Annotated in this window: 105 protein-coding genes, 1 tRNA gene and 2 pseudogenes (1 of these 108 only partly in view); 45 read left to right on the top strand and 63 right to left on the bottom strand. The window is 70.7% G+C overall.

The features are described 5' to 3' along the window. Positions 1-601: 601 nt before the first annotated feature. The gene (locus ACWCXB_RS02060; RefSeq protein WP_450717973.1) at positions 602-1573 is read right to left on the bottom strand and encodes a tetratricopeptide repeat protein; all 972 of its coding nucleotides are present in this window, start codon (positions 1571-1573) and stop codon (positions 602-604) included. 252 nt (positions 1574-1825) lie between these two features. Here ACWCXB_RS02060 and ACWCXB_RS02055 point away from each other — a divergent pair, with 252 nt between their 5' ends. Next, entirely contained in the window at positions 1826-2455 is a 630-nt protein-coding gene (locus ACWCXB_RS02055; protein WP_450717971.1) for a TetR/AcrR family transcriptional regulator, read from the top strand. Between the two features lie 47 nt (positions 2456-2502). On the opposite strand, the gene ACWCXB_RS02050 is transcribed toward ACWCXB_RS02055, so the two are convergent. From ACWCXB_RS02050 to ACWCXB_RS02030, 5 genes are all read right to left on the bottom strand, one after another. After that, positions 2503-2904, bottom strand: coding sequence for a hypothetical protein (locus ACWCXB_RS02050; protein WP_450717970.1), 402 nt, complete (start codon positions 2902-2904; stop codon positions 2503-2505). A 113-nt stretch (positions 2905-3017) separates the two neighbouring features. Next, the gene (locus tag ACWCXB_RS02045) at positions 3018-4718 is read right to left on the bottom strand and encodes an acyl-CoA mutase large subunit family protein (RefSeq protein WP_450717968.1); all 1701 of its coding nucleotides are present in this window, start codon (positions 4716-4718) and stop codon (positions 3018-3020) included. Positions 4719-4790: 72 nt separating this feature from the next. After that, a complete protein-coding gene (locus ACWCXB_RS02040) occupies positions 4791-5123 on the bottom strand; it encodes a DUF3817 domain-containing protein (protein WP_450717966.1) in 333 nt (110 codons plus the stop codon). A gap of 77 nt (positions 5124-5200) precedes the next feature. Beyond that, entirely contained in the window at positions 5201-5710 is a 510-nt protein-coding gene (locus ACWCXB_RS02035) for a MarR family winged helix-turn-helix transcriptional regulator (protein WP_450717964.1), read from the bottom strand. 10 nt (positions 5711-5720) lie between these two features. Continuing rightward, positions 5721-7043 (bottom strand): MFS transporter, encoded by a 1323-nt coding sequence (locus ACWCXB_RS02030; RefSeq protein ID WP_450717962.1) that lies wholly within the window; start codon positions 7041-7043, stop codon positions 5721-5723. A gap of 136 nt (positions 7044-7179) precedes the next feature. On the opposite strand from ACWCXB_RS02030, the gene ACWCXB_RS02025 reads away from it, so the two are divergent. After that, entirely contained in the window at positions 7180-8178 is a 999-nt protein-coding gene (locus ACWCXB_RS02025) for a DUF5937 family protein (RefSeq protein ID WP_450717960.1), read from the top strand. Positions 8179-8387: 209 nt separating this feature from the next. Here ACWCXB_RS02025 and ACWCXB_RS02020 read toward each other — a convergent pair whose 3' ends face one another. Both ACWCXB_RS02020 and ACWCXB_RS02015 read right to left on the bottom strand, forming a co-directional pair. Continuing rightward, positions 8388-8681: an MTH1187 family thiamine-binding protein gene (locus ACWCXB_RS02020; RefSeq protein ID WP_450717958.1), complete on the bottom strand. Its 294-nt coding sequence runs from the start codon at positions 8679-8681 to the stop codon at positions 8388-8390. Then, complete coding sequence (locus ACWCXB_RS02015) at positions 8678-9022, bottom strand: DUF3817 domain-containing protein (protein WP_450717956.1); 345 nt, start codon at positions 9020-9022, stop codon at positions 8678-8680. The genes ACWCXB_RS02020 and ACWCXB_RS02015 overlap by 4 nt, the downstream gene beginning before the upstream one ends. Positions 9023-9228: 206 nt before the next feature. Here ACWCXB_RS02015 and ACWCXB_RS02010 point away from each other — a divergent pair, with 206 nt between their 5' ends. The 4 genes from ACWCXB_RS02010 (at position 9229) to ACWCXB_RS01995 (ending at position 11944) form a co-directional block, all read left to right on the top strand. Continuing rightward, positions 9229-9861 carry an AIM24 family protein gene (locus ACWCXB_RS02010; protein WP_450718198.1) on the top strand — a complete coding sequence of 211 codons (633 nt, stop codon included), beginning with the start codon at positions 9229-9231 and terminating at the stop codon, positions 9859-9861. 1 nt (position 9862) lies between these two features. Then, positions 9863-10513, top strand: coding sequence for an AIM24 family protein (locus tag ACWCXB_RS02005; RefSeq protein ID WP_450717954.1), 651 nt, complete (start codon positions 9863-9865; stop codon positions 10511-10513). Beyond that, positions 10510-11295, top strand: coding sequence for an AIM24 family protein (locus ACWCXB_RS02000; protein ID WP_450717952.1), 786 nt, complete (start codon positions 10510-10512; stop codon positions 11293-11295). Before ACWCXB_RS02005 ends, ACWCXB_RS02000 begins: the two co-directional genes overlap by 4 nt. Before the next feature lie 172 nt (positions 11296-11467). After that, positions 11468-11944 (top strand): MarR family winged helix-turn-helix transcriptional regulator, encoded by a 477-nt coding sequence (locus ACWCXB_RS01995; RefSeq protein ID WP_450717950.1) that lies wholly within the window; start codon positions 11468-11470, stop codon positions 11942-11944. Positions 11945-12632: 688 nt separating this feature from the next. Here the strand turns inward: ACWCXB_RS01995 and meaB are convergent. Further along, complete coding sequence (gene meaB / locus ACWCXB_RS01990) at positions 12633-13586, bottom strand: methylmalonyl Co-A mutase-associated GTPase MeaB (protein ID WP_450717948.1); 954 nt, start codon at positions 13584-13586, stop codon at positions 12633-12635. A gap of 26 nt (positions 13587-13612) precedes the next feature. After that, positions 13613-14815, bottom strand: a complete 1203-nt coding sequence (locus ACWCXB_RS01985; RefSeq protein ID WP_450717946.1) for an acetyl-CoA C-acetyltransferase — start codon at positions 14813-14815, stop codon at positions 13613-13615. A gap of 148 nt (positions 14816-14963) precedes the next feature. Between ACWCXB_RS01985 and mce the strand changes: the two genes are divergently transcribed. From mce to ACWCXB_RS01950, 7 genes are all read left to right on the top strand, one after another. Then, positions 14964-15404 carry a methylmalonyl-CoA epimerase gene (gene mce / locus ACWCXB_RS01980; RefSeq protein WP_450717944.1) on the top strand — a complete coding sequence of 147 codons (441 nt, stop codon included), beginning with the start codon at positions 14964-14966 and terminating at the stop codon, positions 15402-15404. A gap of 164 nt (positions 15405-15568) precedes the next feature. Then, a complete protein-coding gene (gene scy, locus ACWCXB_RS01975) occupies positions 15569-19543 on the top strand; it encodes a polarized growth protein Scy (RefSeq protein ID WP_450717942.1) in 3975 nt (1324 codons plus the stop codon). A 114-nt stretch (positions 19544-19657) separates the two neighbouring features. Further along, entirely contained in the window at positions 19658-20596 is a 939-nt protein-coding gene (locus tag ACWCXB_RS01970; protein ID WP_450717940.1) for a cellulose-binding protein, read from the top strand. 226 nt (positions 20597-20822) lie between these two features. Next, entirely contained in the window at positions 20823-21779 is a 957-nt protein-coding gene (locus ACWCXB_RS01965) for an ABC transporter ATP-binding protein (protein WP_450717938.1), read from the top strand. Positions 21780-21782: 3 nt separating this feature from the next. After that, positions 21783-22562: an ABC transporter permease subunit gene (locus ACWCXB_RS01960; RefSeq protein ID WP_450717936.1), complete on the top strand. Its 780-nt coding sequence runs from the start codon at positions 21783-21785 to the stop codon at positions 22560-22562. Positions 22563-22681: 119 nt separating this feature from the next. Continuing rightward, the gene (locus ACWCXB_RS01955) at positions 22682-23872 is read left to right on the top strand and encodes an ABC transporter ATP-binding protein (protein ID WP_450717934.1); all 1191 of its coding nucleotides are present in this window, start codon (positions 22682-22684) and stop codon (positions 23870-23872) included. Further along, entirely contained in the window at positions 23869-24699 is an 831-nt protein-coding gene (locus ACWCXB_RS01950) for an ABC transporter permease subunit (RefSeq protein ID WP_450717932.1), read from the top strand. The genes ACWCXB_RS01955 and ACWCXB_RS01950 overlap by 4 nt, the downstream gene beginning before the upstream one ends. Positions 24700-24705: 6 nt before the next feature. On the opposite strand, the gene ACWCXB_RS01945 is transcribed toward ACWCXB_RS01950, so the two are convergent. Further along, positions 24706-25035, bottom strand: a complete 330-nt coding sequence (locus ACWCXB_RS01945; RefSeq protein WP_450717930.1) for an ATP/GTP-binding protein — start codon at positions 25033-25035, stop codon at positions 24706-24708. 214 nt (positions 25036-25249) lie between these two features. Here ACWCXB_RS01945 and ACWCXB_RS01940 point away from each other — a divergent pair, with 214 nt between their 5' ends. Continuing rightward, the gene (locus tag ACWCXB_RS01940) at positions 25250-26281 is read left to right on the top strand and encodes an LLM class flavin-dependent oxidoreductase (RefSeq protein ID WP_450717928.1); all 1032 of its coding nucleotides are present in this window, start codon (positions 25250-25252) and stop codon (positions 26279-26281) included. A gap of 128 nt (positions 26282-26409) precedes the next feature. On the opposite strand, the gene ACWCXB_RS01935 is transcribed toward ACWCXB_RS01940, so the two are convergent. Further along, positions 26410-26802, bottom strand: a complete 393-nt coding sequence (locus ACWCXB_RS01935; protein WP_017946869.1) for an SCO5389 family protein — start codon at positions 26800-26802, stop codon at positions 26410-26412. A 284-nt stretch (positions 26803-27086) separates the two neighbouring features. Between ACWCXB_RS01935 and nucS the strand changes: the two genes are divergently transcribed. Beyond that, complete coding sequence (gene nucS / locus ACWCXB_RS01930; protein WP_450717926.1) at positions 27087-27749, top strand: endonuclease NucS; 663 nt, start codon at positions 27087-27089, stop codon at positions 27747-27749. Positions 27750-27868: 119 nt separating this feature from the next. Here the strand turns inward: nucS and ACWCXB_RS01925 are convergent, their stop codons facing one another. The 4 genes from ACWCXB_RS01925 to ACWCXB_RS01910 all read right to left on the bottom strand — a co-directional run bounded on the left by ACWCXB_RS01925 (position 27869) and on the right by ACWCXB_RS01910 (position 32814). Continuing rightward, complete coding sequence (locus tag ACWCXB_RS01925) at positions 27869-30400, bottom strand: ATP-binding protein (protein WP_450717924.1); 2532 nt, start codon at positions 30398-30400, stop codon at positions 27869-27871. A 223-nt stretch (positions 30401-30623) separates the two neighbouring features. Then, on the bottom strand, positions 30624-30947 hold the full coding sequence (locus tag ACWCXB_RS01920; RefSeq protein WP_041984301.1) for an STAS domain-containing protein: 324 nt from the start codon (positions 30945-30947) through the stop codon (positions 30624-30626). 251 nt (positions 30948-31198) lie between these two features. Beyond that, complete coding sequence (locus tag ACWCXB_RS01915) at positions 31199-32047, bottom strand: 3-hydroxyacyl-CoA dehydrogenase family protein (protein ID WP_450717922.1); 849 nt, start codon at positions 32045-32047, stop codon at positions 31199-31201. A gap of 128 nt (positions 32048-32175) precedes the next feature. Next, positions 32176-32814, bottom strand: coding sequence for a TetR/AcrR family transcriptional regulator (locus tag ACWCXB_RS01910; RefSeq protein ID WP_450717920.1), 639 nt, complete (start codon positions 32812-32814; stop codon positions 32176-32178). 81 nt (positions 32815-32895) lie between these two features. Here ACWCXB_RS01910 and ACWCXB_RS01905 point away from each other — a divergent pair, with 81 nt between their 5' ends. From ACWCXB_RS01905 to ACWCXB_RS01895, 3 genes are read left to right on the top strand one after another with little or no spacing between them, the layout of a single operon-like run. After that, positions 32896-33678 carry an ABC transporter ATP-binding protein gene (locus tag ACWCXB_RS01905; RefSeq protein WP_450717918.1) on the top strand — a complete coding sequence of 261 codons (783 nt, stop codon included), beginning with the start codon at positions 32896-32898 and terminating at the stop codon, positions 33676-33678. A 9-nt stretch (positions 33679-33687) separates the two neighbouring features. Then, a complete protein-coding gene (locus tag ACWCXB_RS01900; RefSeq protein WP_450717916.1) occupies positions 33688-34437 on the top strand; it encodes an ABC transporter permease in 750 nt (249 codons plus the stop codon). Positions 34438-34466: 29 nt separating this feature from the next. After that, complete coding sequence (locus tag ACWCXB_RS01895; protein ID WP_450717914.1) at positions 34467-35039, top strand: cob(I)yrinic acid a,c-diamide adenosyltransferase; 573 nt, start codon at positions 34467-34469, stop codon at positions 35037-35039. Here ACWCXB_RS01895 and ACWCXB_RS01890 read toward each other — a convergent pair. After that, on the bottom strand, positions 34956-35579 hold the full coding sequence (locus tag ACWCXB_RS01890; protein WP_450717912.1) for a hypothetical protein: 624 nt from the start codon (positions 35577-35579) through the stop codon (positions 34956-34958). The genes ACWCXB_RS01895 and ACWCXB_RS01890 overlap by 84 nt on opposite strands. Positions 35580-35729: 150 nt before the next feature. Here ACWCXB_RS01890 and ACWCXB_RS01885 point away from each other — a divergent pair, with 150 nt between their 5' ends. The 3 genes from ACWCXB_RS01885 to ACWCXB_RS01875 all read left to right on the top strand — a co-directional run bounded on the left by ACWCXB_RS01885 (position 35730) and on the right by ACWCXB_RS01875 (position 39589). Continuing rightward, a complete protein-coding gene (locus ACWCXB_RS01885) occupies positions 35730-36932 on the top strand; it encodes a sensor histidine kinase (RefSeq protein WP_450717910.1) in 1203 nt (400 codons plus the stop codon). Then, positions 36929-37585 (top strand): response regulator, encoded by a 657-nt coding sequence (locus tag ACWCXB_RS01880; protein ID WP_450717908.1) that lies wholly within the window; start codon positions 36929-36931, stop codon positions 37583-37585. Before ACWCXB_RS01885 ends, ACWCXB_RS01880 begins: the two co-directional genes overlap by 4 nt. Before the next feature lie 159 nt (positions 37586-37744). Then, complete coding sequence (locus ACWCXB_RS01875; RefSeq protein WP_450717906.1) at positions 37745-39589, top strand: glycosyl hydrolase family 18 protein; 1845 nt, start codon at positions 37745-37747, stop codon at positions 39587-39589. 15 nt (positions 39590-39604) lie between these two features. On the opposite strand, the gene ACWCXB_RS01870 is transcribed toward ACWCXB_RS01875, so the two are convergent. The 27 genes from ACWCXB_RS01870 to ACWCXB_RS01740 all read right to left on the bottom strand — a co-directional run bounded on the left by ACWCXB_RS01870 (position 39605) and on the right by ACWCXB_RS01740 (position 68906). After that, positions 39605-40351, bottom strand: coding sequence for a 4'-phosphopantetheinyl transferase family protein (locus ACWCXB_RS01870; protein ID WP_450717904.1), 747 nt, complete (start codon positions 40349-40351; stop codon positions 39605-39607). A 64-nt stretch (positions 40352-40415) separates the two neighbouring features. Next, positions 40416-40862, bottom strand: a complete 447-nt coding sequence (locus ACWCXB_RS01865; RefSeq protein WP_450717902.1) for a DUF2550 domain-containing protein — start codon at positions 40860-40862, stop codon at positions 40416-40418. 135 nt (positions 40863-40997) lie between these two features. Continuing rightward, entirely contained in the window at positions 40998-41369 is a 372-nt protein-coding gene (locus ACWCXB_RS01860) for a F0F1 ATP synthase subunit epsilon (RefSeq protein ID WP_450717900.1), read from the bottom strand. Positions 41370-41723: 354 nt separating this feature from the next. After that, complete coding sequence (gene atpD, locus ACWCXB_RS01855; RefSeq protein ID WP_450717898.1) at positions 41724-43166, bottom strand: F0F1 ATP synthase subunit beta; 1443 nt, start codon at positions 43164-43166, stop codon at positions 41724-41726. Further along, positions 43166-44083: a F0F1 ATP synthase subunit gamma gene (locus ACWCXB_RS01850; protein ID WP_450717896.1), complete on the bottom strand. Its 918-nt coding sequence runs from the start codon at positions 44081-44083 to the stop codon at positions 43166-43168. The genes atpD and ACWCXB_RS01850 overlap by 1 nt, the downstream gene beginning before the upstream one ends. 20 nt (positions 44084-44103) lie before the next feature. Continuing rightward, on the bottom strand, positions 44104-45702 hold the full coding sequence (gene atpA, locus ACWCXB_RS01845) for a F0F1 ATP synthase subunit alpha (RefSeq protein WP_385418892.1): 1599 nt from the start codon (positions 45700-45702) through the stop codon (positions 44104-44106). 130 nt (positions 45703-45832) lie between these two features. After that, positions 45833-46648, bottom strand: a complete 816-nt coding sequence (locus tag ACWCXB_RS01840; RefSeq protein WP_450717894.1) for a F0F1 ATP synthase subunit delta — start codon at positions 46646-46648, stop codon at positions 45833-45835. Beyond that, complete coding sequence (locus ACWCXB_RS01835; RefSeq protein WP_450717892.1) at positions 46645-47190, bottom strand: F0F1 ATP synthase subunit B; 546 nt, start codon at positions 47188-47190, stop codon at positions 46645-46647. The genes ACWCXB_RS01840 and ACWCXB_RS01835 overlap by 4 nt, the downstream gene beginning before the upstream one ends. 42 nt (positions 47191-47232) lie before the next feature. Further along, the gene (gene atpE / locus ACWCXB_RS01830; protein ID WP_093874070.1) at positions 47233-47490 is read right to left on the bottom strand and encodes an ATP synthase F0 subunit C; all 258 of its coding nucleotides are present in this window, start codon (positions 47488-47490) and stop codon (positions 47233-47235) included. 90 nt (positions 47491-47580) lie between these two features. Further along, a complete protein-coding gene (gene atpB / locus ACWCXB_RS01825) occupies positions 47581-48390 on the bottom strand; it encodes a F0F1 ATP synthase subunit A (protein ID WP_450717890.1) in 810 nt (269 codons plus the stop codon). A 228-nt stretch (positions 48391-48618) separates the two neighbouring features. Beyond that, complete coding sequence (locus ACWCXB_RS01820) at positions 48619-49056, bottom strand: hypothetical protein (RefSeq protein ID WP_450717888.1); 438 nt, start codon at positions 49054-49056, stop codon at positions 48619-48621. Between the two features lie 277 nt (positions 49057-49333). Beyond that, the gene (locus tag ACWCXB_RS01815) at positions 49334-50662 is read right to left on the bottom strand and encodes an MraY family glycosyltransferase (protein WP_450717886.1); all 1329 of its coding nucleotides are present in this window, start codon (positions 50660-50662) and stop codon (positions 49334-49336) included. Between the two features lie 112 nt (positions 50663-50774). After that, positions 50775-52034: a serine hydroxymethyltransferase gene (locus ACWCXB_RS01810; protein WP_450717884.1), complete on the bottom strand. Its 1260-nt coding sequence runs from the start codon at positions 52032-52034 to the stop codon at positions 50775-50777. A gap of 673 nt (positions 52035-52707) precedes the next feature. After that, complete coding sequence (locus ACWCXB_RS01805; RefSeq protein ID WP_450717882.1) at positions 52708-53373, bottom strand: arsenate reductase/protein-tyrosine-phosphatase family protein; 666 nt, start codon at positions 53371-53373, stop codon at positions 52708-52710. Then, positions 53370-54017 (bottom strand): L-threonylcarbamoyladenylate synthase, encoded by a 648-nt coding sequence (locus ACWCXB_RS01800; protein WP_450717880.1) that lies wholly within the window; start codon positions 54015-54017, stop codon positions 53370-53372. The genes ACWCXB_RS01805 and ACWCXB_RS01800 overlap by 4 nt, the downstream gene beginning before the upstream one ends. Positions 54018-54048: 31 nt before the next feature. After that, positions 54049-54930 carry a peptide chain release factor N(5)-glutamine methyltransferase gene (prmC, locus tag ACWCXB_RS01795; protein WP_450717878.1) on the bottom strand — a complete coding sequence of 294 codons (882 nt, stop codon included), beginning with the start codon at positions 54928-54930 and terminating at the stop codon, positions 54049-54051. 42 nt (positions 54931-54972) lie between these two features. Next, positions 54973-56049 carry a peptide chain release factor 1 gene (prfA, locus tag ACWCXB_RS01790; RefSeq protein ID WP_450717876.1) on the bottom strand — a complete coding sequence of 359 codons (1077 nt, stop codon included), beginning with the start codon at positions 56047-56049 and terminating at the stop codon, positions 54973-54975. 105 nt (positions 56050-56154) lie between these two features. Continuing rightward, on the bottom strand, positions 56155-56379 hold the full coding sequence (rpmE, locus tag ACWCXB_RS01785; RefSeq protein WP_093662507.1) for a 50S ribosomal protein L31: 225 nt from the start codon (positions 56377-56379) through the stop codon (positions 56155-56157). 145 nt (positions 56380-56524) lie between these two features. Further along, positions 56525-57616, bottom strand: a complete 1092-nt coding sequence (locus ACWCXB_RS01780) for an LCP family protein (RefSeq protein WP_450717874.1) — start codon at positions 57614-57616, stop codon at positions 56525-56527. Between the two features lie 284 nt (positions 57617-57900). Further along, positions 57901-59673: a trypsin-like serine protease gene (locus tag ACWCXB_RS01775; RefSeq protein WP_450717872.1), complete on the bottom strand. Its 1773-nt coding sequence runs from the start codon at positions 59671-59673 to the stop codon at positions 57901-57903. A gap of 263 nt (positions 59674-59936) precedes the next feature. Further along, positions 59937-61949, bottom strand: coding sequence for a transcription termination factor Rho (rho, locus tag ACWCXB_RS01770; protein ID WP_450717870.1), 2013 nt, complete (start codon positions 61947-61949; stop codon positions 59937-59939). Between the two features lie 391 nt (positions 61950-62340). Beyond that, on the bottom strand, positions 62341-63258 hold the full coding sequence (gene thrB / locus ACWCXB_RS01765) for a homoserine kinase (RefSeq protein ID WP_450717868.1): 918 nt from the start codon (positions 63256-63258) through the stop codon (positions 62341-62343). Positions 63259-63534: 276 nt separating this feature from the next. Then, positions 63535-64602, bottom strand: a complete 1068-nt coding sequence (thrC, locus tag ACWCXB_RS01760) for a threonine synthase (protein ID WP_450717866.1) — start codon at positions 64600-64602, stop codon at positions 63535-63537. 6 nt (positions 64603-64608) lie between these two features. Then, positions 64609-65898: a homoserine dehydrogenase gene (locus tag ACWCXB_RS01755; protein ID WP_450718196.1), complete on the bottom strand. Its 1290-nt coding sequence runs from the start codon at positions 65896-65898 to the stop codon at positions 64609-64611. Between the two features lie 98 nt (positions 65899-65996). After that, complete coding sequence (gene lysA, locus ACWCXB_RS01750) at positions 65997-67388, bottom strand: diaminopimelate decarboxylase (RefSeq protein WP_450717864.1); 1392 nt, start codon at positions 67386-67388, stop codon at positions 65997-65999. 19 nt (positions 67389-67407) lie between these two features. After that, positions 67408-68388 carry an ArgS-related anticodon-binding protein NrtL gene (gene nrtL, locus ACWCXB_RS01745; RefSeq protein ID WP_450717862.1) on the bottom strand — a complete coding sequence of 327 codons (981 nt, stop codon included), beginning with the start codon at positions 68386-68388 and terminating at the stop codon, positions 67408-67410. Positions 68389-68480: 92 nt separating this feature from the next. Then, entirely contained in the window at positions 68481-68906 is a 426-nt protein-coding gene (locus ACWCXB_RS01740; RefSeq protein WP_450718194.1) for a response regulator, read from the bottom strand. A 302-nt stretch (positions 68907-69208) separates the two neighbouring features. On the opposite strand from ACWCXB_RS01740, the gene ACWCXB_RS01735 reads away from it, so the two are divergent. Together ACWCXB_RS01735 and ACWCXB_RS01730 are read left to right on the top strand one after the other, a co-directional pair. Further along, positions 69209-69280 (top strand) — tRNA-Arg (locus tag ACWCXB_RS01735). Positions 69281-69620: 340 nt separating this feature from the next. Continuing rightward, positions 69621-70466: an alpha/beta fold hydrolase gene (locus ACWCXB_RS01730; RefSeq protein ID WP_450717860.1), complete on the top strand. Its 846-nt coding sequence runs from the start codon at positions 69621-69623 to the stop codon at positions 70464-70466. 109 nt (positions 70467-70575) lie between these two features. Here ACWCXB_RS01730 and ACWCXB_RS01725 read toward each other — a convergent pair. The 3 genes and pseudogenes from ACWCXB_RS01725 to ACWCXB_RS01715 form a co-directional block, all read right to left on the bottom strand. Further along, positions 70576-71948: pseudogene (locus tag ACWCXB_RS01725) on the bottom strand (tyrosine-type recombinase/integrase). Then, positions 71945-72139: a helix-turn-helix transcriptional regulator gene (locus ACWCXB_RS01720; RefSeq protein ID WP_450717858.1), complete on the bottom strand. Its 195-nt coding sequence runs from the start codon at positions 72137-72139 to the stop codon at positions 71945-71947. Before ACWCXB_RS01720 ends, ACWCXB_RS01725 begins: the two are co-directional and overlap by 4 nt. Next, positions 72115-72528: pseudogene (locus ACWCXB_RS01715) on the bottom strand (replication initiator); the annotation flags it as partial. The pseudogene ACWCXB_RS01715 and the gene ACWCXB_RS01720, both read right to left, overlap by 25 nt. A gap of 758 nt (positions 72529-73286) precedes the next feature. On the opposite strand from ACWCXB_RS01715, the gene ACWCXB_RS01710 reads away from it, so the two are divergent. After that, positions 73287-73466 carry a hypothetical protein gene (locus ACWCXB_RS01710; RefSeq protein WP_450717856.1) on the top strand — a complete coding sequence of 60 codons (180 nt, stop codon included), beginning with the start codon at positions 73287-73289 and terminating at the stop codon, positions 73464-73466. A 346-nt stretch (positions 73467-73812) separates the two neighbouring features. Here ACWCXB_RS01710 and ACWCXB_RS01705 read toward each other — a convergent pair whose 3' ends face one another. Then, a complete protein-coding gene (locus tag ACWCXB_RS01705) occupies positions 73813-74175 on the bottom strand; it encodes a hypothetical protein (protein WP_450717854.1) in 363 nt (120 codons plus the stop codon). 605 nt (positions 74176-74780) lie between these two features. Beyond that, positions 74781-75077 carry a GYD domain-containing protein gene (locus tag ACWCXB_RS01700; RefSeq protein ID WP_450717852.1) on the bottom strand — a complete coding sequence of 99 codons (297 nt, stop codon included), beginning with the start codon at positions 75075-75077 and terminating at the stop codon, positions 74781-74783. Positions 75078-75463: 386 nt separating this feature from the next. On the opposite strand from ACWCXB_RS01700, the gene ACWCXB_RS01695 reads away from it, so the two are divergent. After that, positions 75464-75811, top strand: coding sequence for a PIN domain-containing protein (locus tag ACWCXB_RS01695; RefSeq protein ID WP_450717850.1), 348 nt, complete (start codon positions 75464-75466; stop codon positions 75809-75811). Positions 75812-75825: 14 nt separating this feature from the next. Here the strand turns inward: ACWCXB_RS01695 and ACWCXB_RS01690 are convergent, their stop codons facing one another. Then, positions 75826-76986, bottom strand: a complete 1161-nt coding sequence (locus ACWCXB_RS01690) for a hypothetical protein (protein WP_450717848.1) — start codon at positions 76984-76986, stop codon at positions 75826-75828. Positions 76987-77309: 323 nt separating this feature from the next. Between ACWCXB_RS01690 and ACWCXB_RS01685 the strand changes: the two genes are divergently transcribed. After that, positions 77310-78155: a hypothetical protein gene (locus ACWCXB_RS01685; protein ID WP_450717846.1), complete on the top strand. Its 846-nt coding sequence runs from the start codon at positions 77310-77312 to the stop codon at positions 78153-78155. A 234-nt stretch (positions 78156-78389) separates the two neighbouring features. On the opposite strand, the gene ACWCXB_RS01680 is transcribed toward ACWCXB_RS01685, so the two are convergent. Continuing rightward, positions 78390-79304, bottom strand: coding sequence for a DUF2867 domain-containing protein (locus ACWCXB_RS01680; RefSeq protein WP_450717844.1), 915 nt, complete (start codon positions 79302-79304; stop codon positions 78390-78392). 56 nt (positions 79305-79360) lie between these two features. Between ACWCXB_RS01680 and ACWCXB_RS01675 the strand changes: the two genes are divergently transcribed. Then, complete coding sequence (locus ACWCXB_RS01675; protein ID WP_450717842.1) at positions 79361-79918, top strand: TetR/AcrR family transcriptional regulator; 558 nt, start codon at positions 79361-79363, stop codon at positions 79916-79918. Positions 79919-80153: 235 nt separating this feature from the next. Here the strand turns inward: ACWCXB_RS01675 and ku are convergent, their stop codons facing one another. Then, positions 80154-81173: a non-homologous end joining protein Ku gene (ku, locus tag ACWCXB_RS01670; protein WP_450717840.1), complete on the bottom strand. Its 1020-nt coding sequence runs from the start codon at positions 81171-81173 to the stop codon at positions 80154-80156. Positions 81174-81223: 50 nt separating this feature from the next. Here ku and ligD point away from each other — a divergent pair, with 50 nt between their 5' ends. The 3 genes from ligD (at position 81224) to ACWCXB_RS01655 (ending at position 83550) form a co-directional block, all read left to right on the top strand. Next, positions 81224-82108, top strand: a complete 885-nt coding sequence (gene ligD, locus ACWCXB_RS01665) for a non-homologous end-joining DNA ligase (RefSeq protein ID WP_450717838.1) — start codon at positions 81224-81226, stop codon at positions 82106-82108. After that, the gene (locus tag ACWCXB_RS01660) at positions 82105-83046 is read left to right on the top strand and encodes an ATP-dependent DNA ligase (protein ID WP_450717836.1); all 942 of its coding nucleotides are present in this window, start codon (positions 82105-82107) and stop codon (positions 83044-83046) included. The genes ligD and ACWCXB_RS01660 overlap by 4 nt, the downstream gene beginning before the upstream one ends. A gap of 72 nt (positions 83047-83118) precedes the next feature. Next, a complete protein-coding gene (locus ACWCXB_RS01655) occupies positions 83119-83550 on the top strand; it encodes a nuclear transport factor 2 family protein (protein WP_450718192.1) in 432 nt (143 codons plus the stop codon). A gap of 69 nt (positions 83551-83619) precedes the next feature. Here the strand turns inward: ACWCXB_RS01655 and ACWCXB_RS01650 are convergent, their stop codons facing one another. Then, positions 83620-84420, bottom strand: coding sequence for a nuclease-related domain-containing protein (locus ACWCXB_RS01650; protein WP_450717834.1), 801 nt, complete (start codon positions 84418-84420; stop codon positions 83620-83622). A gap of 239 nt (positions 84421-84659) precedes the next feature. On the opposite strand from ACWCXB_RS01650, the gene ACWCXB_RS01645 reads away from it, so the two are divergent. From ACWCXB_RS01645 to ACWCXB_RS01620, 6 genes are all read left to right on the top strand, one after another. Further along, entirely contained in the window at positions 84660-86645 is a 1986-nt protein-coding gene (locus ACWCXB_RS01645; RefSeq protein WP_450717832.1) for a HEAT repeat domain-containing protein, read from the top strand. Between the two features lie 274 nt (positions 86646-86919). After that, positions 86920-87627, top strand: a complete 708-nt coding sequence (locus tag ACWCXB_RS01640) for a hypothetical protein (RefSeq protein WP_450717830.1) — start codon at positions 86920-86922, stop codon at positions 87625-87627. After that, entirely contained in the window at positions 87624-89069 is a 1446-nt protein-coding gene (locus ACWCXB_RS01635) for an ATP-binding protein (protein ID WP_450717828.1), read from the top strand. The genes ACWCXB_RS01640 and ACWCXB_RS01635 overlap by 4 nt, the downstream gene beginning before the upstream one ends. Positions 89070-89117: 48 nt before the next feature. Then, a complete protein-coding gene (locus tag ACWCXB_RS01630; RefSeq protein ID WP_450717826.1) occupies positions 89118-90518 on the top strand; it encodes an FtsW/RodA/SpoVE family cell cycle protein in 1401 nt (466 codons plus the stop codon). Continuing rightward, on the top strand, positions 90515-91981 hold the full coding sequence (locus ACWCXB_RS01625) for a penicillin-binding transpeptidase domain-containing protein (protein ID WP_450717824.1): 1467 nt from the start codon (positions 90515-90517) through the stop codon (positions 91979-91981). Before ACWCXB_RS01630 ends, ACWCXB_RS01625 begins: the two co-directional genes overlap by 4 nt. 92 nt (positions 91982-92073) lie before the next feature. Continuing rightward, on the top strand, positions 92074-92214 hold the full coding sequence (locus tag ACWCXB_RS01620; RefSeq protein ID WP_450717822.1) for a hypothetical protein: 141 nt from the start codon (positions 92074-92076) through the stop codon (positions 92212-92214). 79 nt (positions 92215-92293) lie between these two features. On the opposite strand, the gene ACWCXB_RS01615 is transcribed toward ACWCXB_RS01620, so the two are convergent. After that, the gene (locus tag ACWCXB_RS01615) at positions 92294-93181 is read right to left on the bottom strand and encodes an ADP-ribosylglycohydrolase family protein (RefSeq protein ID WP_450717820.1); all 888 of its coding nucleotides are present in this window, start codon (positions 93179-93181) and stop codon (positions 92294-92296) included. A 48-nt stretch (positions 93182-93229) separates the two neighbouring features. Next, positions 93230-94333, bottom strand: coding sequence for a ferritin-like domain-containing protein (locus tag ACWCXB_RS01610; RefSeq protein WP_450717818.1), 1104 nt, complete (start codon positions 94331-94333; stop codon positions 93230-93232). Between the two features lie 129 nt (positions 94334-94462). Between ACWCXB_RS01610 and ACWCXB_RS01605 the strand changes: the two genes are divergently transcribed. The 6 genes from ACWCXB_RS01605 to ACWCXB_RS01580 all read left to right on the top strand — a co-directional run bounded on the left by ACWCXB_RS01605 (position 94463) and on the right by ACWCXB_RS01580 (position 101532). After that, on the top strand, positions 94463-95398 hold the full coding sequence (locus ACWCXB_RS01605) for an AurF N-oxygenase family protein (RefSeq protein WP_450717816.1): 936 nt from the start codon (positions 94463-94465) through the stop codon (positions 95396-95398). 62 nt (positions 95399-95460) lie between these two features. Next, a complete protein-coding gene (locus ACWCXB_RS01600) occupies positions 95461-96213 on the top strand; it encodes a TetR/AcrR family transcriptional regulator (protein WP_450717814.1) in 753 nt (250 codons plus the stop codon). A gap of 26 nt (positions 96214-96239) precedes the next feature. Then, positions 96240-96518 (top strand): hypothetical protein, encoded by a 279-nt coding sequence (locus ACWCXB_RS01595; protein WP_450717812.1) that lies wholly within the window; start codon positions 96240-96242, stop codon positions 96516-96518. Between the two features lie 45 nt (positions 96519-96563). Further along, positions 96564-98972 carry an outer membrane protein assembly factor BamB family protein gene (locus tag ACWCXB_RS01590; protein WP_450717810.1) on the top strand — a complete coding sequence of 803 codons (2409 nt, stop codon included), beginning with the start codon at positions 96564-96566 and terminating at the stop codon, positions 98970-98972. 132 nt (positions 98973-99104) lie between these two features. Continuing rightward, positions 99105-99899, top strand: a complete 795-nt coding sequence (locus ACWCXB_RS01585; protein WP_450717808.1) for a hypothetical protein — start codon at positions 99105-99107, stop codon at positions 99897-99899. A 394-nt stretch (positions 99900-100293) separates the two neighbouring features. After that, complete coding sequence (locus ACWCXB_RS01580) at positions 100294-101532, top strand: hypothetical protein (protein WP_450717806.1); 1239 nt, start codon at positions 100294-100296, stop codon at positions 101530-101532. A gap of 102 nt (positions 101533-101634) precedes the next feature. Here the strand turns inward: ACWCXB_RS01580 and ACWCXB_RS01575 are convergent, their stop codons facing one another. From ACWCXB_RS01575 to ACWCXB_RS01555, 5 genes are read right to left on the bottom strand one after another with little or no spacing between them, the layout of a single operon-like run. Next, on the bottom strand, positions 101635-102888 hold the full coding sequence (locus ACWCXB_RS01575) for a styrene monooxygenase/indole monooxygenase family protein (RefSeq protein WP_450717804.1): 1254 nt from the start codon (positions 102886-102888) through the stop codon (positions 101635-101637). A 15-nt stretch (positions 102889-102903) separates the two neighbouring features. Next, positions 102904-103551: a GTP-binding protein gene (locus ACWCXB_RS01570; protein ID WP_450717802.1), complete on the bottom strand. Its 648-nt coding sequence runs from the start codon at positions 103549-103551 to the stop codon at positions 102904-102906. Next, positions 103532-103942, bottom strand: coding sequence for a DUF742 domain-containing protein (locus ACWCXB_RS01565; protein WP_450717800.1), 411 nt, complete (start codon positions 103940-103942; stop codon positions 103532-103534). The genes ACWCXB_RS01570 and ACWCXB_RS01565 overlap by 20 nt, the downstream gene beginning before the upstream one ends. Beyond that, on the bottom strand, positions 103942-104430 hold the full coding sequence (locus ACWCXB_RS01560; RefSeq protein ID WP_450717798.1) for a roadblock/LC7 domain-containing protein: 489 nt from the start codon (positions 104428-104430) through the stop codon (positions 103942-103944). The genes ACWCXB_RS01565 and ACWCXB_RS01560 overlap by 1 nt, the downstream gene beginning before the upstream one ends. Continuing rightward, a complete protein-coding gene (locus ACWCXB_RS01555) occupies positions 104427-107402 on the bottom strand; it encodes a nitrate- and nitrite sensing domain-containing protein (RefSeq protein ID WP_450718190.1) in 2976 nt (991 codons plus the stop codon). Before ACWCXB_RS01555 ends, ACWCXB_RS01560 begins: the two co-directional genes overlap by 4 nt. A 377-nt stretch (positions 107403-107779) precedes the next feature. On the opposite strand from ACWCXB_RS01555, the gene ACWCXB_RS01550 reads away from it, so the two are divergent. Beyond that, positions 107780-108571 (top strand): hypothetical protein, encoded by a 792-nt coding sequence (locus tag ACWCXB_RS01550; protein WP_450717796.1) that lies wholly within the window; start codon positions 107780-107782, stop codon positions 108569-108571. A 32-nt stretch (positions 108572-108603) separates the two neighbouring features. Here the strand turns inward: ACWCXB_RS01550 and ACWCXB_RS01545 are convergent, their stop codons facing one another. Next, positions 108604-109098 carry a MarR family winged helix-turn-helix transcriptional regulator gene (locus tag ACWCXB_RS01545; RefSeq protein WP_450717794.1) on the bottom strand — a complete coding sequence of 165 codons (495 nt, stop codon included), beginning with the start codon at positions 109096-109098 and terminating at the stop codon, positions 108604-108606. A 233-nt stretch (positions 109099-109331) separates the two neighbouring features. Between ACWCXB_RS01545 and ACWCXB_RS01540 the strand changes: the two genes are divergently transcribed. After that, positions 109332-110156 (top strand): lysozyme, encoded by an 825-nt coding sequence (locus ACWCXB_RS01540; protein ID WP_450717792.1) that lies wholly within the window; start codon positions 109332-109334, stop codon positions 110154-110156. A gap of 638 nt (positions 110157-110794) precedes the next feature. Here the strand turns inward: ACWCXB_RS01540 and lon are convergent. Then, entirely contained in the window at positions 110795-113209 is a 2415-nt protein-coding gene (lon, locus tag ACWCXB_RS01535; protein WP_450717790.1) for an endopeptidase La, read from the bottom strand. A gap of 210 nt (positions 113210-113419) precedes the next feature. On the opposite strand from lon, the gene ACWCXB_RS01530 reads away from it, so the two are divergent. Beyond that, positions 113420-113992, top strand: coding sequence for a GNAT family N-acetyltransferase (locus ACWCXB_RS01530; RefSeq protein ID WP_450717788.1), 573 nt, complete (start codon positions 113420-113422; stop codon positions 113990-113992). A gap of 60 nt (positions 113993-114052) precedes the next feature. Here the strand turns inward: ACWCXB_RS01530 and ACWCXB_RS01525 are convergent, their stop codons facing one another. Then, positions 114053-114333 carry the 3' portion of a rhomboid-like protein gene (locus tag ACWCXB_RS01525; RefSeq protein ID WP_450717786.1) on the bottom strand. 550 nt of this gene lie beyond the right edge of the window, so 281 of the gene's 831 nt are visible here — the last part of the coding sequence; its start codon lies beyond the right edge, outside the window — the gene reads right to left on this strand; it ends in the stop codon at positions 114053-114055.

Here is a 114333-nt window from a genome sequence, read left to right as displayed (position 1 = left end):
TGTTCCTCCTTCTCGGACGTACATCTCCGGTACGGACCGAGGAGGTCCGTCCTGGGATGGGAGAAGTGCTACGTCCTCGGGAAGGAGAGCGCCGTGAGAACAGGCACGAGCCACGTCCGCATCACCGGCGATCACCCCCGAGCGACAACCACTGGCCACGCCTTCGCGCAACCGCAATGGACAGGCCCTGCCGGGTCAGGCAGGAACCCCCCTGTCCGCGGCCGGCGCCTCTGCCGCCGGCCCACTCGGTGGGGACCCAGGACCGCGGACGCGGCTGGCTGCCGGGCTGGTGCGGTAATGGACCGAGCGTCGCCGATCGTGGTGCATTACGCGCCGGGGCACAAGGGGGTTCGTTACTCGCTAGTAACGGACGGATAACCACGCCACGACACCGCGATGTCGACCGGCCACAGAGGGTGCCTCGGAGTGGTGGGACAGAGGGGTGGATAGGTGCGAATAAACGGACAGAGCAACGGGGTTGATTTACTCCAAGTAACAGCGGCCGCGTTTACCAAGTTTTGGTAAAGCGCGGCCGCCGTTTGTCACTGTGTCGCCAAATCCGCCGCTCGTAACGGCGCAATGACTCCCTCGGAACGCCCCGTCAGAACAGCACGCGCGCGAGCGCCGCGCGCGCCGCCGTCACCCGCGGGTCGTCCGGGCCGATCACCTCGAAGAGCTCCAGCAGGCGCAGCCGGGCGGCATCGCGGTCCTCGCCCGCCGTGCGCCGCACGGTGTCGACCAGCCGACCGAAGGCGTCCTCGACATGCCCACCGACCAGATCGAGGTCGGCGGCGGCGATCTGCGCCTGGACGTCGTCCGGCTTGTCCGCGGCCTCCTTGCGCACCGCCGACGGGTCCATGTCCTGCACCCTGGCGAGCAGTTCGGCCTGGGCCAGGCCGAGCTTGGCCTCCATGTTGCCCGGGTCGTCGGAGAGCACGTTCTTGTACGCCTGGACGGCGCCGCCGAGGTCGCCCGCGTCCAGCGCCTGGACGGCCGCTTCTAGCAGCGCGTCGTGCGGTCCCGCCGGGACCGGGGCCGGGGCCGGGGCGCCCTCCTCGGCGTCCGCGTCCACGGTGAGGCCGGTGAGACCGAAGCGCTCCTCGCCGACCTGGATCAGCTGGTCGAGGGTCTGCCGGATCTGCTGTTCGGGCGCCAGGCCCTGGAAGAGCGGCAGCGCCTGGCCGGCGACCACCGCGAAGACCGCCGGGATGCCCTGGATCCCGAACTGCTGCATCAGCATCTGATTGGCTTCGACGTCGATCTTGGCGAGCACGAAACGGCCGTTGTATTCACGGGCGAGCCGCTCCAGCACCGGGCTCAGCTGCTTGCAGGGCTCGCACCACTCGGCCCAGAAGTCGATGACGACCGGTACTTCGGCCGAGCGCTGGAGGATGTCGCGCTCGAAGCCCGCCTCGTCGACGTCGATCACCAGGCTGGACGGGGGCACGGCACCGCCGCCGCCGTGCCGGGCGGCCTCGGCACGGGCCTGCTCCGCCTTGGCCTTGGCCTCACCGGCCGCCTTCACCGCGGCGAGGTCGACGACGCCGCTCATGGACATGTTCCTAGGCTGCATGAGTACATCCTCCCCCCTCCGCGCGCACGAGTGAAAAACCCGACGGAAGAGCGCCGACCGCGGGTGGTGCGTACTGCGATGCGTACTGTGGCGCCGGGTCCCCACCTGGCACCTGTGTTGTCGCTTGTGGTTGTCGCTCAGCTCGCGCTTTCGCTACGAGTCGTAGCGTAACTCGAATACCACGGGCGCGGGAAGGAACACCCGGTGAACTGGCTCACAGCGCATCACCTACTGGCCGGTATGGTCGCCGTCATGTGTAGCCGCACCCGTCCGAAATCGCCCCGCACAGGCCGCCCCCGCAGCGCCGAGGCGGACGCCGCCATCCTCGACGCGACCAGGGCTGCCCTGGTCGAACTGGGCTGGTCCAAGCTGACGCTGGGCGATGTGGCGACCCGGGCCGGGGTGGCGAAAACGACCCTCTACCGACGCTGGGCGGGCAAGAACGAACTCGTTGTGGACGCCGTCGCGGTCCTCTTCGACGAGCTGGAGCTCCCCGACCGGGGCTCGCTCGCCGCGGACATCGAGGGCGTGGTGCTGCAGTTCGCGGCGCTGCTCCAGCGGCCCGAGGCCAGGACCGCGCTGATGGCGGTGGTGGCCGAGTCGACGCGCGACGAGCCGCTGCGCGAGCGGATCCGGGTCTCGATCGTGGACCGCCAGAAGCGGCTGGTCCTGGAGGGCAGGGCGCGGGCGCAGGCCCGTGGCGAACTGCCCATGGAGACCGATCCGGAGGCGGCCGCCCGCACGGCCGACCTGATCTTCGACGTAATCGCGGGCGCGGTGGTGCACCGGGCCCTCGTGAGTTGCGAACCGGTCGACGAGGACTGGGCCCGCCGCTTCACCGCGGTCCTGCTGGGCGGTCTTGGCGCGGCGACGCAGTCGTGAGGCCCGGAGCCCGCGCACGAGCCCGCGCAACGGCCTCCGGGTGAACCTCAGCCGGCCGTGGCCTCCGTGCACCCCGGCTTGCCCGGCTTGCCCGGCTTGCCCGGCCAGGAGACCTTGGTGAGCCTCTCCGCCTCCTCGGACGGCAGCAACCCGGCCCCGACCAGCGCGGCACGGCCCGCCATCTCCCCGGCGAGTTTGAAGCCGTACTCGGAGGAGTCCACCTCGTGATGGCGGCCCTGGGTGAGCGTGACGACCGCGGCAACCCCGTCGAGTCCGCCCTGGAGGCCCACCCACAGCGCGTGGAGGTACTCCGCGGGCAGATCCTCCTCCGGCACGGTGTTCCGGAACTCCGCCTCGCCGCCTGCCGCGGGCGGCTCGAAGTCCACGGTGATGCGCGCGAAGGGGCCGCACGCTCCTACGGACTGGATGCGGACGCGTACGTCACGCACGGGAACAGGAAGCACGGGAACGGGCAGCTCAGGAACAGGAAAGGGAAGACCGGCCATCGCGCCACCGTAGAGGCGCAACAGCCGGTCCTTCCATCGGGTTTCGGGCAGCCGGGTCAGAAGCCCGGGGGCTCCGTGTACGTTCCCCACTCGTCCCGCAGCGCGTCGCAGATCTCCCCGAGCGTGGCCTCCGCACGCACCGCGTCGAGCATCGGCTCGATCATGTTGGAGCCGTCGCGGGCCGCGGCCAGCATCGCGTCCAGCGAGGCCCGTACGCGCGCGTCGTCGCGCCGCGACTTGCGCTCGCCGAGGATGCGGACCTGCTCCCACTCGACCTCGTGGCTGACGCGGAGGATCTCCAGGTCGCCGGTGACCGAGCCGTGGTGGACGTTGACGCCGACGACCCGCTTGTCGCCCTTCTCCAGGGCCTGCTGGTAGCGGAACGCGGACTCGGCGATCTCGCCGGTGAACCAGCCGTCCTCGATGCCGCGCAGAATGCCGGAGGTGATGGGCCCGATGGGGTGCTGCCCGTCCGGGTGGGCGCGCACTCCGCGCTCCTTGATCTGCTCGAAGATCTTCTCGGCGTCGGCCTCGATGCGGTCGGTGAGCTGCTCGATGTACCAGGAACCGCCCAGCGGGTCGGCCACGTTGCCGACGCCGGTCTCCTCCATCAGCACCTGCTGCGTCCGCAGGGCGATCTCGGCGGCCTGCTCGGACGGCAGGGCGAGGGTCTCGTCCAGGGCGTTGGTGTGCAGCGAGTTGGTGCCACCGAGCACGGCCGCGAGGGCCTCCACGGCCGTCCGTACGACGTTGTTGTACGGCTGCTGGGCCGTCAGCGAGACACCGGCGGTCTGGGTGTGGAAGCGCAGCCACTGCGCCTTGTCGGTCTTCGCGCCGTAGACCTCCTTCATCCAGCGGGCCCAGATGCGGCGGGCCGCGCGGAACTTGGCGATCTCCTCGAAGAAGTCGACGTGCGCGTCGAAGAAGAAGGAGAGGCCGGGCGCGAAGACGTCCACGTCCAGACCGCGGCTCAGGCCGAGTTCGACGTATCCGAAGCCGTCCGCGAGCGTGTACGCCAGCTCCTGCGCGGCCGTCGCGCCCGCCTCGCGGATGTGGTAGCCGGAGACGGAGAGCGGCTTGTACGCGGGAATGGAGCGGGCGCAGTGCTCCATCAGGTCGCCGATCAGGCGCAGATGGGGCTCGGGCTCGAAGAGCCACTCCTTCTGCGCGATGTACTCCTTGAAGATGTCCGTCTGGAGCGTGCCGTTGAGGACGGCCGGGTCGACGCCCTGGCGCTCGGCGGCGACGAGGTACATGCAGAAGACCGGGACGGCCGGTCCGCTGATGGTCATCGAGGTCGTGACGTCGCCGAGCGGGATGTCCTTGAAGAGGATCTCCATGTCGGCGGCGGAGTCGATGGCGACACCGCAGTGGCCGACCTCGCCGAGCGAGCGCGGGTCGTCGGAGTCGCGGCCCATCAGCGTCGGCATGTCGAAGGCGACGCTGAGGCCGCCGCCGCCGGCGGCGAGGATCATCTTGTACCGCTCGTTCGTCTGCTCGGCGTTGCCGAAGCCGGCGAACTGGCGGATGGTCCAGGTGCGGCCCCGGTAACCCGTCGGGTACAGGCCGCGCGTGAACGGGTACTCGCCGGGCCAGCCGATCCGCTCGAAGCCCTCGTAGGTGTCGCCGGGCCTGGGCCCGTAGACCGGCTCGACCGGATCACCGGAGAGCGTGGTGAAGTCGGCGTTCCGCTTCTTTGCGGAGTCGTACCGGGCCTGCCAGCGGTGGCGGCCCTCCTCGATGGCGTCAGCGTCCATGCTTCGAATTTACTAGGACGTCCTAGTAAATGTCGATGGCAAACCGCCGTACATACCCGTACGGCGGTGGGACTACGCCTTGGCTACTGCCGGAACCTGGCCGCTGACCAGCGGCTCGACCGTGCGTGTGACCTTGCGCTCGACGAAGAAAGCGGCGAAGGGAATGGTCCCGGAGAGCAGCACCCACAGCAGCTTGCCGAACGACCACTTGGCCTTGGAGCCCAGGTCGAAGGCGAAGATCAGGTAGATGATGTAGAGGATGCCGTGGACCTGCGAGACCGCGAAGGTGACGTCCTCGCCCTTGTCGAAGCCGTACTTGAACACCATGCAGGTGCACAGCACGAGCAGCATCACTGCGGTGACATAGGCCATCACCCGGTAGCGGGTCAGCACGCTCTTTTTCATGCCGACGAGGTTAACCGTCCGGTTTGGGCGATCTTCCGGCGGGTCGGGAGACGCGGGTCACGTCCCGTCGACCCGGGTCACTTGCCCTCGAAGTCGTGCGCGGCGATGCGCAGCGGCCGCAGCAGCGCGAAGATCTCCGCGCACTCCTCGGCGTCGTACGCCCCGAGCCCGAAGTCCATCGCCATCAGATCGCGGGTGGCGGCCTCCACGACCTCGCGGCCCTTCTCGGTGATGGAGGCGAGCGTGCCCCGGCCGTCGTTCGGATTGGGACGCTTGGCGACCAGGCCCGACTTCACCAGGCGGTCCACCGTGTTCGTCACGGACGTGGGGTGCACCATCAGCCGCTCACCGATCTTGGACATCGGCAGCTCACCGGCCTTGGAGAAGGTGAGCAGCACCAGCGCCTCGTAGCGCGCGAAGGTCAGTCCGTACGGCTTGACGACGGCGTCGACCTCGGCGAGCAGGATCTGGTGGGCCCGCATGATCGAGGTGATCGCGGCCATCGAGGGCACGGGGCCCCAGCGCTTCTGCCAGAGCTCGTCGGCTCGGGCGATGGGGTCGAAGGGGAGACTGAGCGGCTTCGGCACGGCACCGACCTTACCCACTGGTCACATGCTGGTCAGCCCCGTCTCGAACTTCGGTCCTCCGAAGCTCGGCGGCGAGTACGAGCACGCAGAGCGTGCCCAGCGCCCCGATGCCGGCGACCACCTGGTGGACGGGCAGGAACTCGGCCGCGACGCCCGCAGCCGCCATGCCGACACCCTGGACCGTCATCATGCCCGCGGTCATCAGCGTCATGGCCCGGCCGCGCAGCTCCTCGGGCACCGCTGCCACGTACCACTGATCGAGGCCGAGAGAGTACGCCGACGCCAGCCCGCTCAGCACCAGGGCGATCATCGCGAGCGGCAGTCCGGGGCGTACGGCGTACAGGAGGAGCGGCAGCAGGCAGCAGGCGGCGAGGGGCAGCACGATCCGGGCGCGGGCGGCCGCGCTCAGCACGGAACCCGCGAAGAGCTCGCCGGCGATGTGGCCCACCGGCATCGCGCACATCAGCAGCCCGAGCGCGGCGGTGCCGACGCCGATGCCGTCGGCGTACGGGGCGGCCAGGGCTTCCGGTGCCACGACGAACAGGGGCGGCACCCAGAACATCAGGGTCAGCGCGCGCAGCCGGCGGTCGGCGAACACCAGGCGGGCGCCGTCGAGGGAGTCCCTGAGCAGCGACACCTTGCGCGCATCGGCCCGTGCGGGCCTGCGGCGGGTGCCGAACCGCAGCAGGACGGCCGAGCAGAGAAAGGTCACCGCGGTGATCGCGATGGCACCGCGCGCGGGCACGAGGGTCAGCAGGACGCCGCCCGCCCCGAATCCGGCGAGCAGGGCGCTCTGCGAGACGATCCGCAGCAGCGAGCGGCCGAGTACGAACCGTTCCCCCTGGCCGAGGACGTCGGCGAGCGTCGCCATCCGGGTCCCGTTGAACACGGGCGCCACGGCGGCGACGGCACACCGCAGCACGAGCAGCCCCGCGACCGGGGTCGTGGGCAGCACCATCAGGCCGACGCACCCCGCGCAGACGAGATCGCACACGACGAGGACCCGGCGGGCGGGATACCGGTCGGCGACCCCGGCGAGCAGCGTTCCCCCGAGGAGATAGGGGAGGAAACCGAGCGCGAAGGTGAGGGCGCTCAGCAGCGGGGATCCGGTGAGGTCGTAGACGAGCACGGTCAGGGCGATCTCGCTGACCACGACGCCGAGGAGGGAGAGCGTGTGCGCGGCGAACACGGCCCGGAACTCGCGTACGGCGAAGACGCTCGCATAACCCCCGCGCGGGGGCGGGCTGCCGGGCGCGGCCGGGGGCTGCCCGACACCCTCGGACGGGACGGCCCCGTCAGCCGTGGGGCCGGGAGGAATCGGTTCGGCGGTCATGCCGGCAGCCTGCCGTCGCCCCGGTGTCGGACCCTAGACTTTCGGCTGAGAACGAATCTTTGCAGAGCGATCTTCGCGCGGCGGGCCCCGGCCCATCACCGCGGGGCGCGCACATCACCGAGCGAGGGGGCGCCGCGTGCCGTTCACACTCCACTTCGGCGAGGCCGATCTGCTCCGCTGCCGGTTCGCGGTCTCCCCGCTCTGGGAGACCCATGAGGCCGTACGCACCCTCGCCCGGCCGGAGCGGCACGGCTACCACCTGCCGTGGCTGCGCCGACTGCGCGGAGCGCTCGCCACCGGGAACCTCGATCTCACACCGCTGCAGTTGCTGATGCCGCGCCGGGGGCACAACCCGGACTTCATCTACCCACCGCCCATCGGGCCCGCAGCCGCCTTCGAGGAGGAGATCGCCGCGGTCAGGGCCACGGACCCGGATCAGGCGCGCGACGACCTGAGGCGCGCGCTGACGGACTCGGGGGCTGCGGACACTCCCGCGGGACGGGCGATGCTCGCGGATCCGGCACGGTCGGTGCGGGAGCTCGCCGCCCTGCTCGAGCGGGCGTGGGAGGTGCTCGTCGCGCCGGACTGGCCGAGGCTGCGTGCGCTGCTGGAGGCGGATGTGGCGTACCACTCGCGGCGGCTGGCCGAAGGGGGACTCGAAGGGCTGCTGCGGGAGCTGCACCCGCGCCTGGAGTGGGACGGCGGATCGACCCTGACGATCGACACGGTGAGCGATCACAGCCGGGTGCTGGGCGGTGCGGGTCTGGTGCTGATGCCCAGCGTCTTCTCCTGGCCGGACGTCGTCAGCGGCTTCGATCCACCGTGGCAGCCGACCCTCGTCTATCCGGCCCGCGGCATCGGCGGACTCTGGTCGGACCCCGGCGGCCGTACGCCCGATGCCCTGGCCCGGCTGCTGGGTCGCGTGCGGGCGGACGTGCTGTGCGCTCTGGACGAGCCCGCGGGCACGACGGCCCTGGCACACCGTCTGGGACTTGCACCGTCCAGCGTGTCTGCGCATTTGTCGGTGCTGCGGGACGCCGGTCTGCTGAGGTCGCGCCGGTACGGGCATCAGGTGCTGTACGAGCGGACGCCGATGGGCATCGCCCTGGCGGCGCCACAGTCCGGCGCGGTCTGAGCCGACCGGGGCCCACCGCGACGCGGCCGCCCGCCGGGGTCGGCGGCGTCTTCGCGCGCCGCACGCCGCATCCGGTGGCGGACCCCCCACTGGGCAACGGGACCGAGCTCTTCGAGCGCCGCGGCCGGCAAGGTGAGCCGCTCCCTCCCGCGGGGCGGATACGAAAGAGCCCCCGGCCCAGCGGGTCGGGGGCTCTTTCGATCGCGGCGTCAGGCGGACAGGTGGCGCTCCACCGTCTCGACCTTGCTCGTCAGCCCGTCTGTGACACCGGGCCTGATGTCCGCCTTGAGGACGAGGGAGACGCGCGGCGCGCGCGCCTCGACGGCGGCGACTGCGCGCTTGACGACGTCCATGACCTCGTCCCACTCCCCCTCGACGGAGGTGAACATGGCGTCCGTGCGGTTGGGCAGCCCGGACTCGCGGACGATGCGCACGGCGTCGGCGACGTACTCGCCGACGTCTTCGCCGACGCCCAGCGGGGTCACGGAGAAGGCGACGATCACGCGTTCACCTTGCCCTCGCGGCGGGCGCGGGCGGCGATGACGGCGTCCTCGGCGGCGCGCTTCAGCTTGCGCTCGGCGAAGAATCCACCGGCGGGCAGCACCGAGAGGACGAAGTAGAGGGCGGCCGTCTTGACGTCCCACTTCGTACGGTTCCAGGCGTCCAGCCAGAAGATCACGTACAGGATGAAGAGCACACCATGGATCGCGCCCATGACCGGGACCGCGTTGAACTCCGTCGTGCGCTTGAGCACCGAGCAGACGAGCAGCAGCAGGAACGACACGGCCTCCGGCGCGGAGACGAGTCGGAGGCGGTGGAGGGCGGAGGCGGTCTTGATGTCCACGGAGGCACCTTCGGTGGAGGGGTCAGAAGAGGCGTCGGGCTTGTGAACGCACGCACAAGCGCTGCCATTGTGGCACCGCTCTTTCCTTGATCTTTACCCGGGTGGCCTCGGGTCGCCCGGGTGGCCTCGGGGTCGGGTCGGGGTCGGGATCGTCCCGGGGGCTCTGTCGGCGCGCGCCCACCGCCCAGTAACGTCGCCCCGTGGCAATGTTCCGACTTCAAGGCAGCAAGGTGCTCGCCGTCGACATGACCGGGGACGCCGTCAAGGCGAAGAACGGGTCGATGGTCGCGTACGACGGCCAGATGGCGTTCAAGAAACTGTCCGGTGGCGGTGAGGGCATCCGTGGCATGGTGACCCGCCGCCTCACCGGCGAGCAGATGACCATGATGGAGGTGAAGGGCCAGGGCACCTGTTACTTCGCCGACCGCGCGTCCGAGATCAACCTCGTCTCGCTGCACGGCGACAAGCTGTACGTCGAGTCGAGCAATCTGCTCTGCACGGACGGCGGGCTGCGCACCGGCACCAGCTTCACCGGTCTGCGCGGCGGCGCGACCGGAAACGGCCTGTTCACGACGACCGTCGAGGGCACGGGCCAGGCGGCGATCATGTCCGACGGCCCGGCCGTTGTGCTGCGGGTGACGCCCCAGTACCCGCTCTCCGTCGACCCCGGCGCGTACATCGCGCACCAGGGCAATCTCCAGCAGAACTTCCAGTCCGGGGTCACCTTCCGCACGCTGATGGGCGAGGGCGGCGGCGAGGCCTTCCAGATCCGGTTCGAGGGCGACGGGCTCGTGTACGTGCAGCCGAGCGAGCGCAACACGATCGCAGGGGACGTGTGACATGCCCTTCCGTGAGATCAACTCGAAGATGGTCGAGGCGACGGTGATCCCCGGCCAGAAGATGTACAGCCAGCGCGGCGCAATGCTCGCGTACAAGGGCGAGGTGTCCTTCACCCCGAACATGGCGGGTGGCCAGGGCGGCCTGATGTCGATGATCGGGCGGCGGGTGGCCGACGAGGCGACCCCGCTGATGACGGTCGAGGGGTCCGGGACCGTGATGTTCGGCCACGGCGGCCACCACATCCAGGTGATCAACCTGACCGGCGAAACCCTGTACGTCGAGGCCGACCGGCTGCTCGCCTTCGACGGGACGCTGCAGCAGGGCACGATGTTCATGGGCTCGCAGGGCGGGGTCATGGGCATGGTGCGCGGCCAGGTCACCGGGCAGGGCCTCTTCACCACGACGCTGAAGGGTCATGGTGCGGTCGCGGTCATGGCACACGGCGGAGTGATCGAGCTCCCGATCACGCCTGGCCGACCGGTCCATGTCGACCCGCAGGCGTATGTCGCGCACCACGGCGACGTACGGAACAAGCTCTCCACGGCGCTGGGCTGGCGCGACATGGTGGGGCGCGGCTCGGGCGAGGCGTTCCAGCTGGAGCTGAGCGGCAGTGGTGCGGTGTACGTCCAGGCGTCGGAGGAGAAGCTGTGAGCACGCCGGTGATTTTCGACCCGATGACGCTGCCGAGCGACGACAACGTCAACGCCTACACCTTCTGCGTGGAGCTCAAGGGCTCCCAGTGGTTTCTGCAGAAGGGCAAGATGATCGCCTACTACGGGCAGATCGAGTTCAACGGCATCGGCCACGGCCGGCTGGACCGGCTGATGCGTACGAGCTTCCACTCGCCGCTGCACGCGAGCGACTGGGTGGTGGCCGAGGGCAGCGGCAAGATGCTGCTCGCGGACCGGGCGTTCGACGTGAACTCGTACGACCTGGACGAGGGCAATCTGACGATCCGGTCCGGGAATCTGCTCGCGTACCAGCCGTCCCTGGCACTGAAGCAGTCGATCGTGCCGGGCTTTCTGACGCTGATCGGTACGGGGAAGTTCGTCGCGGCGTCCAACGGTCCGGTGGTCTTCATGGAGCCGCCGATCCGGGTAGACCCTCAGGCGCTGGTCGGCTGGGCGGACTGCCCGTCGCCGTGCCACCACTACGACCACGGCTACATGAGCGGGGTCATGGGCGGGCTGCGACAGCTGACGGGGATCGGCGGGGCGTCGGGCGAGGAGCACCAGTTCGAGTTCGTGGGGGCGGGGACGGTGCTTCTTCAGTCATCCGAGACGCTCATGGCCGAGCAGGCCACGGGTGTCGTCCCGCACGCGGACGGGGTGCCGGGCGGGGGCCACGCGGGGCATGGGACCCCTGGCCATCAGGGATCCTCCCCGCGACTTCCCGGCCAGCGTGGGGACCTCCAGCGTCGCTTCGGGCTGTGAGCGGTAGTCTGCGGAGTGTGACGTCGAACGTCTGCGCCCTTGTGTGGGGGACCATGGAGACCATGGACAACGTGGGGTCCATGGACAACGCGGGGATCATGGACACAGAGGCGCCGGGCGTCACACTCCCCGACTTCGTCCGGCTTTCAACTTCTTAGGGTAGTATCCATATATGGAGACCGAGACGGCCACGCGCTGGCTGAGCGATACGGAGCAGTGCGCCTGGCGCACGTATCTGGATGTCAACAGGCTGCTGACGTACCAGATGGAGAAGGACCTGCAACCGTTCGGCCTGACCAACAACGACTACGAGATTCTCGTCAATTTGTCGGAGTCCGTGGACCGGCGCATGCGGATGAGCGATCTGGCCGCGGCCACGCTCCAGTCGAAGAGCCGGCTCTCCCACCAGATCACCCGCATGGAGAACGCGGGCCTGGTCCGCAGGGAGAACTGCGAGTCGGACCGCCGCGGGTTGTACGCCGTCCTCACCGACCACGGCATGGAGACCATGCAGAAGGTCGCGCCGCACCACGTCGAGTCGGTGCGCCAGCACTTCATCGACCTGTTGTCACCGGAGGCACTTGCGGACCTGCGCGAGTCCTTGAAGCCGGTGGCGGACCACTTGCGGGGGCGACGCGGCAAGGTCTGACGGGGGTGCGAGGCTGCCCGGTGCGCCCGTCGGTGTCCCGGGCCCGCCCGGTGCGCCCGTCGGTGTCCCGGGCCGCCCGGTGTGCCCAGTACCGCGGGCGCGACCCGGGTGTCCGTCCTCAAACGCCGGACGGGCTGGGTGGTCGGGGGTGCCCCGTGCCGGGTCGGTGCCGTCGGGTCCGCTCCGGGGCTCGTATCCGGGACGGCATGATTTACGGCGCGCGCCACCCCGGACCCACCAGTCATCGCCCACGCCGCGCGCCACAAATCACGCTTTAGTGTCCCGAACATGACCCCTGCGCGTCCCCGGGCGTGGTTGCCGGGTGGGGGCTCGCCCCGGTGGGTGGCAGCACCCCGTTGGTTTGTGGGCAGTCGTTCCGCTGGGGCGGAACGGGTGGGCACAAAACACCCCCCGACCTGCAGTCGGGGGACGGCCGGGGCGGGGCCGTGCAGGGTCGCCCCCGCAGGAAATCGGGCGGTGGTTCCGGATGACGCCGTACCCACCGATTTCCGAGGAGGCGAGCCCGGAGGGGCCCCGCACCACCACCCACCCACAGCAGCCGCCCCAAGCCCGTCCGGCGCTTGAGGACGGACACACCGGGCACGCCCGCGGCACCGGGCAACACCGCACCCCGCACCGGTACCGCGCACGACCCCGCCCACCGCCGGAGGCACCCCGCACAGGCAGGTCAGGACGTGAGGCCCGCCACCAGTTCGTCCGCCGCCGCGTACGGGTCGAGCTCGCCCGCCACGATGCGGGCCGCGAGCGCGTCCAGCCGGCGGTCGCCGTGGAGGTCGCCGATGCGCTCACGGAGCGCGGTGACCGCGATGGTCTCGACCTCGTGGGCGGCCCGGCTGGTGCGCCGGGCCGCGAGGACGCCGTGCTCCTCCATCCACGCGCGGTGCTTCTCGAGGGACTCGACGACCTCGTCGATGCCCTCGCCCCGCGCCGCGACCGTCTTCACGATCGGCGGCCGCCAGTCGCCCGGCGCACGGGACTCGCCGAGACCGAGCATGTGGTTGAGCTCGCGCGCTGTCGCGTCGGCGCCGTCACGGTCCGCCTTGTTGACGACGTACACATCGCCGATCTCCAGGATGCCCGCCTTCGCCGCCTGGATGCCGTCGCCCATGCCGGGCGCCAGCAGCACCACCGACGTGTCGGCCTCGGAGGCGATCTCGACCTCGGACTGGCCGACGCCGACCGTCTCCACCAGCACCACGTCGCAGCCGGCCGCGTCCAGGACGCGGATGGCCTGGGGCGCGGCCCATGCGAGGCCGCCGAGATGGCCGCGGGTGGCCATCGAGCGGATGTAGACGCCGGGGTCGGACGCGTGCTCCGACATCCGCACCCGGTCGCCGAGCAGCGCCCCGCCCGAGAAGGGCGAGGACGGGTCGACGGCCAGTACGCCGACCCGCTTCCCGGCCCGCCGGTACGCCGTCACCAGCGCGGACGTGGACGTCGACTTGCCGACACCCGGCGAGCCGGTCAGCCCCACCACGTACGCACCGCCGGTCAGCGGCGCGAGCTCCGCCATGACCTCGCGGAGCTGCGGGGACGCCCCCTCGACGAGTGAGATCAGCCGGGCCACGGCCCGCGGCCGGCCCTCCCTCGCCTGGGCGACCAGCTGGGGGACGTCCACCATCGTGCCTGCTCCGATCTTTGAAGGTCTTACTTGGCCGGTACGCGAACGATCAGCGCGTCACCCTGGCCGCCACCGCCGCACAGCGCCGCCGCGCCGACCCCGCCGCCGCGACGCTTCAGCTCGAGCGCCAGGTGCAGGACGATCCGCGCGCCGGACATGCCGATCGGGTGTCCCAGGGCAATCGCGCCACCGTTGACATTCACCTTTTCCGGGGATACCCCGAGGTCCTTCATTGACTGCACGGCGACCGCGGCGAACGCCTCGTTGATCTCGATGAGGTCGAGGTCGGAGACCTCCAGGCCCTCCTTCTTGAGGGCGTGCGTGATCGCGTTGGACGGCTGGGACTGGAGCGAGTTGTCCGGACCCGCCACATTGCCGTGCGCGCCGATCTCGGCGATCCACTCGAGGCCGAGCTCCTCGGCCTTGGCCTTGCTCATCACGACGACCGCGGCGGCACCGTCGGAGATCTGCGACGACGTACCCGCCGTGATCGTGCCGTCCTTCGCAAACGCCGGGCGCAGCTTGCCGAGCGACTCGACCGTCGTCTCGGCACGGATGCCCTCGTCCTTGCTGAAGAGGACCGGCTCGCCCTTGCGCTGCGGGATCTCGACGGGCGTGATCTCGGCCTCGAAGAGGCCGTTCTTCTGCGCGGCGGCGGCGCGCTGGTGCGACAGGGCGGCGATCTCGTCCTGCTCCGGCCGGGCGATGCCGAGGCGGGTGTTGTGCTTCTCGGTGGACTCGCCCATGGCGATCCGCTCGAAGGCGTCGGTGAGGCCGTCGTACGCCATGGCGTCGAGCATCTCGATCGCGCCGTACTTGAAGCCCTCACGCGACTTCGGCAGCAGGTGCGGCGCGTTCGTCATGGACTCCTGGCCGCCGGCGACGATCACGTCGAACTCACCCGCACGGATCAGCTGGTCGGCCAGGGCGATCGCGTCGAGCCCGGAGAGACACACCTTGTTGATCGTCAGCGCGGGCACGCTCATGGGGATGCCGGCCTTGACCGCGGCCTGGCGGGCCGGGATCTGCCCCGCCCCGGCCTGGAGCACCTGGCCCATGATCACGTACTGCACCTGGTCGCCACCGATCCCGGCGCGGTCCAGCGCAGCCTTGATCGCGAAACCGCCCAGGTCGGCGCCGGAGAAGGACTTCAGGGAGCCGAGCAACCGCCCCATGGGGGTACGGGCACCGGCGACGATCACAGAGGTGGTGCTGTTCGTTCCAGACATGAGAGGGGATCCCCTTCCAGCACGGCGGCTGAGGAGTGAACGAGGGTTTACTTGAACTGTACTGAGCGGTACGCGTTCGGGTCACCGGGCAGCCGGTGTGATCGCGCGCACGTTGCGTAATCGCCGCCGTGAGCGCTGCACTGGAGCCATGCTGACGCGAATCGACCACATCGGGATCGCCTGCTTCGACCTCGACAGGACTGTCGAGTTCTACCGGGCCACGTACGGCTTCGAGGTGTTCCACACCGAAGTCAACGAGGAACAGGGTGTCCGCGAGGCCATGCTCAAGATCAATGAGACCTCGGACGGCGGCGCCTCGTACCTCCAGCTCCTGGAGCCCACCCGCGAGGACTCCGCGGTCGGGAAGTGGCTGGCCAAGAACGGTGAGGGTGTGCATCACATCGCCTTCGGCACGGCCGATGTCGACGGGGACGCTCAGTCCATCCGTGACAAGGGTGTACGGGTCCTCTACGACGAGCCGCGCATCGGTTCGATGGGCTCCCGGATCACGTTCCTGCACCCCAAGGACTGCCACGGTGTGCTCACCGAACTCGTGACGTCCGCCGACCCGTCCTCAGCGGAGCACTGACCTCCGGATTCCTGGCCCGGTAGAGTGGGCGGCTCCGGGCCGGGGCCGGAACGGGGCCGCGCCACGTCCCCGCGTGATCTGACACCATTCCCCGGGGGGCCGTTCGCCGGCGAACGGTGCTCGACTGTAGAGACTTGCGACCAGGGGACGGATGGGACCGCGCAGTGCGGGGCTACGAACGCCAGGAGAGCCACCGAGCTGACGACGACCACCTCTCGCGGTTCGAAGCCGAGATGGACCGGCTGAAGACCGAGCGGGAGAAGGCCGTCCAGCACGCCGAGGACCTCGGATACCAGGTCGAGGTTTTGCGCGCCAAGCTCCACGAGGCGCGCCGCGCTCTCGCGACCCGTCCCGCGTACGACAGCGCCGACATCGGGTACCAGGCCGAGCAGCTGCTCCGTAACGCCCAGATCCAGGCCGACCAGCTGCGCTCGGACGCCGAGCGGGAGCTGCGCGAGGCCCGTGCACAGACCCAGCGCATCCTCCAGGAGCACGCCGAACACCAGGCCCGCCTCCAGGCCGAGCTGCACGCCGAGGCCAACCAGCGCCGCCAGCGCCTCGACCAGGAGCTCGCCGAGCGCCGCCAGACCGTCGAGGCGCACGTCAACGAGAACGTGGCCTGGGCCGAGCAGCTCCGGGCCCGCACCGAGTCCCAGGCCCGCCGGCTCCTCGACGAGTCGCGCGCCGAGGCGGAGCAGGCAATGGCCGCCGCCCGCGCCGAGGCCACCCGCGTCGCCGAGGAGACCCGCCAGCGGCTCGGCTCCGAGGCCGAGACCGCCCGCGCCGAAGCCGAAGCGATCCTGTTGCGCGCCCGCAAGGACGCCGAGCGGCTGCTGAACGCCGCATCGACCCAGGCGCACGAGGCCACCACCCACGCCGAGCAGCTGCGCTCCACGACCAGTGCCGAGTCCGACCAGGCCCGCCAGCAGGCCGCGGAGCTCAGCCGCGCCGCCGAGCAGCGGCTGCAGGAGGCCGAGGAGAAGCTGCGTGTGGCCCGCGCGGAGGCCGAGAAGGTCGTCACGGAGGCCAAGGAGAGCGCGAGCAAGACGCTGGCGAGTGCCGAGTCGGCCAACGAGCAGCGCACCCGTACCGCCAGGTCGGAGATCGCCCGGCTGGTCGGCGAGGCCACGAAGGAGTCCGAGACCCTCAAGGCCGAGGCCGAGCAGGCGCTCGCGGACGCCCGCGCCGAGGCGGAGAAGCTCCTCGCGGAGGCCGCCGACAAGGCCCGTACGGTCGCCGCCGAGGACTCCGCCGCACAGCTCGCCAAGGCCGCCCGCACCGCGGAAGAGGTCCTCAACAAGGCCTCCGAGGAGGCCAAGGCCACCACGCGCAAGGCCACCGAGGAGGCCGAGCGCATCCGTCGCGAGGCCGAGGCCGAGGCGGACCGGCTGCGCGCCGAGGCCCATGACACGGCCGAAGAGCTCAAGGGCGCCGCGAAGGACGACACCAAGGAGTACCGGGCCAAGACGGTCGAGCTGCAGGAGGAGGCGCGGCGGCTGCGCGGCGAGGCCGAGCAGCTGCGCGCCGAGGCCGTCGCCGAGGGCGAGCGGATCCGCAGCGAGGCGCGCCGCGAGGCCGTCCAGCAGATCGAGGAGGCGGCCAGGTCCGCCGAGGAGCTGCTGACCAAGGCGAAGGCCGACGCGGACGACGTCCGTTCCGGGGCGACCGCGGACAGCGAGCGGGTCCGGACGGAAGCGATCGAGCGGGCGACGACGCTGCGTCGGCAGGCCGAGGAGACGCTGGAGCGCACCCGCGCCGAGGCGGACCGGCTGCGCGCCGAGGCCGAGGAGCAGGCCGATCACACCCGTGCCGAGGCGGAGTCCGCGGCCCGTGAGACGCGTGAGGAAGCGGCGCGCGCCGCGGTCGCCCGCCGTCGCGAGGCCGACGAGGAGCTGACCCGGCTGCACACGGAGGCGGAGGCCCGGCTCGTCTCCGCCGAGCAGGCGCTGTCCGAGGCCCGCACGGAGAGCGAGCGGATCCGCAGGGAGACCGCGGAGGAGACCGAGCGGCTGCGCAGCGAGGCCGCCGAGCGGATCCGTACGCTCCAGGCGCAGGCCGAGCAGGAGGCCGAGCGGCTGCGCGACGAGGCGGCCGCGGACGCTTCGGCCTCGCGCGCCGAGGGCGAGGCCGTGGCCGTACGGCTGCAGAGCGAGGCCGCCGCCGAGGCCGAGCGGCTGAGGACGGAGGCGCAGGAGAGCGCGGACCGGATCCGCAGCGAGGCCGCGGCCGCCGCCGAGCGCGTCGGTCAGGAGGCCACGGAGGCCCTGGCGGCCGCGCAGGAGGAGGCGAGCCGGCGCCGCCGGGAGGCCGAGGAGATCCTCGCCGCGGCCCGTACGGAGGCGGACCAGGAGCGCGAGCAGGCCCGCGAGCAGAGCGAGGAGCTGCTGGCCTCGGCCCGCAAGCGGGTCGAGGAGGCGCAGACCGAGGCGCAGCGCCTGGTCGAGGAGGCGGACCGGCGGGCCACCGAGATGGTGTCGGCCGCCGAGCAGACCGCCCAGCAGGTACGGGACTCCGTGTCGGGTCTCCAGGAGCAGGCCGAGCAGGAGATCGCCGGGCTGCGCAGCGCCGCCGAGCACGCCGCGGAGCGTACGAGGACCGAGGCGCAGGAGGAGGCGGACCGGGTCCGCGCCGATGCGTACGCGGAGCGGGAGCGCGCCACCGAGGACGCGAACCGCATCCGGGCGCGCGCCGACGACGAGGCGGAGGCCGCGAAGGCGCTCGCCGAGCGGACCATGGCCGAGGCCATCGCGGAGTCGGAGCGGCTGCGTTCGGACACCGCGGAGTACGCCCAGCGGATGCGTACGGAGGCGTCGGACGCGGTCGCCTCCGCGGACCAGGACGCGGCGCGGACGCGTGCGGACGCCCGCGAGGACGCCAACCGCATCCGTTCCGAGGCCGCGGCGCAGGCGGACCGGCTGGTGGGCGAGGCGACGAGCGAGTCCGACCGGATCACGACCGAGGCGTCGGAGCTGCTGTCGCTCGCCGAGCATGACGCGGCGCGGCTGCGCACCGAGGCCGAGCAGGTCAAGGCGGACGGCGAGGCGGAGGCCGAGGGTCTGCGGGCGGCCGCCCGCACGGACGCCGAGCAGGTGCTGGACGAGGCCCGGAAGGCCGCCGACAAGCGCCGTGGGGACGCCGCCGAGCAGGCCGACCAGCTCATCGCCGAGGCTTCCGCCGAGGCCGAGCGGCTGCGCGCCGAGGCGGCCGAGACCGTCGGCTCCGCCCAGCAGAGCGCGGAGCGCATCCGGGCCGAGGCCGAGCGGGTGCGCGCCGATGCCGAGAGCGCGGCGGAGCAGATGCGTGCCGAGGCGCGGGAAGAGGCGGACCGTACGCTCGACGCGGCCCGTCAGGACGCGGCGAAGCGGCGTGCGGACGCCGCCGAGCAGGCGGACCAGCTCATGGCCAAGGCCCAGGAGGAGGCGCTGCGCGCCACCACCGAGGCCGAGGAGCAGGCCGACACGATGGTGGGCGCCGCCCGCAAGGAGGCCGAACGGCTGGTCGCCGAGGCGACCGTCGAGGGCAATTCCCTCGTGGAGAAGTCCCGGACGGACGCCGACGATCTACTGGTGGGTGCGCGCAGCGACGCGACCGCCGTCCGGGAGCGCGCGGAGGAGCTTCGTACCCGTGTCGAGAGCGAGGTCGAGGAGCTGCACGAGCGGGCCCGCCGCGAGTCCGCCGAGCAGATGAAGGCGGCGGGCGAGCGCTGCGACCAGCTGGTCAAGGCGGCGACCGAGCAGCTGGCCGAGGCCGAGGCGAAGGCCAAGGAGCTCGTGTCGGAGGCCAACTCGGAGGCCGGCAAGGTGCGGATCGCCGCGGTGAAGAAGGCCGAGGCGCTCCTCAAGGAGGCCGAGCAGAAGAAGGCCGCGCTGGTTCGCGCCGCCGAACAGGTGAAGGCGGAGGCGGACCGCGAGGCCGACCGCATGATCGCGGACGGCAAGCGGGAGCTCGACGTGCTCGTGCGCAGGCGGGAGGACATCCAGGCGGAGATCTCCCGTGTCCAGGACGTACTGGAGGCGTTGGAGTCGTTCGAAGCGCCGACCTCCAAGGCCGGATCGGGCAGCGGTTCCGGCGCGGGCGGGGTCAAGGCGGGTGCGGCAGCGGGGGTTACACGTTCGAGTAGCAAGCCTTCCGAGGGCTAGCCACTCAAAAGGCTGGACATTCTCCATATCAAACGGGCATCCGCTCGATGACACGCCGCTTCGGCGCCTAGGATTCCCCCTAACACCTCACCGGTCTCATTCGACAGGAACCCCATGAGCGACACTTCCTCCCCCTTCGGCTTCGAGCTCGTGCGGCGTGGGTACGACCGCGGTCAGGTGGATGACCGCATTACCAAACTCGTCGCCGATCGTGACAGTGCTCTCGCACGGATCACCTCTCTGGAAAAGCGCATCGAGGAGCTCCACCTCGAGACGCAGAATGCCCAGTCCCAGGTCAACGACGCGGAGCCGTCGTACGCCGGACTCGGTGCGCGTGTCGAGAAGATCCTCCGCCTCGCCGAGGAGGAGGCGAAGGACCTGCGCGAGGAGGCCCGTCGCGCCGCCGAGCAGCACCGTGAGCTCGCCGAGTCGGCGGCCCAGCAGGTGCGCAACGACGCGGAGGCGTTCGCGTCCGAGCGCAGGCAGAAGGCCGAGGACGAGGGCGTCCGGATCGTCGAGAAGGCCCAGGGCGAGGCGAACACGCTGCGCGCCGACGCGCAGAAGGACGCGCAGTCCAAGCGCGAGGAGGCGGACGCGCTCTTCGAGGAGACCCGCGCGAAGGCCGCTCAGGCGGCGGCCGACTTCGAGACGAACCTGGCGAAGCGCCGCGAGCAGTCCGAGCGGGACCTGGCGTCGCGTCAGGCGAAGGCCGAGAAGCGGCTGGCGGAGATCGAGCACCGGGCCGAGCAGCTGCGCCTGGAGGCGGAGAAGCTGCGTACGGACGCGGAGCGCCGCGCGCGCCAGACGGTGGAGACCGCGCAGCGTCAGGCCGAGGACATCGTCGCGGACGCGAACGCGAAGGCGGACCGGATCCGTTCGGAATCCGAGCGCGAGCTGGCGGCGCTGACGAACCGCCGCGACTCGATCAATGCGCAGCTGACGAACGTCCGCGAGATGCTGGCGACGCTGACCGGTGCGGCCGTGGCCGCGGCGGGCACGCCCGCCGACGACGAGCCGATCTCCCGGGGCGTGCCGGCCCAGCAGACCCGCTAGTCGCTGCCCCGCGCAGGCGGTACGTGTCGCCCGTGCCCGGTGCCTTTACGGCGCCGGGCACGGGCGTTGTTTGCGTCTGCGGGCCCATGGGTGGTTCGTGCGCACCCGTTCCGCCCCGGCGGAACGACTACCCACAAACCACGGGCAACCGTGGGGCCACGGCGGCGTCAGCCGCCGGTTACCCAAAGCGGTGGCGCAGGCCATCCCCCGCCCGTAGCGTGAACGCATGATCGAGCTCGAGGGTCTCACCAAGCGCTTCGGCGCCAAGGTCGCGGTCGACCACCTCTCGTTCCAGGTCCGTCCCGGCGTCGTGACCGGCTTCCTCGGACCCAACGGAGCAGGCAAGTCGACGACGATGCGCATGATGCTGGATCTGGACAATCCCACCAGCGGGACGGTCCGGATCGACGGCAAGCACTACCGGGACCTTCAGGAACCGCTCAAGTACATCGGCGCGCTGCTGGACGCCAAGGCGATGCACGGCGGCCGCACTGCGTACAACAACCTCCTCTGCCTCGCGCAGGCCAACCGGATTCCGGAGCGGCGGGTCGCCGAGGTCCTCGATCTCGTCGGGCTGACGCCGGTCGCCAGGAAGAAGTCCAAGAGTTTCTCGCTCGGTATGGGGCAGCGGCTGGGAATCGCTTCCGCGCTGCTCGGTGACCCTCAGGTGCTGCTCTTCGACGAGCCGGTCAACGGTCTTGATCCCGAGGGAATTCACTGGATCCGCAATCTGATGAAACTGCTCGCGTCCGAGGGGCGGACGATCTTCGTCTCCTCGCATCTGATGAGTGAAATGGCCCTCACCGCAGAGCACTTGATCGTGATCGGCCAGGGCAAGCTCCTCGCGGATACGTCGATGGCCGATTTCATCCACCAGAACTCCCGCAGTTATGTACGGCTCCGCTCCCCGCAGCAGGAGCGGCTGCGCGATGTCCTCCACGAGCAGGGCCTGACCGCCATCGAGTCGGGCAACGGCACGCTGGAGATCGACGGCGCCACCACCGAGCAGCTCGGTGAGCTGGCCGCGCAGCACCGGATCGTGCTCCATGAACTGAGCGCCCAGCGGGCCTCGCTGGAGGAGGCCTTCATGCAGATGACGGCGGGCGCGGTCGAGTACCACGCGCACTCCACCGACACCGGAACGACCGCCCCGCAGTGGGCCCCGCGCAACAAGGGAGCCTGACCCATGGCCTCGGTACCCGCCGTCCTCCAGTCCGAGTGGACCAAGATCCGTACGGTCTCCTCCACCACCTGGACCCTGGTGAGCGCGTTCGTCGTGACGGTCGCCCTCAGCGCCGCGCTCTGCGCGTTGATGTCCGCGACCTTCGACGATCTGCCGGAGCTGGAGCGGGCCACCTTCGACCCGACGCTGATCAGCTTCTCCGGGATGGTGCTGGGCCAGCTCGCGATGGTCGTCTTCGGCGTGCTCGTGGTCGGCACGGAGTACAGCTCCGGAATGATCCGTACGTCGCTGGCGGCCGTGCCGCAGCGCGCCACGTTCCTGTTCAGCAAGATCGCCGTCGCCGGACTGCTGGCGCTGGTCGTGGGGATGGCGACGAGCTTCCTCACGTTCTTCCTCGGGCAGGCTCTGCTGGGCGACCACGGCACGACCATCGGCGAGGAGAACGTCCTGCGCGCCGTGATCGGCGCCGGGCTCTACATGGGCCTGATCGCGATCTTCTCGATGGGCGTCGCGGCGATGCTGCGCAGCTCGATGCTGTCGCTCGGCATCCTGATGCCGTTCTTCTTCCTGGTCTCCCAGATCCTTTCGGCCGTGCCGTACGCGAAGGACGTCGCCCGGTATTTCCCGGACCAGGCCGGCTCGAAGATCATGCAGGTGATCCCGGACGCGATGAACAGCGACCCGGCGCCGTACGGTCCGTGGGGCGGTCTCGGCATCATGCTGATCTGGGTCGCTGTGGCGCTGCTCGGCGGTTACGCGGTCCTCAAGAAGCGGGACGCGTGACGGACTCGTACTGCTTGGCCGGAACCGTCAAGGGCTGGATATCCTCCTAACTCTTACGGGGGCGTGCGGTCCGATGCGGGCCGTGCCCCGACGACCTGAACTGTCGATGGGGCTGGAGAATGATCGAGGCAGTCGGCCTGACGAAGCGCTACGGCGCCAAGACGGCCGTGGACAACCTTTCCTTCCAGGTGCGGCCCGGTGCCGTCACCGGCTTTCTCGGACCCAACGGCTCCGGCAAGTCGACGACCATGCGCATGATCCTCGGCCTCGACCAGCCGACATCCGGACATGTCACGATCGGCGGCCACCCCTTCCGGCAGCTGCCGAACGCGCCCCGTCAGGTCGGCGCGCTGCTCGATGCCAAGGCCGTGCACGGCGGGCGGAGCGCACGGAACCATCTGCTGTCGCTCGCGCAGCTCTCCGGGATCCCGGCCCGCCGGGTCGACGAGGTACTCGGCGTCGTCGGGCTGCAGGATGTCGCCAAGCGCCGTACCAACGGCTTCTCGCTGGGCATGGGGCAGCGGCTCGGCATCGCCGCCGCGCTGCTCGGCGACCCTCAGGTGCTGCTCTTCGACGAGCCGGTCAACGGTCTCGACCCCGAGGGCATCCTGTGGGTGCGCAATCTGATGAAGTCGCTGGCGGCCGAGGGGCGGACGGTCTTCGTCTCCTCGCATCTGATGAGCGAGATGGCACTCACGGCCGACCATCTGATCGTGATCGGGCGCGGCCGGCTGCTGGCCGACATGAGTGTCAGGGACTTCATCGCGGCCAATTCGGCGGGCTTCGCCCGGGTGCGTACGCCGCAGTCCGAGCCGCAGCAGCGGGAGAAGCTGACGGCCGTCCTCACCGAGGCCGGCGGGCAGGTCATGTCGGAGCAGGACGGGGCGCTGCGGGTGACGGGTCTCGCGCTGCCCCGGATCAGCGATCTGGCGCATGAGGCCGACGTGCGGCTGTGGGAACTGTCGCCGCACCAGGCCTCGCTGGAGGAGGCGTACATGCGGATGACGCAGAGCGCCGTGGACTACCGCTCGACGGACGACCTGAAGGCCGGACTGATGCAGGAGCCGCCGATGGCCCGCGCCGGAGGCGCTGATTGGCTCAGTGACCCGTCGTTGCAGCCGGTCGTCATCCCCGAGGTGCCGCAACAGGGCTGGTACGCCCCGCCGCCGCCCGGGCAGAACCCGTACGCGGCCGAGCCTGCGGCATCCGCGCCCGCCGCGGCCGGGGCCGCAGCGCGCCCCGTACCCGCCGCGCCCGCGCCGGCGCCCGCGCCTGCCGACGACCCGACCAAGCCCGAGGACGCCCGATGACCGCCCCCACCCCCTACCAGCAGCCGGGCGCCTCCTACGCCTCTCCGATCCCGGTGCGCAGGGCCCACCTCGGTGACGCCCTCGCCTCCGAGTGGACCAAGATCCGTTCCGTGCGCTCCACGATGTGGACGCTCGGCGTCATGATCGTGCTGATGCTCGGCGTCGGATCGGGCATCGCCGCGATCATCTCGGCCGTCGGTGAGGCCCCGGTCGAACAGCAGCCGGCCCTCGGCCTCGGCTTCTTCGGCGTGCTGCTCGGATCGATCTGCGTCATCACCCTCGGGGTGCTCACGATCTCGTCCGAGTACGGCACGGGCATGATCCGTACGACGCTGACGGCATGCCCCAGCCGGGCCAGGGTGCTGACGGCGAAGGCGACCGTCTTCTTTCTGCTGGTCTTCGCGGTCACCACGCTGACGGCGACGCTCGTCGCCGTGATCCAGTCGGCGGTCGTGGACGCCCCTCGCGCCTCCGCCGGGGAATGGCTGCGTTCGACCGTGGGCATCGGTCTCTTCATCGCGCTGCTCGGACTGCTGGCGCTGGCGGTCGGGGCGATCATCCGCCACTCGGCCGGCGCGATCACGATCATGATCGGGCTGATGCTGCTGCCGCTGGTGGCCGCGATGTTCATGTTCTCGGAGTCGCTCCTGAAGCTTCAACAGGCCCTGTTGAGCTACTCGATCCCGAGTCTGATCGTCGCGCTCTACGGCGAAGTGGCAGCGGAGGGGACGGGCCCGTCGGGCTGGCAGCCTCTGCTGATCATGCTCGGGGTGACGGCGGTCGCGATGGGCGGCGCGTACCTCACGCTGGACAAGCGCGACGTCTGATCGGACTCAGTACCTGGGCGCGTTACGGGACCGCTGCACTCGCGAGGTGCGGCGGTCCTTCGCGTTCCAGCACGCCTTGTGCCAGTGGCGGCGGTCGTCGACGCCGCCGTGCTCCGGCCAGGCCACCACATGCGGCATACCGGACGGGATCTCCTGGTCGCAGCCCGGGCAGCGGTAGCGCTTGCCGACGGAGCTTGCTCCGGCGACATGACGTACGGACCAGTCCTCGCCCTGCCAGCTCTCGGTCCGCTGCACGCCGCCGTAGCGGTCGCCCGCCTCGCTCGCGCGATCGGTCGGCTTCTCGCCGCCTCGGGGGCGGTTGCGGCGCGGGGACACGTGGCACCTCACGGGGGGACCGGACGGTTTCCCCTCAAGCCTACGGGCCGCGGTCGCGGGTAGGCGTCCCACACGGTGCGATACTCCGGCACCCAGAGGGGCCAGTTACCGGAAAATCGCAACAACTTCACGCGTGGCCGTGCCTTTGGCACGTGTCAGACGTTGTTGCCTGTGTGGGGGGAGTGCCGCGTCGGCCGCAAGGAGGCAGAAGGCGATGCGCGTTGGAGCTTTTGTACTGGCGGCCCAGTTCCCGGGCCAGGGCCAAGGGGAGGCGTTGCACCGGGCGGTGCGGTCCGCCGAGGCCGCGGAGGCGGCCGGACTCGACTCGGTCTGGCTGGCCGAGCACCATTTCGTTCCGTACGGGGTATGTCCGTCGGCCGTGACCCTGGCCGCGCTGCTGCTCGGCCGCACCGAGCGGATCCGGGTGGGCACAGCGGTGAGCGTTCTGCCGACCGCCCATCCCGTGGCGGTCGGCGAGCAGGCGGCGCTGCTGCACCTCACCTCCGGGGGGCGGTTCTCCCTCGGCGTGGGCCGCGGCGGGCCGTGGGTCGATCTGGAGGTCTTCGGCTCCGGTCTCGAGGCGTACGAGAAGGGGTTCCCCGAATCGCTCGATCTGCTGCTGCGGTGGCTGCGCGAGCCCCGTGTGTCGGCGCAGGGAGAACGATTCGCATTCCGTGAAGTCGCCGTCGTACCAAGGCCGGACGAGCTGCTCGACGGACGCGCCGAGGGCCCGGAGGTCATCGTGGCCTGTACGTCCCCGGCGAGCGTCCGGCTCGCGGCCGAGCGCGGGCTGCCGATGCTCCTCGGGATGCACTGCGGCGACGAGGACAAGGCGGAGATGGTCGCACTGTGGCGCAGGCACGCGCTCGACGCGGGTCACTCGCCGGACCTCGTCGCGCGCGCCGGGCATGTGTCGGCGGGTGTGGCCCAGATCGCCGACGGCCGCGCGGAGGCCGAGGAGACCCTGGTGAAGGCGATGCCGGGGTGGCTGAAGAAGGGGCTCGACGCCCATGTCACGGTCGACGGGCGCCCGCGCTCCATGCGCGATCCCGTCGCGTACACGGAGCTGTTGTGCGGGCTGCATCCGGTGGGCCCGCCGCGACTGGCGGCCGACCGGCTCGCGGCGACCTCGGAGCGTACGGGCATCACGCGCTTCGCGCTGCTCGTCGAGGGCTCCGGCGATCTGGCAGCGACCGAGGAGAATGTCCGGCGGCTGGGCACGGAGGTGCTGCCGCAGCTGTCCTGAGCGTGCGGGCCGCACGTCTCGTACGGCCCGCACTCCCCGCGCCGGCCCGTCGTTCCGGCGAATGCTGCCGCCCCGGCATCCGTGCTTAAGGGGATGGTTCCGGTGATGCGGAGCGGCAGCAAAAGACATCAGCAGTCGCGCAGTTCGGGCGACTGATTGAGCAGCTGGGCCCGCACGGAAGTAAAGCGGGCGAGCCGCTCGTCCACCGAGGAGTCCAGCGGGAACACCGCGACGCGGTGGCAGTTCTGGAATGCGAGCCGTACACCGAAGTGCCGCTGCAGGGCCCCCCGGATGGCGTCACTCGCGAGCGCGCGCAACAGCTGACCACGTGCCTGCTCGTCCGGCGGCGGCGTCTGGTTGTCGGCGAACTCGCCGCCGTCCACCTTCAGCTGAGCCACCAGAGAACTGATCATCTCCCATGCGTAGGGCAGGGAGGTCCGGACGCAGTCGACGAATGCAGCTTCGTCGACCTCGCCTCGCTCGGCCTGTTCCAACAGCGCCGGTGAGACGTCGAGCGACATGGGTTCTCCTCTCGCGACCCCGGGAGGCCGGGGTCTTACGGGCAGGGAAGGAGGGCGCGGGCATGACTGAGCACTGTCGATCACGACGACGCAGAGTGCACGGCCGACAACCTCCTGCTTCCACGTTAGGCGCGCTGTCTGGCCTGCACCAGGAGAATGGGAACACAACCGGCCAATAACGATTGCGGACAAGAGGGGCGACCCGAAGGGTCTCGGCCAAGGTCGGCCGCGGGTGACGAGCGCGAATCGCGCGGACCCGGGTCCGTCGAGTAGCGTTGCCGACCATGCGTCTCGTCATCGCCCGTTGTTCCGTGGACTACGCGGGCCGGCTCACCGCCCATCTGCCCTCCGCCCCCCGGCTGATCCTGGTCAAGGCCGACGGCAGCGTCTCCATTCACGCAGACGACCGGGCGTACAAACCACTGAACTGGATGTCCCCTCCCTGCACGCTGAAGGAGGGGGACGACAGCGTCTGGACCGTGGTGAACAAAGCAGGCGAGAAACTGATCATCACGATGGAGGAGGTCCTCCATGACTCGTCCCACGAACTGGGCGTCGACCCGGGGCTCATCAAGGACGGCGTGGAAGCGCACCTCCAGGAGCTCCTGGCAGACCGGATCGAGACACTCGGCGAGGGCTACAGCCTGATCCGCCGCGAGTACCCCACGGCGATCGGTCCGGTGGACATCCTGTGCCGCGACGCCGACGGCGCGACGGTGGCGGTCGAGATCAAGCGCCGCGGCGAGATCGACGGCGTCGAGCAGCTCACGCGCTACCTGGAGCTCCTGAACCGCGACCCCCATCTCGCCCCGGTCCGCGGCGTCTTCGCGGCGCAGGAGATCAAGCCCCAGGCCCGCGTGCTGGCGACGGACCGCGGCATCGGCTGCGTGGTGCTGGACTACGAAGCCCTGCGCGGCATCGAGGACGACAAGCTTCGGCTGTTCTGACCGGCACTCCGTCCCCAGGGCGCCATCCCCCGTGCCCGTCACGCCGGGCGCTGCCCCCTGTTCTCCCCCAGGACCTCGTCCTGGGGGATTGTCATGCGGGACGGCATGCCGGACAGACCTCAGTCGCTCGGGCTCGACCCGTCCGCCGTCGTGCCGCCGCCCGAGCCGTCCGTCGTGCCGCCGCTCGTCGTCTCGCCGCCCGACGTGCTGCCGCTGGAGGTCGTGCCGCCCGTGGACGTCGTGCCGGCGGACGACGTCGTGGAGCCCGTCGTCGTCGGTGACGAGCTGCCGCTGGTCGAGGGGCTCGGCGAAGTGCTACCGCTGGTGGAGGGGCTCGGGGACGTGCTGCCGCTGGTGGAGGGGCTCGGCGAGGTGCCGCCGGACGAGCTGCCGCCCGTCGTCGAAGGCCCGCCGGTGGTCGAGCCCGTCGTCCCCGACGTACCCGAACCGCCCCCGGTCGTCGAGCCGTCGCCGTCCGGCGCGGACGGTTCGCCGACCGAGCCGCTCTCGCCCGGGCCGGTATCGCTCGACGGGTCCGGGTCGTCCGGTTCGGGGGCGCCGCTGTCGGGGGCGTCCGAGGGCCGGTTCGTGGAGGCCTGGGTCGGTTCGTCGGCGTTCAGGCCGTCCGCGCCGTCGTCCTCGTTCGCCGACTGCTCGTTCGTCACCCGGTCCGCGGGGTCTTCGGGGTTGGACGTGGCGCCCAGGGTCACCACCGTGCCGAGGACCGCGGCCAGCAGCGCTCCCGCGCCGGCGGCGACCATGTTGCGGCGGGCGCCCGTGAGGATCGTGCGGCGGATTTTCGTGGCCACGGGCTCCGGTGTGTCGCGGCGGGTGACGAGGGTCTCCTCCGGCGGCACCACCGCGGGGACGCCGCCGGGCGTGGACGCCGACTCCTCGTGGCGCGCGGCCGGGACCTCCTCGCCTGCGAGGCCTCCCGCGCGGTCGGCGACGAGCGCAAGGGCCCGCCGCCCGGCGACGGTTCCGCGCTTGTCGGCGAGCGCGCCGCGCAGCGCGATGGAGGCTTCGAGCTCTGCGCGCGCCCGGTCCAGGTTCCCGGCGCACAGCGCGAGTACGCCGAGCTCATGGTGGAAGTACGCCTCTTCGGCGACGTCGCCCGAAATGCGGGCCGCCTCCTGCCCGGTCCGCAGGGCCCGCTCCCAGGCGCCCCAGTGCAGTCCGGCCGCGAAGGCGGGCGCGGCGCTGCGCGCGAGCAGCACCGCAGCGCTCGGGTGCCCCGCCTCGCGCCCCGGCACCAGCGCGGCCATCGACGCGAGAAGGGCATCCGCCTCGGCCGCGGCCCGCTCGGGCGAGACCGAGGGGTGGCCGGCCCACCAGGCGTAGTGCTGGGCAGCCGTGTGGGCGCGGTCCACCGCGCCCTCGCCGTACCCCGCGGCCTGCAGTTGCGCGGGGACGCCCGCCGCCAGCCGGTAGCGCGAGCCCACGGGCGTGAGCAGTCCACAGCTCGTCAGCTCACCGAGCGCGGCGTCCGCGTGCGTGTCCCCGACGAGCGCCGGCAGATGGGCCTGGTGCGGCACCTCGCCGCCGAGCGCGACGGCGAACCGCAGCGCGTCGCGCGCCGATTCGCTGAGCCGGGAGGCGAGCAGCGCGGCGGGCGCCGCGCCCTCCCCCAGCGTCGGCAGCGGTGCGTCGTGGCCGTCGGCGAAGACGTTGTCGCCGTCCTCGTCCGGGTCCGGGTCCGGGTCCGGGTCCGGGACGCGCAGCGCGTCGCGCTGCCGCAGCAGCGCTCCCGCCTGCACGAAGCGCAGCGGCAGCCCCTCCGACTCGAACCAGAGGTCGCCCGCCCAGTTCGCCTCGTCGTCGGTGAGGGGCCGCTCCACGGCCCGCTCCAGCAGCTGGAGGGCGGCGCTGCGGCCAAGCCCCTTGAGGAACACCTCTTCGAGGTGGGACTCGGGCGACGGCGCGCTGACATCGGGCGTCGCAGCGAGCAGGAAGGCGCATTCGGGCGTGGCGGCGAGCAGCTCGTCGAGCGCGCTGCCGCCGAATTCGAGGTCGTCGACGACGACGACGGCGCCGATGTCACGGACCAGTTCCAGCAGTCGCGCCCGGTCGGGGCGGTGCTGCGGCGCGCTGTGTACGGCGGCGAAGAGCTCGTACAGCAGCTCGGTGGGCGTGCGGTGGTGGCCGGAGAGGCGTACGACACCGTCGGGTGCGAGGTTCGCGCAGTGGGTGGAAACGATGTCGAGGAGGGTGGTACGGCCGGAACCGGCGGGCCCGGTCAGCCGGACCGAACGGCCGCGCCCGAGGAGCCGTAGAAGCCGCTCACGCTCCTCCTCGCGCTCCAGGAGAGGCAATGGAGGGGCCGCGGGCCCCGGCGGCAGCGGCGGCTTGGCGGCGCGGCGCAGCTCCTCGCGCTCCGCGGCGCTGTGCCGGGCGGGCCCGCCGGGCTGCTGTCCCGGCGGGCAGGGCTCTATCTCGCTGCCGTCGACGGGGTTGACGGTGAGCAGGAGGTCACCGGAGACGAGGCGGACGGTGCGCGCGGGCGCGGGTGCCTTCTGAGCGAACTCGGGAGTCACCGCGTCGCGCGGCGGGCGCGGCGCACCGGCGCCGTCGCGCTCGCGCTCACGGTCGCCGTCGTCGAAGCGGTCGTTGTCGTGGCCGTATTCTTCCGGGCCCCGGTTCATCGGGTCCATAGGTCAAAGCCCCCCAGATGGCGTCTCGTGCGGAAGCCCCTCCCGGCCTGTCTGCACGCTCCGCTGTCGCTTCTGGTCCGGTGCCCGCCGCAATGGGTACGTGAATCGGCAGGCGACCGCACCCTAGACCTTCGCCGAGTATCCGGGAACAGCCGGGGTGCCGGGTCGCCCAGGACATCACAATCTCGTGAGGATTGTGCGTCCCTGCCGGGTTGTGGGCCGATCAGACCCGAGGCAGGGACTCTGCGGCGATTCCGCCCTCGATGGCCAGGATCCGGTGCAGCCGGGTGGCCACCAGAAGGCGCTGCATCTGCGGTGGCACGCCGCGCAGGACGAGCCGTCGGCCGCAGCGGCCCGCCCGCCGGTGGGCGCCCATGATGACACCGAGTCCGGTGGCGTCCCAGGAGTCCAGGTCGGTCAGGTCGAGCACCAGGTCGCCGACTCCGTCGTCGACGGCCGAGTGCAGGACGGTGCGGGCGTCCGCCGCGCTGCGTACGTCGAGGCGGCCCCCGACGACCAGCTCGGCGTGGTCGCCCCTGATGTGCATATGTGCTCCCCGAGAGTGCTTTTCTCCGTCAGGTCTGTCTGCTGTCTACTGCCTGTGTTCGCTGTCTGCTGTTCTGCTGTCGGCTGTCTGCCGTTGCCCTGCCGTGCTCTGTGCTCGCGCGGTCTCTTTGTGCAACAACTGACTGCCGTACGGGCGGAGAAGTTGCCGCCTGTAAGCGAACCGATACCGAATTCACCCTGAGGGGTGAAAGTGCGCAGGCCCGTACGGTCGTGACGGGTTCCGCGCCGCGATCAGTGCTTGTAGAAGCCCTGCCCGCTCTTGCGCCCGATGTCACCGGCGTCAACCATCCGGCGCATCAGCTCCGGCGGCGCGAACTTCTCGTCCTGCGACTCGGTGTAGATGTTGCTGGTGGCGTGCAGCAGGATGTCGACGCCGGTCAGGTCGGCCGTGGCCAGCGGGCCCATGGCGTGGCCGAAGCCGAGCTTGCAGGCGATGTCGATGTCCTCTGCGGTCGCGACGCCCGATTCGTACAGCTTCGCGGCCTCGACGACGAGCGCCGAGATAAGGCGGGTGGTGACGAAGCCGGCGACGTCGCGGTTGACGACGATGCAGGTCTTACCGACGGACTCGGCGAACTCACGGGTGGTGGCGAGGGTTTCGTCGCTGGTCTTGTAGCCGCGGACGAGCTCGCAGAGCTGCATCATCGGGACGGGCGAGAAGAAGTGGGCGCCGACGACGCGCTCCGGACGCTCCGTCACGGCCGCGATCTTCGTGATCGGGATGGCGGAGGTGTTGGAGGCGAGCACCGCCTCGTCCCGTACGAGCTTGTCGAGTGCCCGGAAGATCTCGTGCTTGACCTCGAGCTTCTCGAACACGGCCTCGACGACGATGTCCGCGTCGGCGACCGCGTCCAGGTCGGTGGTCGTGGTGATGCGCGCCAACGCCGCGTCGGCGTCGGCGGCGTCGAGCTTGCCCTTGGCGACGAACTTGTCGTACGACGCCTTGATTCCGTCGGTGCCGCGCGTCAGGGCCGCGTCGGTGACGTCACGCAGGACGACGTCCCAGCCCGCCTGGGCGGAGACCTGCGCGATACCGGACCCCATGAGTCCGGCTCCGATGACGGCGAGCTTCCCGGCCACTGCTGCACCCCTTAACACACGTTTACATGTCGGATCTCTGCCGGAGGTTAGCGTCCGTGAGCGGCCGTGTGGCGATGAAGAGATGCGCGTCACGTCTCAGATGACGGACATCACACCGGTACGGGTCGTCAGGTGCGCCGTACCGCATAAACGAGGACCCGTTCGCTGAGCAGATCCTCCAAGTCGTCGATGAGCACGAGCACCTCGCGGGAGACCTCGATGGGCCGGCGACCGGCCATCATCTCCCGGCCGATGGTGCCCATGACGGTCTCGTACACCCAGTTGATCTGTCCGGCCATCAGGGACGGCATCACGTCGTCAGGCGCGGCGCCGGTCTCCTCGCGCAGGGCCTGCGCCAGCTTGTCGACGATCTCCCGCTGGAAGGTCAGGACACGGGACTGGAGGGAGGGGGCGTTGTGGATGACGCGGAGGAAGCGCTCGTACCCGTCCATCAGTCCGACCGACGGTGAGACGGCCTCCACCTCGGTACGGAGTTCGCGCAGCACGGCGGCGGCCGCGGATTCGCCCGTGTCCCGCGCGCGGACCCAGCGTGCGAGCCGGTCGACGAGGGCGGTCTCGCGGTCGAAGTAGAGGTCCTCCTTGGCAGGGAAGTAGTTGTAGACGGTGTTCACGGACACGTCCGCGGCTTCCGCGATCTCCGCGATCGTCACCGCGTCGAAGCCGCGCTCCATGAACAGGCCTGTGGCCACATCCGAGATGTGCTGCCTGGTCTGGCGCTTCTTCCGCTCCCTGAGTCCCTCAGCCATGCGCTCATCGTAGCCCTTGCTGGGCTTCCTTAATCTTTGGAGTCATTGCAAATTTTCAGCGACTCTGTTTTTCTAGGAGGCATGGCAGTCATCACGACCTCCGGCCTGGCCCGGACGTTCACCACGAAGAGCGGACCCGTCGACGCGGTCCGCGGCATCGACCTCACCGCCGAGCGGGGCGAGATCCTCGGCTTCCTCGGGCCGAACGGCGCGGGCAAGACCACGACCCTGCGCATGCTCACGACGCTGCTGCCGCCGACGGGCGGCACCGCTACCGTCGCGGGCCGCGATCTCACGACCGACCCGGCGGGCGTACGCGAGAAGATCGGGTACGTCGCCCAGTCCGGCGGCGTCGACCCGACCATCACCGTGCGCGAAGAGCTCGTGACCCAGGCGCGGCTCTACCGCTTCACCAAGGCCGACTCGGTCGCCCGGGCCGAGGAGCTGGCCCGCGACCTGGACCTCACCGGTCTCCTCGACCGCCCGTGCGCGGGGCTCTCCGGCGGCCGGCGGCGCCGGCTCGACATCGCGATGGCGCTCACCCACCGGCCCGAGGTCCTCTTCCTCGACGAGCCGACCACCGGCCTCGACCCGGGCGGCCGCGCCGACCTCTGGCAGTTGGTGCGGCGGCTGCGCGACGACTACGGCACCACCGTCTTCCTCACCACGCACTACCTCGACGAGGCGGACGAGCTGTCCGACCGGCTCGTCGTCGTCGACAAGGGCACCGTCGTCGCCACGGGCACCCCTGCCGCGCTGAAGGAGCGGTACGCGGGGTCGGCGGACGCCTCACTTCAGGACGCCTTCCTCGCCATCACCGGACGCGGTCCCGCGCCGGTGGACACCACCCCCGTCGCCGTCTAGGAGTGCCCTGTGCTGATGCACGACACCGCGCTGGTCTTCGGCCGGTACGCCCGCCAGACCCTGCGCTCCCGGTTCCAGATGCTCTTCGGCGTGCTCATGCCGCTGCTGTATCTGCTCTTCTTCGGGCCGCTGCTGACCGATCTGCCGCTCGGCGCGCAGGGCGACTCCTGGCAGGTGCTGGTGCCGGGACTGCTCCTGCAACTGGGCTTGTTCGGCGCGTCGTTCGCCGGGTTCACCGTCATCGTCGAGAAGCAGACGGGCGTCGTCGAACGGATGCGGGTCACCCCGGTCAGCCGGCCGGCGCTGCTGCTGGGACGGGTGCTGCGGGATGCCGCGGTCCTCGTCCTCCAGTCGGTCCTGCTGGTGCTGGCCGCGACCGTGCTGGGACTGCGGGCGCCGCTCGGCGGCATCCTCATCGGTTTCGCCTTCGTGGCCCTGCTGACGATCGGGCTCGCGTCGCTCTCGTACGCGATGGCGATGAAGGTCTCCGAGCCGCACGAGTTCGGGCCGGTCATCAACGCGGTGACCATGCCGTCGATGCTGCTGTCCGGGCTGATGCTGCCGATGGCGCTGGCGCCGGTCTGGCTGGATGTCCTCTCGCACTTCATGCCGTACCGCTACCTGGTGGACGCGGTACGGGCCGGGTACGTCGGCGACTACGGCGGTACGGCCATGCTGTACGGCGTCCTGGCCGCCTTCGGCTTCGCGGCGCTCGGCGTCACCGCGGGGACACGGGTCTTCCGGAAGGCCGGCGCGTAATCGAGCGGGCGCATAACTAGGCTGGCCACATGGTCAATCTGACGCGCATCTACACGCGCACCGGCGACAAGGGCACGACGGCACTCGGCGACATGAGCCGCACGGCCAAGACCGATCTGCGCATCTCGGCGTACGCCGACGCCAACGAGGCCAACGCGGTCATCGGCACGGCCATCGCGCTCGGGCAGCTGCCGGAGGAGGTCGTGAAGGTCCTCGTCCGGGTCCAGAACGACCTCTTCGACGTCGGCGCGGATCTCTCGACGCCGGTCGTGGCGGACCCGAAGTACCCGCCGCTGCGGGTGGAGCAGTCGTATATCGACAAGCTGGAGGCGGACTGCGACCGCTTCCTGGAGGACCTGGAGAAGCTCCGCTCCTTCATCCTGCCCGGCGGCACCCCCGGCGCGGCGCTGCTGCACCAGGCGTGCACGGTGGTGCGGCGGGCTGAGCGCTCGACGTGGGCGGCGCTGGAGGTCCACGGCGAGACGATGAACGTGCTCACGGCGACGTACCTCAACCGGCTATCGGACCTGCTGTTCATTCTGGCCCGAACGGCCAACAAGGCGGTCGGGGACGTCCTCTGGGTGCCGGGTGGGGAGCGCTGACGGTTCCGGGGAGCCCTTCTTGGGCCAGATCGCGTAGCTGAGCGCGATCAGGCCGTGGATGCCCGCCGCCCGCCACGCGCCGTACATCCACATCGTCAGCGGGCCGGTCCTGGACGGGTCGTCCACGTACCGGATCGCGATCTGGAGCAGCACGGTGGCGACGGCGGCGGCCACGGCCGTGCCGAGCCACACCCGGCCCTCGTGCCGGGCGCGGGCCATGCCGTGGCGGGGCGGCTTGAGCGGCGGCGGGCCGCCGCCGATGCGGTGCGCGGCATGGCCGTCGAGCCACTTGATGGTGCGGTGGCCGTGGCCGACGGTGTAGCCGATGTAGAGCGCGGCCAGACCGTGCTTCCAGCTCGGCTCGCCGCCGTTCTTGAGGTCGAGGGCCGTGACGACCAGCAGCACGACCTCCAGCAGCGGCTCGCAGAGCAGCAGCGCGAGGCCGGCCCGCGGCATTTTGAGCAGATAGCGCACGGCCAGCCCGGCGGCCAGCAGCACCCAGAAGCCGACCTCACAGATCACGATCAGCGCGACGATCACGGCAGCGCTCCCTTCGTTCCCTCCAGGCTCCCGGGCCCGCCGCCGTGGATCGTCGTCATCAGTGACGAACCATGACTGCATCGTTCGATGTAGTGCCGTATCGGCCGGTACGAGGAGGTCGCGGTCCACCGCACCGTGTTGGATGGGGGCGTGAGACTTCCCCGCCCCCACCGCGACGATGTCCTCATCGCGGTCGCCGGCCTGCTCGGCGGCGTGCTGCTGTGGGCGCTCGGTCTGCACACCACCCCGTATCCCTTTCTGGGCCGCTGGGCGGTGCTCATGCCGCTCACCGTCATGGCGGCCATGGAGGCGCTGCGCCGTACCCGGCCCCAGTTCGCCCTGGTCGTGGGCACGATGGCCATCGTGGCTGACCAGTTCACCGCCGGCAGCCTGGTGACCATCGTGATGTTCACGGACCTGGTCTACGCGGCCGTGGTGTACGGCCCCCCGGCCTCGGCCCGGCGCATTCCGTGGACCACGGGGATCGTCACGGTCGCGGCGACGATCGGGTTCCTGGCCTGGTTCCGCAAGCCGGAAGCCCTGACGATCGGGCTGGTGGTCGGTCTGGTCGGCTTCGCCCCGGCCGCCACCGGGGCGATCGTCCGCAACCACCGCGACGCCGCCGACGCGGCCCGGCTGCGCGCCGAACAGACCGCGCTGCTCGCCGAGATGGACCGCAGGCAGGCGGTCATCGCCGAGCGTGCCCGGATGGCGCGCGAGCTGCACGACATGGTCGCCAACCATCTGTCGGCGATCGCCATCCACTCCACGGCCGCGCTCTCCCTCGACGAGCCGGCGACCACCCGGCAAGCGCTCACGGTCATCCGCGAGAACAGCGTGGCGGGCCTGTCCGAGATGCGCCGGCTGATCGGCCTGCTCCGCGACAGCGACGACGACGGGGAGCCGGCCACCGCGCCCACCCTCGCCGCCGTGGACGCGCTGGTCGCCAAGGCTCGTACCAACGGCGAGGCGAGCGGGCTCGGCTTCTCTCTGGACGACGCCCGGGAGCAGGGCGCGGCGCTGCCCGCGCCGGTCGAGCTCGCGGCGTACCGGATCGTGCAGGAGTCGCTGACGAACGCGCTGAAGCATGCGGATCCCGGCGATGTCGCGGTGCGCCTCGCAGGCGCGGCGGGGAAGGCGCTGACGGTGACGGTGTGCAGCCCGTTCGGCAGCCGGCCGGGGCCGCGGGCCCCGGGTTCCGGCGCCGGTCTCGTGGGTATGCGCGAGCGGGTGGCGCTGCTGGGCGGGACGTTCGAGGCGGGTCCGGTGGAGGGGCCGCCCGGCGGACCGGCGAAGGTGTGGCAGGTGCGGGCGGTACTGCCCATGGAGAACGACAAGGAGCCGTCGGCATGAGCAGGGTCATCCGCGTGCTGGTCGCGGAGGACCAGAGCGCCGTACGGGCGGGGCTGGTCCTCATCCTGGGCAGCGCCCCCGACATCGAGGTGGTCGGCGAGGCCCGGGACGGCGAGGAGGCGGTGCGCCTGGCCCGGGAGTTGCGGCCGGATCTGGTGCTGATGGATGTGCAGATGCCCCGGCTCGACGGGGTGTCGGCGACGCGGCAAGTGGTCGACGAGGGCCTCGCCGACGTTCTCGTACTGACGACGTTCGATCTCGACGAGTACGTCTTCGGGGCGCTGCGTGCCGGGGCCGCGGGCTTTCTGCTGAAGAACACGGACGCGAAGGATCTGATCGAGGCCGTGAGGACGGTGGCGCGCGGCGAGGGGCTGATCGCCCCGGCCGTGACGAGGCGGTTGATCGCGGAGTTCGCGGCGCCCACCCCCGTTCGCTCCCCGGACGCGCCGGACCTTGCGGTGATCGACGCGCTGACGCGGCGTGAGCGTGAGGTGCTGGCCTGCCTGGGGCAGGGGCTGTCGAACGCCGAGATCGCCGTGCGGCTGGAGATGGCGGAGGCGACGGCAAAGACGCATGTGAGCCGGCTGCTGGGGAAGCTCGATCTGCGGAGCAGGGTCCAAGCGGCCGTGCTGGCACAGGAGTTGGGGATCTGAGCGGCCTCGGCACGCACCCGCGTTCGACTATGGTCTGGACCTATTGACGATTGGTCCAGACCTTCCTACTCTCACCGCACGGCATACCGCGGTGACTCCGCGGAGTGCTGTGCACGGACCGACCCCCGATTTGGCCGTCCGCAACTCGAGGAGCACCCCTTGAGCACGAGCACCCCCCGCAACAGAAGCAGATTCAGATCCAGAGCGACGGCGGGACTCACCGCCCTGCTGCTCCCCCTCGCCGCGATGGTCGGCCTGGCGACTCCCGCCGAGGCAGCCACCTCCGCCACCGCCACGTACACCAAGGTCCAGGACTGGGGAACCGGATTCGAGGGCAAGTGGACGGTGAAGAACACCGGCACCACCTCGATCTCCTCCTGGACCGTCGAGTGGGACTTCCCCTCCGGCACGTCCGTCACCTCCGCCTGGGACGCCGACGTCACCAGTTCGGGCACCCACTGGACCGCCAGGAACAAGTCGTACAACGGCACCCTCGCCCCCGGCGCCTCGGTGTCGTTCGGCTTCAACGGCGCGGGACCCGGCTCCCCGTCCAACTGCAAGATCAACGGCGGTTCCTGCGACGGCGGCAGCATCCCCGGCGACAACCCGCCGTCCGCTCCCGGCACCCCGTCCGCGAGCAACATCACCGACACCTCGGTGACGCTGAGCTGGACCGCGGCCACCGACGACAACGGCATCAAGAACTACGACGTCCTCCGCGACGGTACGAAGATCGCGACGGTCACCGGCCTCACGTACACCAACACGGGGCTGACCGCCGGTACGGACTACTCGTACACCGTCCAGGCCCGTGACACGGCCGACCAGACGGGCCCCGTCAGCGGCGCCCGCGCCGTCCGCACCACCGGCGGCGGCGGTGGCGGAGGCGGCGGCAAGGTCAAGCTGGGTTACTTCACCGAGTGGGGCGTCTACGGACGCAACTACCACGTGAAGAACCTGGTGACCTCCGGTTCCGCGTCGAAGATCACCCACATCAACTACGCATTCGGCAACGTCCAGAACGGCCAGTGCACCATCGGTGACGCCTATGCCGACTACGACAAGGCCTACACCGCCGACCAGTCCGTCGACGGCGTCGCCGACACCTGGGACCAGCCGCTGCGCGGCAACTTCAACCAGCTGCGCAAGCTGAAGAAGGCGTATCCGAACATCAAGGTGCTCTGGTCCTTCGGCGGCTGGACCTGGTCCGGCGGCTTCCCCCAGGCCGCGGCCAACCCCACGGCCTTCGCCCAGTCCTGCTACAACCTGGTCGAGGACCCGCGCTGGGCCGATGTCTTCGACGGCATCGACCTGGACTGGGAGTACCCCAACGCCTGCGGTCTGTCCTGCGACAGCAGCGGCCCGGCCGCGTTCAAGAACATGATGCAGGCCATGCGTGCCAGGTTCGGTTCGAACAACCTGGTCACGGCCGCCATCACGGCCGACGCCAGCAGCGGCGGCAAGATCGAGAAGACCGACTATGCGGGCGCCGCGCAGTACGCCGACTGGTACAACGTGATGACGTACGACTTCTTCGGCGCCTTCGACGCGGACGGTCCGACCGCCCCGCACTCGCCGCTCACCTCGTACACCGGCATCCCGCAGCAGGGCTTCACCTCCGCGGACGCGATCGCCAAGCTCAAGGCCCAGGGTGTCCCCGCCGGAAAGCTGCTCCTCGGCATCGGCTTCTACGGCCGCGGCTGGACGGGCGTGACCCAGTCGGCACCCGGTGGCACGGCGACCGGACCGGCGCCCGGCACGTACGAGCAGGGGATCGAGGACTACAAGGTCCTCAAGAACTCCTGCCCGGCGAACGGCACGGTCGCGGGTACGGCGTACGCGTACTGCGGCTCGAACTGGTGGAGCTACGACACCCCGTCGACGATCAACGGAAAGATGAGCTGGGCGAAGAACCAGAGCCTGGGAGGCGCGTTCTTCTGGGAGTTCTCCGGTGACACGGCGAACGGTGAACTGGTCAGCGCCATCAACAGCGGCCTCGGATAGCGGTTACGGGTCTCCTCAGACCCGTACGTCCGAGTGCTGCACCACCTGGACGCGGTCGTCGTCCCCCACGACGGCGACCGCCGCCCGGTAGTCATCACCTGCGTCAAGGTCCTCGAGCCGCACCGGAAGGTGCGGCTCGAGGCGCTCCCGCCACTCGATCAGCTGCGCGGGCGCGGCGGGCCCGGTCACCGTCAGTGTCGCGGGGTCGACCATCAGTCCTTCGCCGGTGGCCTTGAGCACGGCTTCCTTACGGGCCCAGTAACGGGTGAAGGCGGCGCCCCGCTCAGCCGCCGGCAGCCGCTCCAGCTCGGCCCGCTCAGGCGCGGAGAGCACATCGAGCGGCAGGTCCGCCTGCCTGGCGATCTCCTCGATGTCGACGCCGACCGGCCCTGCCGTCGTCAGCGCGACCATCACCCGGCGGCCCGAGTGCGACAGCGAGAGCTCCAGCGGGGTACCCGGCAGAGTCGGCTTGCCGTGCGGCCTGCCCTGCGGCTCGGTGCAGTGCTTGCAGACGAGTACGAAGGTCACGTCGCGCGGATCGACGGCCAGCTGCGCGGCAACGACCCGGCGGGCCAGGGCATGGGCTGTCAGATACAGCGCCCGGTGCTCCTCGCGGCGGAACTGCGCACAGCGCTCACGCTCGCCGTCGTCCAGCAGGTCGAGCAACTCGGGCACCCAATGGGCCTCGGCGGACCACACATGGCACTCCCCCGGCCCGACGAGGGCGATGCCGACTGTGCCGTCACCGGCCACTCGGCTCACACCACGCTGACCCTCCCCCGGAACTTCGTCCGGGGGCACCCCCATCCAACGAGCCCCCTCATTTTCAGGCGACATTGACTCGTTGTCCGGGAGGCGCTGCCTCCAGCCAGGCGAGAAAGCCGGTGAGCGCGTCCTCGCTCATGGCCAGTTCCAGGCGGGTGCCACGGTGGAGACAGCCGAGGACGACCGAGTCGGAGAGCAGAGCCAGCTCCTCCTCGCCCTCGGGCAACCGCCGGGCGACCACCTCGATCGCGGCGCGCTCCAGCAGGCGGCGGGGGCGGGGCGCGTACGAGAAGACACGGAACCACTCGATCCGGTCACCGCTGTAGCGGGCGACCCCGTACACCCAGCCCTTACCGGAGTGGTCCCTCTCCTCCGGTACGTTCCAGCGCAGGCTGCAGTCGAAGGTGCCCCCCGAGCGCTGGATCAGCCTGCGTCGCAAGCCGAAGACGAAGAGCCCGATCACCACCAGTGCGACGACCAAGCCGCTCACGAGCAGAGCGAGGAACATCTCCACCGACCTCCTCGCTTCGTCCCGTAGCGGAATACAACCTGCACCTGCACCTGCATTGCCTCAGCCGCGACCCGGTCTGGAGAAGTCCAGCCCGAGCCGCGGCTGAGGGTGATCCATCGGCGCGGTGCGCGCTCAGCGCACCGCCAGCGCACGCAGCCGGACGTCGGCGCGCCGCTCGGCGGCGGCGTCGGACTCCGACTTTGCGCGCTCCAGCGCGCGCTCGGCGCGCTGCTGGTCGATCTCGTCCGCCAGCTCGGCGATCTCCGCCAGCAGCGAGAGCTTGTCGTCGGAGAACGAGATGAAGCCGCCGTGCACAGCGGCAACGACCGTTCCCTCGCTCGTACGGATGGTCACCGGGCCCGACTCCAGCACACCGAGCAGCGGCTGGTGACCGGGCATGACGCCGATGTCGCCGGACGTGGTGCGCGCGACGACCAGGGTGGCCTCGCCGGACCAGACCTGGCGGTCGGCAGCGACCAGCTCGACGTGCAGCTCAGCAGCCAAGGGTGGCTCCTCGGGTCACCACCCGGCGGTCATGCCGGGTGTTGGGTCATAAGTCTAGTAGGGGTCCGCGCGCCGAAACGCACGGGCCCGCCCCGGGTCTTTCGGCCGGGGGTCCGGGGGTTGCCCCCCGGAAGATGCGGTGTAGGGGTCCGCGCGCCGAAACGCACGGGCCTGCCCCGGGTCTTTCGGCCGGGGGTCCGGGGGTTGCCCCCCGGAAGATGCGGCGTAGGGGTCCGCGCGCCGAAACGCACGGGCCCGCCCCGGGTCTTTCGGCCGGGGGTCCGGGGGTTGCCCCCCGGGAGGCGTGGAGAAGGGGGCGGGACGGAACCCGCCCCCTTCCACGAGTCACGGGACTCAGGAGACGCCGAGCTCCTTGGCGTTGGCCTTGAGGTCCTCGAGGCCACCGCACATGAAGAACGCCTGCTCGGGGAAGTGGTCGTACTCACCGTCGCAGATCGCGTTGAACGCGGCGATCGACTCGTCGAGCGGCACGTCCGAACCGTCCACACCGGTGAACTGCTTCGCCGCGTGGGTGTTCTGGGACAGGAACCGCTCGACACGACGGGCGCGGTGGACAACGAGCTTGTCCTCCTCGCCCAGCTCGTCGATACCGAGAATCGCGATGATGTCCTGGAGGTCCTTGTACTTCTGCAGGATTCCCTTGACGCGCGTGGCGGCGTCGTAGTGCTCCTGCGTGATGTAACGCGGGTCCAGGATCCGGGACGTGGAGTCCAGCGGGTCCACGGCCGGGTAGATGCCCTTCTCGGAGATCGGACGGGAGAGAACCGTCGTCGCGTCGAGGTGGGCGAAGGTGGTGGCCGGGGCCGGGTCGGTCAGGTCGTCCGCGGGGACGTAGATCGCCTGCATCGAGGTGATCGAGTGACCGCGGGTCGAGGTGATGCGCTCCTGCAGGATGCCCATCTCGTCCGCGAGGTTCGGCTGGTAACCCACCGCGGAGGGCATACGGCCCAGCAGCGTGGAGACCTCGGAACCGGCCTGCGTGAAGCGGAAGATGTTGTCGATGAAGAACAGCACGTCCTGCTTCTGCACATCGCGGAAGTACTCCGCCATGGTCAGACCGGCCAGGGCCACGCGCAGACGCGTGCCCGGGGGCTCGTCCATCTGGCCGAAGACCAGCGCGGTCTTGTCCAGAACGCCGGACTCTTCCATTTCGGCGATGAGGTCGTTGCCCTCACGCGTGCGCTCACCGACGCCGGCGAACACGGAAACACCCTCGTGCAGCTTCGCCACACGCATGATCATTTCCTGGATGAGGACGGTCTTGCCGACACCGGCGCCACCGAACAGACCGATCTTTCCACCCTTGACGTACGGGGTGAGAAGGTCGACGACCTTCAGGCCGGTCTCGAACATCTCGGTCTTGGACTCGAGCTGGTCGAACGCCGGGGCCTTGCGGTGGATGGACCAGCGCTCGCTGACCTCCGACTCGGCCTCGGGCTCGTTCAGGATCTGGCCCAGCGTGTTGAACACGCGGCCCTTGGTGACGTCACCGACCGGCACCGTGATGCCCGCGCCGGTGTCCGTCACGACCGCCTGGCGGACCAGGCCGTCGGTGGGCTGCATGGAAATGGTGCGCACGACACCCTCGCCGAGGTGCTGGGCGACCTCGAGCGTCAGGGTCTTCCTGGCGCCTTCCTCGGCCGGGTCGGCAACCTCGACGTGCAGCGCGTTGTAGATCTCCGGCATCGCGTCGACGGGGAACTCCACGTCGACGACCGGGCCGATGACCCGGGCGACGCGGCCCGTGGCGGCGGCCGTCTCAACAGTGGTCGTCATTACTTGTCACTCCCCGCGGTCGCGTCGGCCAGGGCGCTCGCGCCACCGACGATCTCGCTGATTTCCTGGGTGATTTCGGCCTGGCGGGCCGCGTTGGCAAGTCGGGAGAGCGTGTTGATCAGCTCACCCGCGTTGTCGGTCGCCGACTTCATCGCGCGGCGCGTGGCGGCGTGCTTGGAAGCAGCCGACTGCAGCAGCGCGTTGTAGATACGGCTCTCGACGTAGCGCGGCAGCAGGGCGTCGAGGACGTCCTCCGCCGACGGCTCGAAGTCGTACAGCGGACGCAGCGTGTCCGTGGCGCCCGCCTCCTTCGCCACCTCGTCGAGGCTGAGGGGCAGCAGCCGGGCCTCGACCGCCGTCTGCGTCATCATCGAGACGAACTCGGTGTAGACGATGTGGAGTTCGTCCACGCCGCCTTCGGCCGTGTCCCGCTCGATCGCCTCGATGAGCGGAGCCGCGATCTTCTTGGCGTCCCCGTACTCCGGCTGGTCCGTGAAGCCGGTCCACGAGTCGGCCAGCTTGCGCTCACGGAAGGTGTAGTGCGCGATGCCGCGGCGGCCGACGACGTACACGTCGACCTGGCGGCCCTCGCCCTCCAGCTTCGCCGTCAGCTGTTCCGCCGCCTTGATGGCGTTGGAGTTGAAGGCGCCGGCCAGACCGCGGTCGCTCGTGAGGAGCAGGATCGCGGCACGGGTCGGGTTCTCCGCCTCGGTGGTCAGCGGGTGCTTGTCATTGCCACCCGTGGCCACCGCCGTGACCGCGCGCGTGAGCTCGGTCGCGTACGGAGTGGACGCCTGCACCTTGCGCTGCGCCTTGACGACACGCGAGGCGGCGATCATCTCCATCGCCTTGGTGATCTTCTTCGTCGCGGTGACGGATTTGATGCGACGCTTGTAGACCCGGAGCTGCGCTCCCATGAGTCAGGTCCCTTCCGTCGTCACTTCGAGACGTTGACGGCAGCGGGAGCTTCCTCGCCGAGCAACTTGCCGTCAGAGGTCTCGAACTGCTTCTTGAACTCCGCGATGGCGTCACCGACGGCCTGCAGCGTGTCGTCGGACATCTTGCCGCCCTCACGGATGGAGCTCATGAGGCCCGAGTTGTTCTGGCGGAGGAACGCCAGCAGCTCGGACTCGAAGCGACGGATGTCCTTGACCGGAACGTCGTCCATCTTGCCGGTGGTGCCGGCCCAGATGGAGACGACCTGGTCCTCCGTGGCCATCGGCTGGTACTGAGCCTGCTTGAGCAGCTCGACCATGCGCTGACCGCGCTCCAGCTGCGCCTTGGAGGCCGCGTCCAGGTCGGAACCGAAGGCGGCGAACGCCTCGAGCTCACGGAACTGGGCGAGGTCCACGCGCAGACGGCCGGAGATCTGCTTCATGGCCTTGTGCTGGGCGGAGCCACCGACACGGGAGACCGAGATACCGACGTTCAGGGCCGGACGCTGACCGGCGTTGAACAGGTCGGACTCCAGGAAGCACTGGCCGTCCGTGATGGAGATGACGTTGGTCGGGATGAACGCCGACACGTCGTTGGCCTTGGTCTCGACGATCGGCAGACCGGTCATCGAACCGGCGCCCATGTCGTCGGAGAGCTTGGCGCAGCGCTCCAGCAGACGGGAGTGCAGGTAGAAGACGTCACCCGGGTAGGCCTCACGGCCCGGCGGGCGGCGCAGCAGCAGGGACACGGCGCGGTAGGCGTCGGCCTGCTTCGACAGGTCGTCGAAGATGATGAGGACGTGCTTGCCGTCGTACATCCAGTGCTGGCCGATGGCCGAACCGGTGTACGGCGCCAGGAACTTGAAGCCGGCCGGGTCGGACGCCGGGGCGGCGACGATCGTCGTGTACTCGAGCGCTCCGGCCTCCTCCAGCGCGCCGCGCACGGACGCGATGGTGGAGCCCTTCTGGCCGATGGCGACGTAGATGCAGCGGACCTGCTTCTTCGGGTCGCCCGAACGCCAGTTGTCACGCTGGTTGATGATCGTGTCGACGGCCAGGGCGGTCTTGCCGGTCTGACGGTCACCGATGATCAGCTGACGCTGACCACGGCCGACCGGCGTCATGGCGTCGACGGCCTTGTAGCCGGTCTCCATGGGCTCGTGCACCGACTTGCGCTGCATGACGCCAGGGGCCTGCAGCTCGAGGGCGCGGCGGCCCTCGGTCGCGATCTCGCCGAGGCCGTCGATCGGGTTGCCGAGCGGGTCGACAACGCGGCCGAGGTAGCCCTCGCCGACACCGACGGAGAGGACCTCACCGGTGCGCTGCACCGACTGACCCTCCTCGATACCGCTGAACTCGCCGAGAACGATCGCGCCGATCTCGCGCTCCTCGAGGTTGAGGGCGAGACCAAGGGTGCCGTCCTCGAACTTCAGCAGCTCGTTCGCCATGGCCGAGGGCAGACCCTCGACCTTCGCGATGCCGTCGCCGGCCAGGCTGACCGTACCGACCTCCTCGCGCGAGGCCGCGTCCGGCTTGTACGACTGGACAAAGTTCTCCAGCGCGTCCCGGATCTCGTCCGGCCGGATCGTGAGCTCCGCCATCTGGGTTCCCTGCTCTCCTTGTTGGGCCCGAAGTTTCTTTGGGGGTCTGGGGGCGACCCCCAGGAATCTTCTGCAATCTCTGCACGGCCCAACACGGGCCGTTGGTCATGCGTCTTGTTTTGGTGGCTGGTCAGCCGGCCACTCGCCGAGCCGCCTCTTCGAGGCGCTCCGCGATGGTCCCGTTGATGACCTCGTCGCCGACGCGCACCGAGATCCCGCCGAGGACCTCGGGGTCCACGTCCAGGTTCAGGTGCATCTCGCGGCCGTACAGCTTCGCCAGTACGGCTCCGAGGCGCCGCTTCTGCTCGTCGGTCAACGGCACCGCCGAGGTGACGACGGCGACCATGCGGTTCCGCCGTGCCGCGGCGAGCTTGGAGAGGGACTCGAGTCCCGCTTCCAGGCTACGTCCCCGAGGCGCGGTCACGAGTCGGACCACGAGACGCTCGGTGACGGGGTGGACCTTGCCGCCGAGCAGGCTGCGCAGCAGCTCGCCCTTGGCGGAGGCCGCCGCGGAGCGGTCCGTCAGCGCGGCCCGCAGCTCGGTGCTGGAGGTGACGATCCGGCCGAACCGGAACAGCTCGTCCTCGACGTCGTCGAGCGCGCCGGCCTGCTGGGCGGTGATGAGGTCGGCGGAGGCCGCCAGCTCCTCGACCGAGTCCACCAGGTCCCGCGACTGCGACCAGCGGGAACGGACCATGCCGGAGACCAGGTCGACGGTCTCGCCGCCCACCTGACCGCTCAGCAGTCGCGCGACCAGCTCGGCCTTGGCCTCACCGGCCTGCGCCGGGTCGGTCAGGACCCGACGCAGCGACACCTCGCGGTTGAGCAGCGCGGTAACGGCGGCCAGCTCCTCGGCGAGCTTCGCCGCGTCGACCGACGTGTTGTCGGTCAGCGCGTCGAGACGCTCACGTGCGGCAGCCAGTGCCTCGCGGCTCGCTCCGTTCATCGGGCAGCCTCGGCCTTCTCCTCGAGCTCGGCGAGGAAGCGGTCGATGGTGCGGCTCTGGCGGGCGTGGTCCTCGAGGGACTCACCGACCAGCTTCCCGGCCAGCTCGGTGGCGAGCGTGCCGACGTCCTGGCGCAGCGCCTGAGCGGCGGCCTTGCGGTCGGCCTCGATCTGGGCGTGGCCGGCAGCGATGATCTCCTCGCGCTGCCGCTGGCCTTCCGCCTTCATCTCCTGGATGATCGCGGTGCCCTGCTCGGTCGCTTCCTGGCGCAGACGTGCGGCCTCGTGACGGGCCTCGGCGAGCTGAGCCTTGTACTGCTCGAGCACGCTCTGGGCCTCGATCTGGGCCGACTCGGCCTTCTCGATGCCACCCTCGATGGCCTCGCGGCGCTGCTCCAGAACCTTGTTGATGTTCGGGAGGAGCTTCTTGGCGAGGAAGCCGAAGACGATGACGAACGCGATCAGGCCGATGACGAGCTCGTCGAGATGCGGGACGAGAGGATTCTGAGGCTCCTCCGCCGCAAGCTGGAACAGAGCGTTCACATCAGTGCCTTCCGTGAATGGGGTTGGGCTTGTCGGTCCGGCTTACTGGTAGACGAAGCCCATGACGATGCCGATGAGGGCAAGCGCCTCACAGAAGGCGAAACCCATGATCTGGTTGGTACGGATCAGGCCGGCAGCCTCGGGCTGGCGGGCGAGGGCCTGGGTGCCGTTACCGAAGATGATGCCGACGCCGACGCCGGGGCCGATCGCGGCAAGGCCGTAACCGATCGAGGCGACGTTGCCGACGACGTTCTCCTTGGCGCCGGCGGCGAGGTTGACCATGTCGAGAGCAGCGGACATGCCGTTACTTCCTTCTCTTTCAATGACCCGGTGGGGGTTGGCCACCGGACGACTGCTGGTTGAGGGGGTGGAGCTGCTGGTCCGGTCGGCTCAGTGGTGCTCGGCGAGCGCGCCCTGGACGTAGCTGCTGGCCAGGAGCACGAAGACGTACGCCTGGACGGCCTGGATGAAGAGCTCGAAGGCGGTCATCACGACGACCATGACGAACGAGGCACCGGCGTAGACGAAGCCGAGGCCGTTCATCAGGTACCAGGTCGCCAGCGAGAACATCACGATCAGCAGGTGACCGGCGAACATGTTCGCGAACAGTCGCACCGCGTGCGTGAAGGGCCGGATGATCAGGTTCGAGAAGAACTCGAGCACCATGATCAGCGGCAGGATCGCGCCCAGCGACTTGTCGTAGCCGAGGATGTTCTTCCAGCCGCCGACGAAGCCGTGCTTCTTGAAGGTCAGGCTGACCCACACCACGTACACGATCAGCGCGAGACCGGCCGGGAAGGCGATCAGCGAGGTGACCGGGAACTGCGCCAGCGGGATGATGGACCAGAGGTTCATGATCCACACGAAGAAGAACAGGGAGACCATGAACGGCACGTACTTCTCGCCGTCCTTCTTGCCGATGATCTCGTAGACGATGCCGCGGCGGACGAAGTCGTACCCCGCCTCACCGACCATCTGGACCTTGCCCGGGACCATCTTGGGCTTGGCGAAGGCCGCCCAGAAGAACCCGACGACCACGACCGAGCTCAGCACCGCGAGCAGCATCGGCTTGGTGAACTCGAAGCTGCCCACGGTGAAGATGGGCTCGTAGAGGAACGTGTGGAGGCCCGGTGCCGGGAAGCCGCATCCGGAGAAGATGTGACAGCTCGGGTCGAAGGCAAGCGTCTGGTCAGCACTCACCGCGGGCTCCTTCAGCGTGGCGCATGGGTACGGCAACCTCGTTGTGTCGGCGCGGCGAGCAGCCGCGGGTCGGCACTGGACTGGTGGTCTTACGGATAAGGGGGCGGCGGTTCGGTGTCGAGCCTCGCGCTGGGACAGGCGTCAGCTCGGACACCCGCGCCCGCAGTGCCGCAGTTGGCACCGGACGATAGCAGGATCCCGAACGGGCATTTATCCCGGCCCTACCCCTCATGCCGACGACCCCGTCTTCTCGGGCTTTTCGGCCTTCGAGGAGTCGGGGTCGACATAGAAGATCTTGGCCTTCGTGTAGGCACGTGCCTGCGCAGCGACCCAGACAATGGTCGCCGCGAGCAGGGTGAAGGCCAGGGCCTTCGGGTTGAACAGAGTCGTGTTCTTGAACACGGCCATGAAGATGAAGAGCAGCAGCAGCTGGGCGGTGTAGAGCATGAGGCCCATCGCCTGGAAGAGCTGCGGGAACTGCTTGGCGGTGCGCTGCAGCACCACCATGCCGATGCCCATGAAGAGGATGACCACCAGGGTGCCGACGACAGCGCCGATGGCTCCCTTTCCGCCGGCGACCACTCCACTGATCACGGCGGCGACAGCGCCGACGGCGGCAGTGGGCACGGCGGCCTGGAGAAGGGTGCGGGCGTCGTTGGACGGCATGGCGGCAGCTCCGCTTACGTGGGTGGGGGCAGTGGTGTCGTCATGGACGAGCGTAGATCCGGTCCGAGGCGTGTCTCGTGGCCAAGAGACCGTCGCACTACGGTCTTTCGGCTCTGTCTCCGGCTCTCGTGAACGGTATCACAAACTATTTGAATAGGTCTTTACCCACTGGGTGTGCCGACCATCACACATGAGAGTGATCCTGCGCGTGTGTGCAGGATCGTGCACCAGTTTGTCTGGTATTGGCCGTGAATGCGGCCTGACCTTCAGGCCGACGTCAACCGGGCGTTCCAGCCTTACGCCGATCCGTGAATCGCGCACGCGCGCCGATCGCGGTCGCTCCGTTGATGCCGGCGGGTACCGGAACCCGCTCCTCCGGCATCTCGTCGGCCATGCCGTCGTCGTCGTACGTGAGCGCCTGCACCGGCTGCTGCGGGCGCCTGCGCCGGTAGCGCGGCGGTACGAAAGCCTCCGCCCAGCGCGGCGCGCGCGGGGTGAAGCGGGGCAGCAGCAGAAGGACCAGGCCGACGGCGCTCAGCACGACGATCGCGAAGACGATCCACATGGACGCGCTGTGCACCGAGTACAGGACGACGCCGAAGGCGATGAGCGCCGACCAGAAGTACATGATCAGCACGGCCCGGCTGTGCGAGTGCCCGATCTCGAGGAGGCGGTGGTGGAGGTGGCCGCGATCGGCGGCGAACGGCGACTTTCCGTTCCACGTACGCCGGACGATCGCGAGCAGCAGGTCCGCGACCGGGATCGCGATGATCGTCAGAGGCAGCAGCAGCGGGATGAAGACCGGCAGTGCCGCGTGCGTGGCCTCGCGGGTGCCGCCCTCGAAGAGCTTCAGGGCGTCCGGATCGACCTGGCCGGTCACCGAGATCGCGGAGGCGGCCATCACCAGACCGATCAGCATGGAGCCGGAGTCCCCCATGAAGATCCGCGCAGGGTGCATGTTGTGCGGGAGGAAGCCCAGGCACATGCCCATGAGGATGGCGGCGAAGAGGGTGGCGGGGGCCGCGGCCTCGATGCCGTATCCGAACCAGATCCGGTACGCGTAGAGGAAGAACGCCGCGGAGGCGATGCACACCATGCCGGAGGCGAGTCCGTCCAGGCCGTCCACGAAGTTCACCGCGTTGATGGTGATGACGACCAGGGCGACCGTGAGCAGCGTGCCCTGCCACTGGGTGAGCGAGACCGTGCCGACACCGGGGATGGGCAGCCACAGGATCGTCAGACCCTGGGCGACCATGACGCCCGCGGCGATGAACTGGCCACCGAGCTTGATCAGGGCATCGATCTCGAACTTGTCGTCCAGGACGCCGATCAGCCAGATCAGGGCGGCGCCGGAGAGGAGCGCCCGCGGCTCGTTGGAGAGTTCGAAGACGCTGTTGAGGTTGCGCAGATGGTCGGCGACGAGCAGGCCTGCGCACAGGCCGAAGAACATGGCGATGCCACCGAGCCGCGGAGTCGGTTCTCGGTGCACGTCGCGGGCGCGGATCTCCGGCATCGCGCCGACCGCGATGGCGAACTTGCGCACCGGACCGGTCAGCAGATAGGTCACCGCAGCCGTGACACAGAGCGTCAGCAGGTAATCACGCACGGGCTGCCCCACAGGAATCGCTGGCCATCTCAGCCCCACACCCTAGCTTTGTTGGCCATATGCATGAGGACATACGGAGCGCCCGGACGGTTGCACGCGGTCCCGTCCGTCCTTAATAAGGCGGAAAACGCCTGGCCAGATCCCTCGCCTCTTCGCGTACGTGGCGGATGTCATCCTCCTCCGCGCGCAGTGCCGTGCGGAACAGCACGGCGATCCGGGCCATCTCCGCCTCGCCCATGCCCTGGGTGGTCACGGCCGCGGTGCCGAGCCGGATACCGCGGCCGTCCCCGTACGGCAGGGCACAGGTGTCCAGGACGAGCCCGGCGGCCGCGAGCCGGCCGCGTGCCGTGCGGCCCTCCACACCCAGCGGGGCGGGGTCCGCGGTGATGAGATGGGTGTCCGTACCGCCGGTGGTGATCGCGAAACCCTCCGCTGCCAGCCCCTCGGCGAGGACTCCGGCATTGGCGACGACCCTGTGGGCGTACGTCGCGAAGGCGGGCGTGGACGCCTCGCCGAAGGCGACGGCCTTGGCGGCGATCGTGTGCATCTGGGCGCCGCCCTGGGTGAAGGGGAACACCGCCCGGTCGATGCGCTCGGCCAGATGGCTGCCGCAGAGGATCATTCCGCCGCGGGGACCGCGCAGCACCTTGTGGGTCGTCGCGCAGACGACGTCGGCGTACGGGACGGGGCTCGGCGCCACTCCCCCGGCGATCAGGCCCATCGGATGCGCCGCGTCGGCGATGAGATACGCGCCCACCTCGTCGGCGATCTCACGGAACGCGGCGTAGTCCATGTGGCGGGGGTACGAGATCGAGCCACAGACGATGGCTTTCGGCCGGTTCTCGCGGGCGAGCCTGCGGACCTGGTCGTAGTCGAGGAGTCCGGTCTCGGCGTCGACGCCATATGGAACGAACTCGAACCAGCGGCCCGAGAAGTTGGCCGGGGACCCGTGAGTGAGGTGCCCGCCGAAGGCGAGCCCCATCGCGAGCACGGTGTCACCGGGCCGCAGCAGCGCCGCGTACGCCGCGAGCACGGCGGACGAGCCGGAGTGCGGCTGCACATTGGCGTGCTCCGCGCCGAACAGCGCGGTCGCGCGTTCGACCGCGATGCGCTCGGCGGCGTCGACCAGCTCGCAGCCGCCGTGGTGGCGGGCGCCGGGGTAGCCCTCGGCGTACTTGTTGGCGAGCGGGGAGCCGAGGGCGGCGAGGACGGCGGGCGAGGTGAAGTTTTCGGCGGCGATCAGCTGGAGGCTGTCGGCCTGCCGGGTGCTTTCGCCGAGGAGCACCTCGGCGATCTCCGGATCCTGCCGGCGCAGCGCATCGAAGTCCGCGGGGGCCGCAGCGGCGGTGGTGGGTGCAGTACTGACCGGCATCGTGGGCTCCGGGCCTCGCGTCGGGTTACGGCCCCTTCAATGTAGGCCGGTGACCGCCGACGCGCCCGGCATCCGCACGCTGCGGTCCGCCACGCGGGGGGACAAGCCCCCCAGGCCCCCCGTGCGGGGGCCAGTACCGTCCGGCGGCGCCGGGTGTCCGTCCTCAATTGCCGGACGGGCTGGATCTGGCTCGGCTGGGCGTCCACCAACGGCCCAGGGCGTTACGGGGAAGGACCCCGAACTCCGGCCTCGCCGACGTTCCCCCTCCCCGAAGGGCGTAGGCCAAGTGGAGGCATGGGGCTGGGTAAGGCCCCACGCCCCACGGGACGCAAGGGAAGGGCCCGGGACAGCACCCCGGCGGGGGCCGGCGCAACGCGCCGAACGAGAACTGGAAGCAGCGGCCAGTCCCAGGAAGGCGGAGGGCCCCACGGGACACAGAGGAAGGGGGCGAAGCCCCAGCGGGTCCGGGGCAGCGCACCCGTTCGGGAAGGCGGAGGGGCCCCCAGGCCCAGGGGACGCAGGGGGAAGGGGGCAAAGCCCCGGCGGGTCTGGGGCCGGCGCCCCGGTGTGGGAAGGGGTAGGGCTCCCCACGCCCCCAGGGCGTAGAGGAAGGGCCCGGGGCAGCGCCCCGGAGCGGGGACCGGGGCCGAAGCCCGAAGCCCCGTGCAGCGGGTCAGCGGCGCGTGGGGACGCCCGTCAGGGCCGTGACCACGGGGTCCAGGGCCTGGTTGATCTCGTCGCCGATCGAGCGGAAGAACGTGATCGGCGCCCCGTACGGGTCGTAGACCTCGTCCGCCTCGGCGCTGGGCGCCAGCAGCCACCCGCGTAGAGCGGCGGCCGCACGGACCAGAGCGCGGGCGCGTTCGACGACGCCGTCGTCCAGCGGGTCCGGCAGCGTCGCCGGGTCTATCGCGCGGACGAGGCGCGTGAACTCCTTCAGGGTGAAGGTCCGCAGGCCCGCCGAGTGGCCCATGGAGATGACCTGCGCACGGTGGTCGCGGGTCGCCGTCAGCACCAGGTCCGCGCGGATGACGTGCTCGTCGAGCAGCTCGCGGCCCACGAAGCCGCTCGGGTCCGCGCCGAAGTCGGTGAGGACCGTCTCGGCGTTGGCCTCCATCGGGGCACCCTCGTGCCCCCATGTACCGGCGCTCTCCACGATCAGCCCACCGATGGGGGTCCCCACGGCGTAGCCAGGGTGAGGGTCGCCGAGGCGGTGGCTGAGGGCATGCCGCGTCAGCCGCTCGGTGATCGGCGAGCGGCAGACGTTGCCGGTGCTGACGTGGAGGATGCGGAAGGTGTTCTCCGTGCCGCCTATGCCACGCCCCTCAGGGGCTGTCAATTGGCCACCTCGAGGTCGGGTACGACCTTCCGGAGCTCCTCCGCGTCCAGCGCGCCCGCGCGCAGCAGAACCGGGACCTTGCCGGTGACGTCGACGATCGAGGACGGCACGATGCCGGGCGTGGGTCCGCCGTCGAGGTAGACGGAGACGGAGTCGCCGAGCATGTCCTGCGCGGCGTCGCAGTCCTCGGGCGCCGGGTGCCCGGTGAGGTTGGCGGACGACACGGCCATCGGGCCGACGTCCGTGAGCAGCTCGATCGCGACCGGGTGCAGCGGCATCCGGATCGCGACGGTGCCCCGGGTGTCGCCCAGGTCCCACTGGAGCGACGGCTGGTGCCGGGCCACGAGGGTCAGCGCGCCCGGCCAGAACGCGTCGACGAGCTCCCACGCCTGCTCGGAGAAGTCGGTGACCAGGCCGTGCAGCGTGTTCGGCGAGCCGATGAGCACCGGGGTGGGCATGTTGCGGCCGCGCCCCTTCGCCGCCAGCAGATCGGCGACGGCCTCCGAGCTGAACGCGTCCGCACCGAGGCCGTACACGGTGTCGGTGGGCAGCACGACCAGCTCGCCGCGGCGGACGGCCGACGCGGCTTCACGCAGGCCGGTGATGCGATCCGTCGCGTCGTTGCAGTCGTATCGCCGAGCCATCAGCGGGCCTCCTGGTACACAGTGCGGGTAGTCACGGCATGGCCTTGCGCGCGGTCGCGAACCGCGGCCGGTTGTTCAGGTCGGGATGGTCGGCGGCATCCGCCCAGCCCGCCTCCTCGTTGAAGATCCACGGCACCTGGCCGCCCTGGGTGTCGGCGTGCTCGACGACGACGAGGCCGCCGGGGCGCAGCAGCCGGTGGGCGGTGCGTTCGATGCCGCGGATGGTGTCGAGGCCGTCCTCGCCGGAGAAGAGAGCCATCTGCGGGTCGTGGTCGCGGGCCTCGGGTGCGACGTACTCCCACTCGGTGAGCGGGATGTACGGCGGGTTGGAGATGACCAGGTCGACCTGGCCGTCGAGCTCGGGAAGGGCGCTCAGGGCGTCGCCGTGATGGACGGTGACCCTGGACCCCTCGGCGTTCTTCCGGGTCCAGCCGATCGCGTCGTCGGAAAGCTCCACGGCGTGCACGCGCGAGCGCGGCACCTCCTGGGCGATGGCCAGGGCGATGGCCCCGGAGCCGGAGCACAGATCCACGACGAGCGGCTCGACGACGTCCATGGCCCGCACGGCGTCTATGGCCCAGCCGACGACCGACTCGGTCTCGGGGCGCGGCACGAAGACGCCGGGGCCGACCTGCAGCTCCAGATAGCGGAAGAAGGCCCGTCCGGTGATGTGCTGCAGCGGCTCGCGGGCCTCCCGGCGGGCGACGGCCTCCCAGTAGCGCGCGTCGAAGTCCGCGTCCTTCACCAGGTGCAGCTCGCCGCGCTTGACGCCGTGGACGAACGCGGCGAGCTCCTCCGCGTCGAAGCGGGGTGAGGGCACGCCGGCGTCGGCCAGCCGCTGGGTGGCCTGGGCCACCTCGGCAAGCAGCAAGGATCGGGGGTACGGGGGTCGTCCCCCGGGGAGCGACTGCACGCTGGTCCTCCGGGCTGGGCGGGGCTGTTCGATGTACGCGGCTTACGCTGCGGCGAGCTTCGCGGCGGAGTCGGCGTCGACGCAGGCCTGGATCACGGCATCCAGTTCACCGTCGAGCACCTGGTCCAAGTTGTACGCCTTGAATCCGACGCGGTGGTCCGAGATCCGGTTTTCCGGGAAGTTGTACGTACGGATCTTCTCGGAGCGGTCGACCGTACGGACCTGGCTGCGGCGGGCGTCCGCGGCTTCCTGCTCGGCCGCCTCCTGGGCCGCGGCAAGCAGCCTGGAGCGCAGGATACGCATCGCCTGCTCCTTGTTCTGGAGCTGGCTCTTCTCGTTCTGGCAGGAGGCGACGACTCCGGTCGGGAGGTGCGTGATGCGCACGGCGGAGTCGGTCGTGTTCACGGACTGGCCGCCGGGTCCCGATGAGCGGTAGACGTCGATCCGCAGATCGTTGGGGTTGATCTCGACGTCGATCTCCTCGGCCTCGGGGGTGACGAGCACTCCGGCCGCCGAGGTGTGGATACGGCCCTGCGACTCGGTGGCCGGCACCCGCTGCACACGGTGCACGCCGCCCTCGTACTTCAGCCGCGCCCAGACGCCCTGCCCGGGCTCGGTCGCGCCGTTGCCGCCCTTGGTCTTCACCGCGACCTGGACGTCCTTGTAGCCGCCCAGCTCGGACTCGGTGGCGTCGATGAGCTCGGTCTTCCAGCCGACGCGCTCGGCGTAGCGCAGATACATCCGCAGCAGGTCGCCGGCGAACAGCGCCGACTCGTCACCGCCCGCGCCCGCCTTGATCTCCAGGATGACGTCCTTGTCGTCACTGGGGTCGCGCGGGACGAGCAGCAGCCGGAGCTTGTCGGTGAGCTCCTCGCGCTGCTTCTCCAGCTCCTTGAGCTCGGCGGCGAAGTCGGGATCGTCGTGGGCGAACTCCCGGGCCGTCTCGATGTCGTCCCCGGTCTGCTTCCAGGTGCGGTACGTGGTGACGATCGGGGTCAGCTCGGCGTACCGCTTGTTGAGCTTGCGCGCGTTCGCCTGGTCCGCGTGGACCGAAGGGTCCGCGAGCTTCTTCTCGAGATCGGCGTGCTCGCCGATCAGTTCCTCGACCGCCTCGAACATCGGGGGCTCCTGGTTTCTTGCATGAAGATGGCTGCTGGGGAGACGGCAAAGCGCCGGTCCCGGCCGCCCCGCACAGGGGCAGCCGAAGACCGGCGCAGTGGCTCGCTACTTCTTGGCGGAGCCGGCAGCCTTGCCGAAGCGGGCCTCGAAGCGGGCCACACGGCCACCGGTGTCGAGGATCTTCTGCTTGCCCGTGTAGAACGGGTGGCACTCGGAGCAGACCTCGGCGCGGATGTTGCCGCCCTGGATCGTGCTACGGGTGGTGAACGACGCGCCGCAGGTGCAGCTCACCTGGGTCTCGACGTACTCGGGGTGGATGTCGCGCTTCAAGGTGTCTCCTAGTTTCGGGAGGGCACCGGGTCGCACGCGCGGGATGCGCATGCGTGAACCGGGGCCGACGTACCAGTCTGCCAGGACCGGCCGTATCTCCCAAAACCGGGGTCGGTCCGCAGGTATTCCTGGCTACCGCTCCTGGCTACCGCACGATGCCCTTGGCCTGGCCGTCGGCGGTGCCCTTGGTCGCGGACGCGGGGATCGGGAGATCACTCTTCAGGGCGGTCCAGACCTGCTTGCCCTGCTTCTCCAGCGGCACGACACGGTTCGGGTCGATCTTGTCGTACTCGACCGGCAGCGTGACCATGGTGACGTCGTCGGCGCCGAGGCCCTTCAGTCCGTTCGCGAAACCGACGAGCTCCTGCACCGAGTCGAGCTCGGAGTCGGTCGTGATCGCCTTGGTGGCGCTGTCGGCCAGGTCGTACAGCTTCTTCGGGCTGCTGAACACGCCGACGTCCTTGACCTGCTGGATCAGCGCCTTGATGAAGGCCTGCTGGAGCTGGATCCGTCCCAGGTCGCTGCCGTTGCCGACGGACTTGCGGGTGCGGACGAGACCGAGGGCCTGCTCGCCGTCGAGGGTGTGGGTGCCGGGCTCGAGGTCGAGGTGGCTCTTGGAGTCGTTGATCCGCTCGGTGGTGGTGATCTCGACGCCGCCCAGCTCGTCGATGATCTTCTTGAAGCCGGTGAAATCGACCTCGATGTAGTGGTCCATGCGGATGCCGGACATCTGCTCGACGGTCTTGACCGCGCAGGCGGGGCCGCCGACCTCGTAGGCCGTGTTGAACATGGCGCGGCTCTCGCTGTCGACCGCCTTGCCGTCGCTGTCGGCACACTGCGGCCGGTCTATGAGCGTGTCGCGGGGCACGGAGACGACCGCGGCCTTCTTGTGGCCCTCGTAGACGTGCACGATCATCGCGGTGTCGGAGCGGGCGCCGCCGTCGTCGGCCCCGTACTTGCCGTTGGCGCCGGAGCGGGAGTCCGAGCCGAGGACGAGGATGTCCATGGAGCCGTTGTCGACGTTGTCGGGGCGGTCCTTGCCGAGCTGGGCGTTGATGTCGACGCTCTGGATGTTGCCGTTGAGCTTGAAGTAGACGTAGCCGACGCCCGACCCCCCGATGAGCACGACAGCGGCCGCGGACCAGGCGGCGAGGGTTGCGGCGCGGTTCCCCGCGGTGCGCTGCCTGCGGCGCGTGCCCGTGGCTCGTATTCGACTGCCCTTGGTCTGGTCGGCCATATCTCCTCAAGCCCTCGTAGGTTCTGTTGCCCCCCCGGCCGTCTGGTTCAGGCACGGTTTGTCCACCCTGTCAAGCTTTGTTACGCCACTTGTGAGACGGCGGAGGGACCGGAAGGGTTGCACGGGCTCCTGAGAAGTCAGTGAGAAAAGGGCCGTGCCCACCGTGTCGGACACGGTGGGCACGGAACTGTTCGCGCAGGTCATGAGCGTCTTGCGGGCTCAGGAACGGCGCTGGTGGTGTGGCGAAGGTCTCCGGCGGAACGGGACGATCGCCTGTGGCCGGCCTAGCCGAAGAGGCTGTACGACTTCCAGCCGGTGCCGACCTTGATCCGCTGGGAGGTGATGAACGGGGTCGTCGCCGAACCCGTCCCCTTGTACGCCCACAGGTAGCCGTACGAATCGCGGACGATGAAGTCCGCGCGGCCGTCACCCGTGATGTCACCGGTGGTGGCGTAGGCAGTGAAGTTCCAGCCACTGCCGACCTGGACCCGGGCGGAGAACGGGGAGCCGGCGTTGCCCGTGCCCTTGTAGACCCACAGGCGTGCCTGGGCGTCCCGGGCCAGCAGGTCCGGCCATCCGTCGCCGCTGTAGTCGCCCTTGCCGTACACCTGGTAGGTGCTCCAGCCGGAGCCGATCTGCTTCCGCGTGTTGAAGGTGCCGTTGCCGCGGCCCGTCCAGAGCCACAGCGCACCGGCCGAGTCGGTCGCGGTCAGGTCGCTGTGGCCGTCGCCGGTGACATCGCCGGTGATGGTGATGTTCCGGAAACTGCCCCAACCCGTGCCGATCTTGTGGTCGGCCCAGTCGCCGACGGCGGCGTCGTAACCCCACCACCACAGCTCGCCGCCCGTGGTGCGGTAGACGAGGTCCTGCGCGTCGTCCCGGTTCAGATCCGCCTGGCGGACCACGTTGATGCCGGTCCAGTCGCCCACCGAACGCCGGTCGCCCAGCGAGGTGCCGCGCGAGTGGTACGCGAAGCCCTCACCCGTCGACGCACGGGCGAACAGGTCCGCCTTGTCGTCGAAGTTGAGGTTCGCGTCGTCGACGCGCGGGTTGATCAGACCGGCGAAGGTGCTGGTCTTGGCGAACACGCTGCGGGCGCCGGTGGCGACGCAGTCCTGCACGCCCCACGAAACGATGCCTGCGACACGCCCGTTGACCACCAGCGGACCACCGGAGTCACCGTTGCACGGCGAGACCGTACCGGCGTCCTGGCCACTGGCCGGGTTGCCCGCGCACAGCATCTGGCCCGGCACGAAGTCCGAGCCGTAGTAGGACGTGCACGCCGAGTCCGCCTGGACCGGGATGGTCGCCTTCTTCAGCGTCTGCGAGATGTCGTCACTGGTGGAGCTGGTGCGCCCCCACCCGTAGACGGTGCCCGGGGTGCCGGGCGCATACGAGGCGCTGTTGCCGTACGGGGTCGGCTGCAGCGTCTTGTACGGCAGTACGCCGCCGAGCGTCAGGACGGCGACGTCGCCCTTGATCGTGACGTCGTTGTACGCCGGGTTCACCCACTGGCGCCACACGCCGACAGCCGTGCCCTCACCGGAGGTGAAGAGCTTGCTGGTGCCGCCGATGACGGTCCCGTGCTTGTTCCAGTCGAGACCGGCGATGCAGTGCGCCGCCGTCAGGACCTTGCTCGGGCTGACCAGGGTGCCTCCGCAGAAGTAGCCCTCGTCGTCGGCCGTGTCGGTGGTGCCGTGGTCGTCGAAGTAGTACAGCTGCACCATCCACGGTGCTTCGCTGATCGACGCGTCGACCCCGCCGATGACCTTGGGGTCGATCGAACCCGTGTCGGCGGGCTGCTCGGAACCCTCGCCCGTGGTGCTCGGCTCGGGATCCGCGTTCTGCTGGGCCTTGCTCTTGAGCACGGCCTCCACACCGTCGACCCGGGCCTGGAGTTCGGCCTGGGAGACGGGGGCCGGCCGGTCCTGGCCGGCCTGCCGCTGGGACGGCGCGTCTGCCGCCTGGGCGGGTACGGCCGTCAGCACCGCGCCTCCCAGCGCCAGTGCGGCAGCGGCCGCGGGAAGGGCTGTTCGCACCCTTCGGTTAGCTGTCACTCAGTTCTCCTATCGAGGTTGTTGCGCTCGAAGGAGAGAGAACGTCCCACCGGACGGATCTGGACCGATCACACGAACGGAGCCCGCCCGGACCGTTCCAGGGCATGGCTCCGCCGCTCAATTCCGTGGGCGTATTCAGAAATACGTTCCCCCCCACTGCAACTCGCCGATCGTACAACGCTGAACCGCCCCCGTCACCGGTGTGACGGGGGCGGTTCAGACTTGCTGTCAGGGTTTTCCGATCAGCAACTTCCGCTGAGACGTCAGTCGTTGCCGTTGCCCGGCGTCGGCGTCGTCTTCTGGATCTGGAGCAGGAATTCGGCGTTCGACTTCGTCTGCTTCATCTTGTCGAGAAGCAGCTCGATCGCCTGCTGCTGGTCGAGCGCGTGCAGCACCCGGCGCAGCTTCCAGACGATGGAGAGCTCATCCGCACCGAGCAGGATCTCCTCCTTACGGGTGCTGGACGCGTCGACGTCCACCGCCGGGAAGATGCGCTTGTCGGAGAGCTTCCGGTCGAGCTTGAGCTCCATGTTGCCGGTGCCCTTGAACTCCTCGAAGATCACCTCGTCCATGCGCGAGCCGGTCTCGACCAGCGCGGTGGCCAGGATGGTCAGCGAGCCGCCGTCCTCGATGTTGCGCGCGGCGCCGAAGAAGCGCTTCGGCGGGTAGAGCGCGGTCGAGTCGACACCACCGGACAGGATGCGTCCGGAGGCCGGGGCCGCCAGGTTGTAGGCGCGGCCCAGACGGGTGATCGAGTCCAGCAGGACGACCACGTCGTGACCCAGCTCGACGAGACGCTTCGCGCGCTCGATGGCCAGCTCGGCGACCGTGGTGTGGTCCTCGGCGGGGCGGTCGAAGGTCGAGGAGATGACCTCGCCCTTCACCGACCGCTGCATGTCGGTGACCTCTTCCGGACGCTCGTCGACGAGGACGACCATCAGGTGGCACTCGGGGCTGTTGTGGGTGATCGCGTTGGCGATCGCCTGCAGGATCATGGTCTTGCCGGTCTTCGGCGGGGCCACGATCAGGCCTCGCTGGCCCTTACCGATCGGCGACACGAGGTCGATGATGCGGGTGGTCAGCACGCCCGGGTCGGTCTCGAGACGGATCCGGTCCTGCGGGTAGAGCGGGGTCAGCTTGTTGAACTCCGGGCGGCCGCGGCCGGATTCGGGCGCCATGCCGTTGACGGAGTCCAGGCGGACCAGCGCGTTGAACTTCTCGCGGCGCTCGCCCTCCTTGGGCTGGCGGACCGCGCCGGTGACGTGGTCACCCTTGCGCAGGCCGTTCTTGCGGACCTGGGCCAGCGACACGTACACATCGTTGGGACCGGGCAGGTAGCCGGAGGTCCGGATGAAGGCGTAGTTGTCGAGGATGTCCAGGATGCCCGCGACGGGGATCAGGACGTCGTCCTCGGCGACCTGCGGCTCCGCACCGAACTCGTCGCGGCCACGGCGGCCACGGCGGTCGCGGTAGCGGCCACGGCGTCCGCGCCGGCCGCCCGCCTCGTCGTCGAAGTCGTCCTGCGGGCCGCCGCCCTGGCGCTGCTGCTGGCCGCCGCCCTGCTGCTGGCGCTGGCCGCCCTGCTGGTCGTCGCCCTTGCCACCGCGGCGGTCGCGGTCACGGTCACGGTCGCGCCGGCCGTCGCGCTGACGGTCGCCGCGCTCGCCGCGGTCGCCGCGGTCACGCTGGCGGTCGCCCCGACGACCTTCCGCCGTGTCCGTGGCGGCCTCGGCCTGCGTCTCGGTCCTGGCCTCGGCCCGGACCTCGGTCTTGACGTCGCCCTTCGGCTCGGCCTGGGCGGCCTCGCCCTCGGGGCTGCCGGCGGGGGCGGTGGCACGGCGACGACGGCGTTCGCCGGCCGGGGCGTCCTCGCTGGCCGGCTGGCCGGGGATGTCGATCTGCTGCTGGGCGACGGCCTTCTCGGCCTTCGGCTCGGCTGCCGCGGCGCTCGCCTCGCCCGTGCGGGCCTTGGAGGTGGCACGCCGCTTCGGCTTGGCCTCGGCCTCACCCGCATCGGCGCTCTTCGCCGGGGCTGCACTGCCGCCGGCCTGCGCCTCCTTGATGACCTCGATCAGCTGGCTCTTGCGCATACGCGCGGTGCCCCTGATGCCGAGGCCGGACGCGACCTGCTGCAGCTCGGCCAGGACCATGCCCTCGAGGCCGGTGCCGGAGCGGCGGCGCCGTGAGGTGGTGCCAGTGGCAGCACCTGCGGCGGGCGCGGTGGTGTCGACACTGGTGTCGGCAGTCACGCCCATCAGATCGGTGGTGTCGCTCACGAAGGGTCCTTCCCTGGAGCGGACGTCGGCCTTCTGGCTCGGCGACCGGTTGTGCTGTCCGACGGCGGTCTTTGATCTTTCGGATCGCGGACCGAAGTCGGGGCGGTGGTCCCGCCGGGTACGGCGGAAGAGATGTACGTGCAAGGTCCGGCCCGAGTTCCCCCTGCTCGGCCCTCTCCTGGGAAAGCGAGGGGTGTCGTGCCGGTTCCGGAGCGTGCTCGAAACTGCTCAGGCAGGCTGCTCAGGCAGTTTGGGAGGCTCCCGGAAGAATGGGTGGTCCCGGAAGGGGACACGAAGCACCGCACCACAAGAATGTGGGCTGCGTACTTGAGGTTAACACTACCGGCTCCAACAAACATTCCCCCTCTCCATCACCGGCAATCCCGTGTCGCTACGAGGCGAGCGGCAGAACACTCGCTCCCGCGGCGTCGAGGGCCAGTCTGTTCGCCGCCCAGCCCTCGCCTGCCAGTCGTGCGACCTTGTCGGCCGCACCGCTCTCGGCCAGTGCGAGCACCGTGGGGCCCGCACCGGAGATGACTGCTGGGACGCCGTCCGCGCGCAGTCGGTTGACAAGTTCCACGCTCTGCGGCATCGCGGGGGCCCGGTACTCCTGGTGGAGACGGTCCTCGGTGGCGGGCAGCAGCAGCTCGGGGCGCCTGGTCAGGGCCTCGACGAGCAGTGCGGCACGGCCCGCGTTGGCCGCGGCGTCGACATGCGGAACCGTACGCGGCAGCAGTCCGCGCGCGGTCTCGGTGAGCACCGGCTTCGACGGCACGAAAACCACCGGAACGATGGAATCCGCCGGTTCCATCCTGATCGCGCGCGCCGCACCGGCGTCGGTCCAGGCAAGAGTGAAGCCGCCGAGGAGACAGGCGGCGACATTGTCGGGGTGCCCCTCGATCTCCGTGGCGAGCTCCAGCAGCGCCGCGTCGTCGAGCCGGGCGTCGCCACCTATGGTCACCGCGCGCGCGGCGACGATGCCGGCGCAGATGGCGGCGGACGAGGAGCCCAGACCGCGGCCGTGCGGGATGCGGTTGGCGCAGACGACCTCGAGGCCGCGGGGCTGCCCGCCGAGGAGGTCGAAGGCCGTGCGCAGCGAACGTACGAGCAGGTGGCTCTCGTCGCGGGGCAGCGTCTCGGCACCCTCGCCGGCGATGTCGATGTGCAGACCGGAGTCCGCGACCCGGACGACGACGTCGTCGTACAGCCCCAGCGACAGGCCGAAGGCATCGAAGCCCGGCCCGAGATTGGCGCTGGTGGCGGGGACGCGCACCCGGACGGCGGCGGCGCGGAACGCAGGACCGGCCATCGCTCGACGACACTCCTTGGTTCTGATCGGCGGGATGACGAGGTTTTGACGAATGTACGAAGACCCGTGGGCCGTGACGGCAGCAACACCGCGGCATATGCGGCGGGCGGGGTCAGTACAGCCTATCGAAGGAAGGTTGAGCCGCGACATAGGGCGCATGGGAGGCGCACGATGCGTGTCGCAAGCCTCCCATGCTCCTTCTGTGCGGAGATGGGAGGCGCTGCCGCATACGCGTACGACACAGACACATACGGGGGCTCGTACGGGACCGGGGCCCTACGCGAGCCCGAGGCGCTCCGCCGCGGCCGCCGCGTCCACCGGCACCGTGACCGGCTGGGGCGCTCCGGCGACCGCCCAGTCCGGGTCCTTGAGGCCGTTGCCGGTGACCGTGCAGACGATCTTCTGCCCGCGGTCCACCTTGCCCTCCTCGGCGGCCTTCAGCAGACCGGCCACGGACGCGGCCGACGCCGGCTCCACGAAGACGCCCTCGCGCGAGGCCAGCAGCTTGTAGGCGCGCAGGATCTGACGGTCGGTCACCTCGTCGATGAAGCCGCCCGACTCGTCCCGGGCCGCCAGCGCCAACTCCCAGGACGCCGGGTTGCCGATCCGGATCGCGGTGGCGATGGTCGACGGGTCCTTGACGACCTCGCCGCGCACGATCGGCGCGGAACCGGAGGCCTGGAAGCCCCACATACGGGGGGTGTGCGTGGACAGCTCGTCCGCCGCGTACTCCTTGTAACCCTTCCAGTACGCCGTGATGTTGCCGGCGTTGCCGACGGGCAGCACATGGATGTCGGGGGCGTCGCCGAGCGCATCGACGATCTCGAATGCCGCGGTCTTCTGGCCCTCGATACGAACCGGATTGACCGAATTGACCAGCGCCACCGGGTAGTTCTCGGAGAGGCCACGGGCCAGCACCAGGCAGTCGTCGAAGTTGCCGTCGACCTGGAGGATCTTCGCGCCGTGGACCAGCGCCTGGCCCAGCTTGCCCATCGCGATCTTGCCCTGCGGGATCAGCACGGCCGAGACCATTCCGGCCCGGCCGGCGTACGCCGCGGCGGACGCGGAGGTGTTTCCGGTGGAGGCGCAGATGACGGCCTTCGACCCCTCCTCCTTGGCCTTGGTGATCGCCATGGTCATACCGCGGTCCTTGAAGGACCCGGTCGGGTTCGCGCCCTCGACCTTGAGATACACCTCACAACCGGTGGCGTCGGAGAGCGTCTGGGCGTGTACGAGCGGCGTGCCGCCCTCGCCGAGCGTGACGACCGGCGTCGTGTCCGTGACCGGGAGCCGGTCCCGGTACTCCTCGATGATGCCGCGCCACTGGTGAGTGCGAGTGCTCATGGGTGCTTACTCTCCTTCAACCCGCATGATGCTGGCGACACCACGCACGGTGTCGAGATTACGCAGCGCCTCGACGGTCCCCGAGAGGGCGGCGTCGGGCGCGCGGTGGGTGACGACGACGAGGGATGCCTCGCCGTCCTTGCCCGTCTGGCGCACCGTGTCGATGGATACGCCGTGCTCGGCGAAGACCGTCGCGACCTGGGCGAGCACGCCCGGCTTGTCGGCCACGTCGAGGCTGATGTGGTACCGCGTCACGACCTCGCCCATGGGGCTCACGGGCAGCTGCGTGTACACGGACTCGCCGGGCCCGGTGGCCTCGGCGAGTTTGTTGCGGCAGACCGCGACGAGGTCGCCGAGGACCGCGGAGGCGGTCGGGGCGCCGCCGGCGCCGGGGCCGTAGAACATGAGCTGCCCAGCGGCCTCGGCCTCGACGAAGACCGCGTTGTACGCCGCGCGGACGGAGGCCAGCGGATGGCTGAGCGGGATCATCGCGGGGTGGACGCGGGCCGTCACGGACCTGCCGTCCGCCGCCCGCTCGCAGATCGCCAGGAGCTTGATGGTGCAGCCCATCTGCCTGGCGGAGGCGAAGTCGGCGGCGGTGACCTCGGTCATGCCCTCGCGGTACACGTCGTCGAGGCGTACGCGGGTGTGGAAGGAGATTCCGGCGAGGATCGCGGCCTTGGCGGCGGCGTCGAAGCCCTCGACGTCGGCGGTCGGGTCGGCCTCCGCGTATCCGAGGGCGGTGGCCTCGTCGAGCGCCTCGGAGTAGCCGGCGCCTGAGGTGTCCATCTTGTCGAGGATGAAGTTCGTGGTGCCGTTGACGATGCCCAGGACGCGGTTGACCTTGTCGCCGGCGAGCGACTCGCGCAGCGGCCTGATCAGCGGGATCGCGCCGGCGACGGCGGCCTCGAAGTAGAGGTCCCGGCCGTGTTTCTCGGCGGCCGCGTACAGCGTGGCGCCGTCCTCGGCGAGCAGCGCCTTGTTGGCGGAGACGACGGAGGCGCCGTGCTCGAAGGCGGTGGTGATGAGGGTGCGCGCGGGCTCGATACCGCCGATGACCTCGACCACGACGTCGATGTCGCCGCGCGTGACGAGCCCCTTGGCGTCGGTGGTGATGAGCTCGCGGTCGATGCCCTCACGGACCTTGGAGGGGCGGCGGACGGCGACCCCGGCGAGCTCCACCGGGGCACCGATCCGCGCGGCGAGGTCGTCGGCGTGCGTCGTCATGATGCGCGCCACCTCTGAGCCGACCACTCCACAGCCCAGCAGCGCCACCTTCAGCGGACGCGTACGCATCATCCGACCTCGTTTCTCCATCAAGCAGGGTGCGAACCAGTCTCACTCACCGGACGGGCCTTTCTGTCTCCCGTCCGGATCCTGAGACATATATTTCATTACCCGACATCGAGACGCAGGAGATCTTCCTCTGTCTCACGCCGGACGATCACACGCGCCTCGCCGTCCCTGACCGCGACGACGGGCGGGCGCAGTGCGTGGTTGTAGTTGCTGGCCATCGAGCGGCAGTACGCGCCGGTGGCGGGCACCGCGATCAGGTCGCCGGGCGCCAGGTCGGCGGGCAGGAAGGCGTCCCGTACGACGATGTCGCCGCTCTCGCAGTGCTTGCCGACGACGCGGACGAGCATCGGCTCGGCGGTCGAGGTGCGCGAGACGAGCGCGACGCTGTAGTCGGCGTCGTACAGCGCGGTGCGGATGTTGTCGGACATGCCGCCGTCGACGCTGACGTACGTACGCAGCCCCTCGAGCCGCTTGATCGTGCCGACCTCGTACAGCGTGAACGCGGTCGGCCCGACGATCGCGCGCCCCGGCTCGACGGAGATCCGGGGCGTCCGCAGACCCGCCGCCTCGCATTCCCGGGTGACGATCTCGCCGAGCGCCTTGGCGATCTCGTGGGGCTCGCGCGGGTCGTCGTCCGAGGTGTACGCGATGCCCAGGCCGCCGCCGAGGTCGATCTCGGGCAGCTCGACGCCGTGCTCGTCACGGACGGCCGCGAGCAGCTGGACGACGCGGCGGGCGGACACCTCGAAGCCCGCCATGTCGAAGATCTGCGAGCCGATGTGGGAGTGGATGCCGATGAGTTCGAGCCCGTCGAGCTGGAGCGCGCGGCGCACGGCCTCCGCCGCCTCGCCGCCCGCGAGCGCGATCCCGAACTTCTGGTCCTCGTGGGCGGTGGCGATGAACTCGTGGGTGTGCGCCTCGACGCCGACGGTGACGCGGATCTGGACCCGCTGGCGCATGCCGAGCGACTGGGCGATGTGCGCGACGCGGACGATCTCCTGGAAGGAGTCGAGGACGATGCGCCCGACACCGGCCTCGACGGCGCGGTGGATCTCCTGTGCGCTCTTGTTGTTCCCGTGGAAGGCGATGCGCTCGGCGGGCATTCCGGCGTCGAGTGCGGTGGTGAGCTCGCCCCCGGAGCACACGTCCAGGTTGAGCCCCTCCTCCTTCAGCCAGCGCACGACGGCGCGACTGAGGAAGGCCTTCCCGGCGTAGAACACGTCGGCGTCCTTGCCGAACGCATCGGCCCAGGCGCGGCAGCGGGCGCGGAAGTCGGTCTCGTCGAGGAAGTACGCGGGCGTGCCGAACTCCTCGGCGAGCCTTGCGACATCGATCCCGCCGACGGTGACGACGCCGTCCTGGCCACGGCGGACGGTGCGGGCCCAGACCTTCTCGTCGAGGGCGTTGAGGTCGGCGGGCGGCGGGGTGTAGTGCCCCTCGGGCAGGACGTCTCCGTGACGGGGCCCGGCGGGGTGCGCGGAACGGCTCATGCTGTCTCTCTCACATCCACTACAAGTATTCGGGTGCGCTGATGCCGAGCAGGGCCAGGCCGCCGGCCAGCACCGTCCCGGCGGCTTCGGCGAGTGCGAGCCGGGAGCGGTGGGCGGCCGAGGGTTTCTCGTCGCCGCGGGGCAGCACGGTGTGCTGGAAGCCGAGGAGTGCGTCGGCGGTCGTTTCGAGGTGCCGGGCGAGCCGGTCGGGCGCGCGGAGGCGGGCGGCGGAGGCGAGCACGGCCGGGTGATCGCCGATGGCGGCGAGGAGGGCGGGGGCGTCGACGTCGTCCTCGTAGGCGCCGACCGTACGGAGCTGCGCGGCGGCGCGAGTGAGCGCCCGGCTGCGGGAGTACGCGTACCGCACCCGGAAGAGCGGGTTGCCCTCCCCTTGTACGAGGAGGTCGGCATCGGTGTGCGGCCGGTCGTGGGCGGCGGCGCGGAGCAGCGCCCAGCGGGCGGCATCGGGGCCGAGCCGCTCGAACAGCCCGTCGTCGCGTACGGGAACGGCCGTGATCCGTTCCTCGCCGCCCGGCTCGACGCGTGCGGCGGCCCCCTGGGCGCACAGCAGCCGTACGACGGTGTCGGTGATGACGTGGGCGCGGAGCTCGCCGGCGTGCGCGAAGGCGAGGCTGGTCCCGGCGAGGCCGTCGCCGTGGCCGTATCGCGGCCCCTGCTCGCGTACAGCACGGACCGTCGCGGCGGCGGAACCCTGCGCCAGGGTGAAGTTCAGAAATCCGGGCCCGGTGATCTCGATCTGTGCGATTCCGGGGGCCCCGTGGATGCGTGCCCGCAGGATCTCCGCGACCTCATGGGCCTGCCGCCCGGCGGGCCCGGCCAGCCGGAGCGCGACGTTCGTGGCGTAGTCCCCACGCCCACCGGGCCGTGGCCGCTCGACCTTGACCCGGTCCGGCACCGCCACGCACACCCCGAGGGCACCCTCCTCGACCGCACGGCGCACGGCGCCCAGCACGGTACGGGAGAGCTCTGCGGGGGTCACGGGACAAGCGTATGGGAGGAGGGGGGTGTGATCGCGAACCGGTTTCGCCATGCGGGCAGCCCGCGCGTCGAACCGGCGTCGACCAGGCGGAGTCAGCCCCGGGTGCTCCCCGCCCGCCCGGCACCATGCCTGCCGTCAACTGACGGCGGACCCTCCCGATGCATCAACCGCCGCACGAGCCGCACCAGCTCGGCAGGCTCGAACGGCTTGGCGAGAAAGGCGTCGACCCCGGCGGCGATACCGGTCTCCACCTCGTACTGCGTACACGCACTGATGATCGCCACCGGCACATTCCTGGTCCGCGGATCGGTCCGCAGCCGCGCGGCGGTCCGCAGCCCGTCGAGCCGCGGCATCACCACATCCAGCGTGATCACATCCGGCCCCACCTCGTGCACGACCTCCAGGCACTCGGCACCATCGGCCGCGGTCACGACCTCGAAGCCCTCCAGCTCGAGATTGACCCTGATCAGCTGCCGAATGACCCTGTTGTCATCGACAACAAGCACCCGGCCGGACATGCCTGACACAACTCGAGAGTAGGTCCCGGGGCGGGGTGGCGTCCGGGTTTTCCCCACTTCTGACCCGTGCGGGGGACGCGGGGGTCTCGGGGTGCCTGTATCCCCCACAAGGATCAGCCGCGGGACCTGGGCGGCGAGGGCGCGGTGCCCGCGCGGTGGCGCGGTGGTGCGCGCGCGGGCTGCGGATCCCCTTGGCGACGACGTGCGCCGAACCGGCACCCGTGACTGCCTGGAAATACCTGTTCACGGCCACCCCGCAGGAGCTGGTAGGGTTCTACCCGTCGCCGCCGAGAGCGGTGAACGCCCCCGTAGCTCAGGGGATAGAGCAACGGCCTCCGGAGCCGTGTGCGCAGGTTCGAATCCTGCCGGGGGCACCCTTGATGAGGTGCCCAAAGACCCCGCCATCAGCGCTTTCGCTGAGGACGGGGTCTTCGCGTATGTGCAGCCGTATGCGGCCCTGAGCGGCCCTAGGACGCCGTCTGTGGACTATTCGTGGACAGGATCTTGGAGCGTTTGCCCAGGTCAACCCATCTAAGCGCGCGTAACTGTCTGGGAGCCAGAGGCTGGTCCAGGTGTTGTCGAAGAGCATCACCGGGCCGGCTCGGACCGCCGCAACCCCCGGACCGGCCCCTGGCTTCCAGCCGGCTACCCGCAGAACCTCTGGAAAGCCGCTCAGGCAGCTCTCAGATCAAGGGCATGGGAGACGATATGAGAGTGGAGCTGCGCCGAGCCGACGGCGGGGTGATCGCGGTCGAGGTGGTGGGGGAGCCGGACGCGCCTGCGGTGCTGTTCTGCCACGGGTTGGCCGACTCCCGGCTGGCCGCGTACGGCTTCGCGGGCGCGGCCCACGTGCTCGGACTGCGCCTCATCGCCCCGGATCGCCCCGGCATCGGCGGCACCGACGCCCGTCGCCTGCCGCGGGTCGTGGACTGGGCTGCGGAAGCCACCCTGGTGCTGGACGCGTTGGACGTCGGCTCGGTGGCGCTACTCGGCGTCTCGGGCGGCGGAGCGTTCGCGGCCGCCTGCGCGTCCGAGCTGCCTGACCGCGTCCGCAGCCTGCTGCTCATCGCGCCCCTTGGCCCGCCTGCCTGGCCCACCCGCGGGATGGCAGCCGGGCAGCGCGCGTCCTTGCAGATCGCCCGGCACGCTCCGGCCTTCGGTGGCTGGTTTCTGGGCCGCCTGGCCACGCTGGCGCGCCGGGCACCAGGGCTGTTCCTTCGCCTGGCGACCAGCGAGATGCCCGCCGGCGACCGGCGTGCCCTCGCCCAGTCGGACGCACGCGCGGCCTTCCTGGCCAACTACCTGCGAGCGTTCCACCGCGGCAGCTGGGGAGTCGGGCAGGATCTGCGCGTGCTGACCCGACCCTGGGGTTTCGACCTCGAGTCGATCAGGGTGCCTACGTCGATCCACCACGGGGACGCCGACACCACCGTGCCCCTCCAGCACGCCCGCCGCTTCGCCGCCGCGATACCGGGCGCACGCCTTCACATCCATCCCGGCCAAGGCCACTTCTCGCTCTTCATCGCACCCGAGCAGACGCTGGCGACACTCGCCGCATAGCCGGTCGAGGCGCGACGCGGCAGGTGCAACCGGCGGCTGACGGCGTGCGGCTGGGACACGACCGAGCTCCTGGCCCATGCGGACCAGGGGCTAATGGCTGCGTGCCTCATCACTCGTACTCGCGCAACAGCTCTTCGATCTTGCGGTTGGCGATCTCCTGTCGGCCGTCGATGCACTTGGCGTAGCGGCTCAGCAGGACCTCGACGCTGTTGCCCGCGCGTTCGGCGACTTCGGTCGGGTCCACCCCGGAGTTGAGCCACGTCGACAGCGCCGAGTGTCGAAGGTCGTACGGACGAGAAGCGAGCGGCGAGGCGACCGCGGCCGGCGGGAGCGCCAGCTCTCGCGCTTCCTGCCACACGCGGTAGTACGTGGACGAGCCAACCACTCCCCCACGCTCGTTCGTGAACAGCCGCCCGTCCTCGGCAGTGCCGAACGTGGCCACGTGCTCCCGAAGGATCGCGACGAGCTGAGGCGGGATCGGCACGAGCCGAATCTCTTCCACAGGCCGGTTCTTGAGCCCACGGTCGTCGTGCGTATCTCCGGAGTCGGTCCACTGCTTGCCGACACTGGGACGGGTGCGGTTCAGCAGTGCCGTTCCCCAGCCGTTCTCGGGCAGCTTCAGGTCTGCCTCCGTAAGGCCGACGGCTTCGGCCGGGCGTAAGGCGCCGTAGTACATGCAGGCGAACAGCCCGACGAGTCGACGACCGCGGGCACGGCCATACCCGCCAACGTAAGAGACCGCAGTCAGCAGAGCGCGAGCCTGCTCCGGATTGGCCACCACGCGGGGATCTACTTCCCCGGCAACCTTCGGCTTCTTCCAGCGGATGCCCGTAATCGGGTTCTCTTTGAACTCACCGAGATCTACTGCATAGTGCATCGCATTGACGAGTGTCCGACGCTTGCGCCGAACAGTCTCCGCAGCTGCCGCCGTCCCGTCGAGCTTTAGCTTGAGCGAGTCCAGGACGGCCCTGCCGATCGCAGCGTCGCCGAGGTCCGAGAGGGGCGGGATGCTTTGGCCACCCAGTGCAATGTGCTCGCGATCTCGGTCGGCAATTCCTGGTCATCCGGTCCGGGAAGGACGAAAGCCCAGTTGCGAAGTGCCTTCTTGATCAGTTCTTCACGCGGCTGCCCCGGACGCTCGTCGAGAAGTGCCATCGTGAGGGCCGTCAGGGCCTCATTGATCCCGTTGCGCGTGTTCGGCGCCGCGTGTGGCCATTTCATGGCGAGGTACTTCAGAGCGAAGGCGTACCAGGTCATCGAAGCTGCTTGTTCGACCATCGAGTCGGGCAGCCCTGAGTCCGTGTCGAACTCTTCGCCGGCGTGGGCGGCACGAAGCAGCTTGGACCGGTAGTGATCCGCAAGCCCTTTGGTGCGGAACTGTTCGGAGAAGACGTTCCCGGCAACGGTCCATCGGACATCATAGGACGACTTTTTGGTGTTCCTCTTCCGAACGCCCCACACCTTTACGTCGAGGGACTTCACGCCGCCGCCTCCAACTGCTGCAGCCAGGCAGTGAAGTCGCTCCGCCAGACTCGCAGCTCGCCGTTGGGGAGTTTGAATGCGGTCGGCCCCTGTCCCAGCTCGCGCCAGCGGTAGAACGTCCGTCGAGAAACGCCGCCCAGCTCGTCCAAGACTTGGCGGACAGTCATCAGTTCGTCGCGGCGGGCGTCCATGTCGGCTCTCCTTCCGTTCCGGGGGCGGGTTCGAGGGTTGCGGCAAGCCAGGCTTCGGCGCGGGACAGGCCGGTTCCGGCGAACACCCAGTGAGCGAGGACGAGCACGGTTTCGCCGTCCTGCGGGGCGGGCGGGGCCGCTTGGGCCCGACGCCATTCGGCGCGAGCATCACGAAGGGCGCCGAGGGTGGTGGAGTAGCGGCGGGATTTGGTGGAGAAGTGGCCGCGGAAGCCGAGCATGTGGGCCCAGGCACGCAGGCGGAGGTCTGCGAGCTCGCGACGTGCGCCTAGGGCCCAGGCGGTGCGAATCATGCGCCGGGCGTGCTCAGTGATCCGGGCCCCGGCCAACTCGGCGAGGAACCGGATCGGCCGGTCCAAAGTGCCGGTCGCAGCGAGGTACAGCTCGTCTGATCTTCCTAGAGCTAAGGATCAGAAGGTGCCGTGCCCTTCCCGTGCCCGTCCGGTCGGGAAACAACGGGGAACAGCGGTCGCTGACGGACAATCCACATGAGAAGGGCCCCCGACCATTTCGCCTGGTCAGGGGCCATTCACCTGCGGTGGGTATGGGATTTGAACCCACGGTGACATCGCTGCCACGACGGTTTTCAAGATCGCCCACAGGGGTTGACTGGCCCACTGACGGAGGCGCCTTGGCGACCAGGAAGGTTTCCACTCGCTTCCAGTCGCTGGTGGGCAACGGACTCGCCCAAAGGCCGGAACAGCAGGCGCGAGCAAGGGCGCCGTGCACCCCAGCTTCCTGCGCGTCCTCGGAAGCATCTTCGTGCTAGGCGGCGTGGTTGCCCTGCCGGTATCGATCAACATGATTGTGCGGAGCTGAGCCAGGTCCGTGCCCGCTACGTGCCCGATGAGACGGGCCGCAGCGGGAAGTCACGGGGAACAACGGCGAAGTGACACCGAAGCTGCAGGTCAGCGTTGTGCCAGCTCAGGCCCAAACCACTTACGGGATCTTCCAAACTAGGTCTCCGACGCCGTGACTGCTCGTCCCCGGCTGGCTTGACCGGGTCATTGAGGCTCCACACCCACCGCGCGGAAGCGCGAAGGCCGGTTCGCCAGGGGCCCCGGCTGCCTGCACTGAACGGGCGCGACGAGTAGTACGGGACGCCGCAGCACCTGGTTACCATCTCGGCATGCCCCACATGGGAATCCCTGACCCCGTCGTTGACCTGCTACCCGGTGCACTCCTGATGTTTGCCTTGGTAGTGCTCATCAGGGAACTGGACCGTGATGTTGTTGGACGGGGCGTCAGGAAGCCGTGGTTCTTCTCTGCAGTGGCGGCGATCATCCTCGCTAAGTTGCTCTGGCCCTAGCGATGGGTGCTGTACAGCAGTGAAGTACAGCAACCACGGCGACCACGGCCGACCAGCAGCGGTCTCAGGAACCCGCGCGACCACCACAGCGACCCTCAGCGACCGTCGCGCCCATAGTTCGCATCGAGAGGGTCAGTGCGCGCCCGCACGGATGACCAGAAGGGCAAGGGAGCCACAAGGGCTCCGAAGCCTGACGGGCGATAAGCCGCGAGCCACTGAGAGCAAAGACGCAGGGCAGCGCGATGCGCGGGCATCAATTCAAGTTCGTACCGCAGGTCATCGACGAGTTGGCTCGGCAGATCTCTGAGGACCCCCGCCCTCGCCCTGACATCCACACCTGGCTGTGTCAGAACAGGGGCGGCGTCGCCTTGAAGTTCTCACCGCCGTAGAGCGACTCGTAATGAATCTCGATCACTAGGCGTCGGGTGATGAGTTCCCAGAACCAGCGGTGTTGATCTTCGCTGAACTCGTCAAGGTTCAATAGGAAGGTGGACTGCCCTGCAAGGACTACGGCACCCGGGCGCAGAGAGTAGGCCTTTGGCCGCACTGGCAGTGATGCCAGGATGCGTTCTTGGCTGTGATAGTTCCACTCGCCGATGTTCTCTCCGTCCAACCGCACCTCCGAAGTCGTCACAATGGCTGGCCCAAGTCCAGCGTTAATGACCTGAAGGCCCGCCTTGTGCTGTTCGTGTCCCTTGATGCGTCGCATCGCGAGCAGGGGCCTGACGGACTGGCGGTTATGTAACCGCGTGGATCTGGTCTGTGTGTAGCTGACCCAGAGTGAGCCAAGCGCTATGACTGTCGCTGCAACGGCGGTGATCGTGTCTGAGCCCACCCGTCTGCTCCCCCGTACGATGCCTTGGGACCGTGGGCGATTCTTTCCCTCGCCGCCGATGTTCCAGTCCGGAAGCGAGAAGCACGAAACCCCCGGCAGGACAGCGCAGCAGCCCGAAGCCTCGCGGTCTATTCGGGGACCGCGTCCGATCAGCCCGGCTTCGACGCTCTGACCAGCACAGACGCCAGAGGGGCAAGGGGCCACCGGAGCCGTTTGCGCAGGTTCGAATCCTGCCGGGGGCACCCTATGAGGTGCCCAAAGACCCCGCCATCAGTGCTTTCGCTGAGGACGGGGTCTTCGCGTATGTGCAGCCGTATGCCGCTCGGAGCGGCCGTATGTCGGGGTCCGTGGACCAGTCGTGGACAGGAAAGCCGGTCATCGGCGCAGGTCGGCCTACGACGTGGCGAAGCCCCCGGACGGATCCAGGGGCCTCGAAGTCTCACTCGTACTCGTGTAACAAGTCCTCGATCTGAAAGCCCTCAGCCAGTTGCTTGGGCGATGATGCGGTCCATCTCCTCCCGGCCGAAGGCCCGCAGGGTCGTGGTCCGGACGTTGCCCAACCCGCCGACTTGCAGGAGCACCGCAGTGGCGGTCTCGTCGTCAGGCGCCTCTACGACGGCCACGAGGTCGTACGGACCGACGGTCCAGTAGATGTTCAGGACCTTTGCCCCGAGCTTCTGTGCCGCTGCGGCAAAGGCCTCGGCGCGCTGCGGGGTGTCCTTGTAGCCCCGAATCCCCTGATCGGTCCAGTTCAGCAACGCGACATACGTCGGCATGGCGTTTCACCTCTAGGAAGGAGACACAACACATCGTGGGTCAATTCTGGGCACCATGCATGTAATGCGCATAAGAAGCACACCAGAACGAGTGATAGGAGCGATCAGCGATCGATCTCCTCAAGCGGTGGCCAGCTCGTCGCCACGAATGAAGGTGGTGACGACTGTGATGACGCCAACGAGCGCGGACGGCGACGTTGCAATCAGCAGCCCTCACGGTGGTGGTTTCACCCTGGCACCCATTGGTACTGGTCAGGCCATCAGCAAGGCGCAGAAGCACGGTGATTCCCAAGCTCGAGCCCTAGTTCGACTCGCATCACCCGCTCCACGAGAAAGCCCAAGACACAGACCCGGGCCCTCCTTACAGTGAAGGACTGGCCAAGGCCGTGCTGCGCGACCGGGCGGTCACCGGATGGCTCGCCCTGGCCCGTGCCGACGACATGCGAGTGATCACCAGCGCGGCCACGCTCGTGGAAGTGGTCCACCCTCGGATCAAGCGTTCGGCCCTGGAATGGACCTTGTCACGCATCGTCGTCGAGCCGGTCGGCGAGCAGATCGCCCGCCACGCCGCGGCCCTGCTGGCCGACGCCGGCCTGCGCGGGCACAAGTACGCCATCGACGCCTTGCTCGGCGCCACCGCCCTCGCGGCCCCCGGACCCGTCACCGTGCTCACTTCGGACCCCGAGGACCTCATCGCCCTGTGCGGCGGCCGCGTCACCGTCATCAAGGTCTGAGGCGCGCCGGCGAGCTATCGGGCCGGGCAGGCCGTCGGGCCGGACTTCGTGAATTCGGCCTTCGTGCAGTACGTGACGGTCGGGTAGTAGGAGCCCATGACCTCCGCCGGGTTCTCGCCGGGCTGGACGTTCTGGATCGCGTTCGGGAAGTCGGACGCCGGGAGCATGTTCCGGAAGATCAGGACGCCGGGGACGTCGGTGCGGCCCCAGGGGATCCAGGTCACGCCGTTGTCCGCGGTCGCGTTTGCGGGGCGGTCCTGAGGGGTGGAGACGACGTAGGTGTAGCGGTCGTTCTCGTCCAGGGCCGTCTGGTAGTCCGCGGCGCAGGACCTCACCGGGTAGGGGAGGCGCCACTGGTTCTGGCAGAGCGACCAGTACCGCAGCTGGGACTTGGTGAGGACCGACTGGCCTTCGGTGGTGTTCGGGAAGGTGGGCGCCTGTCCGCGGATGACGGCGACGCGGCCCGGTTCGTAGGCGATCGGGGTGCACAGGTACTTGTTGTACGGGTTGGGGAACAATCCGCCGACCTTGTTGGGCAGGGCGAGCTTCGGGGCGTCCGGGGTGGAGGTGCCGCAGCCCTCGAAACCGCCGGGCACGGACTGGGTGGCCACCAGGTGCTCGAGCTCCTCCGCCAGCGGGCCGTCGGGACCCCGGCGGGAACCGGCGTCGGGGCAGGTCTTCAGGGCACGGACCTGGCCGTCCGACTCCCGGACCGACAGGGCGGGAAGGGGGACACCGCCGGTGAAGGCGGCTTTGTCGGTCGGTACGTAGATCCGCAGCGCGAGGTACCCAGAACCGGATGTGGCGCTACCGGTGGTCGCGGCCAGGACGTTGGCTCCGGAGCCGACCGCCACTCCCGGCTGCACGGTGACGCGGTAGCGACGCCGAGCCGGGTCCGTGCTCGCGTCCGGGTCGGTGGCGGGGTTCGTACTGCCGGGATTTGGGGTGATCTGGCCGTCCGAGAGTGAATCGACGTCCGATCCCGTCGCGTTGTACGTCGTCAACGACGAGAACCGGGCAAAGGGAAAGGTGCCCTCCACCACGAGCCGGTCCCCATCGCCCAGTTGGTAGGGCATGAGCCAGTAGGTGGCGTTCGTCTCGGGGAACGCGAAATTCAACCGGGTGGGACTGACCACGGCCGGCCATGCACAGGAGACGGCCGGCGGCTGGTCCACGCGACTGTCCACTTGCCCGGCCATGGCCGGCGACGGCGTTGCCGACATCATCAAGACGCCGAGCAGGGCCGTCGCGGAAACTTGGAGAGTTCGCCACAAGGAGTGCATGAAATCCCCGCCGGCTGGTGAATTCGGGGAGTGGCCGAAAAGGACGTCATTCGCGTCGGCCGTCATCACGGTCCGGCACGCGTCCCGCGTCCCGCACTTGCGTGCGGGAAGACCCGATCAAAAGTCTCGCCCCGTTCCCATGGCGCCGCAACAGCGGACGTCGTGACCTGCGAGGATGCCTGCGGTTCTACCTCCGGGGGCGAAAGGAACGGGACATGGGCGGGGCAGCGGCGGACAACGTCGGGCGGCGACGACGGGTGCTCTACGTGACGGACCTGACGTACCAGGCGCGCGGGCGGCGGTACTGCGACGAGGACGTCCGGCTGACGGCACGGCTGCGCGAGGAGTTTTCGCTGGCGCTGTGCCATCCGCGGGACGCCGAGGCGCTCATGGGCGCGTTCGACCTGGTCGTCGTGCGAAACAGCGGACCGGTGATGAACTACCAGGAGGCGTACGACTCGTTCCGCGCGCGGGCGCGCGCCGAGGGCGTACGGGTCTACAACCCGCTGACCGGCAAGGGGGACATGGCGGGTAAGGGCTATCTGTCGGAGTTGTTCTCCGCCGGGTACCCGGTGATCCCGACCGCCGACCGGGCGTCGGACCTCGGGCGGCTGCCGGAAGCAGACGAGTACGTCGTGAAGCCCTTGCTCGGCGCGGACTCCGCGGGGCTGGAGTTCGTGCCGCGGGACGGGCTGGCCGGTGTGGAGTTCGGGCAGGTGCTCGTACAGCCGCGGGTGCGGTTCCGGTACGAGGTGTCGTTCTACTTCGTCGACCGCACGTTCCAGTACGCGCTCTACGCGCCGCGCCCGGAGCGGCGCTGGGAACTGGAGCGGTACGAGGCGAGCGAGGCGGATCTGGAGTTCGCGCGGGCGTTCGTGGAGTGGAACGGGCTCGAGTGCGGCATCCAGCGCGTGGACGCGTGCCGGGACGAGGACGGGCGGCTGCTGCTGGTCGAGTTGGAGGATCTGAACCCGTACCTCTCGCTCGATCTGGTCGATGCGGAGAGCCGCGAGAGGTTCGAGCGGGCGTTCGTGGAGTCGGTGCGGTCGGCGACGGGGTGAGGCGCCCTGCTCCGTCGGGCTCTCGGTCGGTTCCGTCGGCCCGCGGGGCACTGAGCACTGGGCACGGGTCCGAGGATCCGGCAGATGTCGACGACGGTGGCGGCCGGCTCATGCGGTCGGCCGCCCTGATCGGTCGTCACGTTCCGCCCGCCGCCGCCCAGTGCCGCCGGGTCGATCCCGAGCGCGCCGAGCGCGCCGAGCCGCCCAGCGGCACTTCTTGCGGCACGGGCTGTATCACGTCGCGCGTGGCTCTCCAGCGCGCCGGCGCTCGGCGGCCGGCGGTGCGGAGAGGGCGAGCGCGCGGTGCGTGCGGCGCAGCCGTAGCCGGGCCATGAACGGGTGTACGTACCGGACCGGCGCGAAGTAGAGCCTGCCGAGGCGGTTGTGGATGCGGACGACGGTCGTGAGCGTCACGTCCTCCTCGCCGACGAGGAGCGAGGCGCGGAAGTCGAGGTGGGACGCGTCCTCGCCGAGCAGCAGCTCATTGCCCTCGACCGCCTTGACGGCGAAGGGCAGTACGCCGCGCCAGGCGCGCGGGTCGCGGTCCATGCCGGGCTCCAGCGGTAGCTGCCAGGCGTCGCAGAAGTCGGCGCGGTCGATCGGGAAGCCGGGCCCGAACGCGGTACGGGCCAGACGGGCGCCCTCGGGAACGCTCACCGCCTTCGGCCGGTCCCACACGAGCCGGTGCATCAGACGGACCCAGGGGGACCAGCGGACCGGGCTGTCGCAGGAGCCGGTGGCGGCGCGCTCGAGGTTGTCGAAGAGCTCTTCGATGACGACGTCGTGCATGGGCAGTATGACGAGCGACCAGAGAAGCGCCGCCATGAGGTTCTGCCGCTGCTCCAGGACGTGGACCACACGGCAGCGGGTGGGGCCGAGGGGCTCGATGTCCATGCGGTGGTGGCCGTTGCCGGGCGGGGCGAAGTCGAAGCGGACGCTGCGGCCCGGCTCGTACGCGACGACCTTGTACCTGACGAAGCCGTGGCCGCCGTCCGCGCCGACGCCGAGGGGGCGGTCGAAGCGCACAGGGGGCCAGGCGGGGGTGGGCCAGAGGGGGTCGTCGTCGGCCGACAGCCGGTCCATCAGGGCGCCGACCATGTCGGCGGGGGCCTCGACGATCCGCTCGTGGACGTTCCGTACCGTGCGCATCACGCACCTCCATACGGCAGCGTATGTTTTTCCATACGGTACCGTACGGTGGTTCCATGGCTCGACTCACCGCACAGGACTGGGCCGACGCGGCACTGGCGGCGATCGGCGAACGCGGCCTCGCCGCGGTCGCGGTGGAACCGCTCGCGGCCCGGCTGGGGACCACCAAGGGCAGCTTCTACTGGCACTTCGCCAACCGCGAGGCGCTGATCGAGGCGGCGCTGGCGCGATGGGAGCAGCTCTGCACGGAGGAGATCATCACGGCGATCGAGCGGGAGCCGGATCCGGAGAAGCGGCTGCGCCTGCTGTTCACGGAGGTGACGGCCGCTGCCGCGGAGGATCCGCTGGAGGTCTCCCTCCTGGCCACCGCGGACCATCCGCACGTCGCGGCGGTGCTCCGGCGAGTGACCGAGCGGCGTGTCTCGTACGTCGCGGCGCTGTTCGAGGACCTCGGCTTCCCGCCGGCGGAGGCGCGCAGGCGGGGCCTCCTCGCGTACACCAGCTACCTGGGGCACACGCAGCTCGCGCACGCGGTGCCGGCGACGCTGCCGCAGGGGGAGGAGCGAGGGGCGTACCTGTCTTCGGTGCTGGATGCGTTGCTGCGGCGGGAGTAAGGGGTTCGGTGGGCGTGGCGGGTGCGGGTAGGCGCCTGCGCGGGCCCACGCGGCGGAGCCGCACATCGACACAGCCCCGCCCCGCCCCTTCCCGAACCGGGGCTCCGCCCCGGACCGTTCCCGGGGGCTCCGCCCCCGGACCCCCTTGACCGCGCCGGTACCGTCCGGTCGGCCCTCGCGTCCGTCCTCAATCGCCGGACGGGCTTCAAGGGCGCCGGGAAGCAGCGCCCCCGGTTCAGGCCGAGGCGCGTTTGCGCGCAGGCGTCTTCTTGGCCACTGCCTTCTTCGTCGTGGACTTGGCCGTGGACTTGGCGGCCGCCGCCGTCTTCTTCGCCGTCGAGGTGGACTTCTTCGCGCCCGTCTCCTTGGGCGCCGCCTTGGCCGCGGTCTTCTTGGCCGCGGTCTTCGTCGCCCGCTTGCGGGGCTTGAGCTCCGTGACCTCCGCGGCCTCCGCCGCCTCCTCGCCGCCCTCGCCGCCGCGGGCCTCCTTCGCCGCCTTCACGCTGCTCTCCAGCGCGGCCATGAGGTCGATGACCTTGCCGCCGCCCGCGGCGGGTGCGCGCTCCGGTTCCAGCTCGACGCCCTGGGCCTTCGCGGCGATCAGTTCCTCGACCGCCGCCCGATAGTCGTCGTGCAGCAAGTCGATGTCGACCTCGCCGAGCGTGTCCATCAGGGCGTCCGCGAGGTCGAGTTCGGCGTCGCGGATCTTGACGTCGGTCTCCGGGGCGACGCCCTCCGGCCGCCGGATCTCGTCCGGCCAGAGCAGCCCGTGCATGGCGATGACGTCGTCGACGACCCGTAGCATCCCGAGCCGTTCCCGACCGCGCAGCGCGAATTTCGCGATGGCGACCTTCTTGCTCCGCTTGAGCGCCTCACGCAGCAGCGTGTACGGCTTGGCGGCCGGCACTCCGTTCGCGGAGAGGTAGTACGCCGCGTCCATCTGGAGCGGATCGATCTCCGCGGCCGGTACGAACGCCACGATCTCGATCGTCTTGGCCGTCGGCAACGGCAGCGAGGCGAGGTCCTCGTCCGTGATCGGGATCATCGTCCCGTCCGCGTCCTCGTACGCCTTGCCGATCTCGGCCGCCGGGACCTCCTTGTCGTCCAGCTCGCAGACCTTGCGGTAGCGGATCCGCCCGCCGTCCTCGGTGTGGATCTGGCGGAAGGAGATCGACCGGCTCTCCGTGGCGTTCACGAGCTTGATCGGGATGCTGACCAGCCCGAAGGAGATCGCGCCGTTCCAGATGGATCGCACGTTTCATCCCTTTCATCCGAGTTCATCAGGATTCATGGGATTCTCATCGTATGACGCCCATCACAGAGGTGGAGGGGCGGCGCCTGGCGCTCAGCAACCTGGAGAAGGTCATCTACCCCGCGACCGGCACCACCAAGGGCGAGGTGCTGCACTACTACGCCCTCACCGCCGCTCCCCTCCTCGCCCACCTCCACGACCGGCCACTGTCCTTCCTCCGTTATCCGGACGGCCCCGACGGTCAGCTGTTCTTCACCAAGAACCTGCCCCCCGGCACCCCCTCCTGGGTGTGCGTCGCCGAGGTGCCGCGATCGTCGCGCGAGACCGGCGAACAGGTCGTCGTGCAGGATCTGCCGTCCCTGATGTGGGCGGCGAACCTGGTCGTGGAGTTCCACACTCCGCAATGGCAGGTGGACCAACCGGCGAGGGCCGACCGGATGGTCTTCGACCTCGATCCCGGGCCGCCCGCCACCGTCGTGGACTGCTGCGCGGTCGCCGTGTGGCTGCGCGAGCGGCTCGCCGCCGACGGCCTGGAGGCGTACGCCAAGACGTCCGGCTCCAAGGGGCTGCATCTGCTGGTGCCGCTGGAGCCGACGCCGTCGGCGGAGGTGTCGGCGTACGCGAAGGCCCTGGCCGTCGAGGCCGAGGCCGAGCTCGCGGGGCTTGTGGTGCACCGGATGGCCCGGGCGCTGCGCCCCGGGAAGGTCTTCGTCGACCACAGCCAGAACGCGGCCGCCAAGACCACCGCGACGCCCTACACCCTGCGCGCCCGGCCGGAGCCGACCGTGTCCGCGCCCGTGACCTGGGAGGAGGTCGAGGGCTGCGACTCCCCGACGGACCTGGTGTTCCGGCTCGGAGACATCGCGGGACGGCTCGGCCGGTACGGGGATCTCCTCGCGCCGCTCTTCGACCCCGCCCACGCGGGCAGCCTGCCGTGAGCGCGTCGCGGACGTCGCGGACAGGGCGTGCGCTGCGGCCGCCGCTCAAGGTGGCGCTCGCCGAGTCCGTGGCCAGGCTGCCGCGCGGGGAGGGGCTGGCGTACGAGCCGAAGTTCGACGGCCACCGGATCCTGATCTTCACGCTGGACGGGAAGGCCGTGCTGCAGGCCCGCTCGGGGCGGATCGTGACACCGGCGTTCCCCGATCTGGCGGAGGCCGCGCTCGCGCTGCCGGACGGCACGGTCCTCGACGGCGAGGTGGTGATCTGGACCGGCGGCCGGATCGACTTCGCCGCCGTCCAGCGCCGCGCGGCCGCCACCGCGGGGCGGGCCGGGATCCTGGCGCGCCGGCTGCCCGCCTCGTACGCCGCCTTCGACCTGCTCGCCGAGGCGGGCGAGGATCTGCGCGCCGCGCCGTACGCGCGCCGCCGCGAGCGGCTGGTCGGGCTGCTCGGCCCGCTGGGGCCGCCGCTCCAGCCGGTGCCGATGACGACGGACCCGGAGCTCGCGGCCACCTGGTACGAGACCCTCACGGCGACCGGTGTCGAGGGCCTGGTGATCAAGCGGCTCACCGGGCCGTACCGGGCGGGCGCCCGGGACTGGCGCAAGCTGCGGCACACGGACGTCCGGGACGCGGCGGTGGTCGGCTTCACCGGACCGCCGGACCGACCCGCCGCGCTGGTGCTCGTGCTGCCCGACGACGACGCCCCGGTCGTGTCCAGCCCGCTGCCGCCGGCGCTGCGCACGCATGCGGCGACGGCGCTCGCCGGGCGCGAGGCGGGGACGGCAGCAGACGGCCTGGCGATGGCGATCGGGGTGGGCGAGGTGCCGTACCGCGCGGTGGCGCCGGGGCTCGTGGCCGAGGTGGAGCGGGGAACGACGCGGCACACGGTGGTGACCGTCCTGAGGATCCGGGACGATCTGATTAATCAAGTTTGACTAGTCGCGTGGGCGGGGATTACTGTCGGAGTCCAGTAGTCAAGTTTGATGAGATGAGGAGTGCGCGTGACCGTGCCCCAGCTGCCCGACACCGGCTACATCCCGACCCCCGGCGAGCTCGCGAGCATCGAGGAGTGGTTCGCCGAGTACGACGCGGCGAGCGGCCGGCGTGACATCGAGCGGATGGCCGACATGGCGGTCTTTCCGCTCAATCTGGTGAGCGACGACTCGGCGGGCAACGGCGCGTCCGCGCAGTGGGACCGCGAGCAGTTCGTCGCCACCATGACCCGGGTGATGGGCGACGGCTCCACCGACATCACCTTCGACTCGACGCGCACGCCCGTGTTCCTCACCTCGGCGATGGTCGTGGTCTTCACCGACTCGGTCATGACCATGGGCGCCACCGAGCAGCGGCTGCGGTACGCGGACATCCTGATCAAGCGGGACGGGAAGTGGGCGTTCCAGACGATGCTGCAGGGCGGCTGGGGGGACAACCTGCGCTGACAACCTGCATTGACAACCCACACCGACCACCCGCACCGACCACCCGCGCTCGACCTGTTGTCGCGGGGGTCAGGCGCGCAGCCAGGTCCTGCGGTCACGGGCGCGCCCGTACAGCGACTCGACGTCCGCCGGTTTCAGGACGCCGCCGAGCCGGGAGAGCGCCGCCACCTCGGTGTCGGCGACGATCCGTACGTCCCTCGGCACGGGCGGCACGTCGAGCCGTGCCGCCCCGACCACCGCGAGCACGGGGCGGACGGCCGCGGCCAGCGCGAGCGAGGCCCGCTGGGCTCCCCTGCGGGCCCAGCGCAGCTCGGGGCGGGGCTCGGCGCGGCCCGTCGCGACCAGCGGGTCGGCGACCCGGACGCGACGGCCGCGGGCCGCGAGGGTGCGTACGGCGAACACGCCCGCCGGGCCGATCGCCAGATGGTCGATGCGGTCGGTACCGGGCAGCGGCACGGAGTGCAGCACCCGCCAGCCGGCGCCTTCCAGCCGGTCGAGTTCCGCGCCGAGCCGCTGCTGGGCGTCGAGTTCGGCGAGCCGCGGATCGGCGCGCAGATGCCGCCTGCTGTGCGCACTGTCCAGCGCGAGGTGCAGGGCCTCGCCCGGGCGGTTGGGGGCGAGGTCGTCGTCGGGGTGGAGGGCGAGCCGGACGAGCTCGTCGGCGGTCGGGACGGGCGGGGGCCCGACCGTGACTTCGCCGGTCAGGTACGGGGCGAGGGCGGCGAGGACCTCGTCGCGGAGTTCGGCGAGGACGAGGCTGACGCGGTTGGTGTCGCGGTCGTACCAGGCGGCGTTGCGTCCGCCCGGAAGGCTGACGTACAGCCGTGAACGGCCGTACCTCACCGTCGGCGTGACACGCAGTCCGGTCATACCCATCGCTCCCTCACCCCCACCACCCATGGGAGCAGGAGGCGCGCCGGAGGGGCAATATCCCGGACGGGGGACCGGGCCTGTGCGGCGTGGCGGTTTTCGAAGTCCTCGTTGTCGCAGTCCTGGTGCACACTCTCCCCTAGGTCTTGTCCGGCCGATCAGTCCGGACAGGGCCCGGGCGCTGATCCGGCCCGATCGGCCGGATGCGGCCCGGCACCTGGCTCGCGGGAGGGAACGGCGTGTTCACGGGGATCGACGAGGTCGACTGGGCGTCGCTGGGCCATGCGTACGGTCCGGCGGACGATGTCCCGGGCCTGCTGCGCGGGCTCGCGTCGCCCGATCCGGTCGAGCGGGAGGCCGCGCTCGACGCGATGTACGCCGCGGTGCACCACCAGGGCGATGTGTACGACTCGACCCTGGCCTGCATCCCGTTCCTGCTGGAGCTCGTGGCCAGCCCCGATGTCCAGGACCGGGGAGCCGTCGTGGAGTTGCTGACCAGCATCGGGGGCATCGAGCTGGACGGGGACGACGAGCCCGACCCGGACGAGGAGGAGTTCGAGGAGGCCGCCAACTACGCGATGGCAGCCGCCGCCGTCGCCGCCGGTGCGGACGTGTTCGTCGGGCTGCTCTCGGACGATGACCCCGGGGTACGGCTCGCCGCGCCGTGCGCGCTGGCGATGCTGCACGGGGAGCCCGCGCGCGTGCTGGCGCTGCTGCGCGACCGGCTGGAGGCCGAGCCTGACACGGAGGTGCGGCTCGCGCTCGTCGAGGCGGTGGGCCGGATCGCCCTGCGCCATGCCGCTCTGCGCGCGGAGGCGGTGGACTGGCTGACCGGGCTGCTGGCCCCGGCGCACGCGCCCTGTCTGCGGCTGTCCGCCCTGACCCAGCTGGCCAGGTGCGGGCCGGGGAGCCTGCCGCCCGATGTCGCGGCGACGGCGACGGCGCTGCTGCGTGAGGCGGACGAGCCGGGGAACACCGGCGAGGGCTGCGGCACGGACGACCTGCTGCGGACGCTGCACTCGGCGCTGGGCGACCGGGTCGACGAGCGGATCGCGCTGCTCGTGGGCCGGCTGAGCAGCGGGGACCCTGCGCAGCGTACGGACGCCGTGTGGATGTGCCACGGCTTGATGCGGACCTGGCGGGGACCGTACGACGAGCTGGTGCGGTGCGTCGGGGCGCAGCTCGGCGATCCGGAGCCACGGCTGCGGGCGGCGGCGGCGAGCCTGCTGGAGAGCCTCTTCGGGCTGGCACTGCCCGCGGCGGACGCGCTCGCGGCGCGGCTCACGGAGGTGGACGAGGGCCGGAACGGGGACCGGAACCGGGACGGGGGTGCGGGTGGCGCCGCGCGGGACGACCGCGCGCTGATCGCGCTGGCCAGGCTCGGCGACCCGCGCGCCGTGCCGGCGCTGGCCGCGGCGCTGGAGAAGCCGGAGCTGCCGCGTGAGGTGGCGTTCGCGGTGCCGTATCTCGGGGCCGCCGCCGCGCCGCTCGCGCCGGTCCTGCGGCGCCGCCTCGCCGAGGCCGAGCTCGACGACGGGACGGTCCCGCTGATGCTCGCGCTGGGGGCACTTCGGGCGGCCGAGGCGCTGCCCGAGGTGCTGCGGGTGCTGCGGAGCGCCCCGGAGCGGGGCGGCGAGTGGGTGACGGAGTCCGCGCTGCGGGCCCTCACGGCGTTCGGGCCCGCGGCGCTGCCCGCCGCGCCGCAGCTGCGCGAGCTGCTGGGGAGCCCGTGCTCGTCCGTTGCCGCAGCCGCGGCGAGGGCGCTCTGGGCGGTCTCCGGTGACGCCGGTTCCGTACTGCCGCCGCTGCGGGAGCTCCTCGCGGCGGACGGCCCCGAAGCGCGCCGCGCGGCGGCCGCCGCGCTCGGCTTCCTCGGTCCCCGCGCATCGGCCGCGGCGCCCGCCCTCCACGACCTCCTCGCCTCCCGCGAACGGTGGCTCCGCATGGACGCGGCGATCGCCCTCTGGCGCGTCACCGGGGACACCCGGGACGCGCTCCCGGTCCTGCTCTCGGCCTGGGAGGAGAACCGCTACGGCCGCGTGGAGGTCGCCGAATGCCTCTCCGAAATGGGCCCCGCGGCATCCCCCGCCGCACCGCTCCTGCGTGCCGAGCTGGCCCGGCCACGCCGCCACAACGTCCTCGACGGGGGTTCCGGCACCCACGACATCGAACGGGACGAGCGCCTGCTGACGCTGTGCAGGCGGGCGCTGTCGGTGGGGGCGTGAGGCTGGGCGGGAGCCGCGCCCAGCCTCACGGGACGTGACCCGTACCATCCGCGCCGCCCCCGTCTCCGTCGTCGAACGCCGGACGGGCTCCCACGGAGCCCCACCGTTACACAACCGACGAAGCCCCGCCGAATCATCGCAATAGCGGACAGATAGCATCTATCTTCTCGGCGAGTACGCCCTTCCGCTTAAGGTTGACCGAAAGACCGACCGGCCCGAGCCCCGTCTGACGCGCAAGACGGCGTCGCCGCAGCATCAGCAGGGAGCCAGCTCCGTGAATCCGTTCCGCACCGCCATGGGCGCAGCGCTCGCGGCGATCGCCGGGGTCCTGTTGCTGTCCGGGTGCGGGGGCGCGGGTCGGCTGGAGAGCGCGGGGGCGACGCCGACGGCCGTGGGGCCCGTGGAGCTGTGGCCGGAGCTGCCGCCGATCTCGGCGCCGCCCGTCGACTACGGGGAGAGCGACACCACGCGCATCCCGGGGATCACGGTGCGGGACGGCGACGTCCACTCCCTGGACCCGGTCGCCGTCGTCCAGGCCGAGGTGGCCGCCCACCCCGAGGAGGTCACAGGAGCCGAGGGGCTCTACCCGCAGACGGCCCGGCAGATCCGCGACTGCAGGTCGAAGCCCAGCACCTGCCCGGTACTCAGGCCGTACTACCGCGACCTCACCGGCGACGGGAAGGACGAGCTGATCCTCGCCATCACGATGCCCGAGCAGCGCACCGCGATGCGGGTCTACATGCCGGAGAACGGCGGGCTGACGCGGATCATGTCCGACTCGGACGCGGTCGTCCGGGTCGAGGTCGCCGGCAAGGACCTGATCATCCGCGCCGTGTCGGCCGGTATCCCCGGGTACGAGTACCGCACCGCCTGGTCCTGGGACGAACAACAGCGCGCGATGCTCCCCGCCCGCGACGAGATCATCCGCGTCAAGCCGTCGGCGCCCCCGATGCCCGTTCCGTCGGCGGAGGCCACCCGATGACCCCGCACCGCACCCGCACCACCCGCACTCGCACCCGTACCCGTACCCGTACCCGTACCCGCAACATCCGCGCCCGCCGCGCCCACCGCCATCCGCTCCTCCCCCGCCTCCCCGCCTGGACCGCGACGCTGACCTGGAAGGCCGCACTCTTCATCACCGTCATGTGCTGCGCCCTCGCCGCGCTGCTCGGCGCGCTGGTCCATGTGTCCGTGACACGCCAGACCGTGGACCAGGCCCGCGAGAAGGCCCTCTCGCGCCTGGAGGACGTGACGGAGGCGTACGAGGCGGGCGAGCCGCTCGCCTGGTACGGCGAGATCGATCCGCCGGGGCTGCCGACCGAGCTGCGGAACCTCGCCCTGAGCGGGAAGCGCGGAACGGTCGTCTCCGACTTCCGGGACCGGCCCACCATGTGGGCCGCGGGCCCGGCCGACGGACGGGCCATAGCCGTGCACGTCGACTACACCCTCAGCGCGGACACGATCAGCAATCTGGACCGTGCGATCCTCGGCTCCTCCGTCCTCGCGATCGGCGCCACGCTGCTGGTGGGCGCGTTCGCGGTGAGCCGCGTGACCCGCCGGCTGCATCTGACCGCGCAGGTGGCCCGCCGTATCAGCGCGGGCGATCTGGACGCCCGCGTCAACGACCCCCGCACCAAGGACCCCTCGCGGCCCGAGGACGAGGTCGCCACGGTCTCCGGCGCGCTGGACACCATGGCCTCCACGCTCCAGGAGAAGCTGCTCAACGAGCAGCGCTTCACCGCCGATGTGGCGCACGAGCTCCGCACCCCGCTGACCGGGCTCTCCGCCGCGGCCGAGCTGTTGCCGCCGGGCCGACCGTCGGAGCTCGTCCAGGACCGGGTCCGTACGATGCGCGCCCTGACCGAGGACCTGCTGGAGATCTCCCGGCTGGACGCGGGCGGCGAGACCGTGGATCTCGACATCCACGAACTCGCACCGGTCACCGAGCGGATGGTCCGGGCGGCGCGGGCGGCCGGTTCGGAGACGGAGCTGCGGATCGTGCGGCCGGCGAGCGTCGAGACCGACAAGCGCCGCCTGGAACGGGTGCTGGGCAATCTGATCACCAACGCCCACACGCACGGGGACCGGCCGGTCGTCGTGTCGGTCGACGGGCCCGTGGTGTCGGTACGGGACCACGGCACCGGATATCCGCCGTATCTGCTGGAGCACGGCCCCCAGCGGTTCCGTACCGAGTCGGGCGGCAAGGGCCATGGCCTCGGGCTGACGATCGCCGTCGGGCAGGCGGCGGTGATCGGCGCGGTGCTGGAGTTCTCCAACGCACCGGACGGCGGGGCACTCGCCCGGCTGAGGCTGCCCGAGTACGTCCACCTCGGCGGGGACGAGGACGCAGGTGGGGACGGGGGCGAGGACAGCTCGCCGACCGCCGACGGCACGCCTGAGTCCACAGATCAACGGCACGCCTGAGTCCACAGATAAGAGGACATAAGATCCCTGCTTGCTACGTTGCGTGCCATGACCGCAACGGCAGCGGACGCTCCCCCGCCCGCACTTCGCCTGTCGAAGCGGCGCGGGGTCGAGCTCTCGCTCCTCGTCTGCGCCGTCCTCATCTCCGTCTACGGCTATGTCGACGTCGGGCTCACCCGCAACGGCGCCGTCCCGCCCGACGCCGTCGCGTACGGCGCGGGCCTCGGTCTGCTCGCCCTGCTCGCCCATCTCGCCGTACGGTTCCGTGCCCCGTACGCGGACCCCCTCCTCCTCCCGATCGCGGTCCTGCTCAACGGCATCGGCCTGGTCCTGATCTACCGGCTCGACCTCGAGACCCCCGGCTTCCGCGCCGCGCCCACGCAGCTCGTCTGGTCGACCCTCGGCGTCGCGCTCTTCATCGCGGCCGTCGTGCTGCTCCGCGACCACCGGCTGCTGCAGCGGTACGCCTATGTCTCCGTCGCCGCCGCCCTGGTCCTGATGATCGTGCCGATCTTCTTCCCCGCCGTGAACGGGGCCCGGATCTGGATCCGGCTCGGCGGACTCTCCTTCCAGCCCGGTGAGTTCGCCAAGATCCTGCTCGCGGTGTTCTTCGCCGCGTATCTCGCCGCCAACCAGAGCGCCCTCGCCTACACCGGCCGCCGGATCTGGAAGCTCCAGTTCCCTACCGGCCGCGTCCTCGGCCCGATCGTCACGATCTGGCTCATCAGCGTCGCCGTCCTGGTCCTCGAACGGGACCTCGGCACCTCGCTGCTCTTCTTCGGGCTGTTCGTGATCATGCTGTACGTGGCGACGGGCAGGACCGGCTGGATCGCCGTAGGGCTGCTGCTCGCCGCGGTCGGCGCGGTCGCGGTCGGCGCTCTCGAGCCGCACGTCCACAGCCGGGTCGAGGACTGGCGCGACCCCTTCGCCTCCATCGAGGCCGGCCAGGGGCCCGGGCAACTCGCCCAGTCGCTCTTCGCCTTCGCCGCCGGCGGCATCCAGGGCACCGGGCTCGGCGCCGGGCACTCGATCCTGATCGGCTTCGCCGCCAAGTCCGACTTCATCCTGGCGACCGCGGGCGAGGAGCTGGGGCTCGCCGGGCTGGCCGCGCTCATCCTGCTCTACGGGCTGCTCGTGGCCCGCGGCTTCCGCGCGGGCCTCGCCCTGCGCGACCCCTTCGGCCGCCTCGTCGCGGTCGGCCTGGCCGCCATTCTCGCCGTTCAGGTCTTCGTCATCGCGGGCGGAGTGACCGGGCTGATCCCGCTCACCGGTATGGCCATGCCCTTCCTCGCACAGGGCGGTTCGTCCGTCGTCACCAACTGGATCATCGTCGCGCTGCTCATCCGCGTCAGCGACTCGGCCCGCGCCCCGCTCCCCGAGGCGGTCGGGGCCGGAGCCGTCACGGAGCCGCCGCCCGCCGTGGCCGCGCCTTCGGGGGAGGGACGATGACGCGATACATCCGGCGCGCCGCCGTGCTCTGCCTGATCCTGCTGGTCGCGCTGCTGGTCAACGCCGTACGCGTGCAGGTGATCGAAGCCGACGCGCTGAATGCGAACCGGGCCAACCGCCGCCCGGTCATCGCCCGTTACGAAGCGCCGCGCGGTGACATCGTCGTCGGCTCGAAACCGGTCACCGGTTCCAAGGACACCCGGCAGCAACTGCGCTACGAGCGGACGTACCGCAACGGCCCGCTGTACGCGCCCGTCACCGGTTACGCGTCCCAGCTCTACGGCACCACCCTGCTGGAGCATGCCGAGGACACGGTCCTGTCCGGTACCGACCCGCTCCTCGCCCCGCTCCCCCTCTGGAACGACCTCACCCGCTCCCACCGGCCGGGCGGCCGCGTCGTCACCACCGTCAAGGCCTCGCTGCAGGAGACCGCGTACCGCGGTCTCGCCGGGCGGCGGGGCGCGGTCGCCGCGATCGAGCCGTCGACCGGCAGGATCCTGGCGCTGGTCAGCAGCCCGTCGTACGACCCGGGCCTGCTCTCGGGGAACAGTGCGGCCGTCACCGACACCTGGAAGCGGCTCATCGCGTCGGAGACACAGCCGATGCTCAACCGGGCCATCCGGCAGACCTATCCGCCCGGCTCCACCTTCAAGATCGTGACGGCGGCCGCGGCGCTGGACGCCCGGGTCGTCACCGACCCCGAAGACCCGACCGACACGCCCGATCCCTATGTCATCCCGGGGACGAGGACGAAGCTGCCCAACCCCGTGGGCGACTGCGAGGACGCATCGCTCTCGTATGCGATCCAGTGGTCCTGCAACACCGTGATGGCGGACCTCGGGGTGAAGGTCGGGCTGCCCGGGATGCTGGAGGCGGTGGGCAGATTCGGCTTCAACGACAAGGAGCTGAGGATCCCGTCCGGGGTCGCCGTCTCCAATTTCGACCGGCACATGAGCGTGGACCAGCTGGCGCTGTCGTCCATCGGCCAGTTCGACACGACGGCGACGCCGCTGCAGATGGCGATGGTGGCCGCGGCCGTCGCCAACGGCGGGGAACTGGCGTACCCGTACCTGGTCGAGCGGACCACGACGCGGGACGGCGACACGGTGCGGGAGACGCCCAGCCGCTCCTACCAGCGGGCGATGAACCCGGCCACGGCGCTGGTGCTGCGGCGGATGATGATCGAGGCGGTCGAGAAGGGCACCGGGAGGCGGGCAGCGATGCGTGGGGTCGTGGTGGGCGGCAAAACGGGCACCGCGCAGCACGGCATCGGCAACAAGGGCATCCCCTACGCCTGGTTCATCGCCTGGGCCCAGGCCCATGACGCACCCCGCCCCGCGGTGGCGGTCGCGGTGGTCGTCGAGGACGCGGAGGCCAACCGCGCGGAGATCAGCGGCGGCGGCGACGCGGCACCGATCGCGCGGGCGGTGATGGCCGCGGCGCTGAGGGAGGCGGGGCCCTGACGGGGGTGCGGGCGGGTGCCGGGTGCCGGGTGCGCGGTCCCGGCCCGCGGAACGGAGCCGCACAACTCGGATTCCCCCTCGACTCCCCCGAGTTGAAAGACATTGTCGAAGCCCTCGACCCCGTCAACGCGGTCGCCGAGGAGAACGAGAAGCGCCTGCTGCACCTGCGCGAGGACGGCCCGACGCCCTATGCGTTCACGCTGCGCACGTCGTTTCCGCCGGGCGTCGAGTGAGCCCGCCGGTCAGGCCCGGGGCCTGCGCCGGTTGATCGACACGGATGACATCAGCGGCCCACCACGGCGTGCGTCCTGGTCAGCTGCCCGGAAGGCGCTCACGTCGGCTGAGCCACTCCTCGGGCACCGCGTCGACGCCGGTCGCCGCGCCCACGATGCCGCCGGTGATCGCGCAGGTGGTGTCGACGTCGCCGAAGCCCTCGGCGGTGGCCCACAGGGCGGCCACCAGGTCGTCGGAGTGCCGGGCAGCCGTCCAGACGGCGAAGGGCACGGTGTCGTCGGCCCGGATGCGCTGCCCGTTCCCGAGGACGTCCGCGGCGCGCCACGGCTCGGTGGTGAACGGCAGCCCGGCGGCCCGCTCCAGCCCCTCCCGTACGGCGCTGACCGGCGTCCGGTCGGCGACCGCGGCGATGTCCAGTTCACCGCGTACGGACAGGGCCGCGGCGACCGCCACGGCGACCGCACCCGCGACGCCCTCGGGGTGGGAGTGGGTGACCTGCGCGGACAACTCGGCCTGGCGGACGACCTGTCCGAGGTCCGGGGAGAACCAGGCGCCCAAGGGCGCCACCCGCATCGCCGCCCCGTTGCCCAGACTGCCGCCCTCGAACAGCTCGGGCGCGAGCGTGCGCCAGTCCTCCGGAGCGGCCGGCAGAGCAGGCAGCAGCATGTGCATCCCGTGCCCGTAGCCGCGCGCCGGATCGGCGTCGTACGTGAGCGCGAAGCAGGCGGCCAGCCGGTCCTGGTCGACGGTCCCGTGCTCGTCGAGGACCCGGAGCAGAGCCAGGGCCATCGCGGTGTCATCGGTCCAGTGCCAGTCGGGCTCCTGGGGCGTGCGACGGGCCTGAATGTCGTCGTAGGCCTGCTGCGGCTCCCGGAAGAGCGGGAACCACCGTTCCCCGAAGGCGTCGCCGAGAGCGAGTCCTTCAAGGCTGCGGCGCGCGGCGGGGCGGTCGGCTGCGAGCGTCATGGCCGCCATGCTGCCGCGCCGGACCGTCGGCGTACACCGGAAATCCGCTCAGGCCCCGCCCTCCGCGATCGCCTCCTCCACCTCCGCCACCCGCTCGGCCTCCTCGGCCGCGAAGCGCTCACGGTCCAGCTGTTCAGCGAGCTCCTCGTCCTGGCTCATCAGCAGGTCGAGGTTGGAGTCGCCGAGCTCGAAGACGCCCATGTCGACGTACGCCCTCTGGAGCCGCTCGCCCCACAGGCCGATGTCCTTCACGCACGGCACGATCCGGCTGAAGAGCAGCTTCCTGAAGAGGTGCAGGAACTCGGACTGCTCGGTGTACTCCTCCGCCTCCTTCCGCGGGATGCCGAAGCCCTCCAGCACCTCAAGGCCACGGATGCGGTCCCGCATCAAGTAGCAGCCCTCGATGACGAATTCCTCGCGCTCGCGCAGCTCCGCGTCCGTGAGCTGCTTGTAGTAGTCGCGCAGCGCCATCCGCCCGAAGGCGACGTGCCGGGCCTCGTCCTGCATGACGTACGCCAGGATCTGCTTGGGCAGCGGCTTGTCGGTCGTGTCGCGGATCATGCCGAACGCGGCGAGGGCGAGCCCCTCGATGAGGACCTGCATGCCGAGGTACGGCATGTCCCAGCGGGAGTCGCGCAGGGTGTCGCCGAGCAGCCCCTGCAGGTTGTCGTTGATCGGGTAGAGCATCCCGATCTTCTCGTGCAGGAAGCGCCCGTAGATCTCGGCGTGCCGGGCCTCGTCCATGGTCTGGGTCGCGGAGTAGAACTTCGCGTCGAGGTCGGGCACGGACTCGACGATCCGCGCCGCGCACACCATCGCGCCCTGCTCGCCGTGGAGGAACTGGCTGAACTGCCAGGAGGAGTAGTGCCGGCGCAGCTCGCCCTTGTCCTTCTCGGTCATCTTCGACCAGTGACGGGTGCCGTAGAGGCTGAGTGCTTCGTCGGGGGTGCCGAGCGGGTCGTACGGGTCGACCTCGAGGTCCCAGTCGATCCGCTTGGCGCCGTCCCACTGTTTGTCCTTGCCCTTCCGGTAGAGGGCGAGGAGGCGGTCGCGTCCGTCGTCGTACTCCCAGCTGAAGCGGGCGGCACCGGAGGCCGGGACGGACCAGACGGGTTCCTGGGGCGGGTTGGTGTAATGGTCAAACGTCGACACGAAAGGCTCCCTCGCCTCGCACTGACGAACTGACGGTCTGTTGGCAGGCTCACACGTTGGTAGACACTCAGTCAACAAGTGCCGCGCAGGGGATTGACGGCCTTACTGACGCGCAGTCTCATAAGAGGCATGACGACTGTGACCCCACGCGATCTCACGCTCCTCCGCGACGCCCTCGGCCCGCTGCGGGACCGCGAACAGGTCGCCGAGCGCCTGCTCGAATCCTCGGCCAAGCACTCCTTCGACCCCGAGACGGAGCTCGACTGGGAGGCCCCGATCGAGGAGGGCAAGTGGTTCTGGCCGCCCGAGCTGGTGTCTCTGTACGACACACCGCTGTGGAAGAAGATGTCCGAGGAACAGCGGATGGATCTGGCGCGGCACGAGGCGGCGTCGCTCGCGTCGCTCGGCATCTGGTTCGAGATCATCCTGATGCAGCTCCTCGTGCGGCACATCTACGACAAGTCCGTGACCAGCAATCATGTGCGGTACGCCCTCACGGAGATCGCGGACGAGTGCCGGCACTCGATGATGTTCGCGAAGATGATCCAGAAGGGCGGCGCACCGGCCTATCCGGTGCCGCGGATCTACCACAATCTGGCGCGCGTCCTGAAGACCGTGTCGACCACGCCGGGTTCGTTCGCCGCGACACTGCTCGGCGAGGAGATCCTCGACTGGATGCAGCGCCTCACCTTCCCGGACGAGCGCGTCCAGACGCTGGTCCGTGGCGTGACCCGTATCCACGTGGTGGAGGAGGCCCGCCATGTGCGCTACGCCCGTGAGGAACTGCGCCGCCAGATGGTGACCGCGCCGCGGTGGGAGCAGGAGTTCACCCGCCTCAGCTGCGGCGAGGCGGCGCGGGTCTTCTCCGTCTGCTTCATCAACCCCAAGGTGTACGAGAACGTCGGCCTGGACCGGCGCGAGGCGGTTGCCCAGGTGAAGGCGAGCGGCCACCGCCGCGAGGTGATGCAGACGGGCGCCAAGCGCCTCACCGACTTCCTGGACGACATAGGCGTGCTGCGGGGCGCGGGGCGCAGGCTCTGGAAGCGCTCGGGGCTGCTCGCCTGAACGCCGCACTGCGAGGGGGGCAGCGCGGCGGGGCCCGTGGGCGCGGCGGTTACGCTGCCCGTATGACCCCGAGTGCTCCCGCGGCGAATCGCGCGTACCGGCGCCTCAGTGTGGAGGAGCGGCGCAGTCAGCTGCTCCGCGCCGCCCTCACCCTGTTCGGGCACCGGGCGCCCGAGGACGTGTCGCTCGACGATGTCGCCGAGGCCGCCGGGGTGTCCCGGCCGCTGGTCTACCGCTACTTCCCCGGCGGAAAGCAGCAGTTGTACGAAGCCGCCCTGCGCAGCTCCGCCGACGCGCTCGTGCTGTGCTTCGCGGAGCCGCCCACCGGGCCGCCCACCGAGCGGCTCGGCCGGGTCCTCGACCGCTATCTCGTCTTCGTCGACGAGCACGACGCCGCGTTCAGCGCGCTCCTCCGCGGCGGCAGCGTCGCCGAGACGTCCCGTACCAGCGCGATCGTCGACGAGGTGCGGCGCGCCGCCGCCGAGCAGATCCTGGTCCACCTCGGGGTCCCGGACCCGGGCCCGCGGCTGCGGATGATGGTGCGCACCTGGATCGCCGCGGTCGAGGCGGCCTCGCTGATCTGGCTGGACGAGGACAAGCAGCCGCCGGCCGACGCACTGCGGGTCTGGCTCGTCGACCATCTCGTCGCCCTGCTGGCCGCGACCGCGGCCTCCGACGAGGAGACCGCCGGTGTCATCAGGGAGCTGCTCGCCCAGGAGACCCCGTCGGGGCCGGTCGGGGCGCTCGCCCGCCGGGTGCTCCCCGTCGTGGGCGACGCGGGTCACCTGATGCAGCCACCGGCGGAAGAGAATTAACAGCGCGCCTGCGCGAGACTGGGCGGGTGAGAAGCGAGAACACCCCCTTCGTCGGCGGCCCCCTGGACGGCCGGGTCCTGCCCGTCCTCGTCGGCCCCACCGGCAACCCCCCGCAGTGGTACGAGGTTCCGGTGCCGGACGACGCGGGCGGGCCGCCCACCGTCTACGCGTACCGCCGCGTCCCGGCCGGCCACACCAAGCGGCTCGGGCTGCCGCGCGGCTGGCGGTACGAGTACGCCCCCGGCGGCCGCGAGCGCCGCACCCTCAACTGGCCCTGGTCGAAGCCGAAGCGCGGCGCACAGTGACCGAATAGGATCATCGCGAACGCACCACCAGGGGGGAGCTCGCCGATGGAGCCGCTTCAGCAGGACGACCCGCGCCGCATCGGCCCGTACACGACGCTGTCGCGCTTCCGCGAGTCCGCGAGCACCGTCCAGTACGTCGCACACGGCGGACCGGACGACGCCACCGTCGTCGTCTCCCTCGCCCGGCCCGAGCTCGCGGCACTGCCCGCGTTCCGGCGCCGCTTCGAGGCGGAGGCTCGTACGGCGGACCGGCTCGCGGGCGGCTGGGTGCCCACCCCGGCCGGCGGGGCCACGGACGGGCCGGGGCTGTGGACCGCGTACGCCTACGTCCCCGCCCTCACGCTCGCCGAGGCCATCGCCCTCGCCGGGCCCCTGCCGGAGCGCGCGGTACGGATACTGGGCGCGGGCCTCGCCGAGACCCTCTCCCGGGTCCACGCGACCGGCACGGTGCTGCACGGCCTCACCCCGGAGACCGTCCTGCTGGCGGCCGACGGCCCCCGGCTCACGGCCTTCGGCGCCCTCGGCGCCGCCGCCCACGCCCAGGCGGGCCCGGGCGGCGGACTCTCCGTGCGCCTGGCCTACCTCACCCCGGAGCAGGTCGCGGGCGAACAGCCCGGCACCGCGTCGGACGTCTTCGTCCTGGGCCTGCTCCTCGCGTACGCGGCCACGGGCACGACCCCGGCCCTCCCCGACGACGCGTCGATCAGGGCCGATGCCCCCGAACTGGGCGGGATTCCCGAGGAGTTGCGCGAGCTGGTGGCCTCGTGCCTCGCCAAGGACCCCTCCTCGCGCCCCACGGCCGGCACGGCCGCGGCGACGCTCGCCCTGGAGGGCGCATCGGCCCTGGCCAAGGACGGCTGGCTCCCGGAGTCCTTGCTGACGGCCCTGTCGGCCCAGGCGGCCACGGTGTCGGCGGCCCGGGCGCCTGCGGAGCCCGGCACCGGGCGGAAGACCCTCGCCCTCGGGGCCGTCGGCCTGCGCGTCGGCGACAAGATGACCGCCGCCCTGGGCATCCCGCGGGCGCGGGTGGGCGGGAGGGCACCCGGGCCGGCCCTGCCCGCAGCCGGTGGCATGCCGGCCCCGTCCGTCGGCACCCCCGCGGCGCCCGCACACGCGCCTGCGGTCGCACACGCACCCGCAGTCGCCGGGGCACCCGCCCCACCCGAACCACCCACCGCTCCCAAGTCCGACCTCACCGCCTCCGTGCTGGCCGCCAAGGCCGGGGCCGAGCGGCGTGTGGTGGTCGCCGGGGCCGTGGCCGGCGTGGCCGGGCTGCTGCTCGGCGGAGGCATCGGGGTGGCCGTCGCCGGTGGGGACGCCGAGCCCGCGGCCACGCCCGAGAACCCGGCGAAGGCCCCCGCGCCCGTCCCCGGAGTGCCGCCCGCTCCCCTCTGGGCGTACCGGCACACGGACAGCGGCCCCCTCGAAGCCGCCGTGTGGCGCGACCGGGTCGTCGTCCTCGGCGACGCGCGCCGGAGCACCGGCGTCGATCTGCGCACCGGCCGTCGCCTTTGGACGCAGCAGGGCGCGCAGGCCGCGCACCGGCCCGTCGTCGCGGGCGACAGCGTCTTCGTGATCGGTGCGGCGAACTTCCTGTGGCTCTCGCCGCAGGACGGCAGCATCAGGCACCGCGTCGCCGCCCCCGCACACGTCACCTCGCTCGCCGCCGCCGACGGACCGGTCGTCTGGTTCACCGGGACGGCGGGCGCGGGCACGTACCTCTTCGCGTACGACGCCGTAGCCCGCAAGGAGCTCTGGCGCACCCAGGTCCCGAACGGCATCGCCCGCGGCGCGCTGCCGAAGTACCAGGGCGTCGCGGTGCGCCCCGACGGCATCCTCGTACGGCAGGACAGCGCCTCGCTCACCGCGCAGCAGCGGAAGGCCGGCAAGGGCCTGGCGCTGTTCACGCTGTACGACCGGGTCACCGGCAAGCTCGTGTGGGGCAAGTACTTCACCGCCGTACTGCCGGACACCACCGTCTCCGGCGACCCGGCGGGCAGGCTGTACGCGGCGGTCGGCACCGGCCTCCACGCGTTCGACACGCGCAGCGCCAAGCGCGTGTGGCAGGCGGCCGGCGCCCCTGCCCCGGGGGCCATCGGCCCGAACGCCTTCGGGGAGGGTGTCGTCCATGACGGCACCCTCTACCTCGGCACCGCGCACCACCAGCTGTACGCCCTGGACGCGGCGACGGGCCGGAGCCGCTGGGTGCGGTCGACGGAGGCCGGTGGCGGCGGGCGCCCGCGCCCGCTGCTGTCCACGAGCGGGCGCACCGTGCTGACCCTGGAGCCCACACAGGTCACCGCGTTCCGCACGGAGGACGGCAGCCGGCTGTGGAAGTTCCAGGACGCAGGTGGCCAGTCGCCCTCGCCCAGCGGCTACCGGGGCATCGTCGCCGGACGCACCGCCGTGGTGTGGCGCGACAGCACCCTGTACGCGCTGCCGGTCGGCCCGTAGCCAGCAGCCACGCCGCACAGCCCGCGAATCGGCCCCCCGTGGGTGACGGTGTTGCGCCGGACCGGCCAGTCGAGCGGTTGTCACACGATCGCGGACGCATCATCCCTCCTGTAACCGAGGGAAGGTGATGCCGTGCCAGGAAGGATGCTGCGTTCGGTCTGCACGGCCGCACTGGCCGCTGCCACGGCGCTCGCGGCAACAGCAGCCGCGACCGCAGGACCGGACGACTCCAGCTCCCCGGACGGTGCAGCCGACGCGAGCGTGCGGCGCGCCTCGAGCCCGTCGGCCACGGCAAGCGGGTCGGCCGCCGCCGAACCGTCGGCCGCATCCCATCCGCCTGCCCCCGAGAGCAGGCCTGGCCCCGCGGCGCACAGCATCGCCGGACTGCTCACCCGGCTCCAGGAGCTGTACCGGCAGGCGGAGGAAGCCGCCGAGGCGTACACCGCGGCCGAAGAGCTGCGCGAGGAGCAGCACGCCGAGACGAAGCGCCTCGGCTCCGAACTCGCCGAAGCCCGCAACGCGCTCGCCCGCAGTCGCCGCGACGCGGGGCGGCTGGCCCGCCTGCAGTACCAGGGCCGCTCCGAACTCTCCCTCTACCTCCACCTTCTACTCGCCCGCAGCCCGCAGCAGGCTCTCGACCAGGGGCATCTGATGGAGCGTGCGGCCCGCGACCGGGTGGCGACGATGGCCCGCCTGACGCGTCTGACGCTCCGCGCCGACGCGCTGGCGACGGCGTCCCGTAAGGCCCTCGACGAGCAGCAGTCGCTCGCCGAGAAGCAGCGCAGACAGCGCGACACGCTGCGGGCCCGGCTGAAGGACGTGGAAGAGCTGCTGGCGTCGCTCTCTGCGCAGGAACTGGCCGCGCTCGGCGCGCCAAGCGCGCTGGAGCGCGGCGGTACGGAGGCGGGGCCGGGACGGACCGGCTGAAACAGCCCGCCCGGTACCGACCGCGTGGCCCGCGTGTCCCTCCCCAAACGCCGGACCGGGACCAGTAGCTCGCCCCACGCCGCACGCGCTGCCCGGGCCGGGAGCGTTCGCCGTGGCCGGGCGATCGGGGCGTGCGGCGACGTAGGGGGACGTGCGTGGTGCCCGAACCCCTCCCCCCACCAGGAAATATGCCGGTAACTGGGTGCATCGGTATGCGCCCTGTCTACCCCAGTCGGGTAAAAAGGGTCACCTGACCGGATCATGCAGCGCGCTGGTGGCGCGCGCGCCGCAGTGCCGGCGGCTGGGATGAGTCTCGTGCGGGCAGTCGGTCCGCACGCTGTCCCCCTCGCACTCCCGCGGCAGTCGTTGTGACCGCGGGGAAGGAAGCCAAGACATGAACAATCGAATCCCCCCCATGGGACTGCCCCGGGCGCGACGCGCACGGGTCCTGCTCGCCTCGATAGCCGGCGTGGTCACTGTGACCGGCCAACTGCTGGTGATGGCTCCTAATGTTCACGCAGTCGATCTGGAATCTCACGACCGTCAGTCCCGGCACACCGATGTGCAAGCGGCCCTGCCCGGCGACCGCGGCGAGGACCGGGAGGACCACGGCAAGGACCGCGGCGAGGACCGGGAGGACCACGGCAAGGACCACGGCAAGGGCCGCGGCGAGGGCCGCGGCGAGGGCCGCGGCGAGGACCAGGAAGACCAGCGCGAGGACCACGGCAAGGACCACGACGAGGACGAGGAAGACCAACGCAAGGAACACGGCAAGGAGCACGACGAGGACGAGGAAGACCAGCGCAAGGAACACAGCAAGGACCACGACGAGGACGAGGAGGACCAGCGCAAGGAACACGGCAAGGAACAGGAAGACCAGCGCGAGGGCCAGGGCAAGGGCAAGGGCCAGGGCAAGGGCCAGGGCCAGGGCCAGGGCCAGGGCAAGGAACACGGCAAGGAACACGGCAAGTACGAGCCTAAGTACCCCGAAGTCCTCCACGGACTGGTGCAGTTCAGTGAGGACGAGACCTTCACGCCTCCCGAGGGCGTCACCTCGGTGTTCGTCCAGGCCTGGGGCGGTGGCGGCGGTGGCGGCGGCGGTGGCGGGGGTGGCAGCACGCCGGATGCCGACGGCGGTGACGGCGGCGGGGGCGGTGGTGGCGGCTTCACCTGGTGTCTCGTCTCGGTCAAGCCAGGCGAGACCTACCTGGTGGACGTCGGAACCCCTGGCGACAGCGGACCCGGTGGTGGCCGGGGCCGGGACGGCGGGGACGGAACCGACGGTGGCGCGACCACCTTCAACGCGCCGAACGGCAACGAGCTCCTCACCGCCGGGGGCGGCTCCGGAGGCGATGGAGGTACGAGCAACGACACCGATCCCGGTACGCCGGGTGCTGGCGGTGACGGCGGAGACGGGTCGTGCTCCACCGGCGGTGCGAACCGGTCCGGTTCCGATGGCATCACCGGCGACGGGGGCGGCGCGGTCGCCGACGGCATCGTTGCCCTGCCCGAGTCCGCCGGTGTCGGCGGCAGCGGCGGAGACGGCGGTGACGGCGAGGACGACGAGTACCGCCCCTTCCCTGGTGACTCCGGTGCGGACGGCGGCGCTGGATACGCCGTCATCTACTGGTAGATCTCTACCGCCCCCGGCCGCCCGGCGGCCGGGGGCGGTCGCACGTCGCCCGGCGACCGCGCTCGTCGCCGTACCCCGACTGTGGCACCGACGACTTCCGGATCACTGGTCGGAGGCCTGCGCAGCCCCTGTCTCGGAGGCCAGGTAGGCGTTCGTCTTCTCCGGCTCGTAGAAGAAGTTCTCGAAGTCCGCCGGGTCGTTGAACCCGTTCGCGAACCGGTCCGCCACCGGCTGGAGTTCGCCCGCCGCGCCGATCAGGTTGAGGACGTGCTCCGGCGGGACGCCGAGCATCGCGTTGGTCCACTTGGTGACGTGCTGGGCGGTGTCCCAGTAGCGGTCGAACGTGGACTGCATCCACTCCTCGTCGAACGGCTTGTCGCCGTGCTCCACGATCGACGCGAGGTACGCCGCGGCGCACTTCGACGCCGAGTTGGAGCCCTGGCCGGTGATCGGGTCGTTGGCGACGACGACGTCCGCGACGCCGAGGGCGAGCCCGCCGCCGGGCAGCCGGCCGATGGGGTTGCGTACGGTCGGGGCGTAACGGCCGGCCAGCGTGCCGCCCGCGTCCGTCAGCTCCACCTTCGTCGCGCGGGCGTACTCCCAGGGCGTGAACTTCTCCATCAGCTCCAAGGTGACGGAGAGGTGCTCCGCGGGGTCCTTCACGCCCTGGAAGACGTCGAGCGGTCCGCCGGGAATGCCCTCCCAGAAGAGGATGTCGGCGCGGCCGGACGTGGTGAGTGTCGGCATGACGAAGAGCTCACCGACGCCCGGCACCAGGTTGCAGCGGACCGCCTCGTGGTCCGGGTGCTCCGGGCGCGGGCCGAGGCCGTGGACATAGGAGACGGCGAGGGCGCGCTGCGGCTCGGCGTACGGGGAGCGGGAGGCGTCGCGGCCGAACATGGACACCAGCTCGCCCTTGCCGGCCGAGACGAGCACCAGGTCGTACGTACGGGAGAAGTAGTCCAGGTCGGAGACGGCGGCGCCGTGGATGACGAGCTGACCGCCGCGCTGTGCGAAGGTCTCCATCCAGCCGGCCATCTTGACGCGCTGGTCGACGGACTGGGCGTAGCCGTCGAGCTTGCCGACCCAGTCGATGACCCGCTGCGACTCCGGGCCGGCGACGGAGACGCCGAGGCCCTCGATCTTCGGGGCCTGGGACTCCCAGAAGTTGATCTGGAGGTCGCGCTCGTGCTGGAGCGCCTTGTCGAACATGCACTGCGTGGACATGACCCGGCCGGACCGGATCTCGTCCGCCGTGCGGTTGGACATCAGGGTGACTTCGTAGCCCTGCGCCTGGAGGCCGAGGGCGAGCTGGGTTCCGGACTGACCGGCGCCGACTATGAGGATCTTCCGCATGGCGGTGCTCTTTCGTTACGGGACGGGGGCTGGACGGGGCTGTTCGGGGGTGACGTCGAGCGCGTGGCCCACGAGCGCGAGCAGCGACTCGATCACCGTGATCCGCTTGCGCGCGTCCATGATCACGACCGGGACGTGCGGGGGCACGGTCAGGGCGTCCCGTACGTCCTCGGCCTCGTAGGCCGGCGTCCCCTCGAAGTGGTTGACGGCGACGACGTAGGGCAGTCCGCAGCTCTCGAAGTAGTCGAGCGCCGGGAAGCAGTCCTTCAGCCGGCGCGTGTCGGCCATCACGACCGCGCCGATCGCGCCGCGCACCAGGTCGTCCCACATGAACCAGAAGCGCGGCTGGCCCGGTGTGCCGAAGACGTACAGCACGAGCTCGTCGTCGAGCGTGATCCGGCCGAAGTCCATCGCGACGGTCGTGGTGAGCTTGCCGGGCGTGGCGGTGAGATCGTCGGTCTCCTCACTCGCCTGAGTCATCAGCGCCTCGGTCTGCAGCGGCGTGATCTCGGAGACCGACCCGACGAAGGTCGTCTTGCCCACGCCGAGGCCGCCCGCAACCACGATCTTGGTGGCGATCGGGGCACGGCTGCGGTCGGTCTGCCAGGGCTGTACGTTCTCGTCCTCCACGACGGTGGGGAGGTCAGAGACGACGGAGTCCACTCAGCACCCTTTCGAGCAGCGCGCGGTCGGGCTGGCCGGTGCCGTACCCGGTCCCGTACACACGTATCTTTCCTTGGTCCGCCAGGTCGCTGAGCAGGACCCGGACGACGCCCAGCGGCATCTTCAGCAGCGCCGAGATCTCGGCGACCGTACGCATCCGGCGGCAGAGCTCGACGATGGCCCGCATCTCCGGCATGACCCGGGAGGCCAGGTTTCCGTTCGTCAGCTCCTTGCGCTCGTCGGCCGCTTCGAGCGCGGCGACGAACGTCTCGACCAGGAGGACATGGCCGAAGCGGGTGCGGCCGCCGGTGAGCGAGTACGGACGGACGCGGGCGGGGCGTTTACCCCCGCCGCGCACGGGAAGCCGGGGGGCGGGTTCTGCGGCGGACATCACTTGGCGCTCTCCAACGATTTGCGCAGCTCACTGCGGAGTTCGGGGGTGAGTACGTGTCCGGCGCGACCGACGAAGAGCGCCATGTGGTACGCGACAACGCTCATGTCGGCGTCGGGGGCCGCGTGCACACCGAGCAGCGAGCCGTCGCTGATGGACATCACGAAGACGCTGCCTTCCTCCATCGCGACCATGGTCTGCTTGACGCCGCCGCCGTCCATCAGCCTGGCCGCGCCGATGGTGAGGCTGGCGATGCCGGAGACGATCGTGGCGAGATCGGCGCTGGAGCCGCGCGGGCCGTCCTTGCGTGCGGTGGTGGCAGTGGCGGAGGCTGAGTTGTGCGCCGGGTCGGACGACAGCAGCAGGAGTCCGTCGGACGACACGACGGCGACGGAGCGGACGCCTGGCACCTCCTCCACGAGGTTGCCCAACAGCCAGTGAAGGTTGCGGGCTTCGCTGCTCAGCCCGAATGTTCCGGTCGCGGTCAACTACGTGCCTCCTCGACGGTGTCCCCCGATTCCTCGCTGTGTTCCTGGTCTTCCTGGTCTGCCTGAACGGTGGTCCGGATGTTCTGCGTGTTCTGCGTGGCTTCGGCGAGTTCCGCCTCGACGTCCCGGCGGCCCTCCTTCGCGCCCTGGTGGAAGCCGCCGAGGCGGCGGCGCAGCGCTTCCGCGTCGACGGACGTGGTTCGCTCCGCTGACCCGGTGGCGGGCGCCACGATCCTGGGGGTGCGCTTGGGCAGGCCCTTGTCGGTGATCGGCTCGGCCGCGTCGGGGCCGTCCGCGGCGCCGACCTCGCCGTCGGCGCCGTCGATCCGGTCGATGCCGTCGATCCGGTCGATGCCGTCGGCGATCCGCTCGTGGGCGTCCGGCTCGGGCGAGGGGTGCGGGAGGCGGACCTGGAGGGTGGTCTCGGGTGCCGTGGCCTGCTCCGGAGCGGGGGCGGGCTCGGCGGCGGCAAGCGGCTCATGCGCGTCAGCCGGCTCGGACCCCGGCGCGAGCGGCTCGGGCTCCGGCGCGAGCGGCTCATCGGCAGCAGCCGGCGCGGGCCCCTGCGCGAGCGGCTCATCGGCGGCAGCCTCGGACTCGGCCTCGGGCTTCGCCTCCACGGCCTCCGTCCCTGCCTCCGTCGCACGGATCGACTGCTCTGCCGCCGCGATCAGCGGGTCGCGCGCAGCCATGCGGCCCGGCAGCGCGTTGGAGTTGGCCTCGGCGACCGAGCCCGGCAGGTTCAGCGTGGGTGCGGCGCCCGGCATGGGGGCCGTCTGCGGGGCGGCGGTGGGCGGAGCGGTCGGCAGCAGCGCCTGCGGGATGACGACGACCGCGGCGATCCCGCCCTGCTTCTGCTCGCGCAGCTGTACGCGTACGCCGTGCCGGCGGGCCAGCAGCGCGGCCACCCTCAGGCCCAGGCCCTCCCCGTCGATGTCGGATGCGGGCTCCGGGTCGGCGAGCCTGGCGTTGAGCTCGTCGAGCCGGCCGGGGGTCATGCCGATGCCCTCGTCCTGGACGGAGAGCATCACCTCACCGCTCTCCAGCAGCCAGCCGGACAGCTCGACCTGGGCGTCGGGCGGCGAGAAGGAGGTGGCGTTCTCCAGCAGTTCGGCGACCAGGTGGCTGAGGTCGTCCGCGGCGAACCCGGCGATCTGCGCGTGCGGCGGAAGCGACTGGATGGTGATGCGTTCGTACCGCTCGATCTCGCTGACCGCCGCGCGCATGACGTCGACCAGCGGCACCGGGCCGGCGTGGGCGTGCCCGTGCTCGGAACCCGCCAGCACCAGCAGGTTCTCGCTGTGGCGGCGCATGACGGTGGCCATGTGGTCGAGCTTGAAGAGGGTGGCGAGGCGCTCCGGGTCCTGCTCGCGCTCCTCCAGCTTCTCGATGACGCCGAGCTGGCGCTCGACGAGGCCGAGGGTGCGCAGCGAGAGGTTGACGAAGGTGTGGCTGACGGTCTTCCGGAGCTGCTCCAGCTGCCCGGTCACCTCGGCGACACGGGCCTGGAGCTCGGCGCGCTGGGTGGCCAGTTCCTCGCGGGTGGCCGCCAGGTCGTCGTGCGAGGTGTCCAGCCGGTCGGCGCGCGCGGCGAGGTCGGCGAGCTTTCCGTGCAGGGCGTTGAGGGACCGTACGACCTGCGCGAACTCGTCGTTGCGGCCGGTGAAGCGGACGGGCTCCTCGGCCTCGGGCTCGGGCGAGGCGGCGAGTCGGGCCGCGCCGATGCGCAGGACCGCGAGCGGTCGGGTGAGGGTGCGGGCGACGGCCGCGGAGATGCCGACGGCGACGATCAGGCAGCCGCCGAGCAGGGCGATGCGCAGCTCGAGGGCGGTGACGTCGTCGTCGCGCAGCTGCCCCAGCCGCTCGACCTGGGCGGAGGCGAGCGCGGACTCGACGCCTCGCATCTGCTCGATACGGGCGGAGAGGGACGACTCGACCTTCTCGCGGTTGGACTTGAGGTCGCTCTCCGAGAGCTCGGGCTGGTCGGTGAGGCGGGTGAGATAGCCCTCGGCGGTCTTGACGTCGGGGCCGGTGACCGTGGCGCCGAGGCGGTCGCGGGCGTCGCTGCTCGCGGCCTGGTCGAAGTCGGCGAGCGCGGCGAGTTCGCGGACGCGGGCCTGCTGGGCGGCGGCGCTCAGGGCGTCCCGTGCGGCCTCGGTCTCCTTGTCGCCCTCGTCCTCGACGCGGAGCCCGGTGACGGGGTCGAAGGAGGGGCCGTCGTTCGACGGCTCGGGGACGGAGAGCGCGGCGAGCAGCAGTCCGCGGGTCGCCGACGCCTGCTCGACGGCGAGGCCGAGGGCGGCGGGCGCGCGGGTGGAGTCGGCGGCGCGGGCGGGGGTCTTCTCGGCGAGCTCGTCGGCGAGCGTGTGCAGCGCGGCGATGATGTCGGTGTACGCCTTGTACGCCTCCAGGGCGGTGCCCTTGCCGCCCAGGGCGCTGCGCCGGACGGAGGGCACGGTGGCGAGGCCGCGGGTCAGATCGGCGTGGTCGGCCGGGACGTTGCCGCGGATCTCGTCGATCTGGCGGTCCACACGGGCGCTGCGGCTGGCGGAGACCGCCCTGCGGTTCTTCTTGGGTCCGGTCTGGTCGTCGCGGCCGGCCGCGATGTACGCGGTGACCTCGTCGCGCTCGTCGGCGATGGAGTGGGCGAGGGTGACGGCCTGCCGGTTGAGCTCGGCGAGGGTGACGAGCCGCTGGGACTCGGTCAGTTCGTCGGAGGTCGCAAGGACGCCCGGGGCTCCCGCCGCGACGACGGTCAGGGAGACGGCCGCGACGCCGGCGACGAGCCTGCTGCGCACCCGGACGTTACGTCCACCGGGGACGAGGCCCTCGCGTCCCGTGCCCGTGCCCGTGCCGGTGGAGGCCGGTCCGGCCTGGGAGGTCCCCGCGGGGGTCGCGGGGGTCGTCGTCTCCCGCCCCGAAGACGCCGTACTGGGCGTTACGCCCTTGCCCCGAGGCCGCTTCTTCTGCACCGGTGCTCGCATTCTCGACTCGTCCGCCCATGAAGCAGAGGTGACGGCCGGTCACAACACGAGAACGCCCCCCACCCCTGGTACGGCTTACGACCATTCCAGCGCTTATGGGAGGGAGACGCGCATCGGCCACTCCGCCACCCGAACGAGTGAACAACACTCAGGAGTTGGTCAACAACTCGCCGGCGGGCGTGCTCCGCCCGCGCCCGGGGCACGGGCTGGAACTTCCGCGCGGGCTTTGGCAGGATGCGCGCCCGCAGCCCGTCGGAGTCGATCATTCCGACCAAAAGCCGCTGGTCGCCAAGGTGGTACAGGCCGATTGCGCGTTCTGGTGGGCTTCGTGAAGGAGTCGTGGCGGCTCGGGCAGACTGGGGATCATGTACGTCGCACTCGCCACCGAGCCCGGCGATCCCGAACGCCCCGACGAGGACTGGGCATCCGTCGCCGTCCCGGCCTCGGGCCAGGGCGGTTCCCTGGTGGTCCTGGACGGGGTGACTCCCCCCGAGGGAGATGACGGTTGTGTGCACGGCGTGCCGTGGTTCACCGCCCGGCTCGGTGGCGCACTGATCGAACTGTCCGGTTCGCGGCGGGATACACCGCTGACCGAGGTCCTCGCGCTGTCCATCCGGCGCACCGCGGACACCCACCAGGACACCTGTGACCTTTCTCACGTGCGTACGCCGCAGGCGACGGTCGTCGTCGCGCGCTGGGACGAGGAGTGGGTCGAGCACCTCGTCCTCTCCGACTCGACGCTGCTGCTGGAGTCGCCGGACGGGGCGGTGCGAGCCGTCCTGGACGACAGGCTGGACCGGATCCCGCGGGAGATCCGCCGCTCGTTGAGCGCGACCGACGCCCTGCGCAACAAGGAAGGCGGCTTCTTCACGGCGGCCGCGGACCCGCAGGTGGCGGGACGCGCGGTCACGGGCCGTACACCCCGCGCGGAGGTCCGGGCGGTGGCGGCGCTCACCGACGGGGCGTCCCGCTGGGCCGACCTCTTCGAGGAGGGCGGCTGGGCGGACCTCATGGGGCTGCTCGGCAAGGAGGGTCCGCACGGGCTGATCGAGCGGGTGCGGGCGCTGGAGCGCGCCGACGCGGCCCGGGGCGGTGCACTGCGCGGGAAGACGCACGACGACGCGACGGCGGTGTACGCGCGGCTGCGGGCGGCCTGAGGGACCCCACGCGCCCCATACGCCCCAAGGCCCTACGCGCCCTCCGCCCTCGTGTTGAGCTGGTGGAGCAGCCGGGCCAGTTCGGCGACCTCGCCGCGGTCCCAGTCGGCCAGCTTCCGCACGTACCGCTCGCGCCGCGCGTTCCGTACCTGCCGGAAGCGGGTGAGCCCCTCGTCGGTGAGCCGGACGAGCGAGGCGCGCCCGTCGGCCGGGTCGGGCTCGCGGGTCACGAGGCCGAGCTCCTCCAGCGCGCGGAGCTGCCGGCTCATGGTCGCCTTGCCGACTCCGAAGAAGGCCGCCAGGTCGGTGGCGCGCTGTCGGCCCGACTCCTCGAGGCGTACGAGCAGTCCGTAGGCCGCGGGCTCCAGTTCCGGGTGGACCTCGCGGGCCATCTCGCCGGAGTTCGCACGGGCGCGGCGCAGGAAGACGGCCAACTCGCGCTCCAGGGCGAGGAACTCCTGGAATTCGTGGTCCACACCACTCCCTCCTGTGGGTTCCTCTTCACTCCCTGTACCGCTTCTGTGCACGTCAGCACCCCTCGCACGCTTTCCCGACGATGAAAGTTTCTTTCGGCGGCGGCCGTTGCCGCAGCTCGGTCAGTATTTCGCAGGCGTAGACCAACGGCGGGGACCGGCCCCTCTTCCCTCGGCGGTTCTCCGTACATAGCTTCACTCATGACATGTTCACACCATCACTGCTGGGACGACATGTCGACAGATCGTCAGATCTCCCCCCCACCGAGGCCTTTCGGAGGCACGTCATGCCCGTGCACAGATCCGGAACGACCCGATACGCCATGGCCGGCGCCCTCGTCGCCGTCCTGGCTCTCCTCCTCACCCTCCCCGGCGCGGCCTCCGCCGCCTCCTCCGGGGACGCGCCCGCCCGCGGCTCGGCCCACATGGGCATGGGCGTCGCCGCCCACGACGGCCAGGGCGGACTGCCGCGCGACAGCCGCGCCGTCCAGACAGAAGGCGTCGACGTCTCCAGCCACCAGGGCAACGTCGACTGGTCCGCGCTGTGGAGCAGCGGTGTGAAGTGGGCCTACGTCAAGGCCACCGAGGGCACGTACTACGAGAACCCCTACTTCACGCAGCAGTACAACGGCTCGTACAACATCGGCATGATCCGCGGCGCGTACCATTTCGCGACCCCCGACACGACGACGGGCACCGCCCAGGCGGACTTCTTCCTGAACAACGGCGGCGGCTGGTCCCGTGACGGCAAGACCCTGCCGGGCGCGCTGGACATCGAATGGAACCCGTACGGCGCGACCTGCTACGGCAAGACCCAGTCCGCGATGGTCACCTGGATCCGCGACTTCCTCACCCGCTACAAGGCGCGTACCGGGCGCGACGCCGTGATCTACACCGCCACCAGCTGGTGGACGCAGTGCACGGGTAACTACAGCGGCTTCGGCGCCTCCAACCCGCTCTGGATCGCGCGCTACAACACCACGCCGGGGACGCTGCCGGCGGGCTGGGGGTACTACACGATGTGGCAGTACACCTCGACGGGCCCGACCGTGGGTGACCACAACAAGTTCAACGGCGCGCTGGACCGCGTCGTGGCCCTGGCCAACGGCTGACGGCCGTACGGACGCCGAGCCCCCGGCCCGGCCGAGGCCACGCCGGGGGCTCTTTCCCCGCCCCGCCCCTTCCCGAACTGGGGGCACCGCCCCCAGCCCCCACCGCGGCTCCACCCCGGACCCGCTCCCGGGGGCTGCGCCCCCGCGCCCCCTCCCCCTACGCCCTGGCGGGCGTGGGGGACTTCGAACGCCAGGGAAGTGGATTCCTGGGCTCCCGCCCGGGCACTCTCCCCTACGGCCTCGGTTTCGGGGCTCCGCCTACGGACCCCTCCCCCACGCCCCAGCGGGCGTAGGACCACTTCAAACGCCGGGGGCAGGACTTCGGGCCCCGGCCCGGAACCCTCCCTACGCCCTGGCGGGCGGGAAGGGACTCCGCTCCTCATACGCCGGACGGCCTGCTCCTCGCCTGTACCGGCCACCCGCCCGGCCCGTCCGGCGCTCGAGGACGGACACGCGGGCCCGCCGGCGGTACGGGGCAATCTTCAAGCCCGTCCCGCTTGAGGACGGACACGCCGGGCGACCGTCCCGTACCGGCCGCCCACCCGGCCCGTCCGGCGCTTGAGGACGCCGGCCAACCCCCGAGCCCCCGGCCGCAGGGCGCACCGGGGCCCGGGGGCGGCGCCCCCCCAGGAGGGGGGTTACGCCGCCGCCGGCACCGGGACCTCCGCCGGGGAGAGGGCGATCTCCAGGACCTGGCGGACGTCCGTCACCGGGTGGACCTCGAGCTTTTCCAGTACCTCCGCCGGGACGTCGTCCAGGTCCGCCTCGTTCCGCTTGGGGATCACGACGGTCGTGGTCCCCGCCCGATGCGCGGCCAGGAGCTTCTGCTTGAGGCCTCCGATCGGCAGCACGCGCCCGGTCAGCGACACCTCACCGGTCATCGCCACATCCGTCCGCACGAGCCGGCCGGAGAGCAGCGACGCCAGCGCCGTCGTCATCGTGATGCCCGCGCTCGGGCCGTCCTTGGGAACCGCGCCCGCCGGGAAGTGGATGTGCACACCCCGGTCCTTGAGATCGGCCACCGGCAGTTCGAGCTCCGCACCGTGCGAGCGGAGGAAGCTCAGCGCGATCTGCGCGGACTCCTTCATGACGTCACCGAGCTGACCGGTTAGGGTCAGCCCTGCCGCGCCCGTCTCCGGGTCGGCCAGCGACGCCTCGACGTACAGCACGTCGCCGCCCGCGCCCGTGACCGCGAGCCCGGTCGCCACACCCGGCACGGCCGTACGGCGCTCGGCCGGGTCCTGGGCGGACTCGGGGACGTGGTGCGGCCGGCCGATCAGCCCGCGCAGATCGCCCTCGCCGACCGCGAACGGCAGCTCCCGGTCGCCCAGTTCGTGCTGGGCGGCCACCTTCCGCAGCAGTCGCGCGATGGACCGCTCCAGGTTCCGTACGCCCGCCTCACGGGTGTACTCGCCCGCCAGCCTGCGCAGCGCGGACTCCTCGATGGTGACCTCGCCGTCGGCCAGTCCCGCCCGCTCCAGCTGGCGCGGGAGCAGGTGGTCGCGGGCGATGACGACCTTCTCGTCCTCGGTGTAGCCGTCGAGCCTGACCAGCTCCATCCGGTCGAGCAGGGCCTCCGGGATGGCCTCCAGGACGTTCGCCGTGGCCAGGAAGACCACGTCGGACAGGTCGAGCTCGACCTCCAGGTAGTGGTCGCGGAACGTGTGGTTCTGTGCCGGGTCCAGGACTTCGAGCAGCGCCGCCGCCGGGTCCCCGCGGAAGTCGGAGCCGACCTTGTCGATCTCGTCGAGCAGGACCACCGGGTTCATGGACCCGGCCTCCTTGATGGCGCGGACGATACGGCCGGGCAGCGCGCCGACGTACGTACGCCGGTGGCCGCGGATCTCCGCCTCGTCCCGTACGCCGCCGAGCGCGACCCGGACGAACTTCCGCCCCATCGCGTGCGCGACGGACTCGCCGAGCGAGGTCTTGCCCACGCCCGGCGGGCCGACGAGCGCGAGAACCGCACCCCCGCGCCGCCCGCCGACCACGCCGAGCCCCCGGTCGGCGCGCCGCTTGCGCACCGCCAGGTATTCGGTGATCCGTTCCTTCACGTCGTCCAGGCCCGCGTGCTCGGCGTCGAGGACGGCCTTGGCGCCCTGGATGTCGTACGCGTCCTCCGTGCGCTCGTTCCACGGCAGTTCGAGGACGGTGTCGAGCCAGGTGCGGATCCAGGAGCCCTCGGGGCTCTGGTCGCTGGACCGCTCCAGCTTCTCGACCTCCTTGAGGGCCGCCTCGCGGACCTTCTCGGGGAGGTCGGCGGCCTCGACGCGGGCGCGGTAGTCGTCGGACTCGTCTCCCTCGGTCTCGCCGTTGAGCTCACGCAGCTCCTTGCGCACGGCTTCGAGCTGGCGGCGCAGCAGGAACTCGCGCTGCTGCTTGTCGACGCCCTCCTGGACGTCCTTGGCGATGGACTCGGCGACGTCCTGCTCGGCGAGGTGCTCGCGGAGCTGTTCGGTGGCGAGCTTGAGCCGGGCGACGGGGTCGCCGGTCTCCAGCAGCTCCACCTTCTGGGCGGTCGTCAGGAACGGTGAGTAGCCGGAGTTGTCGGCGAGGGCGGATACATCGTCGATCTGCTGGACGCGGTCGACGACCTGCCATGCGCCGCGCTTCTTCAGCCAGCTGGTGGCGAGCGCCTTGTACTCCTTGACCAGTTCGGTGACGGAGCCCGGCAGCGGATCGGGGACGGTCTCGTCGATGCCGATGCCCTCCACCCAGAGGGCGGCGCCGGGGCCGGTCGTCCCCGCGCCGATCCTGACCCGGTTGCGGCCGCGGATGAGCGCGCCGGGGTCGCCGTCGGAGAGCCGGCCGACCTGCTCGACGGTGCCGAGCACGCCGGTCGCGGCGTACGTCCCGTCGATGCGCGGCACGAGCAGCACCCTGGGCTTGCCCGGCTGTGACCGAGCGGCGGCCTGGGCGGCCTCCACCGCGGCCCGTACGTCGGCGTCGGACAGGTCGAGCGGTACCACCATCCCGGGCAGCACGACCTCGTCGTCGAGCGGCAGCACAGGCAGGGTGAGGGCGTCGTTGTACGACGAGGACTCAGCAGCCATGATCTCCCCTTCGGCAGTCAAGTTGAGCTATGCCGACTCAATGCAGAAGGGGCCACCGGATGTTCCCGGGACGGCGTTCGCTGTGAGCGATCGACGATGCCGGATCCCGTGAGCGGCCGATGTAATAAGCGCATGACGGATTCATCTCTTACAGATGCGATACGTGCCTGGGTGGACGGCTGGGTCGTCTCACGGGGTGCGGCGGAGCCCATGGCCGAGCCCTGGGGCTTCACGATCGATGTCGGGCTGCCCCGGCACACCACCCGCCATGTGCTCACCGACGGCGGGGCGGCGACCGTCCGCGAGGTCGCCGCGGCGGCCCGGACGCCCGGCCGCTGGCTGAAGGTGTTCGAGGACCCGGAGACGGTCCTGGACCGGCTCGGGCCCGACTGGACGCCCGACGAGCCCGGCTTCCTGATGACGGTGGAGCTGCGGCCGGAGGAGGCCGTGGTGCCCGCCGGACACCGGCTGCGGACCTGGACGCACGGGGCCGTGACCAAGGTCCTGGTCACGACGGACGACGGGACCTTCGCGGCGCGCGGGCAGATCGCGCGGGGCGGGGCGGGGCCCGCGGTCGTCGACCAGATCGAGACCGCCCCCGAGCACCGGCGCAAGGGCCTCGGCAGCCTGGTGATGCGTACGCTCCAGAACGCGGCGGTCGAGGAGGGCGCCACGGCCGGGGTGCTGGGCGGGACGCCCGACGGGCGGGCCCTGTACGAGGCACTGGGGTGGCGGGTGGTCGCGCCGCTGGTGAGCGTGTACTACGACCCGAAGACACCCTGAACAGGCGGAAGACACCCTGACACAAGCGACGGATGCCCGTGGGCCTGGACAGGGCGGCGGCTACGCCCGCGCCCACGCCCACCGGCGCACGAGCGGCACGCCCAGCACTCCGGCCAGGAGAGCCAGCGGATGGCCCCAGTCGGTGAGGGGGTCCTCGTACGCCAGGAGGTCCCCCAGCAGGACGACCGACACCCATCCCAGAACCACCGTCCGCACCATCGGCGTGAGCAGCCCGGCCAGCGCACCGACGCAGGTCAGGAGGCCGAAGCTGATTCCGTAGTCGAGGCGGTGCAGAGACGTCTCGGGCAACTGCCCGGCCATGACGGAGAGTCCGACCGGGA

This window comes from Streptomyces sp. NPDC001514 (assembly GCF_053597075.1).
This window is presented reverse-complemented; position numbering and strand designations above follow the sequence as displayed.

Coding starts and splice junctions, on each gene's coding strand:
- ACWCXB_RS01960 (WP_450717936.1), top strand. CDS start 21,783: ATGGCCTCGGTACCCGCCGTCCTCCAGTCCGAGTGGACCAAGATCCGT.
- ACWCXB_RS01590 (WP_450717810.1), top strand. CDS start 96,564: ATGGAGCCGCTTCAGCAGGACGACCCGCGCCGCATCGGCCCGTACACG.
- ACWCXB_RS01630 (WP_450717826.1), top strand. CDS start 89,118: ATGACCGCAACGGCAGCGGACGCTCCCCCGCCCGCACTTCGCCTGTCG.
- ACWCXB_RS01810 (WP_450717884.1), bottom strand. CDS start 52,034: ATGCCGGTCAGTACTGCACCCACCACCGCCGCTGCGGCCCCCGCGGAC.
- ACWCXB_RS02055 (WP_450717971.1), top strand. CDS start 1,826: ATGTGTAGCCGCACCCGTCCGAAATCGCCCCGCACAGGCCGCCCCCGC.
- thrB (WP_450717868.1), bottom strand. CDS start 63,258: ATGGCCGGTCCTGCGTTCCGCGCCGCCGCCGTCCGGGTGCGCGTCCCC.
- ACWCXB_RS01600 (WP_450717814.1), top strand. CDS start 95,461: ATGACCCCGAGTGCTCCCGCGGCGAATCGCGCGTACCGGCGCCTCAGT.
- ACWCXB_RS02010 (WP_450718198.1), top strand. CDS start 9,229: ATGTTCCGACTTCAAGGCAGCAAGGTGCTCGCCGTCGACATGACCGGG.
- ACWCXB_RS01635 (WP_450717828.1), top strand. CDS start 87,624: ATGACCCCGCACCGCACCCGCACCACCCGCACTCGCACCCGTACCCGT.
- ACWCXB_RS01970 (WP_450717940.1), top strand. CDS start 19,658: ATGAGCGACACTTCCTCCCCCTTCGGCTTCGAGCTCGTGCGGCGTGGG.
- ACWCXB_RS01920 (WP_041984301.1), bottom strand. CDS start 30,947: ATGCACATCAGGGGCGACCACGCCGAGCTGGTCGTCGGGGGCCGCCTC.
- ACWCXB_RS01840 (WP_450717894.1), bottom strand. CDS start 46,648: ATGAACGGAGCGAGCCGCGAGGCACTGGCTGCCGCACGTGAGCGTCTC.
- ACWCXB_RS01700 (WP_450717852.1), bottom strand. CDS start 75,077: ATGCCGACGTATGTCGCGTTGCTGAACTGGACCGATCAGGGGATTCGG.
- ACWCXB_RS01580 (WP_450717806.1), top strand. CDS start 100,294: ATGAACAATCGAATCCCCCCCATGGGACTGCCCCGGGCGCGACGCGCA.
- ACWCXB_RS01605 (WP_450717816.1), top strand. CDS start 94,463: ATGACGACTGTGACCCCACGCGATCTCACGCTCCTCCGCGACGCCCTC.
- ACWCXB_RS01995 (WP_450717950.1), top strand. CDS start 11,468: ATGGAGACCGAGACGGCCACGCGCTGGCTGAGCGATACGGAGCAGTGC.
- atpE (WP_093874070.1), bottom strand. CDS start 47,490: ATGTCCGCTGCTCTCGACATGGTCAACCTCGCCGCCGGCGCCAAGGAG.
- ACWCXB_RS01705 (WP_450717854.1), bottom strand. CDS start 74,175: ATGCGACGCATCAAGGGACACGAACAGCACAAGGCGGGCCTTCAGGTC.
- lysA (WP_450717864.1), bottom strand. CDS start 67,388: ATGAGCCGTTCCGCGCACCCCGCCGGGCCCCGTCACGGAGACGTCCTG.
- ACWCXB_RS02005 (WP_450717954.1), top strand. CDS start 9,863: ATGCCCTTCCGTGAGATCAACTCGAAGATGGTCGAGGCGACGGTGATC.
- meaB (WP_450717948.1), bottom strand. CDS start 13,586: ATGGTGGACGTCCCCCAGCTGGTCGCCCAGGCGAGGGAGGGCCGGCCG.
- ACWCXB_RS01985 (WP_450717946.1), bottom strand. CDS start 14,815: ATGTCTGGAACGAACAGCACCACCTCTGTGATCGTCGCCGGTGCCCGT.
- ACWCXB_RS01550 (WP_450717796.1), top strand. CDS start 107,780: ATGTACGTCGCACTCGCCACCGAGCCCGGCGATCCCGAACGCCCCGAC.
- atpA (WP_385418892.1), bottom strand. CDS start 45,702: ATGGCGGAGCTCACGATCCGGCCGGACGAGATCCGGGACGCGCTGGAG.
- ACWCXB_RS01710 (WP_450717856.1), top strand. CDS start 73,287: ATGCCCCACATGGGAATCCCTGACCCCGTCGTTGACCTGCTACCCGGT.
- prfA (WP_450717876.1), bottom strand. CDS start 56,049: ATGTTCGAGGCGGTCGAGGAACTGATCGGCGAGCACGCCGATCTCGAG.
- ACWCXB_RS01575 (WP_450717804.1), bottom strand. CDS start 102,888: ATGCGGAAGATCCTCATAGTCGGCGCCGGTCAGTCCGGAACCCAGCTC.
- ACWCXB_RS01650 (WP_450717834.1), bottom strand. CDS start 84,420: ATGACCGGACTGCGTGTCACGCCGACGGTGAGGTACGGCCGTTCACGG.
- ACWCXB_RS01740 (WP_450718194.1), bottom strand. CDS start 68,906: ATGTCCGGCCGGGTGCTTGTTGTCGATGACAACAGGGTCATTCGGCAG.
- ACWCXB_RS01820 (WP_450717888.1), bottom strand. CDS start 49,056: ATGCCGTCCAACGACGCCCGCACCCTTCTCCAGGCCGCCGTGCCCACT.
- ACWCXB_RS01905 (WP_450717918.1), top strand. CDS start 32,896: ATGGCAGTCATCACGACCTCCGGCCTGGCCCGGACGTTCACCACGAAG.
- ACWCXB_RS01880 (WP_450717908.1), top strand. CDS start 36,929: ATGAGCAGGGTCATCCGCGTGCTGGTCGCGGAGGACCAGAGCGCCGTA.
- ACWCXB_RS01910 (WP_450717920.1), bottom strand. CDS start 32,814: ATGGCTGAGGGACTCAGGGAGCGGAAGAAGCGCCAGACCAGGCAGCAC.
- atpD (WP_450717898.1), bottom strand. CDS start 43,166: ATGACGACCACTGTTGAGACGGCCGCCGCCACGGGCCGCGTCGCCCGG.
- ligD (WP_450717838.1), top strand. CDS start 81,224: ATGACGCCCATCACAGAGGTGGAGGGGCGGCGCCTGGCGCTCAGCAAC.
- ACWCXB_RS02030 (WP_450717962.1), bottom strand. CDS start 7,043: ATGACCGCCGAACCGATTCCTCCCGGCCCCACGGCTGACGGGGCCGTC.
- ACWCXB_RS01940 (WP_450717928.1), top strand. CDS start 25,250: ATGCGCGTTGGAGCTTTTGTACTGGCGGCCCAGTTCCCGGGCCAGGGC.
- thrC (WP_450717866.1), bottom strand. CDS start 64,602: ATGAGCACTCGCACTCACCAGTGGCGCGGCATCATCGAGGAGTACCGG.
- ACWCXB_RS01540 (WP_450717792.1), top strand. CDS start 109,332: ATGCCCGTGCACAGATCCGGAACGACCCGATACGCCATGGCCGGCGCC.
- ACWCXB_RS01565 (WP_450717800.1), bottom strand. CDS start 103,942: ATGTCCGCCGCAGAACCCGCCCCCCGGCTTCCCGTGCGCGGCGGGGGT.
- ACWCXB_RS01800 (WP_450717880.1), bottom strand. CDS start 54,017: ATGGCTCGGCGATACGACTGCAACGACGCGACGGATCGCATCACCGGC.
- ACWCXB_RS02040 (WP_450717966.1), bottom strand. CDS start 5,123: ATGAAAAAGAGCGTGCTGACCCGCTACCGGGTGATGGCCTATGTCACC.
- ACWCXB_RS01780 (WP_450717874.1), bottom strand. CDS start 57,616: ATGGCCGACCAGACCAAGGGCAGTCGAATACGAGCCACGGGCACGCGC.
- ACWCXB_RS01530 (WP_450717788.1), top strand. CDS start 113,420: ATGGCCGAGCCCTGGGGCTTCACGATCGATGTCGGGCTGCCCCGGCAC.
- ACWCXB_RS01935 (WP_017946869.1), bottom strand. CDS start 26,802: ATGTCGCTCGACGTCTCACCGGCGCTGTTGGAACAGGCCGAGCGAGGC.
- ACWCXB_RS01950 (WP_450717932.1), top strand. CDS start 23,869: ATGACCGCCCCCACCCCCTACCAGCAGCCGGGCGCCTCCTACGCCTCT.
- ACWCXB_RS01615 (WP_450717820.1), bottom strand. CDS start 93,181: ATGACGCTCGCAGCCGACCGCCCCGCCGCGCGCCGCAGCCTTGAAGGA.
- ACWCXB_RS01865 (WP_450717902.1), bottom strand. CDS start 40,862: ATGTTCCTCGCTCTGCTCGTGAGCGGCTTGGTCGTCGCACTGGTGGTG.
- ACWCXB_RS01955 (WP_450717934.1), top strand. CDS start 22,682: ATGATCGAGGCAGTCGGCCTGACGAAGCGCTACGGCGCCAAGACGGCC.
- mce (WP_450717944.1), top strand. CDS start 14,964: ATGCTGACGCGAATCGACCACATCGGGATCGCCTGCTTCGACCTCGAC.
- ACWCXB_RS01685 (WP_450717846.1), top strand. CDS start 77,310: ATGGGCGGGGCAGCGGCGGACAACGTCGGGCGGCGACGACGGGTGCTC.
- ACWCXB_RS01755 (WP_450718196.1), bottom strand. CDS start 65,898: ATGCGTACGCGTCCGCTGAAGGTGGCGCTGCTGGGCTGTGGAGTGGTC.
- nucS (WP_450717926.1), top strand. CDS start 27,087: ATGCGTCTCGTCATCGCCCGTTGTTCCGTGGACTACGCGGGCCGGCTC.
- ACWCXB_RS01850 (WP_450717896.1), bottom strand. CDS start 44,083: ATGGGAGCGCAGCTCCGGGTCTACAAGCGTCGCATCAAATCCGTCACC.
- ACWCXB_RS01675 (WP_450717842.1), top strand. CDS start 79,361: ATGGCTCGACTCACCGCACAGGACTGGGCCGACGCGGCACTGGCGGCG.
- ACWCXB_RS01720 (WP_450717858.1), bottom strand. CDS start 72,139: ATGGACGCCCGCCGCGACGAACTGATGACTGTCCGCCAAGTCTTGGAC.
- ACWCXB_RS01625 (WP_450717824.1), top strand. CDS start 90,515: ATGACGCGATACATCCGGCGCGCCGCCGTGCTCTGCCTGATCCTGCTG.
- ACWCXB_RS02045 (WP_450717968.1), bottom strand. CDS start 4,718: ATGGACGCTGACGCCATCGAGGAGGGCCGCCACCGCTGGCAGGCCCGG.
- ACWCXB_RS01925 (WP_450717924.1), bottom strand. CDS start 30,400: ATGGACCCGATGAACCGGGGCCCGGAAGAATACGGCCACGACAACGAC.
- ACWCXB_RS01965 (WP_450717938.1), top strand. CDS start 20,823: ATGATCGAGCTCGAGGGTCTCACCAAGCGCTTCGGCGCCAAGGTCGCG.
- ACWCXB_RS02060 (WP_450717973.1), bottom strand. CDS start 1,573: ATGCAGCCTAGGAACATGTCCATGAGCGGCGTCGTCGACCTCGCCGCG.
- ACWCXB_RS01895 (WP_450717914.1), top strand. CDS start 34,467: ATGGTCAATCTGACGCGCATCTACACGCGCACCGGCGACAAGGGCACG.
- lon (WP_450717790.1), bottom strand. CDS start 113,209: ATGGCTGCTGAGTCCTCGTCGTACAACGACGCCCTCACCCTGCCTGTG.
- ACWCXB_RS01680 (WP_450717844.1), bottom strand. CDS start 79,304: ATGCGCACGGTACGGAACGTCCACGAGCGGATCGTCGAGGCCCCCGCC.